This window comes from Streptosporangium sp. NPDC049078 (genome assembly GCF_040648855.1).
Classification (GTDB): Bacteria; Actinomycetota; Actinomycetes; order Streptosporangiales; family Streptosporangiaceae; genus Streptosporangium.
In genome coordinates this window covers 199,454-314,796 of sequence record NZ_JBEZEL010000006.1, presented here as the reverse complement: position 1 = coordinate 314,796, position 115,343 = coordinate 199,454, and the positions used below count along the sequence as shown (strand labels likewise).

Annotated in this window: 77 protein-coding genes, 1 tRNA gene and 1 pseudogene (1 of these 79 cut by a window edge); 20 read left to right on the top strand and 59 right to left on the bottom strand. The window is 70.1% G+C overall.

Features of this window, described 5'->3' with window-relative positions; all coding sequences use genetic code 11:
- From AB0B90_RS12465 to polA, 8 genes are all read right to left on the bottom strand, one after another.
- Window positions 1-4,059, bottom strand: partial view of a LamG-like jellyroll fold domain-containing protein gene (locus AB0B90_RS12465; RefSeq protein WP_362922450.1) — the 5' portion only. 1,377 nt of this gene lie to the left of the window's left edge; the window shows 4,059 of its 5,436 coding nt (coding positions 1-4,059); its start codon is at window positions 4,057-4,059; the stop codon falls past the left edge of the window.
- 429 nt (window positions 4,060-4,488) lie between these two features.
- Complete coding sequence (locus AB0B90_RS12460; RefSeq protein WP_362922448.1) at window positions 4,489-7,518, bottom strand: BTAD domain-containing putative transcriptional regulator; 3,030 nt, start codon at window positions 7,516-7,518, stop codon at window positions 4,489-4,491.
- A gap of 325 nt (window positions 7,519-7,843) precedes the next feature.
- Entirely contained in the window at window positions 7,844-9,022 is a 1,179-nt protein-coding gene (locus tag AB0B90_RS12455) for an SLC13 family permease (protein ID WP_362922446.1), read from the bottom strand.
- A gap of 57 nt (window positions 9,023-9,079) precedes the next feature.
- Window positions 9,080-9,679 (bottom strand): dephospho-CoA kinase, encoded by a 600-nt coding sequence (gene coaE, locus AB0B90_RS12450; RefSeq protein WP_350948204.1) that lies wholly within the window; start codon window positions 9,677-9,679, stop codon window positions 9,080-9,082.
- 157 nt (window positions 9,680-9,836) lie between these two features.
- Window positions 9,837-10,292, bottom strand: coding sequence for a GNAT family N-acetyltransferase (locus tag AB0B90_RS12445; protein ID WP_362922444.1), 456 nt, complete (start codon window positions 10,290-10,292; stop codon window positions 9,837-9,839).
- A 187-nt stretch (window positions 10,293-10,479) separates the two neighbouring features.
- Complete coding sequence (gene rpsA / locus AB0B90_RS12440; protein ID WP_350948203.1) at window positions 10,480-11,988, bottom strand: 30S ribosomal protein S1; 1,509 nt, start codon at window positions 11,986-11,988, stop codon at window positions 10,480-10,482.
- Window positions 11,989-12,209: 221 nt separating this feature from the next.
- Window positions 12,210-13,292, bottom strand: a complete 1,083-nt coding sequence (locus AB0B90_RS12435) for a polysaccharide deacetylase family protein (protein ID WP_362922442.1) — start codon at window positions 13,290-13,292, stop codon at window positions 12,210-12,212.
- 497 nt (window positions 13,293-13,789) lie between these two features.
- Complete coding sequence (polA, locus tag AB0B90_RS12430) at window positions 13,790-16,525, bottom strand: DNA polymerase I (RefSeq protein WP_362922440.1); 2,736 nt, start codon at window positions 16,523-16,525, stop codon at window positions 13,790-13,792.
- Window positions 16,526-16,671: 146 nt separating this feature from the next.
- On the opposite strand from polA, the gene AB0B90_RS12425 reads away from it, so the two are divergent.
- Complete coding sequence (locus AB0B90_RS12425) at window positions 16,672-17,016, top strand: hotdog fold thioesterase (RefSeq protein ID WP_350948284.1); 345 nt, start codon at window positions 16,672-16,674, stop codon at window positions 17,014-17,016.
- Between the two features lie 294 nt (window positions 17,017-17,310).
- On the opposite strand, the gene AB0B90_RS12420 is transcribed toward AB0B90_RS12425, so the two are convergent.
- Genes AB0B90_RS12420 through AB0B90_RS12410 form a run of 3 tightly spaced genes read right to left on the bottom strand, consistent with a single transcriptional unit; the run spans window position 17,311 to window position 19,787 of the window.
- Window positions 17,311-18,099, bottom strand: a complete 789-nt coding sequence (locus tag AB0B90_RS12420; RefSeq protein WP_350948200.1) for an amino acid ABC transporter ATP-binding protein — start codon at window positions 18,097-18,099, stop codon at window positions 17,311-17,313.
- Between the two features lie 2 nt (window positions 18,100-18,101).
- Entirely contained in the window at window positions 18,102-18,950 is an 849-nt protein-coding gene (locus AB0B90_RS12415; RefSeq protein WP_350948199.1) for an amino acid ABC transporter permease, read from the bottom strand.
- 3 nt (window positions 18,951-18,953) lie between these two features.
- Window positions 18,954-19,787 carry an ABC transporter substrate-binding protein gene (locus tag AB0B90_RS12410; protein ID WP_362922438.1) on the bottom strand — a complete coding sequence of 278 codons (834 nt, stop codon included), beginning with the start codon at window positions 19,785-19,787 and terminating at the stop codon, window positions 18,954-18,956.
- Between the two features lie 270 nt (window positions 19,788-20,057).
- Between AB0B90_RS12410 and AB0B90_RS12405 the strand changes: the two genes are divergently transcribed.
- A complete protein-coding gene (locus AB0B90_RS12405) occupies window positions 20,058-20,627 on the top strand; it encodes a DUF4352 domain-containing protein (RefSeq protein WP_350948197.1) in 570 nt (189 codons plus the stop codon).
- A gap of 285 nt (window positions 20,628-20,912) precedes the next feature.
- On the opposite strand, the gene AB0B90_RS12400 is transcribed toward AB0B90_RS12405, so the two are convergent.
- The 6 genes from AB0B90_RS12400 to AB0B90_RS12375 all read right to left on the bottom strand — a co-directional run bounded on the left by AB0B90_RS12400 (window position 20,913) and on the right by AB0B90_RS12375 (window position 27,031).
- Entirely contained in the window at window positions 20,913-21,731 is an 819-nt protein-coding gene (locus AB0B90_RS12400) for an ABC transporter ATP-binding protein (protein WP_350948196.1), read from the bottom strand.
- Complete coding sequence (locus tag AB0B90_RS12395; protein WP_350948283.1) at window positions 21,721-22,485, bottom strand: ABC transporter ATP-binding protein; 765 nt, start codon at window positions 22,483-22,485, stop codon at window positions 21,721-21,723. Before AB0B90_RS12395 ends, AB0B90_RS12400 begins: the two co-directional genes overlap by 11 nt.
- An 80-nt stretch (window positions 22,486-22,565) precedes the next feature.
- Window positions 22,566-23,735, bottom strand: coding sequence for a branched-chain amino acid ABC transporter permease (locus AB0B90_RS12390; RefSeq protein ID WP_350948195.1), 1,170 nt, complete (start codon window positions 23,733-23,735; stop codon window positions 22,566-22,568).
- Entirely contained in the window at window positions 23,732-24,700 is a 969-nt protein-coding gene (locus tag AB0B90_RS12385) for a branched-chain amino acid ABC transporter permease (RefSeq protein ID WP_350948194.1), read from the bottom strand. The genes AB0B90_RS12390 and AB0B90_RS12385 overlap by 4 nt, the downstream gene beginning before the upstream one ends.
- A 218-nt stretch (window positions 24,701-24,918) precedes the next feature.
- On the bottom strand, window positions 24,919-26,073 hold the full coding sequence (locus AB0B90_RS12380) for a branched-chain amino acid ABC transporter substrate-binding protein (RefSeq protein ID WP_350948282.1): 1,155 nt from the start codon (window positions 26,071-26,073) through the stop codon (window positions 24,919-24,921).
- A 355-nt stretch (window positions 26,074-26,428) separates the two neighbouring features.
- Window positions 26,429-27,031, bottom strand: a complete 603-nt coding sequence (locus AB0B90_RS12375; RefSeq protein ID WP_350948193.1) for a response regulator — start codon at window positions 27,029-27,031, stop codon at window positions 26,429-26,431.
- Window positions 27,032-27,144: 113 nt separating this feature from the next.
- Between AB0B90_RS12375 and AB0B90_RS12370 the strand changes: the two genes are divergently transcribed.
- From AB0B90_RS12370 to AB0B90_RS12340, 7 genes are all read left to right on the top strand, one after another.
- Window positions 27,145-27,221: transfer RNA gene (locus tag AB0B90_RS12370), tRNA-Leu, on the top strand.
- Window positions 27,222-27,567: 346 nt separating this feature from the next.
- Window positions 27,568-28,182, top strand: a complete 615-nt coding sequence (locus AB0B90_RS12365; protein ID WP_350948192.1) for a GNAT family N-acetyltransferase — start codon at window positions 27,568-27,570, stop codon at window positions 28,180-28,182.
- 146 nt (window positions 28,183-28,328) lie between these two features.
- Complete coding sequence (locus AB0B90_RS12360; protein ID WP_362922434.1) at window positions 28,329-35,399, top strand: amino acid adenylation domain-containing protein; 7,071 nt, start codon at window positions 28,329-28,331, stop codon at window positions 35,397-35,399.
- Window positions 35,396-38,581, top strand: coding sequence for an amino acid adenylation domain-containing protein (locus AB0B90_RS12355; RefSeq protein ID WP_362922432.1), 3,186 nt, complete (start codon window positions 35,396-35,398; stop codon window positions 38,579-38,581). Before AB0B90_RS12360 ends, AB0B90_RS12355 begins: the two co-directional genes overlap by 4 nt.
- A gap of 309 nt (window positions 38,582-38,890) precedes the next feature.
- Complete coding sequence (locus tag AB0B90_RS12350) at window positions 38,891-44,332, top strand: amino acid adenylation domain-containing protein (protein ID WP_362922430.1); 5,442 nt, start codon at window positions 38,891-38,893, stop codon at window positions 44,330-44,332.
- 201 nt (window positions 44,333-44,533) lie between these two features.
- A complete protein-coding gene (locus AB0B90_RS12345) occupies window positions 44,534-50,176 on the top strand; it encodes an SDR family NAD(P)-dependent oxidoreductase (RefSeq protein ID WP_362922428.1) in 5,643 nt (1,880 codons plus the stop codon).
- Window positions 50,173-50,382, top strand: coding sequence for an MbtH family NRPS accessory protein (locus AB0B90_RS12340; RefSeq protein ID WP_350948187.1), 210 nt, complete (start codon window positions 50,173-50,175; stop codon window positions 50,380-50,382). The genes AB0B90_RS12345 and AB0B90_RS12340 overlap by 4 nt, the downstream gene beginning before the upstream one ends.
- A gap of 223 nt (window positions 50,383-50,605) precedes the next feature.
- On the opposite strand, the gene AB0B90_RS12335 is transcribed toward AB0B90_RS12340, so the two are convergent.
- Window positions 50,606-55,180 carry a molybdopterin-dependent oxidoreductase gene (locus AB0B90_RS12335; RefSeq protein ID WP_362922426.1) on the bottom strand — a complete coding sequence of 1,525 codons (4,575 nt, stop codon included), beginning with the start codon at window positions 55,178-55,180 and terminating at the stop codon, window positions 50,606-50,608.
- Window positions 55,181-55,594: 414 nt separating this feature from the next.
- On the opposite strand from AB0B90_RS12335, the gene AB0B90_RS12330 reads away from it, so the two are divergent.
- On the top strand, window positions 55,595-56,218 hold the full coding sequence (locus AB0B90_RS12330) for a class I SAM-dependent methyltransferase (protein WP_350948185.1): 624 nt from the start codon (window positions 55,595-55,597) through the stop codon (window positions 56,216-56,218).
- Between the two features lie 200 nt (window positions 56,219-56,418).
- Entirely contained in the window at window positions 56,419-56,616 is a 198-nt protein-coding gene (locus tag AB0B90_RS12325; protein WP_350948184.1) for a DUF397 domain-containing protein, read from the top strand.
- Between the two features lie 156 nt (window positions 56,617-56,772).
- On the opposite strand, the gene AB0B90_RS12320 is transcribed toward AB0B90_RS12325, so the two are convergent.
- The 12 genes and pseudogenes from AB0B90_RS12320 to gltB all read right to left on the bottom strand — a co-directional run bounded on the left by AB0B90_RS12320 (window position 56,773) and on the right by gltB (window position 77,073).
- Window positions 56,773-57,642: a DUF3037 domain-containing protein gene (locus AB0B90_RS12320; protein WP_350948183.1), complete on the bottom strand. Its 870-nt coding sequence runs from the start codon at window positions 57,640-57,642 to the stop codon at window positions 56,773-56,775.
- A complete protein-coding gene (locus tag AB0B90_RS12315; RefSeq protein WP_362922423.1) occupies window positions 57,639-58,448 on the bottom strand; it encodes a HipA family kinase in 810 nt (269 codons plus the stop codon). Before AB0B90_RS12315 ends, AB0B90_RS12320 begins: the two co-directional genes overlap by 4 nt.
- Window positions 58,449-58,844: 396 nt before the next feature.
- On the bottom strand, window positions 58,845-59,882 hold the full coding sequence (locus AB0B90_RS12310; protein ID WP_350948181.1) for an LLM class F420-dependent oxidoreductase: 1,038 nt from the start codon (window positions 59,880-59,882) through the stop codon (window positions 58,845-58,847).
- Window positions 59,861-60,796, bottom strand: a complete 936-nt coding sequence (locus AB0B90_RS12305; protein WP_350948180.1) for a thioesterase domain-containing protein — start codon at window positions 60,794-60,796, stop codon at window positions 59,861-59,863. The genes AB0B90_RS12310 and AB0B90_RS12305 overlap by 22 nt, the downstream gene beginning before the upstream one ends.
- Window positions 60,797-60,881: 85 nt before the next feature.
- On the bottom strand, window positions 60,882-64,700 hold the full coding sequence (locus tag AB0B90_RS12300) for an amino acid adenylation domain-containing protein (protein ID WP_362922514.1): 3,819 nt from the start codon (window positions 64,698-64,700) through the stop codon (window positions 60,882-60,884).
- Window positions 64,701-65,458: 758 nt separating this feature from the next.
- Window positions 65,459-65,503, bottom strand: a pseudogene (locus AB0B90_RS12295) (hypothetical protein); the annotation flags it as partial.
- 345 nt (window positions 65,504-65,848) lie between these two features.
- A complete protein-coding gene (locus AB0B90_RS12290) occupies window positions 65,849-66,256 on the bottom strand; it encodes an acyl carrier protein (protein ID WP_350948177.1) in 408 nt (135 codons plus the stop codon).
- Between the two features lie 204 nt (window positions 66,257-66,460).
- Entirely contained in the window at window positions 66,461-67,891 is a 1,431-nt protein-coding gene (gene pyk / locus AB0B90_RS12285) for a pyruvate kinase (protein ID WP_350948176.1), read from the bottom strand.
- Window positions 67,892-68,234: 343 nt separating this feature from the next.
- On the bottom strand, window positions 68,235-68,654 hold the full coding sequence (locus AB0B90_RS12280; RefSeq protein ID WP_350948175.1) for a hypothetical protein: 420 nt from the start codon (window positions 68,652-68,654) through the stop codon (window positions 68,235-68,237).
- Window positions 68,655-68,941: 287 nt separating this feature from the next.
- Window positions 68,942-70,735 (bottom strand): S8 family serine peptidase, encoded by a 1,794-nt coding sequence (locus AB0B90_RS12275; RefSeq protein WP_362922420.1) that lies wholly within the window; start codon window positions 70,733-70,735, stop codon window positions 68,942-68,944.
- A 274-nt stretch (window positions 70,736-71,009) separates the two neighbouring features.
- Window positions 71,010-72,488 (bottom strand): glutamate synthase subunit beta, encoded by a 1,479-nt coding sequence (locus AB0B90_RS12270; protein WP_350948173.1) that lies wholly within the window; start codon window positions 72,486-72,488, stop codon window positions 71,010-71,012.
- Window positions 72,489-72,567: 79 nt separating this feature from the next.
- A complete protein-coding gene (gene gltB, locus AB0B90_RS12265) occupies window positions 72,568-77,073 on the bottom strand; it encodes a glutamate synthase large subunit (protein WP_362922418.1) in 4,506 nt (1,501 codons plus the stop codon).
- 199 nt (window positions 77,074-77,272) lie between these two features.
- Between gltB and AB0B90_RS12260 the strand changes: the two genes are divergently transcribed.
- Complete coding sequence (locus AB0B90_RS12260; protein WP_362922416.1) at window positions 77,273-79,288, top strand: bis-aminopropyl spermidine synthase family protein; 2,016 nt, start codon at window positions 77,273-77,275, stop codon at window positions 79,286-79,288.
- Here the strand turns inward: AB0B90_RS12260 and AB0B90_RS12255 are convergent.
- The 16 genes from AB0B90_RS12255 to AB0B90_RS12180 all read right to left on the bottom strand — a co-directional run bounded on the left by AB0B90_RS12255 (window position 79,263) and on the right by AB0B90_RS12180 (window position 94,941).
- Window positions 79,263-79,940 (bottom strand): hypothetical protein, encoded by a 678-nt coding sequence (locus AB0B90_RS12255; protein WP_362922414.1) that lies wholly within the window; start codon window positions 79,938-79,940, stop codon window positions 79,263-79,265. The genes AB0B90_RS12260 and AB0B90_RS12255 overlap by 26 nt on opposite strands.
- A gap of 209 nt (window positions 79,941-80,149) precedes the next feature.
- Window positions 80,150-80,995 (bottom strand): hypothetical protein, encoded by an 846-nt coding sequence (locus tag AB0B90_RS12250; protein ID WP_350948169.1) that lies wholly within the window; start codon window positions 80,993-80,995, stop codon window positions 80,150-80,152.
- Window positions 80,992-81,711: a VIT1/CCC1 transporter family protein gene (locus AB0B90_RS12245; RefSeq protein WP_350948168.1), complete on the bottom strand. Its 720-nt coding sequence runs from the start codon at window positions 81,709-81,711 to the stop codon at window positions 80,992-80,994. Before AB0B90_RS12245 ends, AB0B90_RS12250 begins: the two co-directional genes overlap by 4 nt.
- A 148-nt stretch (window positions 81,712-81,859) precedes the next feature.
- The gene (gene lgt, locus AB0B90_RS12240) at window positions 81,860-83,248 is read right to left on the bottom strand and encodes a prolipoprotein diacylglyceryl transferase (RefSeq protein WP_350948167.1); all 1,389 of its coding nucleotides are present in this window, start codon (window positions 83,246-83,248) and stop codon (window positions 81,860-81,862) included.
- A 26-nt stretch (window positions 83,249-83,274) separates the two neighbouring features.
- Window positions 83,275-84,039: a thioredoxin domain-containing protein gene (locus AB0B90_RS12235; protein ID WP_362922411.1), complete on the bottom strand. Its 765-nt coding sequence runs from the start codon at window positions 84,037-84,039 to the stop codon at window positions 83,275-83,277.
- The gene (locus tag AB0B90_RS12230; RefSeq protein WP_350948165.1) at window positions 84,039-84,572 is read right to left on the bottom strand and encodes a MauE/DoxX family redox-associated membrane protein; all 534 of its coding nucleotides are present in this window, start codon (window positions 84,570-84,572) and stop codon (window positions 84,039-84,041) included. The genes AB0B90_RS12235 and AB0B90_RS12230 overlap by 1 nt, the downstream gene beginning before the upstream one ends.
- Window positions 84,573-84,782: 210 nt before the next feature.
- Window positions 84,783-85,577, bottom strand: a complete 795-nt coding sequence (gene trpA, locus AB0B90_RS12225; protein ID WP_350948164.1) for a tryptophan synthase subunit alpha — start codon at window positions 85,575-85,577, stop codon at window positions 84,783-84,785.
- 69 nt (window positions 85,578-85,646) lie between these two features.
- Entirely contained in the window at window positions 85,647-86,867 is a 1,221-nt protein-coding gene (gene trpB / locus AB0B90_RS12220) for a tryptophan synthase subunit beta (RefSeq protein WP_350948281.1), read from the bottom strand.
- A 28-nt stretch (window positions 86,868-86,895) separates the two neighbouring features.
- On the bottom strand, window positions 86,896-87,705 hold the full coding sequence (trpC, locus tag AB0B90_RS12215; RefSeq protein ID WP_350948163.1) for an indole-3-glycerol phosphate synthase TrpC: 810 nt from the start codon (window positions 87,703-87,705) through the stop codon (window positions 86,896-86,898).
- Window positions 87,706-87,874: 169 nt separating this feature from the next.
- Window positions 87,875-88,318 carry a DUF2752 domain-containing protein gene (locus tag AB0B90_RS12210; RefSeq protein WP_362922409.1) on the bottom strand — a complete coding sequence of 148 codons (444 nt, stop codon included), beginning with the start codon at window positions 88,316-88,318 and terminating at the stop codon, window positions 87,875-87,877.
- A gap of 94 nt (window positions 88,319-88,412) precedes the next feature.
- Window positions 88,413-88,823: a DUF4190 domain-containing protein gene (locus AB0B90_RS12205; RefSeq protein WP_362922407.1), complete on the bottom strand. Its 411-nt coding sequence runs from the start codon at window positions 88,821-88,823 to the stop codon at window positions 88,413-88,415.
- 249 nt (window positions 88,824-89,072) lie between these two features.
- Window positions 89,073-89,669 (bottom strand): Trp biosynthesis-associated membrane protein, encoded by a 597-nt coding sequence (locus AB0B90_RS12200; RefSeq protein ID WP_362922405.1) that lies wholly within the window; start codon window positions 89,667-89,669, stop codon window positions 89,073-89,075.
- Window positions 89,666-90,013 (bottom strand): phosphoribosyl-AMP cyclohydrolase, encoded by a 348-nt coding sequence (gene hisI, locus AB0B90_RS12195; protein ID WP_362895313.1) that lies wholly within the window; start codon window positions 90,011-90,013, stop codon window positions 89,666-89,668. The genes AB0B90_RS12200 and hisI overlap by 4 nt, the downstream gene beginning before the upstream one ends.
- 152 nt (window positions 90,014-90,165) lie before the next feature.
- Window positions 90,166-91,122, bottom strand: a complete 957-nt coding sequence (gene ppk2, locus AB0B90_RS12190) for a polyphosphate kinase 2 (protein WP_350948158.1) — start codon at window positions 91,120-91,122, stop codon at window positions 90,166-90,168.
- Window positions 91,123-91,325: 203 nt separating this feature from the next.
- Window positions 91,326-93,098, bottom strand: a complete 1,773-nt coding sequence (locus AB0B90_RS12185) for an ABC transporter ATP-binding protein (RefSeq protein WP_362922403.1) — start codon at window positions 93,096-93,098, stop codon at window positions 91,326-91,328.
- Between the two features lie 40 nt (window positions 93,099-93,138).
- A complete protein-coding gene (locus tag AB0B90_RS12180; protein ID WP_350948280.1) occupies window positions 93,139-94,941 on the bottom strand; it encodes an ABC transporter ATP-binding protein in 1,803 nt (600 codons plus the stop codon).
- Between the two features lie 153 nt (window positions 94,942-95,094).
- On the opposite strand from AB0B90_RS12180, the gene AB0B90_RS12175 reads away from it, so the two are divergent.
- The 5 genes from AB0B90_RS12175 to AB0B90_RS12155 all read left to right on the top strand — a co-directional run bounded on the left by AB0B90_RS12175 (window position 95,095) and on the right by AB0B90_RS12155 (window position 100,059).
- On the top strand, window positions 95,095-95,724 hold the full coding sequence (locus tag AB0B90_RS12175; RefSeq protein WP_350948156.1) for a TIGR03085 family metal-binding protein: 630 nt from the start codon (window positions 95,095-95,097) through the stop codon (window positions 95,722-95,724).
- Window positions 95,725-96,047: 323 nt separating this feature from the next.
- Window positions 96,048-96,209 carry a hypothetical protein gene (locus tag AB0B90_RS12170; RefSeq protein ID WP_344744406.1) on the top strand — a complete coding sequence of 54 codons (162 nt, stop codon included), beginning with the start codon at window positions 96,048-96,050 and terminating at the stop codon, window positions 96,207-96,209.
- Window positions 96,210-96,557: 348 nt separating this feature from the next.
- The gene (locus tag AB0B90_RS12165; RefSeq protein ID WP_362922401.1) at window positions 96,558-97,154 is read left to right on the top strand and encodes a putative Ig domain-containing protein; all 597 of its coding nucleotides are present in this window, start codon (window positions 96,558-96,560) and stop codon (window positions 97,152-97,154) included.
- Window positions 97,155-97,233: 79 nt separating this feature from the next.
- Entirely contained in the window at window positions 97,234-98,610 is a 1,377-nt protein-coding gene (locus AB0B90_RS12160) for a glutamine synthetase family protein (protein ID WP_350948154.1), read from the top strand.
- Between the two features lie 18 nt (window positions 98,611-98,628).
- Entirely contained in the window at window positions 98,629-100,059 is a 1,431-nt protein-coding gene (locus AB0B90_RS12155) for a VCBS repeat-containing protein (protein ID WP_350948153.1), read from the top strand.
- A gap of 32 nt (window positions 100,060-100,091) precedes the next feature.
- Here AB0B90_RS12155 and AB0B90_RS12150 read toward each other — a convergent pair whose 3' ends face one another.
- Complete coding sequence (locus AB0B90_RS12150; RefSeq protein WP_350948152.1) at window positions 100,092-100,634, bottom strand: Uma2 family endonuclease; 543 nt, start codon at window positions 100,632-100,634, stop codon at window positions 100,092-100,094.
- A 131-nt stretch (window positions 100,635-100,765) separates the two neighbouring features.
- Complete coding sequence (locus AB0B90_RS12145) at window positions 100,766-101,224, bottom strand: ATP-binding protein (RefSeq protein ID WP_350948151.1); 459 nt, start codon at window positions 101,222-101,224, stop codon at window positions 100,766-100,768.
- A 222-nt stretch (window positions 101,225-101,446) separates the two neighbouring features.
- On the opposite strand from AB0B90_RS12145, the gene AB0B90_RS12140 reads away from it, so the two are divergent.
- The 3 genes from AB0B90_RS12140 (at window position 101,447) to AB0B90_RS12130 (ending at window position 104,270) form a co-directional block, all read left to right on the top strand.
- Window positions 101,447-102,058 carry a hypothetical protein gene (locus AB0B90_RS12140; RefSeq protein WP_362922397.1) on the top strand — a complete coding sequence of 204 codons (612 nt, stop codon included), beginning with the start codon at window positions 101,447-101,449 and terminating at the stop codon, window positions 102,056-102,058.
- Window positions 102,059-102,341: 283 nt separating this feature from the next.
- Window positions 102,342-103,745: an RNA-guided endonuclease IscB gene (iscB, locus tag AB0B90_RS12135; RefSeq protein WP_362922395.1), complete on the top strand. Its 1,404-nt coding sequence runs from the start codon at window positions 102,342-102,344 to the stop codon at window positions 103,743-103,745.
- 30 nt (window positions 103,746-103,775) lie between these two features.
- Window positions 103,776-104,270, top strand: coding sequence for a Uma2 family endonuclease (locus AB0B90_RS12130; RefSeq protein WP_350950350.1), 495 nt, complete (start codon window positions 103,776-103,778; stop codon window positions 104,268-104,270).
- On the opposite strand, the gene AB0B90_RS12125 is transcribed toward AB0B90_RS12130, so the two are convergent.
- The 11 genes from AB0B90_RS12125 to AB0B90_RS12075 all read right to left on the bottom strand — a co-directional run bounded on the left by AB0B90_RS12125 (window position 104,254) and on the right by AB0B90_RS12075 (window position 115,168).
- Complete coding sequence (locus tag AB0B90_RS12125) at window positions 104,254-104,817, bottom strand: OmpA family protein (protein ID WP_350950334.1); 564 nt, start codon at window positions 104,815-104,817, stop codon at window positions 104,254-104,256. The two genes, AB0B90_RS12130 and AB0B90_RS12125, sit on opposite strands and share 17 nt — an antisense overlap.
- Window positions 104,801-105,436, bottom strand: coding sequence for a hypothetical protein (locus AB0B90_RS12120; RefSeq protein ID WP_350950335.1), 636 nt, complete (start codon window positions 105,434-105,436; stop codon window positions 104,801-104,803). The genes AB0B90_RS12125 and AB0B90_RS12120 overlap by 17 nt, the downstream gene beginning before the upstream one ends.
- A 77-nt stretch (window positions 105,437-105,513) precedes the next feature.
- Window positions 105,514-108,519 carry a BTAD domain-containing putative transcriptional regulator gene (locus tag AB0B90_RS12115; protein ID WP_362922392.1) on the bottom strand — a complete coding sequence of 1,002 codons (3,006 nt, stop codon included), beginning with the start codon at window positions 108,517-108,519 and terminating at the stop codon, window positions 105,514-105,516.
- The gene (locus tag AB0B90_RS12110; protein ID WP_350950351.1) at window positions 108,516-110,204 is read right to left on the bottom strand and encodes a serine/threonine-protein kinase; all 1,689 of its coding nucleotides are present in this window, start codon (window positions 110,202-110,204) and stop codon (window positions 108,516-108,518) included. The genes AB0B90_RS12115 and AB0B90_RS12110 overlap by 4 nt, the downstream gene beginning before the upstream one ends.
- Window positions 110,205-110,718: 514 nt before the next feature.
- Window positions 110,719-111,489, bottom strand: a complete 771-nt coding sequence (hisF, locus tag AB0B90_RS12105) for an imidazole glycerol phosphate synthase subunit HisF (RefSeq protein ID WP_350950337.1) — start codon at window positions 111,487-111,489, stop codon at window positions 110,719-110,721.
- 49 nt (window positions 111,490-111,538) lie between these two features.
- Window positions 111,539-112,270: a bifunctional 1-(5-phosphoribosyl)-5-((5-phosphoribosylamino)methylideneamino)imidazole-4-carboxamide isomerase/phosphoribosylanthranilate isomerase PriA gene (priA, locus tag AB0B90_RS12100; protein WP_362922390.1), complete on the bottom strand. Its 732-nt coding sequence runs from the start codon at window positions 112,268-112,270 to the stop codon at window positions 111,539-111,541.
- Between the two features lie 4 nt (window positions 112,271-112,274).
- Entirely contained in the window at window positions 112,275-112,616 is a 342-nt protein-coding gene (locus AB0B90_RS12095) for a hypothetical protein (RefSeq protein ID WP_350950339.1), read from the bottom strand.
- Window positions 112,617-112,634: 18 nt separating this feature from the next.
- Window positions 112,635-113,270 (bottom strand): imidazole glycerol phosphate synthase subunit HisH, encoded by a 636-nt coding sequence (gene hisH, locus AB0B90_RS12090; RefSeq protein ID WP_350950352.1) that lies wholly within the window; start codon window positions 113,268-113,270, stop codon window positions 112,635-112,637.
- On the bottom strand, window positions 113,267-113,422 hold the full coding sequence (locus AB0B90_RS12085) for a hypothetical protein (RefSeq protein ID WP_350950340.1): 156 nt from the start codon (window positions 113,420-113,422) through the stop codon (window positions 113,267-113,269). Before AB0B90_RS12085 ends, hisH begins: the two co-directional genes overlap by 4 nt.
- 55 nt (window positions 113,423-113,477) lie before the next feature.
- Window positions 113,478-114,092 (bottom strand): imidazoleglycerol-phosphate dehydratase HisB, encoded by a 615-nt coding sequence (gene hisB / locus AB0B90_RS12080; protein WP_350950353.1) that lies wholly within the window; start codon window positions 114,090-114,092, stop codon window positions 113,478-113,480.
- A 5-nt stretch (window positions 114,093-114,097) separates the two neighbouring features.
- Window positions 114,098-115,168, bottom strand: a complete 1,071-nt coding sequence (locus AB0B90_RS12075) for a histidinol-phosphate transaminase (RefSeq protein ID WP_350950341.1) — start codon at window positions 115,166-115,168, stop codon at window positions 114,098-114,100.
- Window positions 115,169-115,343 lie beyond the last annotated feature (175 nt).

Genomic DNA, 115,343 nt, shown 5'->3' with positions numbered 1-115,343 from the left:
TGGCGGAGGAGGAGGTACGACTTTAGGCGTGACAGATGCACTTTCCCAGCCGCTGACGCCAAACACGGTCTTGGCTCGCACCTTGACGGTATGGCTTTCGCCGTTGGTCAGTCCCGAGATGGCCGCGTAAGGATCCTTGACCTCCAGGGTTTTGACGACCGCATCACTACTGTTAGTGACCTGAATATCATAACCGCTAAGCATGGCAACACTGCCGTTGCTCTCCGGGAGACCCCAGCTAGCGATCGCCCCCGCGTCGCCTGCCTGTGCGGTGAGGTTGAGCACCTTACTGGGAGGACCAGCAGGTAGATAGGTAAGTGCGAGTGTTGGCTGCTCCGCCGCTGTCGCATCACCGAAGCTGATGACCTCCTCCTTATTGGAGGTAAGCATCAACCATTGGTATTCAGTGCCGACGATGTCCGCCTGAGGATCATTTAACGGCAGGGAGTGGGGCGTAGCACTAGTATCTACGTCGCCTGCCAGACCCGAGCCCTTGGTCTCACCAGTAACCTGGCTTTTCAACGGGGTAGCAGTGATGATCGCGTCCGCTGGACAGATCCCGGCTGGGCAAACCGGAGTGCCAAGTTTAAGGATGCCTTCCGAGACACCCGCGCCATCTGGAAGCTCGTTGAGCCTGAACCCGATCACCGCTGCCGTCTTGTTCGTGCCAGTACCCCCAATCTGCATGGCGGTCGAGTCGGTCACCGCACAGGGCGAACCGTCGCAGGCGGTGGGGTCGGTCTTGGCGGTCTTGATGACGAAGTTGTCCTTGAGCAGGGTCAGGTGGTTGACGGTTTCGGCCGGAGGCTCCGTTGGAGTGCCCGGGGTGGTGAAGGTGACAAAGGCGGTTTTGGCGGTGCAGATTTCCTCCACGCCTTCGTCCTGAGCGGTCGGTGCGGCACCTTCCCTGGCAGGAGGAGCGGCGTTCGACTTCGAGGCTGCAGAGGCCTGGGCGCCGAGGGTGTAGAACGTCCACTGGTAAGGCGCCATGGTGTTGCCGGCGAGGTCCTTGGCGCCGGTTACCTTGGCTACGTATCTCCCCTCTTCCGGCAGGTAGACAGGGTCAAGAGTCAGGATTTTGCCGGTCGCGTCCATCCGCACCGGGCCGTCTATCGTGATGGGAGGGAAGTCGGGATGGTAGCCGATAACCTCGATCTGGGCGCCTGCCACCCTCTCGCTGAACGTCACCACCAGATCGGTATAAGGGGTGACTTCCCTCGCACCGTTGGCCGGAGCGGTCCTCACCACCGTGGGAGGGGTCGTGTCTCCCGTCGGGGTGGGAGTCGGAGTCACGCTCGGGGTCGGGGTCGGGGTCGAGGTGACCGTCGGGGTGGGAGTCGGGGTCGGGTTGGGATCCGGACCGGGTGACGTGCCGCCTCCGACGACGCAGGCCTGCATCTGCCACTTGTAGGTGCGACCGGCCTGGACGGTGTTCTCCGCCACCTGGAACGATGCGCGCTCACCGCCGTTGACCGTCCTAGCCCCCAGGGGGCTCGATCCGATCGGCGTGCCAGCGTTGTCGTACAGGAAGTACTTGGCGGTGACGGGGCCGCCCGAGGGGCGGTTGACCATGCCCGACAGGATCGGCCTGGTGGGGTCGGCCATACCGGTCTCGGCGTCCGTGGGAACGTACGGTGCGTCGGTGGTGATGCGGTAGTAAGGGCTCTCGCTGCAGGTCATCGGGGTGGCCCCGTTGATACAGGCCCGGACGGAGAACTTGAAGCTGTCGACGTTGCTGACGTCGTAGGTGATGGACGCGGCCTGACCAGAGGGCAGGTTGGCGTTGGTGGGCGGGGTGAGGTTGAGCATCCACTGGATCTCGGTGGGGCTCAGAGCGCGGTCGTAGGCGCGGATCTCGTCATAGGCGGCCTTGACCGAGGAGTAGGCGACGCCGCCGCGCCTACCGTCGCCGAGTTCGAAGGACCGGTCGGCCCGCCACGGAGTGACGGTGTAGTCGGCTTCCGCGGCCTGGACACCGTTGACGTACAGGCGGATCTTCTTGGCGGTGGCGTCGTAGACACCGGCCAGGTGGGTCCAGGTGCCGATCGACGCCGTCGCGGAGGACTTGATCTCCGTCACCGGACTGGTGGCGGTGTTGTTGTGGTACATCTGCATGTTCCACTTGCGAGCGGTGGAGTCGTAGCCAACGCTGAAGGCGCTGTTGACGGTTCCGTTCTGGCTGATCAGCGGGATCGTGCTGGTCCCGACATCCAGCCTGACCCAACCTGCTGCGGAGAAGCTCTTGTCCGTTCGCAGCACCGGACCTGCGGTCGAGGCATGGGAGGGAACCCCGGCGGAGCCGTTGAGAAGAAGCGCCTTCCCGTCCTTGCCGTCGATCCACGAGTAGCGTCCGTCGACGAAGGTCAGCAGGTTGCCCTTACCGCTGGAATCGGTGCCTCCGGTGCCGTCGGTGAAGCTCCACTTCCCGACCTCACCGCCGCCGGTCGTCCAGGAGGGAAGCGGCGCGGTGGACTCGACCACGGACACGTAGTAGTCGATGTTCCTGCCGTCGACGGAGGTGGACTTGTAGCTGACCTTGGCCGAGCTCTCGCGCACGATCGCGTGGTCGCCGTCCATCGAGTCGACCGACTCGGCGGTGACCGTGGGGATCTCGGGCGGCAGGATGTACTGAGTGATCAGCTTGGGCGGGGTGGCACCGGCACCGGTCATCTCCGCGGAGTGGAAAACCGCCGAGTAACCGCTGTAGCGATCGACGTTCTCGGTGGGGCCCTCAAGCCCGACGCCGTAGTTGGGCTGGCCTGCGACCCAGTCCTTGACCCAGTTGGTGATCGGCCAGGTCATCACACCGGGAGTGAGGACATTCGTGGTCGGGCACGGGGTGGCCACGAAGTCGAGACTGGAAGGTTTGTTGGACCAGGTCATCCTGCCCGGTGTCCAGCCGGTGTTGACCCGGGTGGCGTACACCCTGCCGTTGCCGCGCTGGTGACAGGCGGGTGACTCGGTGCGCCACAACTGCATGGTGGAGGAGATGATGGGCTTGTTGGCCAGGCTGGCGACGTCGAACGTCAGATACGAGCGCCAGTAGTTGACCGCGTCCACTCCGTTACAGCCGGAGTAAACGGCGCCGATCTTCAGCAGTGTGGCGCCCGGCTGGTCGTTTGTCTTACAGTCCGCACCGCTGGAGAGCAGAGTGTCGGTTTTGACGGTCAGGGTGGAGGTGGGGTCCACCACGACGGGATAGACGGTGGCGGGGTCGGCCAACCAGTCGGCGTCCGGTTTGAGGACCAGCGTCCGTTTGCCATTCTCCTCGATGACGGAGGTGGCGATCGGAGCGTTACGCGGAGCCTCGCCGGCCTTGGGATCCTGCGTGCCGACGCCGGTGCTGTCCCACATCACCGGTTTCGGCGCCTGGGCGACGACCTTCTTGTCCTTACCTTCGGTGAGTTCCAGGCCCCCTCGCTTGGACACGGCGAGGGTCAGATCCTGAGACTCCACCGGGATGCGGATCTCCAGCGCCTTCTTGGGACGCTCACGCAGTACGACGTCATGCTGAAAACCGGTGGGCAGGGCGGTGACGACCAGGTCGGCCGCAGGTCCGGCGGCGTTCAGGTAGGTGGCGACGTTGCCCTTCACCACAGGACGGGGCAGCTTTCCGTCCCAGGAGAAGCTGAGGCTCTGGTCCGTATCACGCTTCATCACCGCGAACGGAACGTCGGTCCCGCCGAGGGAGAAGGCGAGGTCGGCCTTGGCCACCTTGGGCTTGAGGACGCCGTCCTGCTCCACCAGCGTGGTGTCGATCCACGCCCACCGGCCGTTGTCATCTCTGACCTGCGCGGGACCCGAGTACGACTCCGTCTTCAGGCTGCCGTCCGGGAAGGCCCAGGTTCGCGAGGTCTCGGTAAAAGCTCCGATGGCCTCGATCGGCTTGTTCTGCTTCCTCGCCTCCGCGACCGCCGCGCGCAGCGGAGCATCGGGGTCTTTCGGGCGAGGGAACGGCGTCTGGGGCGGCGCCGAGGGGGCAGGGCCGGGGTCGGCGGCCTGTGCGGGCAGGACGCCGCCCGACACCAGAAGCGAGGCGACCAGGGCCGAGACGGTCACGATCGTGGTCGTGACCCGCCTGTTCGGTCTGCGCCGCCGAGGCGGCGCGAAGGGACGGTTCGGTAAGGGAAACCCCACCGGTGCCTCCATCGTGAAAGGGAGATTGACCGGCCGGGCAAGAAAACAGGAGGGCCCGGCCGAAGATGATCGCGATAAGCATCCCTGCCGGTGCTGTTGATCTTGTCTGGCAAAATGTCGCGATCTTGGTCGAACTCGGACTTCGCCTGCTCACAGCAGGAGTCGGGGCCTCCGGCATCCCTCGCGGAGCATCGCCAAACGTTCCGCCCCTGGGTCACGCATCCACACCCGATGGGAAAGATCCTCTTGAAGCGATGATCGACCAACGGATCAGGTCGAGCCTTGAGATCGCAGGGCACTTGGAGCGCCATCCCATGGCTCGCGATACAGGAATGCCTCTGTAGCATTTATTCAGAGCGCCGCCAGCCGTTTGGCAACAGCATCTGCCTCGGGAATTCCCATAGGGGTAAAAACAGCAAGGGCTTTCTCTAGGTGGATCTTGAATTCTTCCTTTTCGCCCAAGGCTTCCATGGCTTCAGCAATTCCCTTGTGAGCGTACCCTTGGAAGTAGACATACTTCAAATCCATGGCCAACTGCAGGGCGGCCCGAGAGCTCTTCACCGCCTCGCTCGGATTTCCACTGGCAAGAAGAGCATTGCTCAGATCGCAAAGAATTTCACATTCGAGCTCCCGGTCGCGCACTTCCCTTACCTGAGCGAGAGCCCTCTCGTGATATTCGATCGCCTTGGCGTGAAGCCCGCTCCGCCCGTGATCCCTGCCGAGATTATTGATGGCATCCGCTTCAAGGCGAGCATTTTTCATCTCTCGCCCGACCCGAAGGGCTTCCGTATGACATTTCAAAGCCTCATCGATCCGACCGAGCCGTAAATAGGCTTCCCCTTGATACAAGAGAATGTAAGCATCTTTATGCCGACCATCCTCTTTTCGTACATAGGAGCGGCACTCCTGAAGGCTTTCAACAGCCTCCTCAAACCGCCCTAGCTGCAGGTTGGCTATTGCCAGATGGTACAGCGCACCTTGCCCGTCAGGACGTTCGCCGAGCGCACGCTCGATCGCGAGAGACTGCTGACAGATTTTAATCGCCTCGCCTGGCCGCCCCGTACGGATAAGACCGTATCCGATGTCGCGCAACGCCTTTGCCTCACCTCTGCGGTCCCCTTTCGCACGTCGCAAAGAGAGAGCCCGTTGCTGTAGCTCTAGATAGTCATCGTATTTTCCAACAAAAATATATGCGTATCCCAGGGCACCCAGTACTTCAGCTTCAGCATGCAGATCATCAAGTTCTCGGGTTGCGATAAGACTAATCCGATGAGTAGCGATCCAATCGTCTATACGATCGTTCAGATAGAAAAAACGAGACAGGGTTCGAGCCATCTTCCAAGCATGGTCACGCCAGCCTTGAACAGCGCAGTAAGAAATCATCGAGACAAGCGACGGGTATTCCTCCTCCAACCAGAAGGCAGCCGCCTCAGGCCGACCGAATATCTTCTTAAAGCTGTATTCGGCTGGAACGTCTGTCAGCATACTGATCCGGCCTGGGTCGAAGAGGTTCATAGCCTCGTCAGCCATGTACAAATACCAGTCGAAGAGACGCGACAACGCGTCACGCCGGTCAACCACTCGATCGTCAAGTTCGCTACGATCACGCGCGTAGACTCGCACCAGATCGTGTATCGTCAGCCGTCCCCCGTCCCCGCGCTGGATCAGGTGAGCGGCCACGAGCCTGTCGATCGCGGCTCGCCCCTCGCCGGAGGACAGACTCGCCAGCGCCAGAACGGCGTCGACACCGATGTCAGGCCCAGGGTGAAAGCCCATCAGCCGAAAGACTTTTCGCGCGGTTTCGGGCAATGCTCGGTAGGAAAGCTCGAAAGCGGCGCTGACTCCAGTGTGTGGATCCTCTCCGATATCCAAGACGACGAGTGGGTTCTCATTTCGGAGCCTTGCCACGAAGTCGGCGATGGACAGGCTCGGCTGTCCTGCGAGATGAGCCGCCGCCAGGCGGAGTGCCAAAGGCAGGTGACCACAGAGCTCAGCCAGCTGGGACAGGGCCTCGATTTCTCCACGGGTCTGCTCGGTTCCCAGGATTTCGACGAGTAGGCCTCGTGCCTCATCGGCCGAGAGGACACCGAGAGTAATATTGCGGACATCATGGGTAACCCAGAGTCCTCGTAAGGAGTCGCGACTGGTGATGACCACTTTGCACGAAGGTGAACCGGGGAGCAGCGGACGGACCTGATCAGGACTCGCCGCGTTGTCGAGAATGATGAGAACTCGCCTGTCGGCCAGGATCGACCTATAGAGGGTCTCTCGTTCGTCCGCCTCCTGCGGAATCTCCTCCACCGCCATACCAAGCCCGCGCAGGAGACGATGCAAAGCCTGCGCCGCCTCCACAGGCTGCCCCTGCGAATAACCGCGAAGGTTCATGTACAACTGCCCGTCTGGAAACAGCCCCGCCACCCGGTGTCCCCAGTGTGTCGCGAGCGCGGTCTTCCCGATCCCCGCCGTACCAGCGATGGAGGTGATCACCGTGGCCTGGATACCGCCTTCGCCCCTGGATAACATCAGGTCCAGTTGCCGCAGATCATCCTTCCTACCGGTGAACCGGGCGATGTCGGAGGGCAACTGACGGGGAATTGGCATCGAGCGTGGAACAACAGCCACTTCAAGGTGCCGTGGCTCCGGATCGAGCGACGGGTCGGCCGAAAGAATTGCCTGATGAAGTCGGGCCAGATCCTCTCCCGGTTCTAGCCCTAACTCGCTCCGGAAGTACCGATGCACGATCCGGTATTCCTCCAACGCCTCCGCTACTCGCCCCTCACGGTAGAGGGCGAGCATTAGCTGACCACGGAACCTTTCGTGCAGCGGATTTTCGGCAACGAATCGTCTTAGCTCACCGATGAGTTCGGAGTTCCCGCCCAAGGCGAGATCGACGTCTATCCGCTCGGCGAGAGTGATGATCCGCCGTTCTTCCAACGCGGGACCTTCGGTCATCTGAAACTCGGGGTGAGTACCAGCGAGCGCTGGACCACGCCAGAGCATCAGGGCTTCACGGAACCGCTCCGCCGCCCGTACGACATCGCCCGCCGACAGGGCTGTTCGCGCCAGGTCCACTTCACTGTCGAAGACATCAAGGTCCGAGGAGTCGGCAGGAATCTGCAACGCGTATCCCGTAGGGGAACTCGCGATAACAGCGGCATCACCCAACAGGCGGCGCAGAGACCATAGATGGTTGTGAAGCAATCGTCGACCAGAAGCGGGAACAGCGCTCCCCCATAGCGCGACCAGCAGTCGATCGTGGGAGACAACGCGGTTCGCGTTCAACACCAAGACTGCCAGCAGGGTTCGCTGTTTCTGTCCAACGACTGACACGAATCGTTCGTCACGCCAGATCCCCACCGGTCCGAGTACGCGAAACTCCATGTCTCTCCAGGTTTCTTCGATACGTATCAAAACACAAGAAAATTATGGCGCACTGTTCTAGTCCATGCACATACAGTCACACCCGTTCGGGTCTGCCGCGATACACAGATATAGGGCGCCAAGCCATGCAAGATCAAGATATTTACAAGAAATGAGATGATGAAACCTCTCCCGGATACCCGCGAAGCTCTTTTCGCTGCTTCATAAAGATCGGAGAGTGTTCAGGTGAGCACCGCTGAATGCGACGCTCGATCAAGGTTCCGCTACATGGACCACTCGTCGATGTCGTGGCGAAACCGAAGGGGCGATCTGTCGCCCCGACGGCTCAGGCTGTGAGCAGCAGGGCCGCCACGGTGGCCGGGACGGCTACCACGACCAGTGCGGTCCCCGCCAGCAGGAAGGTGCGTATCGGTACCCGCACTCCCCTGCGGCGGCACCACTCGAACCAGAGCAGGGTGGCGAGGGAGGCCCACGGGGTGATCACCGCGCCGACGTTGGTGCCGATGAGCAGGGCGAACAGCGCCTCCCGGTCGCCGACGGGGATGACCTGCTCCACCGCGGTGTAGGCGGGCAGGTTGTTGATCAGGTTGGACAGCACCGCGCCGACGGCCGCCACTCCGTAGGCCCCGTCACCCGTGTGGGTTCCGATCAAGGTGCCCATCACCGAGGCCAGGCCGTGCCGGCTCAGCGTGGGCACCACCAGGAACAGGCCCACCACGAAGACGAGCAGTTGCCAGGGGAACAGGGCGAAGGTGAGCTTGGCACGGTCCCGCCAGGCGAAGGCGGCAATCATCAGGGCCGCCCCGGCCAGGGCGGCGAACTGGATCGGCAGTTCCAACAGGATCACGGCGACGAAAAGCGCACAGACCCCGGCCGCGATTGCGAACAGCGCCCGATCCGCGACCGGCTCGGGGATCGGCGGGGTGTAGCGATCGGCGCCGCGCCGGCCCCGGCGCCAGAAGAACACCCACAGGAAGATCATGGTGATCGCGATCGCGACGAGTTGGGGGATCCAGAGCCTTCCCGCGAACTCGCGGGTGGACATCTCCACCCGTCCCAGGACCAGGAGGTTCGTCAGGTTCGAGACCGGCAGCAGCAGGCTGGCGGTGTTGGACAGCCAGAGGGTCGTCATGGCCAGCGGCAGTGCGGCGATCCCGGTCCTGGCCGCGAGGGCGAGCATCACGGGCGTGAGCAGTACCGCGGTGGTGTCCAGGTTCAGGAAGATCGTGACCAGCGACGCGAAGGCCGTGCAGAGCAGGAAGAGCACGGCGTACCCACCGCCGCCCAGCATCGCCAGCCGGGTCGCGATCACGTCGAAGAGCCCGGCCTCCTTGACGAGGTCGGCGAGGACGACCACCGCGGCGAGGAAGAGCAGGATGGGGGCGATCCGCTCCATCTGGCTCTCGGCCTCCCGCAGGGGAAGCAGGCCGGTCGCGACGAACAGGAGTCCGAGGCCCAGCAGCGCGAGCCGGATCCAGTCCAGGAGGGTCAGTCGTCGCAGCACATCGGAAATGATCGCACGCCTCACCTGGGCGGATCGCTCCAGGAGGGGTGAGGGGGCTCAGTCGGTGGCGCGGGCCTTCAGGTCGGACCAGAGGCCGTCCATCCGGGCCTCCAGCTCCTCCAGGGTGCCCTCGTTCGGCACCACGATGTCGGCGATCTCCAGCCGCTCCTCGCGGGTCGCCTGGGCCGCGAGCCTCGCCCTCGCGTCCTGCTCGCTCATGCCGCGCAGCTCGACCAGCCGAGCGAGGCGCACCTCGTCGGAGGCGTCGACGACGATCACCACCTCGTACATGGGGGCGAGCTTGTTCTCCGTCAGCAGCGGCACGTCGTAGATCACGATGCTGCCGGGGGCCGTCTGCTCCTGCAGCTCGGCGACTCGCGCGCCGACGAGGGGGTGGACGATGGCGTTGAGCGAGGCGAGCTTCTCGGAGTCGGAGAAGACGATCGAGCCGAGCTTCTCCCGGTCGAGCGAGCCGTCCTCGCGCAGGATGCCCGTGCCGAAGACCCCGGTCACTCGCGCCAGCCCGGGGGTTCCCGGCTCGACCACCTCTCTGGCGATCTTGTCGGCGTCGATGATCACGGCGCCGCGGGCGCCCAGCCTCCGGGAGACCTCGCTCTTGCCCGACCCGATGCCACCGGTAAGCCCCACCATCAACATGATCCGCAGCATACGCCGTACCGGCCGTGCTGCGGCATGGTCGGCTCGGAAGCCGGAGTCGCCGCCCCTCTCGGCGCCGGAGGTCACGCCTGCCGCCCTTCAGGCGCAGAACGCTCCAACGGGATCGATTCGCGCACGAAGACGCTCCTGGGTGCCCTCAGAGCTCCCTGCGCATGTGCACCAGGGTGAGGTGGTCGGTCATCCGCTCCCTGCGCGTCTCGCGGTAGCCGTGGCGGCGGTAGAGACGCAGGTTGCCCTCCGACAGGTGGCCGGTGAACAGGTCGAAGGCGAGTGCCGTGGCGGCCTCCTCGTGCAGGGCGGCCAGCAGTTCTCCGCCGATGCCCTCGCCCTGCCGGTCGGGGGCGACCACCAGGCGGCCGACCAGGCAGGTCGTGCCGGACATCCGGCCGCGGACCGCGCCCACGATCCGCGCTCCGTCGCGGGCGACGAGCACGGTGGCCGTCTCGACCGCCTTGCGGACCTGGGCGATCGACTCCACGAGCGGCGCGATGAACGGGTCGCCGTAGAGCTGGGCCTCGCTCACGTAGGCGGCACGCTGCACGGTCAGGATCTCGCCCGCGTCCTTGGGTTCCGCCCATTCGATCACGGTCACGGCGCCACCCTAGCGACCGGGCGAGAGACCTCAGGAGGCCCCCTCGGCACCTGGGGGAAGAACGAGGTGAGCGGAAAGGTCAAGCGCCTGCCCGGCGGGAGACCACCCCGAGACGCGGAAAGGGCCCCGCCGGAGCGGGGCCCTTTCTTCGATCTTCTACCGCGTTGTCAGCGCCGTCGGCACCGGGTCAGCTCTGGCCGCCCGCGAGCTTCTCGCGCAGGGCCGCGAGAGCCTCGTCGGAGGCGAGGGCGCCCGCCGCCGGAGCGGAGGAGCCGCTGCTGCCGCTGGTGGAGGCACCGGTGGAACCCGAGGACGGGGTCTCGCCGGAGTAGGACGTGGGGGCCGCCTCGCCCGCCTCGGCCTCGGCCTTGCGGGCCTCCTCGACCTGCTTCTTGTGAGCCTCGAAGCGGGTCTGAGCCTCGGCGTACTGCCGCTCCCACTCCTCGCGCTGCTTGTCGAAGCCTTCGAGCCACTCGCCGGTCTCGGAGTCGAAACCCTCGGGGTAGATGTAGTTGCCCGAGTCGTCGTAGGTCGCCGCCATGCCGTACAGCGTGGGGTCGAACTCGACGTCGGCGCCGATCGCACCCTCGTTCGCCTGCTTGAGCGAGAGCGAGATCCGGCGGCGCTCAAGGTCGATGTCGATGATCTTCACGAAGATCTCGTCGCCGACCTGGACGACCTGCTCGGGAATCTCGACGTGGCGCTCGGCCAGCTCGGAGATGTGGACCAGGCCCTCGATGCCCTCCTCGACGCGGACGAACGCACCGAACGGCACCAGCTTGGTGACGCGGCCCGGAACGACCTGACCGATCTGGTGGGTGCGGGCGAACTGCTGCCAGGGGTCTTCCTGCGTCGCCTTGAGCGACAGGGAGACGCGCTCGCGCTCCATGTCGACGTCGAGCACCTCGACGGTGACCTCCTGGCCGACCTCGACGACCTCGGAGGGGTGGTCGATGTGCTTCCAGGAGAGCTCGGAGACGTGGACCAGACCGTCGACGCCGCCGAGGTCGACGAACGCACCGAAGTTGACGATCGAGGAGACGACGCCCTTGCGGACCTGACCCTTCTGCAGGGTGTTGAGGAACGTCTGGCGAACCTCGGACTGGGTCTGCTCAAGCCAGGCGCGGCGGGAGAGAACCACGTTGTTGCGGTTCTTGTCGAGCTCGATGATCTTCGCTTCGAGCTCGCGGCCCACGTACGGCTGGAGGTCGCGGACGCGCCGCATCTCGACCAGGGACGCCGGCAGGAAGCCGCGCAGGCCGATGTCGAGGATGAGACCACCCTTGACGACCTCGATGACCGTGCCGGTGACGATGCCGTCCTCGTCCTTGATCTTCTCGATCGTGCCCCAGGCCCGCTCGTACTGAGCGCGCTTCTTGGACAGGATCAGGCGGCCTTCCTTGTCTTCCTTCTGGAGAACAAGGGCCTCGACGTGCTCGCCAACCTCGACGACATCCGCCGGGTCGACATCGTGCTTGATCGAGAGCTCTCGCGAGGGGATGACACCCTCGGTCTTGTAGCCGATGTCGAGCAAAACTTCGTCTCGATCGACCTTGACGACGGTGCCCTCGACGATGTCGCCGTCGTTGAAGTACTTGATGGTCAGGTCGATCGCTGCGAGGAACTCTTCCTCGGAGCCGATGTCGTTGACCGCTACCTGCGGGGTGCTCGAGGTGGCCTCAGTGCTGCTCGTCATGTGTGGAGTTGCTCCGAACGCGGACAGATGTCGATGTGGCGAACGCGCGGCAGGCTTCTTACCGTCAGCCGAAGAAAAAAGTATCGGCGTGATCGAGCGCGAGCCCACTCCGTCCGAGACACGCGCGAGCCCACAACGCAGCGATCAGCATATGAGACCAGACGGGTATGGTCAATCCAACGACTCTACGCGCCCACGTGCCAGAAGGATAACGATCTCGCTCAATAAGCGTTGATCTTCTTCCTCTGGTCCGCCCTGATACTACCCCGAAGCCTGTCCGGGATGGAGATGCGTTCGGGGTCGCCGTCGGCCGTGTAACGCTCGCCGGGATGCTTGTCCAACCACCCGAGCCAGTAGTCCGAACACCACTTGCGGCACTCCCCCTTTTTGCCGTTGCTCTGGATCCGCTGGATCGCGCGCCAGTCGTGGCCCTTGACGAACGGCGAGACCGACGGTTCGGCGCCGGCCAGGAAGACGCCCTTGAACCGATAGGAAACGTCACGCCATTTTCCCGACTGCACGGTAGATCTTTTGCGGGGCATCGCGCCGAACGGCAGCGCCATCGTCTCCGAGGGGGGCACACCGAGCCTCTTCAGCAGCCGCTCGACCCTGGCGAGCTGCTCGGCGATCTTCTTCTTGGGCAGGCTCGGCAGGTGGGGGTGGCTCCAGGTGTGGTTGGCCACCTCGAAGCCCCGCGAGACCAGCCACTGCACGGCCCGCTCCTGGTCCTTCTCCTCGCGCAGGCCGAACGGGTGCTGGTTGACCCAGAAGGTGGCGACGGGCCGGAAGCCGGGATACTTCACGGCGACCTGGTAGATGATGCCGACCGCGGTGTCCTTGGCCGGGGTGCCGTCCGCCTCGAGGGCGAAGTGGCTGGGATGGCCGTCGTCGAAGGTGAGCACGACCGGATACTTACCCGCCGGGATGTCCATCCTGCCGGTGGCGAACTCCCGGGCGGTGACCGGCACATAGCCGTCCCTGGCGAGCCTCTCCAGTTCCTTGCGTACCTGGGCGGGGGTGCGGTCGATCGACGCCAGCCGCTTGCGGGTGATCCGGTGGTACATCAGGATCGGGACCGCTCCGGCCTCGTTCGCCTTCACCTGCCGCGCGAACTCCGCCGAGGCGGTGATCGGCGGCGGCAGCTCGGCCGAGGGCAGGTCGGGTGTCGGCGAGGGGGACGCGGAGGAGGTCGGGGACGGGCCACTCACCGCCACTCCCTGCCGGGGAGCGCCGGGCGGCGCCGAGGCGGACGGGAGGACCAGGAGCCCTATCAGCGCCACCGCGACGACCAGTACGTTGGCCATCATGATGATCTTCGTCAGGGGGGTCGTACTCCGCACTGAACTCCCGTGCCCGTCGAGCTTTTCGGCTTGGATCACCACCTTAGAACAGGCTTCGGACAGGCCTGGCCGATCGATGGGCCCGACGGGGCGGAAACGGTCTCTCCCCACCCGGGAGGTGATCGCCAGGACACGGCGTCCTCCCAGGTGGGGCCGGTGAGGCTCTCGACGGTCGGCGTCCTCACAAGTTCGTGAGAGAGCCTGTGGGACGGTGGCCGCCGAACGAGCCGGGGCCGTCGGCACCCGGAGTCCCCGCAGGGGCGGCCGAGAGCCGATCCGGACGGCGCCCACCGGATGGGGGTCCCGGGACCGTCGGCGTCCGGAGTCCTCCCAGGTGCGACCGAGAGCGGTCGGCGGGCACGCGGCGGGCACGCGGCGGGCACCGACGGTCTCCGGGCGACTCCGGAGGCCGTCGGTGCCCGCCGGCCTCCGGAGCCGCCCAGGGCCCCGTCAGTGGCCCGTCAGTGGCCGGCGTCCTCCCAGGTGCGGCCGACGCCCACCGAGACGGCGAGCGGGACGCGCAGGGAGTATGCGGCGTTCATCCGGTCGGTGACCAGCTCCCGCAGGGTCTCCAGCTCGCCGGGGGCCACCTCGAACACGAGTTCGTCGTGGACCTGCAGCAGCATCCGGGAGCCGAGGGCCGCCTCCTTCAGCGCGCTCTGCACGTTGAGCATCGCGACCTTGATGATGTCGGCGGCCGACCCCTGGATGGGCGCGTTGAGCGCCATCCGCTCGGCGATCTCGCGGCGCTGGCGGTTGTCGCTGTTGAGGTCGGGCAGGTAGCGGCGGCGGCCGAGGATGGTCTCGGTGTAGCCGTCGTTCCTGGCCTGCGCGACGATCGCGTTGAGGAAGTCGCGGACGCCGCCGAACTCCTCGAAGTATTCCTCCTTGAGCGCCCGCGCCTCGGAGACCGGGATGTTGAGCTGCTCGGAGAGCCCGAAGTCGGACAGGCCGTAGGCGAGGCCGTAGTTCATCGCCTTGATCTTGGCCCGCATCTCCCCGGTGACCTTCTCCGGCTCGACGTCGAAGACCCTCGCCGCGGTGGCCATGTGGAAGTCGTGCCCGGACTCGAAGGAGGCGATGAGCGCCTCGTCACCGGACAGGTGGGCCATGACGCGCAGCTCGATCTGGCTGTAGTCGGCGGTGAGCAGGGTCTCGAAGCCCTTGCCGACCACGAAGCCCTGCCGGATGCGGCGGCCCTCCGCGGTGCGGATCGGGATGTTCTGCAGGTTGGGCTTCTCCGAGCTGAGCCGGCCGGTGACGGCGACGATCTGGTTGAACGTGGTGTGGATGCGGCCGTCGTCGGCGATCTCCTTGATCAGGCCCTCGACCGTGACCTTCAGCTTGGCCTGGTCGCGGTGGCGCAGCATGATCGTCGGCAGCTCGTGCTCGGTCTGGGCGGCGAGCCAGGCCAGCGCGGAGGCGTCGGTGGTGTAACCCGTCTTGGTCTTCTTCGTCTTGGGCAGGTTGAGCTTGACGAACAGGATCTCCTGGAGCTGCTTGGGCGAGCCCAGGTTGAACTGCTCGCCGCCCACGGACGCGTGCGCCGCCTCGATCGCCTGCTTGACCGCGGCGCCGAACTCGGCCTCCAGCCCGCTGAGATACTCCCTGTCGGCGGCGATGCCGGCCCGCTCCAGCTCGGCCAGCACGGTGACGAGCGGCAGCTCCACGTCGCGCATGAGGTGGGTGCCGCCCAACGGCTCCAGGAACGTCTCCAGCGCGTCGGCGAGCTCGCCGACCGCGAGCGCCCGCAGGGCGAGGTCGTGGGCGCCGTCGTCGTCCTGGTCGTCGAAGAGACTCGCCTGGCCGCCGTTGTCGGTCTCACCGCGCAGCTCGCGGCGCAGGTAGACCCGCACGAGGTCTTCCAGCGGGAACGAGCGCTGCCCCGGCATCGCCAGGTAGGCCGCGAGCGCGGTGTCGCAGGTGAGGCCGCGCAGCTCCATGCCCTGCGCCCACAGCGCGAGCATCGGGCCCTTGGCGTCGTGCACGGCCTTGGGCTTCGACGGGTCGGCGAGCCACTCGCGCAGGGCCGCCTCGTCGGCCTCGGTCAGTGTGGTCGGGTCGATGAACGCGGCGCCGGGACCGCCCGGGGCCGCCTTCCCCTCCCCCGCGCCGGCTCCCGCTCCGGCCGCCGCGACGGCGATGCTGTCGACGCGGCCGGTGCCGCTGCCGTACGTGCCCTTGAAGGCGAGGCCGGCGCGGCCCTCGGGCAGCGCGCGCAGCCACGGGGCCACCTCGTCGGGGCCCAGGGTGACGACCTCGACCTCGAAGCCCTCCTCGGCCTCGGTCTCGGGCGAGCCGATCGTCTTGAACACCCGGTCGCGGATCTCGCCGCGGAACTCCAGCGTGTCGAGGATCTTGTTGATCTCGTCGCGGTCGGCCGTGCCGATCTCCAGGCTGGTGACCTCGCGCTCCAGCGGCACGTCGCGGATCAGCTGGGTGAGGCGCCGGTTCATCAGCACCTGGTCGAGGTGGTCGCGGAGCTTGTCGCCGACCTTGCCCTTGACCTCGTCGACGCGGTTGACCAGCTCCTCCAGCGAGCCGAACTCGCGGATCCACTTGGCCGCGGTCTTCTCGCCCACGCCGGGGATGTTCTTCAGGTTGTCGCTGGAGTCGCCGCGGATGGCCGCGAAGTCCGGATATTGGGCCGGGGTGAGCTCGTACTTCTCCAGCACCGCCTCGGGGGTGAAGCGGGTCATGTTGCTGATGCCGACGCGGGTCATCAGCACGGTGATCCGCTCGTCGACGAGCTGCAGCGCGTCGCGGTCGCCGGTGACGACGAGCACGTTCATGCCCTGCTCGGCTGCGCGGGTGGCGAGGGTGGCGATCAGGTCGTCGGCCTCGTATCCGGCGAGCGACAGGTGCGGCACGCCCATCGCGTCGAGCACCTCGTGGATCAGGCTCATCTGGCTGCGGAAACTGTCGGGGCTCGCGCTCCGGTTCGCCTTGTAGTCGGCGTATTCCTCGTGGCGGAACGTCGGCTCGGAGCGATCGAAGCAGACCGCCACGTGGGTCGGCCGCTCGTCGCGGAGCACGTTGACCAGCATCGAGGTGAAACCGTAGACCGCGTTGGTCGTCTGGCCCGTGGTGGTGGAGAAATTCTCCTCCGGCAGGGCATAGAACGCCCGATAGGCCAGTGAATGCCCATCCAGCAGCAGGAGACACGGTCGAGTGGGGGTCGCTTCGCTCTTCGGCACAAAGAAAGCCTAGTCTCCTGGTGCGACAGAAAACCTGGCCTCGCACGACAGGAGACTTCCCTTTGACCGTGACAGACCCCGAGGAAGCCGCTCGGCGGATCGAGGAGGCGCTCGGCGCCTCGTACAAGAACACGCTGGTGGAGCTGATGGGCATCGTCATCACCGAGGCCGATGCCGAGCGGGTGGTGGGCACGATGCCGGTCAAGGGCAACATCCAGCCCTTCGGTCTGCTGCACGGCGGTGCCTCGTGCGTGCTGGCGGAGACCCTGGGGTCGACGGGAGCGACCCTCCACGCGGGTCCCGGGCGGGTCGCGATGGGTATCGAGATCAACGCCACCCACCACCGCGCGGCCACGTCAGGGCTGGTCACCGGGATCGCCACCCGGATCCACGGCGGCCGTACGCTCGCCACCTACGACGTCGAGATCCTCGACGAGCAGGGCCGCAGGGTGTGCACCTCACGCCTCACGTGCATGCTCCGCGACGCCTGAGGCGTCCGAATCGGACCCGATCACGTCCGCCGATCACCTGATCACATCTCGTCCTCGATCATATTCCGACCGCCTTTTTGCCTTCCTCGCGCAACCGGTCCGCTACGGTGGGTGACGGTGATGCCCGTGGGGAGGCCGAGTAGAAAACGTACGGGGTCGGGGAAGCTCCGTATGGCGCCAAAGGTCTCCCCCGGGCTCGCCGGGTCCACACGCCCTGGGGTTCGCGGGCCTGCCGTGCGGCCCGCGCCGGGCGGGCGCGGGCCGTACGGGGGCGGTCCTGGCCGCCGACGCGCGTCAGATGTCGGTGTGCGTCGGGTCGAGCACGCGGCGCAGGAAGGTCTTCGTACGCTCGTGCTGGGGGGCGCCGATCACCTGCTCGGGGCTGCCGTCCTCCACGATCACGCCGCCGTCCATGAACACGACCCGGTCGGCCACGTCGCGGGCGAACGCCATCTCGTGGGTGACCACGAGCATGGTCATCCCCTCCTCGGCGAGTTTGCGCATGACCGTGAGCACGTCTCCGACGAGCTCGGGGTCGAGCGCCGAGGTCGGCTCGTCGAAGAGCATCAGCGCCGGGCTCATCGCGAGTGCCCTCGCGATGGCCACGCGCTGCTGCTGCCCGCCGGAGAGCTGGGCGGGGAAGGCGTCGCACTTCTCGCCGATGCCGACCTTCTCCAGGTTCTCCCTCGCGATCCGCTCGGCCTCCGCCTTGCCCCGCTTCAGCACCCGGCGCTGCGAGATCATCACGTTCTGCAGGACGGTCATGTGCGGGAACAGGTTGAACTGCTGGAAGACCATGCCGACGCCCCGGCGGGCGGCGTCGATGTCGACGTCGCGGTCGGTCAGCTCCACGCCGTGGACGACGACCTTGCCCGACGTGGGTTGTTCCAGGAGGTTCACGCAGCGCAGCAGCGTGGACTTGCCAGAGCCCGAGGGGCCGATCACGCAGACCACCTGGCCGGGTTCGACGGCGAAGTCGATGCCCCGCAGGACTTCGTTCTTGCCGAAGTACTTGTGCAGGTCACGGATCTCGACCGCGTGGTTCGCCGGGGCCTCCGAGGTTTCCGGATTCGCTGAGCTCACTGTCACCGTCCCCTCGCCTGTCGCCTCTCCAGCCGGGACGCGAGGTAGCCCAGCGGGATGGTGACCAGTAGATACGTCACGCCTACGACCAGGATGGGCGTGGCGTTGGCATAGGTCGAGGCCGTGTCGTTGCCGAACTTGGTGAGCTCGACGTAGTCGCCGGAGACGCCGAGGAACAACACCAGCGAGGAGTCCTTGAGCAGGGACACGAACTGGTTGGTCGTCGGCGGGATGACGATGCGAACGGCCTGCGGGATGACGATGGAGACCATGGCCCGCGTGTACGACATGCCCAGCGAGCGCGCCGCCTCCATCTGCCCCTTGGGCACCGCCTGGAGCCCGGCGCGGAGCGTCTCGGCCATGTAGGCCGAGCCGACGATCGTCAGGCCCAGGATGCCCTGGCCGTACGTGCCGCCGGGGATCTCCAGGCCGGTGATGGCGAGCGGCAGGAACAGGATGAGCAGGAAGATCAGCAGCGCGGGCAGGCCGCGGAAGATCTCGATGTAGGCGACCGCGATCCACCGGTAGGGACGCACCGACGACAGCCTCATCAGCGCGAGCACCAGGCCGAGCAGGAAGGCGAAGACGAAACCGCCGACCGAGTAGATGATCGTGTTCTTCAGCGCGACCGTGAACAGGTCGGGAAGCGTCTTCTCGGCGACGTCGAGCTTGGTGAAGTTCTCACCGAGCTTGCCCCACTCGATGCGCAGGGCGAGGAAGACCGCCACGGCCGCCAGTACGACGTACTGGACGGCCCTGCTGATCTGCTGCCTCTTGCGGGGGCTGAGCCCGCTCCTGCCGGGGGCGCCCCCGGCAGGAGCGGGCTCTGTCGTCTTTGGCTGGTCGGTCATCGATTAACCGAGCTCGCCGGGCTTCTTACCGAACCACTTGACGAAGATCTGCTCGTAGGTGCCGTCGGCCTTGGCCTCGGTGATCGAGTCGTTGATCGCCTTGAGCAGGATCGGGTCGGCGTTCTTCTTCAGGCCGACGCCGTACTGCTCGCCGGTGTCGAGGCTGGCGACCAGCTCGAACTTGTCGGCGATCTCGGGCTTCTTCAGCCAGGTCAGGACGACCGGGAGGTCCTGGACGATCACGTCGACCTGGCCGGACTGCAGGCCGAGCAGCTCCTTGGGAGAGTCGGCGAACTCCTTGGGGTCGAAGCCCTTCTCCTTGACGTAGTCGAGGCCCGTGGTCGAGGCCTGGGCGCCGAGCTTGAGGTTCTTCGCCTTCACGTCGTCGAGGGTGGTGACGCCGGTCCCCTTCTTGGCCAGCAGAGCCTGCGTGGCGTCGAAGTAGGGCACGGAGAAGTCGATGTTGGCCTTGCGCTCCTCGGTGATCGTCATACCGGCGGCGGCGACGTCACACTTGTTGGTGGCCATCGCCGCACCGCTCTTGATGACGGCGAAGTCGATGTCGACGATCTCCTGCGTCAGGCCGAGCTTCTTGGCGGCGAGGTCGACGATGTCGACGTCGAAGCCGACGACCTTGTCGCCCTCCTTGAACTGGAAGGGCTCGTACGGAAGGTTGGTGCAGGTGGTCAGCTTGCCGGGGGTGACGAGCTTGGGGCCCTCCGCGGCCGCGGGAGCACTTGCCGAGGCACCATCGCTTGGGCTGGCGGTGGTGGACGTGCCACCGCCGCAGGCCGAAAGGCCGAGCGCACCGGCGACGACCATGGCACCCACCGCCATCGCACGACGGGAAACAAAACTCAGGCCCACGAAGGCCTCCTTACGGTCAATGTCGCTTCTTGTATGGATACCTCAGTGCAGGTCATGCTTCATCACCTGCATAATCATGCAGATCACCACTACGACACAATTCGGACAACAACCGCGGTCAAGGGTTTCTGGTCGATACCCTGCCCCCGCGCGGATCCGGGCGCCGGTACTTGCCCGATCGTCAACCGTGATCCGGGGAGCCGTTGAACCAGAGGATCTACCTCGACTACCTTGCCGGATGTGCGTGATCCCCTGAAACCGATCGCCGGTGCCGCCCTCGCCGCCCTCCTCCTGTCCAGCCTGTCCGGCTGCTCGGGAGCGCCCCAGGCGAACCCCGCCTCCCCCCAGGCCACGCCCACCCCGACCTACGAGCTCCCGCCGCGCCCGGTGCGGCCGGGTGAGAGTGCCGTCAAGGCCGCGCCGGTCACCGACGGTGACACCCGGTTCCAGGTGATCGGCCTGCAGAAGGGCCTGAGCGGCTTCTTCGGCAGCCACGCCGAGTGGCAGGCGAAGGGGCAGTACGTGGTCGTGCGGATCCTCGTGGAGAACCCCGGCCGCACCAACTCCCGCTTCGACGCCAAGCGGCAGAAGCTCGTCGCCGCCGACGGCGCCACCTACACGGTCGACAAGTTCGCGCAGGCCATCAAGCGGCAGCCCGACGAGCTCCCGCTCGGCGCCCAGGTCAGGATCGAGCTGGACCTCTGGTACGACATCCCCAAGGAGGCGAAGGTCTCCGCGATCCGGCTGTTCGGCGACCCGCCTCTCGGCGTGGGCGGCAGCACCGACGGTGTGCAGGTGCCGCTGCCCTGAGCCGGCCCCCACCCCCACCCCGGCGCCGCGCGGAGCGGCCCAGGGGCCTGTGTGACCCAGGGGCCCGTGTGAAGGGGCCTTCAAGCCCGAGACGCCCTGACGTTCTCCCCGCGGCTCCCCGACGGGCTTCCCGCGGGGAGCCTTGGACTTCCCGCGGGCTTCCCGCAGGCAGGGGAGGCTCCCCGGCTGCTCCTCGCCGTGCTCACACGAACGGGCCCGCCGCGCGGAGTGCGCGACGGGCCCGTCAGGTGCCCTCAGGCCCGGGTGGGCCGTGGAATCACGGCCTCAGGTCAGCTCTTCCTTGCTCTCCTTGGGAGCGGGGCTCTCCTTCGGAGCGGGAGCCGGAGCCGAGGCCGCCGGAGCGGCCTGTGCCTGTGCCTCCGCCTCCAGGTCGATCTCCGCGCCGCCGCCCAGGTAGGCGGCCTGCACGGCGGGGTCGTTGAGCAGCTCGTCCGCGGGCGCGCTCTTGACCACTTTCCCGGTCTCCAGGACGTAGGCGCGGTGGGCCAGCTTCAGCGCCTGCTGGGCGTTCTGCTCCACCAGCAGCACCGTGGTGCCCCGGCGGTTGATCTCCTCGATGATCTCGAAGATCTGCTGCACCAGCAGCGGCGCCAGGCCCATCGACGGCTCGTCGAGCAGCAGCACCTTGGGCTTGGCCATCAGCGCGCGCCCGATGGCGAGCATCTGCTGCTCGCCGCCGGACATCGTGCCGCCCATCTGGTTTCTGCGCTCGGCCAGGCGGGGGAACAGCTCGTAGACCTCGGCCAGGTCGGCGCTGAAGTCTCCGGAGCGGGTGTAGGCGCCCATGAGCAGGTTGTCGTGCACCGTCATGCCGGGGAACACTCCCCGGCCCTCGGGCGACTGCCCCAGACCCGCGATGACCCGCTGGTGGCCGGGCATCTTGCTGATGTCCTTGCCGTCGAAGACGATGCTCCCCGACGTCAGGCCGCGCAGGCCCGAGATCGTCTTCAGGGTCGTGGTCTTGCCCGCCCCGTTCGCCCCGATGAGCGTGACGATCTCGCCCTCGTTCACCTCGACCGAGATGCCCTTGAGCGCCTCGATCTTGCCGTAGTGGACACGGATGTCCTTGACCTCAAGAAGCATCGGCGGGAGCTCCCAAATACGCCTCGACGACCCGGGGGTCGGTCCGCACCTCGTCCGGCAGGCCATCGGCGATCTTCTGGCCGAAGTCCAGCACCGCGATGCGGTCGCTGATGCCCATGATGAGGCTCATGTCGTGCTCGATGATCAGAATCGTCCGGCCCGCGTCGCGGATGTCCCGGATCAGCTGCTGCAGCGCCACCTTCTCCGCCGGGTTCATACCGGCGGCGGGCTCGTCGAGCAGCAGCAGCTTCGGGTTGGTCGCGAGCGCGCGGGCGATCTCCAGGCGGCGCTGGTCACCGTAGGGCAGGTTCTTGGCGTGCTCGTTGGCTCGGTGCGAGATGCCGACGAAGTCGAGCAGCTCCATCGCGAGCCTGCGCCCGTCCTTCTCGGCCCTGCGGTGCCAGGGAAGCCCCAGCGCCACGCTGACCATGCCCGACTTGTGGTGCGCGTCCGCGCCCACCATCACGTTCTCGATCGCCGTCATGTTGTGGAACAGCCGGATGTTCTGGAACGTGCGGGCGATGCCCCGCTTGGTGATCTTGAACCGCTTGATGCCGCTGATCTTCTCGTCCAGGAAGCGGACCTCGCCCTCGGTCGGCTGGTAGACGCCGGTCACCACGTTGAAGACCGTGGTCTTTCCCGCGCCGTTCGGGCCGATGAGAGCGAAGATCTCTCCCTCGTTGACGGTGAGGTTCACCTCGCGCAGTGCCGTGACACCGCCGAACCGCATGACGAGGCCCCTCAACTCCAGCATGGAGCGGCCGGCGCGTTCCGCCTGGACCGCCTCGGGGTTCTTACCTTCCGGATTCACCTCGGCCGGATTCACCTCGGTGCTCACTTGGAAGCCACCTCCTCACCGTGCGACTCGGGCCCGGGAACCTCGGCTCCGAGCGTACCCATCCCGCCTGACCCCTCTTTCAGCTCCGCCTTGCGTTGGCGCGATGGCAGCAGACCCTCCGGACGGAAGATCATCAGCGCCACGAGCACCGCACCGAAGATCAGCATGCGGTATTCCTGCAGGCCGCGGAACCGCTCGGGCAGCCACGCCACCACGAAGGCTCCCAGCATGACACCCGGCAGGTTGCCCGCGCCGCCCATGACCACCGCGGCCAGGATCGTCGCCGACAGCAGGAACTGGAAGTCGTTCGGGTTGATCGAGATGGCCTTCGCCGCCCACAGCACGCCCATCAGGCCACCGATGGAGGCGCCGATGGCGAAGGCGAGCATCTTGAAGCGGAACGTCGGCACGCCCATGACCTCGGCCGCGTCCTCGTCCTCGCGGATCGCCGCCCAGGCACGACCGACCCGGCTCTTCTCCCAGCGCTTCACCAGGATGATCACAACGACGGCGAGCGCGACCAGCAGGTAGTAATAGGGCCGCGGATCCAGCACACCGTACTTGAATGGATCGACCCCGAACACCTCGGAGAAGTTGAAGCCCAGGAAGTGGAAGTCCTCGACGCTCGGCGGGTGCGGGATGCCGCGGATGCCGTTCGGGCCGCCGATCTCGTCGGTGTTGCGGGCGGTGATGCGAATGATCTCACCGAAGCCCAGCGTGACGATCGCCAGATAGTCACCGCGCAACCGCAGCGTCGGAGCGCCCAGGGTGAGGCCCGACAGGGCGCAGATCCCGATGCCGACCAGCATGATGAGCCAGAAGTTCCAGCCCAGTCTGGTGCCGAGCAGCGCCATCGCGTAGCCGCCGACCGCGTAGAACGCGACGAAGCCCAGGTCGAGCAGGCCCGCCTGGCCGACCACCACGTTCAGGCCGATGGCCAGGACCACGTACGTCCCGATCGGGAAGAACAGGATGCTCGCCCAGTCGGTGTAGGGCGACATGAAGGGGGCGAGGCTCTCCGAGGGCAGCAGCAGCGCCGCGACGATCAGGAGCACATAGAGGATCCAGCGCTGCCAGCCAGGTGTGGTCTGCCAGCGATCGTGCATGACGTCACCGAAGCGGCCGAGACCCGTACGGAAACTTGCCAGGGGATTCTTCTGGTTCATGCGCGCGCCTGCTGGAGTGATTCACCGAGGATGCCGGTGGGGCGGAACATCAGGACCAAGATGAGGATGGTGAAGGAGATCACGTGTTTCCAGTCGGAGCCGAAGAAGATGGCTCCGTAGTTCTCCACCAGCCCGAGCGTGATTCCGCCGACCAGAGCGCCTCGCAGGTTACCGATACCGCCCAGGACCGCCGCGGTGAACGCCTTGATACCGAAGAGGAATCCGACGTAGTAATGCGTGTTCTCATATGAGATCAGGTAGAGCGCTCCCGCCACGCCGGCCATGCTGCCACCGACGAGGAAGGTCATCCGCACGACCCTGTTGATGTCGACACCCATCAGGACGGCCGCCTCGGGGTTCTGCGCGGTGGCGCGGATACCCCGGCCGATCTTCGTCCGGTTCACCAGGGCGTCCAGCGCGATCATCATGCCGATGGCGGCGACGATGACGAAGACCTGGTCGACCCGGACCGTGTGGCCGAAGATCGAGAAAAGCTCGGTCCGCTCCATGATGCGGGGCAGGGCCATCTGGATCCTGCCCTGCTCGGGACGGTTGAAGACGTTCGGGATCACCAGGAGCGCGAACAGCTCCTGCAGGAAGATCGAGGCGCCGATCGCCGAGATCAGCGCCGCCAGCCGGGAGGCGCCGCGCTTGCGCAGCGGCCGGTAGGCGATGCGCTCCAGCCCCACCGCGACGGTCGCCGAGGCGATCATGCCGGCCAGGATCATCGCGACGACGAGACCGACCAGCGCGATGCCCGTGAGGGGGGAGTTGATGCCGAACACGAACGGTACGAGCATCGCACCGAAGGTCCCGATCATGAAGACTTCGGAATGCGCAAAGTTGATCAGCCGCAGCACGCCGTACACCATCGTGTAGCCGAGCGCGATCAGGGCATAGATCGATCCGAAGGACAGGCCGTCGATCGTCGCCGGCCAGAACAGATTGATGAAGTCATTGAGCACTAGGGTTTACCACTTCTAGCGGGGGTCGCCTGCACGTCCGGGTAGCACACCGCCTCCAGCGGAATCTCGTGGATTCGGCGGAATCCCGTGGACTCTGCGGAATCTCGTGGATTCAGCGGAATCCCGCGGATTCTCTGGAGGCGCGAGAGGAGCGGGAACGCATTCGCGGCGTTCCCGCTCCCCGCGCGTCGGCTACCTAAATCTCCTTCAGCGCTCGACTAGCCCAGCTTGGCCTCGTTGGCCTTGCCCAGCAGGCCGATGGCACCGTCCTTGACCTGGTAGATGTAGATGTCCTTCGCCGAGACCTCACCGTTGGCCTCGAACTTGACCTGCTTCGAGACACCCGCGAAGTCCACCGTGGCGATGAACTCGTTGATCTTGTCAGGAGTGACGTTGCCCGCCTTGATCGCCTCGACGAAGACCGTCGCGGCGTCGTAGCCCTCGGCCGCGTAGATGGCCGGGTCGGCGCTGTAGGCGGCCTTGTAGGCGTCGGCGAAGCCCTTCACCTTCTCGTCGGTGACGTCCGGGGTGGCGATGTAGCAGGGGCAGCCAACGAGGGCACCCTCGGCGTTGTCGGCACCGGCGCCGTCGATCAGGCCCTTGTCCAGCGAACCGTCACCGGAGAGGAACTTCGCGGTCACGCCCTTGTCGCGGAGCTGCTTGAGCAGGTTGCCGCCCGCGGCGTAGTAACCGCCGAAGAAGATCGCTTCGGGCTTGGACGCCGCGACCTTGTTCACCACGGAGGAGAAGTCGCTCTCGGCCGGGTCGAGCGAGTCGGTCTCGGGCTTCACGCCCTTGGCCTCGAGCTCGGCCTTGACGGCGTCGGCGAGCGGCTTGCCGTACTCGGACTTGTCGTCGATCACGAAGACCTTCTTCGCGGCGACGCCTTCCGCGATGAAGGCGCCGATGCCGGGGCCCTGGACGCTGTCGCTCGGCAGCACGCGGTGCCAGAACTTCCAGCCGTTCGTCGACAGCGCGGCGTTGGTGGCGGAGGCCGAGACGCTCGGCAGCTGCGCCTCCTCCAGCACCGGAGCCACCTGGGCGGACTCACCGGAGAACGCGGGGCCGATCATCGCGACGATCTTGTCGGTCTTGATGGCCTGCTGAGCCAGGGCGACGGCCTTCGACGGGTCCGCCTGGCTGTCATATTCGACCAGCTCGATCTTCACAGCCGGGTTGGTCTTGTTGTACTCGTCAATGGCGAGCTTCGCACCGTTCCTGGGGGGAATGACGATGCCGGCGTTGGCGCCGGTCAGGTCTCCCATGAAGCCAATCTTGACGGTACCGGGGGCGGCAGCGCTGGAGCCGCCCTCAGCCGGCGTGGCCTCCGTACCACCGCTGCCACAGGCAGCGAGACCGAGGGTGAGCGCCACACCGGCGGCAAGCACTCCACCGAGGCGTGCAGTCTTAAGCCGCAAGGTTGCCTTCCTTTCGCCCGGTCCCTCGTCAGGACCGAGTTCACAGATACCCTTCCCTGGCGGGTGGCCAGGGGTTGTGTCGGTTAGTACAACTAGCGGATGTCACGGGTCGATACAGGACGGCCCACCGTTACCGCTTCGTTATTACACCGATCCTTTTCGGCTATCAGACACAAAAGCCGTGGTCACTGGCGACCTCACGGCTTCCGCGGGGGGTCGCGCCGACCGCCCGGGGGCCCTCTGACGCCCCTGAGACGCGCCCTGCGGCCACCCGACGGCCCTCTACCCCAAAAAGGGTCAAAACGCCCGATCAGGCCTCAGGGGCCCGCGTCTCGGGCTCCGCCCCGTCGGTCACCACGATCTGCGCCACCTGTCGCATGCTCAGCCTGCGATCCATCGACGCCTTCTGGATCCACCGGAACGCCTGCGGCTCACTCCACCCGTGGCGCTCCATCAGCAGCCCCTTGGCCCGCTCGACCAGCTTGCGCGTCTCCAGCCGCTCCGAGAGCGTCCCGACCTCCCGCTCCAGCGCGGCGATCTCCTGATGCCTGCTCACCGCCATCTCGATCGCCGGAACCAGGTCCGACTTGGTGAACGGCTTCACGAGGTACGCCATCGCCCCGGCGTCCCTCGCCCGCTCGACCAGGTCCCGCTGGGAGAAGGCGGTGAGGATGAGACACGGCGCGATCCGCTGCGACACGATCTGCTCGGCCGCCGAGATCCCGTCCAGGACGGGCATCTTCACATCCAGGATCACCAGATCCGGCCGCTGCTCCATCGCCAGCTTGACCGCGGACTCCCCGTCTCCGGCCTCCGCGACGACCGCATACCCCTCCTCCTCCAGCATCTCCTTGAGGTCGAGGCGGATCAACGCCTCGTCTTCCGCGATCACCACTCGCCGCTGCGTACTCACGAGCAAGAGAGTACCGACGTCCGCTAGATTGAGACCACGCCGGTGCCCGAGAGTGATCTACTTCTAGGTAAGCTCTTCACTGGTACGTAAGATCCGGACAAAAACGGAAAAATGCCCCGATAGACCAATCGGCAGAGTCGATGGACTCAAAATCCATTCAGTGTGGGTTCGAATCCCACTCGGGGCACCATGTTCGACTCGGCCGTCCGAGGTCGGCCGATGCGGACCTCTCCCGCGCGGCGTCGAGACGCCGGAAGACCACCTGGGGCGATGACCCCGCCCGTCTCCCGTGAAAACCCCGGAGCCCTCCTTCGGGCGAGTGGGCGAGCCGGCGCTCCCGCCCGCCCTCGTGAAAACCGTCGGCCCCGCCCTCCGTCCACCTTCGCGGACCGGCACCGCGAGGCCCGAGGCGTCCTGGAGGGACCGGCGGGAGACGGCGTACCGCCGACTTCGGCTTCCCAGGCACGAATGCGGGCTCCGCGGGCGGAGTAGGTTGCTCGCAAGTCGTGTCAGACGGCGTAACGGGAGGTGGCGGCATGGAAGCTGCGGGGAACGGCCGGGCCGGGCGGGGTGAACTCGATGTCGGGTTCGGTGCCGGGCGGGTGCGTCTTCCGGAGCGGGTGAGGCTCAGCGGGCACGGGGTGGTGCTGCGGGAGTGGGAGGACGGCGACCTGGCGGCGATGGTGAAGCTGTTCGACGACCCGCAGGTGGCGTACTGGACGCCGCTCGTCTCTCCGTTCGACTTCGAGGCGGCGCGCGCCTATCTGGAGCGTGCCAGGCGGCGGCGGGCGTCCGGGGAGCGGATACAACTGGCGATCACCGTGGACGGAGGCGAGCCGGCCGGTGAGGTGCTGCTGATGATGAGCGGGCTCGGTCTGGACGTCGCGGAGATCGGTTACAGCCTGGGAGCCGCCTACCGAGGGCGAGGGCTCGCCTCGGAGGCGGTACGGATGATGACGGAGTTCGCCAGGAAGACGGTGCGTGTCTCACGGCTGCTGCTGGAGATCGAGGACGCCAACGCGGCGAGCGTGGCGGTGGCCCGTGCTGCGGGGTATCGCCTCACCGACGCGCCACCGGTCCCCACGGAGGAAAAGGGACGATCAATCATGTTGCGGACATGGGAGTACGAGGAGCCCCAGACTTGCGGATGAGTCGTGTGTGTTGTTGATCTCGACTCGGTCAGACAGATATGTATGAATGTCATTAATCACGAGGAAAGGTAAGCGGTCTGGAGAGATCCGACGCGCTCCCCGGCCGCGGAGCCCGTCTCAGCCCCACCCCCCGAAAGTGAGCCACGTTGACGTCCTCGCCTGGCCGATCCCTGAGCAGCACCCAGCTTTCCGACGCCAAGCGAGCACTACTGGAGAAACGGCTGCGCCGTCGCGCGCCGGACCCGGTGTTCACGATCCCTCGTCGCCCCCCGGGGCGAGGGGCGCCGCTGTCCTTCGGGCAGGAGCGGCTGTGGTTCATGGACCAGTTCGCTCCCGGCACCGCCGCGTACACGATCCCGATGACGTTGCGGTTGACGGGGCCCCTGGACGTCGCGGCGCTGGAGCGGGCGATCGCGGCGGTGGTCGCCAGGCACGAGAGCCTGCGGACGCGTTTCCCCCCCGACGAGGACGGGCGCCCGACCGCGGTGGTGGAGGAGCGGGTCGAGGTCCCGTTGGAGAGGGCCGAGGCGGACGGCGAACGGTCCGCGATACGGCTGGTGAGCGACGCGGCCGCGCTGCCGTTCGACCTGGCGCGGGGGCCGCTGCTGCGGACGCTGCTGGTACGGGTGGGCGGCGGGAACGCCGACCCCCCTGGCGCTCCGGACGCGGCGAAAGCCGGGAAGCCGGGAGAAGGCGGGACCGCGGAGGACACCGCGGGCGCCGAGGATCACGTGCTGCTGGTGGCGCTGCACCACATCTGCGGTGACGGCTGGTCCACCGACATCCTCGCCGAGGAGCTGGGGGCCTGTTACGCGGGGACGGAGCTTCCCGAGCCGCCGTTGCAGTACGGCGACTACGCGCTGTGGCAGCGGGAACGGCCGGCCTCCGAGGCCGCCCTGTCCTACTGGCGGTCGCGGCTCGCCGGGGTGGTGCCGCTGGAGCTTCCGCTGGACGGGCGACGTCGGGGCGAGCAGACGTTCGCGGGGGCCTCACACGGTTTCACGCTGGGACCGGAACTGGTGGAAGGGCTGACGCGGCTGGCACGGGAGTCCGGCGCGACCCTGTACATGGTTCTGCTCGCGGCCTACCAGGTGCTGCTCGGCCGGTACGCGCGCCAGGACGACTTCGCGATCGGCTCCCCGGTGGGCGGGCGCCCCCGGCGGGAGCTGGAGAGCGTGATCGGCATGTTCGTGAACGTGCTCGCGATGCGCGCGGACCTGTCGGGCGACCCGGGGTTCCTGGAGCTGCTGGAGAGGGTCAGGCGGACCACGACGGAGGCGTACGAGCACCAGGAGCTGCCGTTCGAGCAACTGGTCGGGGAGCTGGGCATCGAGCGGGACGTGAGCAGGTCTCCGGTGTTCCAGGCGGTGTTCGCGCTGCAGAGTTACGGGCGCAGGGAGGGGACGCGCTGGCCGGGGTTGTCGGTGGAGCCCTTCGACTTCGAGGCGAGGGCGACGCGTTTCGACCTGGAGCTGTTCCTGAGCGAGCAGCCGGACGGGATGGGCGGGCTCTTCGTCTACAACCGCGACCTGTTCGACGCGGCCACGATCGAGGGGATGGCCGCGCAGCTGGAGACGCTGCTGGGAGCGGTGACGGCCACTCCGGCGGCGCGGATCTCGGAGCTGGACGTCCTTCCCGCCGAGGAGCGGGACCGGGTGCTGGCGTGCGCGGCGGGTCCCGGGGAGCCGTACCCGGACGGGGCGACGCTGGGCGGGATGTTCGAGGCGCAGGTGGCCAGGACGCCGGGGGCGGTGGCGCTGGAGTTCGAGGACGAACGCCTGACGTACGCGCAGCTGGAGGCGCGGGCCAACCGGCTCGCGCACCGGCTGCGCGGGCTGGGGGTGGGGCCGGGCTCGCTGGTGGCGGTGTGCGCGGAGCGGTCGGTCGAGCTGGTGGTGGCGCTGCTGGGGGTGGTGAAGGCCGGGGGTGCGTACGTGCCGCTGGATCCGGAGTATCCGCCCGAGCGGCTGGCGTTCATGCTGGCCGACGCGGCGGTGCCGGTGCTGCTCGCGCAGCGGGCGGTGCTCGACGTAATCCCCGAGGATCCGGGGGGCGCGCCTCCCGCCGGCTCGGTGGACACCCTCGCGGATGCGGAGGCCGCGAGGATGCCCCGGGACGGCGGGATGACGACGGTCGTCCTGGACGATCCGCTGGACGGGCCGGACACGCCCGTGGAGCCGTCGGCGACCTCGGCCGACGCGGCGTACATGATCTACACCTCGGGGTCGACGGGACGGCCCAAGGGGGTGCCCAACACGCACGGGGGCATCCGCAACCGGCTGGGCTGGATGCAGGACGTCTACGGGCTGACCGGCGACGACGCGGTGGTGCAGAAGACCCCGGCGGGTTTCGACGTGTCGGTGTGGGAGTTCTTCTGGCCGCTGGTGACGGGCGCGCGGCTGGTGCTGGCCCGTCCCGGCGGGCACAGGGACGCGGCGTACCTGCGGGACCTGATCGTGGACCGCGGGGTGACGACGGCGCATTTCGTCCCCTCGATGCTCGCGGCGTTCCTGGAGGAGGAGGGCGTCGAGGTGTGCGGGTCGCTGCGCCGGGTGGTGTGCAGCGGCGAGGAGCTCACGGCGCACGTGGCCGAACGCTTCTTCGCGCGGCTGCCGGGGACGGGGCTGTACAACCTGTACGGGCCGACGGAGGCGGCGATCGACGTGAGCCTGTGGCGGTGCCGCCCGGGTGACGCGACGGTGCCGATCGGGCACCCGGTGCGGAACACCTCGCTGTACGTGCTGGACCGCCACCTGCGGCCGGTGCCCTTCGGGGTTCCCGGTGAGCTGCACATCGGCGGGACGCAGGTGGCGGTGGGCTATCACGCCCGGCCCGGCCTGACGGCCGAGCGGTTCGTGCCCGACCCGTTCGGGACGGCGGGGGCACGCCTGTACCGGACGGGCGACCTCGTGCGGCTCCGCCGCGACGGCGCGATCGAGTTCCTGGGGCGGATCGACCACCAGGTGAAGATCCGCGGGCAGCGGATCGAGCTGGGCGAGATCGAGACGGTGCTGCGCGGGCTCGCGGGGGTGCGCGAGGCGGTGGTGACGGTGCGGGAGGACGGCGCGCCGGGCGACAGGCGGCTGGTCGCGTACGTGGTGCCCGCCGCCGTGACGACGGGCACGGCCGGGGACGGTCCGGCGAGGGCGGAACCGAGCGGGACCGCGACCGACAGGACGGCGGCGAACGGGACGGCGCTGGACGAGAGGGCGCCGGGCGAGACAGGAGCGAGCGGGACCGCGCCGGGCGAAGCGGCACCGGGCGGGACAGCGTTGGGCGGGACAGGACCGAGTGGGACGGCGCCAGGCGGGACGGTGCTGGACGGGACGGTGCTGGACGGGACGGAGTTGCGGCGGGCGTTGAAGGTGACGCTGCCCGAGCACATGGTGCCTTCGGCGTTCGTGGTGCTGGACGCGCTGCCGCTGAGCCCGAACGGCAAGCTGGATCGCGGAGCGCTGCCCGCGCCGGAGCGGCGGGCCGCCGAGGCGGCGGGAGCAGGTGCCGAGCCGCGGACGCCGGTGGAACGGGCGATCGCCGACATCTGGCGTGAACTGCTCGACGTGGAGTCGGTCGGCGCCGACGGTGACTTCTTCGAGTTGGGCGGTCACTCGCTCGTCGCGATCCAGGCGGTGGCGCGGATGCGCAAGGCGCTGCCGGTGGTCGGCGGGCGCGCGGTCGGGGTGATGGACCTGTTCAAGCATCCGACGGTGCGCGAGCTGGCGGCCCTGGTGGAGCGGCCCGCGGGTCCCGCGGGGCCGCGCAGCCTGCTGTACGAGCTGACCAGGCCGGGACCCGCGCTGATGACGTACGTGTGCATACCGTACGGCGGCGGCAGTCCGCTGATCTTCCAGCCTCTCGCCGACGCGCTTCCCGACGGGTGCTCGCTGCACGCGCTCGCCTTCCCCGGGCACGACCCCGGGTTGCCCGACGAGGAGACCAGGCCGATCGACGAGGTCGCGGACCTGTGCGTGACCGAGATCCTGCAGAACGTCGAGGGCCCCCTCGCCCTGTACGGGCACTGCGGCATCGGCGGCGCGCTCGTGGTGGAGGTGGCGCGGCGGCTGGAGGAGCGGGGCCGCGCGCTGGAGGCGGTGTACATCGGGGCGATCTTCCCGTTCGCCAAGCCCAGGGGCAGGATCGCCGGGCCGCTGGCGCGGCTGACGCGCTACGACCGGTTGCGCGGCGACCGGGTGTACGAGAACCGGATGAGGTCGATGGGCACCGACATCTCCGGGCTCGACGACGAGCAGATCCGGTTCATGGTGCGCAACCAGCGGCGTGACACCCTCATCGCGGAGGAGATCTTCACGCGGGTGCTGGCCGAACGGGTGGAGCGGCTGCGGGCACCGGTGATCTCGGTGGTGGGCGAGCAGGACCCGACGACCGACTACTACCAGGAGCGTTACCGGGAGTGGCACTTCCTGAGTGACACCACGGCGCTGGTGATCCTGGACGAGGCGGGCCACTATTTCCTGAAATATCGCGCTGCGGAGCTGTCGGAGATCCTCACCAACACCCACATCGCGATGGGGTACGGCGCGGCCGGCACCCTCGACCGGCCCTCGCGGGGTCCCGGGGCCGGCTGGTGGGTCGAGGAGGTCTCCGTTCTCTCCCCCGGCCCGGATCTCGCGCGGGAAGGGGACTGCGAGGGCGCGCCCGACTCCGTGACGGTCGCCGCCTCTCCCGAAGATCCGGACTCGGAAAAGAAGGACGCGGCCGTCGGGAGTGCGGGTTCGGCGGGCGGAGGCGGTCTCGGGAGAACGAACGGAAACGGCGTCGGGAGAACCAACGGGAGTGGCCCGGGACGAGCGGCGGGTCGTGGGAAAGCGGGGGCCGCACGTCCCGGCACCGGGCCACAAGCCGGGTCACGAATCGGGTCACGAATCGGGTCACGAATCGGGACGAAGGCACCGCCGCCGAGCCTGCGGCGGTTCCTGGTGGTGGCGGGGTTCCAGCTGGTGTCGATGGTGGGCACCGCGGTCACCGACTTCGCGATCCCGGTGTGGATCTACCTGACCACCGGGTCACTGGTGGACTTCGCCCTGTTCGTCGCGTTGTCGATCATGCCGGGAGTGGTGATCGCGCCACTCGCGGGGGCGATCGTCGACCGGTCGAGCCGTCGCTCGATGATGATCCTCGGCAACTGCATGGCCGGGGGCACCCAGCTCGTCCTGGGCGCCCTGTTCTGGACGGGCACGCTGGAGATCTGGCACATCTATCCGCTCACCGCGTGCCTGTCGATCGCGCTGATCTTCCAGCGGCTCGGCTTCACCACCGCGCTCCCCCAGCTCGTCCCCAAGGAGTACATGGGGCACGCGGCCGGGGTGGTGCAGATGGTGATCGGCACCGCGCAGTTCGCCGCACCGCTGCTGGCCGTCGCGCTGCTGTCCGGCATCGGCCTGGGCGGCATCCTCGTCGTCGACGTGGCGAGTTTCCTCCTGGTGCTGGGCGCCCTGCTGCTCATCCGCTTCCCCGACACGATGGCGCACTCGCCCAGGGAACCGCTCTCGAAGGAGATCGCGCAGGGGTTGCGGATGTCGATCGGCAACCGCCACCTGCGGGCGGCGATGATCTACTTCGCCTCGCTCAACGTGATGCTCGCGGCGCTGCTGCTCTCGATAACCCCGCTGGTGCTGTCGTTCTCCACGCTGACCGTCGCCGGGCAGATCTCCTTCGTCGGCGGCCTGGGCGGGGCGCTGGGCGGCATGGTGATCGCGCTGTGGGGCGGGCCGAAGCGGCGGCGGATGCGCGGGGTGATGCTGGCGACGCTGGGACTCTCGGTCTTCGCGGTGATCACCGGGTTGCGGCCCTCGGCGTGGGTGGTGGGCATCGGGGCGTTCGGCCTGTGGGGCTGCCTGTCGATCGTGAACGGCACCTTCCTGACGATCATCCACACGAAGGTGCCCCAGCGTTTCCACGGCCGCGTGCAGTCCCTCAACCAGATGGTGTCGTGGTCGACGCTGCCGATCGGCATGGCGGTGGTCGCGCCGCTGGGCGAGCGACTGCTCAACCCGCTGCTGGTGCCCGGCGGCGCGCTCGCACCGACGGTCGGCTCGGTGATCGGCGTCGGGCCCGGCCGCGGCGTGGCGCTCATGTACATCGTGCTGGGCCTGGGCATCGCGGTGCACGTGCTGATCTCGATGCGCACGCGGGTGCTGTCGACGTTCGACGACGAGATGCCGGACGCCCCGGCGGACGACCTGGTCGGCGCCCAGATCCTGCGGGAGCGGGCGGGCAACCGGGTGAGCGTGGCCTGGACCGCCCCCGCGTTCGCCAAGGCGATCACGATGCCGCTGTCGCCGGAACGCGCACAGGTGCTGCTGCGCACCCCGTATCCGGACGCGGAGGTGCGGGAGGTCGTGCTGCGCACCGGCGGGGAGATCAGCGCGGTGTACGAGGTGAGGTGCGCCGACCGCGACCTCATCGTGAAGATCTACCCCGATGTGCTGACGGCGCGGCTGCACAAGGAGGTGCACGTCTACGAGCTGCTGCGCGGCAGCGGCGCCTCCTGTCCCGAGATGGTGCACTGGGACGTCTCGCGACGCGACCTGCCGCACGCGTACGCGGTGATGACGAAGGTTCCCGGCCGCCCGCTGTCGGAGGTCTCCGGCGGGCTCTCGGCTGCGGAGATCGCGGGTCTGTACCGGGAGATGGGCCGCACGCTGCGGGCGGTGCACGGGGTTCGGGTGGAGAGGTTCGGGCCGATCGACGGGCCGCAGGAGAGCTCCAACGAGGCGTACGTGGGCGGGCAGCTGGACCTGAGGCTCGCGCAGTTCGTCGAGTTCGGCGGGGATCCCGAGCTGCACGCGGAGCTGAGCGCCCACGTGCGGCGCGACCGCCACCTCCTGACGCGCTGCGACGCGCCCGTGCTGTGCCACAACGACTTCCACGAGCGCAACGTCATGGTCACCGGGAGCGAAGGCCCCGGTAGCCCGCTGCGGATGACCGGGGTCATCGACATGGAGAACGCGCTGGGCGGCGACCCGCTGATGGACCTGGCGCGGACCGACTACTTCGCGGTCAGGGGTGACGCGGAGCGTCGGCGGTACCTGCTCGAGGGGTACGGCGACCTGCCCGGCGACTGGCCGGAGCGCCTCGCGTTCTACCGGCTCTGCCACGCCCTGGAGCAGTGGCACTGGCTGGCCACCCTGGGCGAGACCGCCGCCCTGCCCGTGATCGCGGAACAGCTTCGTGAGTGTCTCAAGGAGAAGGTGTGACAGACGTCTTTCCCGCCTCGTTCGCCCAGGAGCGGATCTGGTTCCTGCACGAGCTCCTGCCGGACCTGGCCGTGTACAACATCCCCGTCCGCCTGGAGGCGACCGACCTGCGGCCGGTGGACCCCGATCTCCTGGAGCGGGCCCTGGCGGTGCTCGTGAACAGGCACGAGTCGATGCGGACGTCGTTCGAGCTGCGCGACGAGCAGGTCGTGCAGACGATCGCGGACCGGGTGCCGGTCTCGGTGGCCAGGACCGACCTTTCCGGACTGCCCCCACGGGAGGCGGCCGAGGAGTTCGAGCGGGTCGCGGCGGCGGAGGCGCGCGCGCCGTTCCGGCTGGACCAGGCCCCGCTCTGGCGGGTGCGGCTGGTGACGATGGGCGGCGAGGAGTGGCGGCTGCTGCTCGTCCTGCACCACACGATCTTCGACGCCTGGTCGTCGACCATCCTGTGGCGGGAGCTGGTGGAGGTCTACCAGGCGCTGCGCGAGGACCGCGACCCCAAGCTGCCCGAACCGGCGATCCAGTACGCCGACTACGCGGTCTGGCAGCGCGACCGGCTGGGCGGCGGCGAACTGGACGGCGACCTGGCCTACTGGCGGGAACGGCTGCGCGGCAGCGTACCGCTGGAGCTGCCGTCCGACCGGCCGCGCCCCGCGGAGATGAGATACACCGGCTCGGTGCTGGACTTCGCGGTGCCGGAGGAGCTCACCGAGCGGGTGGGCGCGCTGGCGAGAGGGCGGAACACCACGCCGTTCACGGTGCTGCTCACCGCGTTCTCGGTGCTGCTGGCGCGCTGGAGCGGGCGGAGCGACGTCGTGGTGGGCTCCCCCGTCGCCGGGCGGGAGCTGCCGGAGCTGGACGCGCTGATCGGCATGTTCGTCAACACGCTGCCGCTCCGTACCGACCTGGGCGGCGACCCCGCGTTCGACGAGGCGCTGGACCGGGTCCGCACGACCGTGCTCGAGGCGTTCGACCACCAGAACGTGCCGTTCGCGAAGCTCGTGGAGGCGGTGAGCCCGCCCCGCGACCCCGGCAGGACGCCGCTGTTCCAGGTGGGGTTCAACCAGATCGCGGTGGACGCGCGCGGCCGGTACGGCAACGGCACCTCCAAGGCCGATCTCACCATGGAGCTCCACAATCCGGACGGCAGGCTGGAGGGCTGGGTCGAGTACAGCACGGACCTGTTCGACGAGGACACGATCCGCCGCCTGGTGTCGGCGTACCTGACGCTGCTCGGCGCGGCCGTCGACGACCCGGGGCTGCCGATCTCCCGGCTGCCGCTGCTGGACGGGGCCGAGCGTGCCCGTCTGCTGTCCTCCTGGCACGGCCCCGAGGCCGCCTACCCGCAGCGCTGCCTGCACGAGCTGATCGCCGAGCGGGCGCGGCGGACGCCGGACGCCCCCGCGGTCGTCTCCTCGGAGGGGACGCTCACCTACGGGCGGCTTGAGGAGCGGGCGAACGCGCTGGCCCGGCGGCTGCGCGAGCGCGGGGTGGGGGCGGAGAGCCCGGTCGCCGTGTGCCTGCCGAGGAGCGCCGAGCTGATCGTGGCGCTGCTCGCGGTGCTGAAGACCGGTGGCTGCTACGTGCCGCTCGACCCGGAGTATCCGAAGGAGCGGCTGGGGCTCATGCTGGCCGACTCGGGGACTCGTCTGCTGCTGACCCGCGCGACGCTGGTGGAGCGGCTGCCGTCCAACCATCCCCCGGCGATCCTGCTCGACGCGATGCCCTCGGGCGGAACGTCCGAGTTCGTCCCCGACCCCGTCTCCCCGGACTCGCCCGCCTACGTGATCTACACCTCGGGGTCGACGGGGGTGCCCAAGGGGGTGGTGGTGCCGCACCGCGGGGTGGTGAACCTGGTCACCGCCCTGGGGTTCACCGAGCGGGAGCGGATGCTGCTGCTCACCTCGCTGTCGTTCGACATCGCGGCGCTGGAGATCTTCGGCCCGCTCACGGCGGGCGGCGCGGTGGTGCTCGCTCCCCCGTACGGCACGGGCCGGCTGGGCGAGCTGGTGGCGGAGGCGGGGGTGACGACGGTGCAGGCGCCGCCGTCGGTGCTGGAGGAGATCCTGGAACGGCTGCCCGCGGGGCTGCCGCGCGTGTTCAGCGGCGGGGAGCCCCTCCCGGTGTCGCTCGCCGGGCGGATCCACCGGGTCACCGACGAGCTGTGGAACCTCTACGGGCCGACGGAGACGACGATCTGGTCGTTCGCGCACCGGGTGCCGAAGGGCACGGAGTCGATGTCGATCGGCATGCCGGTCGCGGGCACCACCGCGTACGTGCTGGACGAGGCGATGGAGCCGGTGCCCTCCGGTGTGGTGGGGGAGCTGTTTTTGGGCGGCGACGGGGTCGCCCGCGGCTACCGGGGGCGGCCGGGGCTGACCGCCGAGCGGTTCGTCCCCGACCCGTTCGGCCGGGGTGGGCGTCTCTACCGGACGGGTGACCTCGTGCGGCGGCTGCCCGACGGCACCCTGGAGTTCCTCGGACGCGCGGACGACCAGGTGAAGGTGCGGGGGGTGCGGATCGAGCTGGGCGAGGTGGAGGCGGCGCTGGCGGCCTACCCGGGGGTGCGCCGGGCGGTCGCCGCGGTCAGGGACGACGCCCCCGGCGGCCGGGCGCTGGTCGCGTACCTGGACATGGACACGGACGCCGAGACGGGCGCGGGCACCGGGGTGAGCCCGGCCGCGGGCGCCGGGAGGGGCGCGGAGGCGACGGCCGGGGAGCTCAGGGCGTTCCTGGCGACGCGGCTGCCCGCCACGATGGTGCCGAGCCTCTTCGTGCCGGTACGGGATTTCCCGAAGCTGCCCAACGGCAAGCTCGACCGCGCCTCGCTGCCCTCCCCCGTCTCCGAGGAGGTCCCGGCGGCACCCACGAGACCGGGCACGGCGAGTGAGGAGCTGGTGCACGAGATCTGGTGCGAGGTGCTGGGCAGGAGCGGCATCGGGATCGACGACGACTTCTTCGACGTCGGCGGGCACTCGCTGCTCGGTACCAAGGTCGTCGCCAGGATCTGCTCGACGGTGGGCGTCGACCTGCCGCTCAACGCCCTGTTCACCACGCGCTCGGTCCGCGGGCTCGCGCTGGTGGTCGAGGAGTGCCTGGCCGCCGAGATCGACCGGCTCACGGACGAGGAGGCCGAGCGGATCGCCGAGGAGTACGACCACAATGACGGCGGGGTGAACTAGGACCGAAATAGGTATTTAGGACACTTGCTCTTGGTAGCCTCCGGCCACGGCCGGTGTCCACGGAGTGAGACGCTTCACGACGCACGGAAGCGGTAGGTCACCTTCCGTTCACCGGATCGCCACCAACTGCGGCGATCCCGGAGCGTCACGACGCTCGAAGATCTTCCCCTACGGCCGAAACCGGCATTACGCCACACGTTTAACTTTCAATCCTTGACTGTCCGATGACGCAAATAATAGGAATGACCTGGCTTATTGCTTGTGAATACTTGGCAGGGCAAAAACCCTGTTTGGGGCTATGGGGGGTGGATGCTCGAAGCGATGCGGGGGGACTCGTCGTCCGCCTCTTTGCCCGGTCCGTCATTCACCTCACCGGCTCCCGCGCCCGTCGCCTGGACGACCGGGCCACCCCACATCGCCCCGGACGCGCTGCTGTGCGACCTGATCGTCGCCCAGGCGGCGCGTACGCCCTCCGCGCCGGCGATCCGCCAGTGGGACGCCGGCCTCACCTACCGCGAACTGGTCGACGCCGCCACCACGCTCGCGCTGCGATTACGTGCCCTCGGGGTGGGCCCTGAGGATCGGGTCGGGCTCTGCGCCAGGCGCACACCGCTGATGACCGTCGCCGCCCTCGGCATCATGATGGCGGGCGGCGCGTACGTCCCTCTCGACCCCGCGCATCCACGCCGGCGACTCGACGAGGTCCTCGACGACGCGGGCATCGCGGTCGTCGTGGCCGACGGCCACGGCCGCGCGATGCTGGACGGATGCGGGCGCCCCCTGGTCGAGCCGGAGACGGGCGTCGCGGCCGTGTCCGAAATTACTTCCGGAACCGCCTCCGGGCCCTCTGCCGTAACGGGGACGGGAAGCGGCGAGAACGTCGGCGGCGGTCCTGCGCTGCCGGGGAACGCCGCCTATGTTCTGTACACGTCCGGATCGACCGGGCGGCCCAAGGGCGTGGTGGTGAGCCACGCCTCCGCGGTCGCGTTCGCCTCCGCCGCGACGGCCCACTTCGGCCTGGACGGCACATGCCGGTCGATCGCGTTCTCCGCACTCGGCTTCGACGTCTCGGTGCTCGACATGCTCGCGCCGCTCACCGTGGGCGGCTGCGCGCAGCTGGTGCCGGACGAGGACAGGACCGACCCGGCGCGGCTGCAGCGGTTCCTGGAGGCGCACGACGTCACCTGGGGGTTCGTCCCGCCCGCACTGCTGCCGCTGGTCGACCCGGCCCGGCTGCCGCACCTGCGCGACCTGATCACGGCAGGGGAGCCGCCGGGTCCCGAGCAGGTGGCCCGCTGGTCGGCGCACACCCGTTTCCACAACTGGTACGGCCCCACGGAGACGACCGTCTGCGTGGTCGGCACCGAGCTGTCGGGGACCTGGGAGCGTTCGCTGCCGATCGGGCACCCCCTGCGCGGCTGCCGGGCGCACGTCCTGGACGAGGACATGCGCGAGTGTCCCGTCGGCGTCCCCGGCGAGCTGTACATCGGCGGGCCTCAGGTGAGCCGCGGCTACCTGGGCCTGCCCGGCATGACGGCCGAGAGGTTCGTACCCGACCCCTTCGAGTCCGCGCCCGGCGCGCGGCTCTACCGCACCGGCGACCACGTCGCCTGGCAGGCGGACGGCCGGATCGCCTTCATGGGGCGGCTGGACCGGCAGGTGAAGATCCAGGGACAGCGGGTCGAGATCGGCGAGGTCGAGTCCGTGGTGCGGGCGCACCCCGAGGTGACGCAGGCGGTGGTCGACGCCCCGGGCGAGCTGGTCGCCTACGTCGCGCCGCTGGACGCTCCCGGACTCGCGGCCCTGCGGGTGCACTGCGCGGGACGGCTGCCGATCTACATGTTGCCCACCCGCGTGGTGCACGTGCCCGCCCTGCCGCTGAACTCCTCGGGCAAGGTCGACCTCGCCGCCCTGCGCGACCTCGCCGGGCAATCCTCGGGCACCTCCCGGAACACGACCGGCGACCGGGACGGGGACGGGGACACCGCAGGGGGCACGGCCGGGAACACGGCCGGGGGTACGACCGGCGGCGCGGCCGGGCTCTCGGAGCTCTCAGGGCTGGCGGGGATCTGGGCACGGGTGCTCGACGCGCCTCCCCCCGGCCCCGACGACGACTTCTTCGAACGCGGCGGGCACTCGTTGCGGGCGATGCGCCTGGTGTCGGCCATCAGGGCGGAACTCGGCAGGGACGTCTCGGTCGAGGACGTCTACACGGCCCGCACCTACGGCGCCCTCTCGTCCGGTGTCGAGAACGCCCCCTTCTCCGACGTCGAGAACATCCTCTCGTCCGGCGTAGAGAACGCCGGCGCGCGGGACACCGCGCCGGCGGGAGAGACCCCGCCGGCGAGGACCTCGGCGAACTCGGCGGGCTCGGCGCCCCCCACGCTGTCGCCCGCGCAACGACGCATGTGGTTCGTGGAGCGACTCGCCCCCGACACCCCCGCCCACAACATCGCGATGGCCGAGCGCCTACGCGGCCCGCTGGACCACGGCGCGCTGCGCAGCGCCCTGGAGTCGGTGGTGGCGAGGCACGAGACGCTGCGCTGGCGGATCACCTCCCGCGACGGCGTGCCCCACGTGTCGGTCGTCCCGCCGGGCGAGGTGCCGCTCCCGCTCGACGACCTCTCGGCGCTCGCCCGTCCCGAGACCGCTCCGGAGACGACTCCGGCAAGCACGTCGAAACCGGCTTGGGAGACCGCGCCGAAGACGGTTCCACAGAGCACACCGGAGACGACTCCGGGGAGCACGTCGAAACCGGCTTCGGAGAGCGAGCCGGAAGCGGTTCCGGAGACCACGCTGAAGACCGCTCCGGAGAGCACACCGGAGGCGGCTCCGGAGGCCGCACTGCAGAAGGCTCTTGAAACGATTCTGGAGACGGAGGCGCGGACGCGGTTCGACCTGGCGCGCGACCCGCTGCTGCGAGCCAGGCTGATCCGACTGGCCGAGGACGACCACGTGCTCGCGGTGACCGCGCATCACATCGTCTTCGACGGCTGGTCCCAGGACGTCTTCTACCGTGACCTGAGCGCCGCCTACCGCGGCGACCTCCAGGGGCCGACGGGTGCGTCCTTCGCCGACTACGCGCGCTGGGCGAGGGAGCGGTCGGACGGCGACGGGGTCGACTGGTGGCGTGAGCACCTGAAGGACGCCCCGATGGTGCTCGACCTGCCCAGGGACACCCCGCGCCCTCCCGTCCAGACTTTTTTTGGAGCGCTCCGAACAGCGGAGATTGACAACGAGACCGCAGATCGTGTCAGGAGGCTCGCGGTCCGGCTGGGGGTCACCCCGTACCCGGTGCTGCTCGCCGCCTTCGCGCAGCTGCTCTCCAGGCTGTCCGGGCAGCGGGACCTGCTCGTCGGCACCCCGTACGCCGACCGGGGGCACGTCGCGTTCGAGTCGCTGATCGGCATGTGCGTGCGGATGCTGCCGCTACGGCTGCGTCAGGACCCCGGGGTCTCGTTCGAGGAGCACGTGAGGCGCTGCCGCGACGAGCTCGCCGAGGTCGTCTCCCACGGCGACGTACCGCTGGAGCGCGTCGTGGAGGCGCTGCGCGTCCCGCGCGACCTGGGACGCAACCCGGTGACGCAGGTGCTGTTCAACATGTACAACTTCGCCGAGGCCAAGCTGGACCTGCCCGGGTGCGTGACCGAACCGCTGCCCGCCGGGCTGCCTGGCGCGCTGTTCGACCTGACGATGTACGTCAGCGAGCGCGGCGACGGATACGCCCTGCAGCTCGTCTACAACCCCGACCTGTTCTCCGCCGCCAGGATGGACGCCCTGCTGGCCGGTTACACGCACCTGCTGGGCGACCTGCTCGCCGACCCGGGACAGGCGGCGCGCGAGGCCCGGCTCACCCCGGGAGAACCTGCCGCCGCGCTGCCGGTCTGGGACGGTCCCGGGCCGCTGGACACCCTGCACGGCGACGTCGTGGTGGAGGGAGCGGGGCGGAGCCTGGGACACGCGGAGCTCACCGCGCTGCGCCACCGTACGACCTCGGCGCTGCGCGCGGCCGGAGTGGAACCCGGCCAGGCGGTCGCGGTGCTCGCCGCGCGGGTCCCCGAGCTTCCCGGGCTGCTGCTGGGAGTGCTGGCCGCCGGGGCCCGCTGGGTGATCCTCGACCCGGCGCACCCGGCTCCGGTGCTGGCCCGCCAGGCCGCCGCCGCCGGCGCCGTGGCGGCCCTGCGCTGTCCGGGCGCGCCCCCTCTGACGGGCCTTCCGGAGATCGAGCTCCCGCAGACCCCGCCTCAGAAAACAGCACGGCCCGCGACCGTACCACCGGCCGAGAACGGACCGGCCGGTGACGGAGAGCCGCCTGCGGACGCGGCGAAGCAGGAGAACGACGCGCGGAGCGGCGGAACGCCGTGGGAGCCGCACCCCGAGCGGGGCTATCTCTCGCTCACCTCGGGGACCACCGGCGACCCCAAGCCGGTGGTGACCGGTGAGGGGCCGCTCGCCCACTTCGTCGCCTGGTACGCGGCGACCTTCGCGGTGACCCCCGCCGATCGCTTCGCCCTGCTGTCGGGCCTGGCGCACGACCCCGCGCTGCGCGACGTGTTCGTGCCGCTCGCCACCGGCGCCCGGCTGTGCGTGCCGGAGGGGGACCTGCTGCGCGACCCCGTCCGGCTGGTCGCGTGGCTGCGCGAGCACCGCGTCACCGTGGCGCACCTGACCCCGCAGCTGGCCAGGATGCTCTGCGGGACCGGCGCGGTGCTGCCCGAGGTGCGGCTGGTGGCGACCGGCGGCGACCGGCTCACCCACGCCGACGCCGCGCGGCTGCGCCGCCTCGTCCCCGCCGCCCGGCTGGTGGCCTTCTACGGCACCACCGAGACCCCGCAGGCCCACGCCTGGTACGAGATCCCCTCCGGGGTGCGTGAGAGCGCCGAACCCGTCCCCGCCGGACGTGGCATCGAGGGCAGCGAGCTGGTCGTGACCGCCGAGCACGGTGGCCGGGCCGGGGTGGGTGAACTGGGCGAGGTGGTCGTCCGCAGCGCCAACCTGGCGAACGGCTATCTCGACGCCGAACTCACCCGGCGTCGCTTCACCGGTGACGCCTTCGCCACCGGCGACCTCGGCCGCCTCAACCCCGACGGGACCGTGACGATCGCCGGACGGCGCGACGACCAGGTGAAGATCCGCGGCTTCCGGGTGGAGCTGGGCGAGGTGGAGGCGGCCCTGTCGGCCCACCCCGAGGTCCGCGCCGCCGTCGCGGTGGCCGACCGGGACGAGCGGCGCGAGACGGTGCTGCACGCCTACGCGGTGCCGCGCAGGCCGGGTCCGGCCCCGCCGGGGCTGCTCGACCACCTGCGCGCGGTGCTGCCCGAGCACGCGGTGCCCGCCGAGGTGTTCGTGGTTCCCGCGCTCCCGCTCACCCCCAACGGCAAGGTCGACCGCGCCGCGCTGCGCCGGCCCGTGTCCCGGCCGGGAGGCGAGGCGGGCGGGGAGGTGTCCGGCCCGACCGAGCGGGCCGTGGCCGAGGTGTGGCGGGCCGTGCTCGGCGTGCCTCGGGTGGGGGCGGCCGACAACTTCTTCGAGATCGGCGGCCACTCGCTCGCGATCGCCGCCGTCCAGGCCCGCCTGGGCAGGGCCCTCGGCAGGGAGATCCCGATCGTGGACCTGTTCCGCCACCCGACCATCCGCGCCCTCGCCGCGCACCTCGACGGCGGGGGCCCCACCGCTGGCCTCGACCGCGCCGCACGGCGGCTCGCCGTGCGGCGAGACCGCCTCAAGGACCGCTCAAGGAAGCCGAGCTGACAGCCGCACGATCCCCCGTATCCGACCTCGAACCGACGTCCGCCCCCCTCCGGCCCTCGCGGCCGGACCGGACCCCGTCCCCCCGCCCTCTCCCGCGACCGGGGCGGCGCCCCGACCGGCGACCGCACGACGTCCCGCACCGCGAACCGAGCCACGAACCGACCCGCCGACCCGACCGGCGCCCGGCAGACCGTCGAGCCGGTGACCGAACCGGCGACCCCGCCGGAGACCGAGTTGATGCCCGTCCAACCCCCCGCGCCGGAGCCGACCGCGACCGGCAAGGAAGAAAGGGACCCCCGCATGGCCGAGGAGCCCACCGTCGAACCGATCGCGATCATCGGCCTTTCGTGCCGGGTGCCCGGAGCCGGGGACGCCAGGCAGTTCTGGCGCAACCTCGCCGACGGCGTCGAGTCGCTGACGCACTTCACCCGTGAGGAACAGCGCGCGCTCGGCGTGCCCGACCACGTTCTCGACGACCCCGACTTCGTACCGGCCGCGATGATGCTCGACGACCACCAGGGGTTCGACGCCGCGTTCTTCGGCATGTCGATCAGGGAGGCGGAGATCCGGGACCCGCAGCACCGGCTCTTCCTCGAACTGTCGCACACCGCCCTGGAGGACGCGGGCTACGACCCGTTCAGGTATCCGGGCGAGATCGGCGTCTACGCCGGTTCCGGCTCGGACTTCTACCAGTGGATCAACATCAGGAGCAACGCGCAGGCCCACGCGAACGCGGGCTGGCTCGCCGTCATGGTCGGCAACCACGTCGACTACTGCGCCACGCTGTCGTCGTACAAACTGGACCTGCGTGGCCCGAGCTACACCCTGCACACCGCGTGCTCGACCTCGCTGGTCGCGATCCACGTCGCCGCCGAGGCACTGCGCAACGGCGAGTGCGACATGGCCCTGGCGGGCAGCGCGATGCTCGACCTGCCGCAGGGCCAGGGATATGTGTACGACGAGGACGGCATCGTCTCCCCCGACGGCCACTGCCGGGCCTTCGACGCCAAGGCGGCCGGGACGATCTGGGGCAGCGGCGGCGGTGTGATCGTGCTGAAGCGATTGTCGGAGGCGATCGAGGACGGCGACAACGTCCGGGCGGTCATCCTGGGCAACGCGATCAACAACGACGGCGCGGGCAAGGTCGGGTTCTCCGCGCCCAGCATGGACGGCCAGGCCGCGGTGATCGCCCAGGCGCTCGGGGTGGGCGGGGTCGACCCGCGCACGGTCACCTACGTCGAAGCGCACGGCACGGGCACCGCGCTGGGCGACCCGATCGAGGTCGCGGCGCTGAGCAGCGTGTTCGGCCAGGACACCGACGACACCCAGTGGTGCGGCATCGGCTCGGTCAAGAGCAACATCGGACACCTGGGCCAGTCGGCGGGCATCGCGAGCATCATCAAGGCGGTGCTCGCCCTGGAGAACGGTCTGATCCCGCCCACGCTGCACTACGAGAGCCCCAACCCGAAGATCGACTTCCCCAGGAGCCCGTTCTACGTGACGGGGACGCCCACCAAGTGGGAGCGCAACGGCTTCCCCCGGCGCGCGGGCGTCAGCTCGTTCGGCATCGGCGGCACCAACGCGCACATCGTGCTGGAGGAGGCTCCGGCACCGGTCCGCGAGGAGCGCGAAGCCCGCCCGGCGCACCTGCTGCGGCTGTCGGGCAGGACCGACACCGCGCTCGCCGCCGCCGCCGAGCGCCTCGCCGCGCACCTGGAGGCCCACCCCGGCGTCGACCTGGCCGACGTCGCCCACACCCTGCGGGTGGGGCGCAGGGAACTGTCGCGCAGGAGCGCGGTGGTCGCCTCCGACGTCGCCGACGCGATCGCCGCGCTCCGCGACCCCAAGCGGACGATCTCCGGTGCCGCCTCCCGGCGCACCTCGAGCATCGCGTTCCTGTTCTCGGGGCAGGGGTCGCAGTACGCGGGCATGGGCGCCGAGCTGTACCGCACCGAGGAGGTCTTCAAGGATGCGGTCGACGAGTGCGCCGAGATCCTGCGGCCCGTGCTGGGCGAGGACCTGCGTGAGCTGATCTTCGCCACCGGCGAGGAGGCCGGTGAGCGGCTGCGGCAGACGGCGCTGACCCAGCCCGCCCTGTTCACCGTGGAGTACGCCCTGGCCGCGCTCTGGCGCTCGCTGGGCGTCGAGCCCGCCGGGATGATCGGCCACAGCATCGGCGAGTACGTCGCGGCGACCGTGGCCGGGGTCTTCAGCCTGCCGGACGCGTTGCGGCTGGTGGCCGCGAGGGGACGCCTGGTGCAGAGCATGCCCGCCGGAGCGATGCTCGCCGTGCAGCTCGCACCGGACGAGATCGGGCCGCTGCTGCCCGACGACGTGTCGGTGGCGACCGTCAACGGCCCCGGGACGTGTGTGGTGGCCGGTCCCGGTGCCTCGATCGCCGAGCTGGCGGACATGCTGGAGGAGGAGGGCATCGGCCGGATGGAGCTGCGTACCTCGCACGCCTTCCACTCCTCGATGATGGACCCGATCCTGGGTGAGTTCCGCGCGCTGGTCGCCGGTGTCGAACGGTCGGCGCCGAGCCTGCCGTTCCTGTCGAACGTGACCGGCACCTGGATCACCGCGGCCGAGGCGACGGACCCGTCGTACTGGGCGCGGCACATGCGCGAGCCGGTGCTGTTCGGCGACTGCGTGACGGCCCTGCTCGCCGAGGGCGACTGGATCATGATCGAGTGCGGCCCCGGCAAGCAGCTGGCGGGGCTCGCCAGGGCACAGACCCCGCCGGGCGCGGTCGCGCCGCTGCCCTCCCTGCCCGGCCCCAAGGACGCCGCCGGCGACGTGGGCGTGCTGTCGGCCGCGTACGGCACCCTGTGGGTGAACGGTGTCGCGCTGGAGGCGTTCGGCAAGGAGGGGCACCGGGTCTCGCTGCCGACCTACCCGTGGGAGCGCCGGCGCGCCTGGATCGACCCCGACCCGCACGGGGCGTTCGTCGGCGGCGTGGCCAACCACGCGCCGGTCGAGGAGGACCTGCCGCTGGACCGCTGGTTCAGCGTGCCGGTGTGGCGGCAGGTCCCGCCGGGGCCGGCGCCCCTGTCGCCGGTCACCCGCGCCCTGGTCTTCGCCGACGACGGCTCGGCCGCCCTGGTGGACGCGCTGCGCGCGACGGGGGCCGAGGTGGTCGAGGTGAGGCCGGGCGACGGGTTCTCCGCGGAGCGCTCCGACGGCGTCCACACCGTCCGTCCCGCCGAGCGCGCCGACTACGACGCGCTGCTGGCGGCCGTGGGCGAGGTGCCGGGGCGGGTGGTCCACGCGTGGACCGTCGGCGACGAGCCGGCCGCCGGCCCCGAGGGGACCTGGCGGGCGCAGGACCGCGGCTTCTTCAGCGTGCTCGCGCTGGTGCAGGCGCTGACCTCGGCGCAGCCCGCCGACTCCACCGGCGGGGTGGAGCTGACCCTGCTCACCTCGGGGGCACAGGACGTCACCGGCGGCGACCTGCTCCGCCCCGAGCACGCGACCCTCGCCGGTTTCCCCCGGGTGGTGCCGCTGGAGACGCCGTGGCTGCGGGTGCGCCACATCGACGTCGAGGGACGCGACTGGATCAGGCACGCCGCCGCGGAGCTGGGCAGGAGGCCGGAACCGGACGAGGCGGGACTGCTGCCCACCGTGAGCATCAGGGGCGGCCGCCGCTGGCTGCAGCACTACGAGCAGCTGGAGGTGCCCGCGGCCGGGACATCCTCACCGGAGGTCGGCGGGCAGGCGGGCCCCCGGGACGGGCAGGTCTACCTGATCACCGGCGGCCTGGGCGGCATCGGTGTCTCGCTCGCCGAGGACCTCGCCGCGCGGGCCCGGGTACGGCTGGTCCTGCTGTCCAGGACCGGGCTGCCCGACCGGGCGGAGTGGGACGCGCACGAGACCGGCCGCGCGGGCCGGGCGATCGCCGCGATCCGCAGGATGGAGGAGGCCGGGGCCGAGGTCCTGGTGCTCGCCGCCGACGTCACCTCCCCCGCCGACATGCGCAGGGTGCGGGAGGAGACGATCGCCGGGTTCGGCCGGGTGGACGTGATCGTGCACGCCGCGGGACTGCCCGGCGGCGGCATGGCCGAGATCAAGGAGCGGGCCGCCGCCGAAGAGGTGCTCGCGCCCAAGGTGGTCGGCACGCTCGCGCTGCGCGAGGCCTTCGGCGACCTCGACCTGGAGGCCGTCGTGCTCTGCTCGTCGATCACCGCGGTCGCGGGCGGATTCGGCCAGGTCGACTACTGCGCGGCCAACAACTTCCTCGACGCGCACGCCAGGGGCGAGCACGGCTGGGGCGCGGCCACGGTCGTCTCCGCCAACTGGGGCAAGTGGCTCGAGGTCGGCATGGCGGCCGAGGTCGCCGCGCCCGCCGGGTTCGTGGCGCTGCAGCGCGGCGACCGGATCAGAGCCGTGGACCACCCGGTGCTGTCCGCCTGGCACGAGGCCGACGGCGAAGGGCTCGGCTGGGCCGGGGGCAGCCTCTCCCCCGACACCCACTGGGCGCTCGACGGGCACCGCATCTCCGGGGTGCCGGTGCTGCCCGGCACCGGGCATCTGGAGCTGGCCCGCTGCGCCGGAGAGGTGGTGCTGCCCGGCACCGGCGCCATCGAGTTGCGCGACGTGGTGTTCGTCGAACCGCTCTCGGTGGCCGACGGCGCCTCCGCCGAGATACGCGTGACGTTCAGCACCGAGACGGACGGCGCCGACTTCCAGGTGCGCAGCGTCATCGGCGGCGAGCAGCGCACCCACGCGCGCGGCACCGCGGCCAAGGTCGACGCCGGATCCGCCGGGCACGCCGACGTGGCGGCGATCATCGACCGCTGCACCCTCGCGTCCGACGAGCAGGGCGGGGTGCCGCTGTCCGGGCTGCTCACGCTCGGCCCCCACTGGGGTCACATGCAGAAGTGGTACATCGGCCAGAACGAGGCCCTGGGACTGTTCGATCTGCCCGAGGAGCTGTCCGAGGACCTGGACGGCTGGGGCCTGCACCCGGCACTGCTCGACAGCGCCACCTCCTTCACCTGGGTCGACGTCGTCGGCCACTACCTGCCGCTCGGCTACGGCCGCATCACCGTCAGGGACCGGCTGCCCGGCAGGTTCTGGAGCCACATGCGCTTCCGCGACAGCGGCACCGACGAGGTGCTCGCGGTCGACGTGACGCTCATCGACGCAGAGGGCGCGATCGTCACCGAGATCTCCGACTACGTGCTGCGCCGCATCAACACCGACGCCGTGGTGGCCGGGGTGACGGCCGACGCCGGAGCCCAGCGGGCCGGCACCGGCACCGTCGCCGCCCCCGACTCCGGCGGCCAGGTCACGACGGCCGCCGGAGGACCCGACGCGGTCGGCATCCGCCCCGCCGAGGGCGCCGAGGCGTTCCACCGGCTGCTCGCCACCCCGCTCGGCGCGCAGGTGGTGATCGCCGCGACCCCGATCGCCGCCTACCTGGCCGGTGTCGGGTCGGTCACCCAGGAGACGGTCGAGACGGAGCTGGACCCGGCCGCCGTGTCGGACCGTCCCCGTACCGGCGCGGCGACCGACGACTACGTGGCGCCGCGCGGTGAGGTCGAGGCCGCCATCGCCCGGCTGTGGAGCGAGGTGCTCGGCGGCGAGCGCATCGGCGTCGACGACGACTTCTTCGAACTCGGCGGCAACTCGCTCATCGCCGTGCAGCTCATCGCCCTCATCCGCAAGGAACTCGGCGTGCGGCTGCCGATGCGCAGCCTCTTCGAGGAGCCCACGGTGGCCGGGGTCACCTCGCTGATCGAGCAGGCCCGTGCCACCACGCCGGCGGCGGAGACCGCCCCGGCCGCGAACCAGTCCACCCAGTCCACGATCCCCCGTCTCCCCCGCAGGAGTGAGCAGCAGTGACCGAATCCCTTCCCGACACCAAGGTCGTCCTCAACGACGAGGAGCAGTACTCCATCTGGCCCTCGGGCCGCGACAATCCGGACGGCTGGCACGACGCGGGCTTCACCGGCACCAAGGACGAGTGCCTGGCCCACATCGAGCAGGTCTGGACCGACATGCGTCCGCGCAGCCTGCGCGAGGCGATGAACGCGGGAGGGGCGGGATGACCGAATAGAGGAGGACGTCTTCCCGTCCTCCTCCGGGTTCCGGGCGGGAGCGAACGTGGTTCCCGCCCGCTTCGAACCCGAGTCCGCCGTCCACGACATCGGCGTGCCCATACCGACGAGCGCGCCGACCGGTCGATCCGCACCGGTCGGCGCGCATCTCGGATGTCCCGCTTCCCCCGGTGGTCCGGGCATCGGCCCTCGCGAACACTAGGGCGGCGCGGCCTCAGTACACGTCGCGCACGTAGCGTCTGCTCGCGGCGAGCTGTTTGACGTAGAGGGTGGCCTCGTCGTCGCCGAGGCCGCCGTGGGTGACGGCGATCTCGCGCAGGGTCCGGTCGACGTCCTTGGCCATCCGGCTGGCGTCGCCGCAGACGTACAGGTGGGCGCCGTCCTGAAGCCAGGACCAGAGCCGGCCGCCGTGCTCGCGCATGCGGTCCTGGACGTAGACCTTCGCGCGCTGGTCGCGGGAGAAGGCGAGATCCAGCCGGGTGAGCAGCCCGCCGCGGTACGAGGCGTCGAGTTCGTCCCGGTAGTAGAAGTCGGTGGAGCGGCGTTGCTCGCCGAAGAAGAGCCAGTTGCGGCCGGAGTGCCCCAGTGCCCGGCGCTCGTCCAGGAAACCGAGAAAGGGCGCGACACCCGTACCCGGGCCGATCATTATCATCGACGCGGCCGGATCCGCGGGAGGACGGAAGTGCCTGTTGCGCTGGACGAAGACGGACACCGGGGTGTGCTCAGGGCTGTCCGCGAGGAAGGACGAGCACACCCCTCTGCGCTCCGTACCCCGTGGGTTCTCGAACCGGACGACCGAGACCGTCAGGCTCACCCGGTCGGGGGCGACGAGCGGGCTGGAGGAGATGGAGTACAGGCGCGGCTTCAGGCGTTTGAGTACGTCCGCCCACTCCTGGGCGGTGGCCCGGACGGGAAGCTCACCGACCACGTCGACGGCCTGGCGGCCCCACGTCCACTTCGCCAGCTCGCCCCCGTTGCCCGGGCGCAGGAACCGGGTGAGGTCGCGGTCGCGGGTACGGTCGGCGACGAACCTGAGCAGGCCGGGGGTGATCCTGGTGATCTCCAGCCGGCTCCGCAGGGCCTCACCGAACGGGAGGGGGCCGACGTCGGGGATCTCGACGGTGTCCGTGGGATCGAGGCCGGTCACGGCGAGCCATTCCGCGACCAGGTCGGCGCCGTTGACCGGCAGCACCCCGAGCGCGTCGCCGGCCTGGTAGGTCAGCTCGCCCCCGGTGTCGAAGGTGAACCGCCGCACCTCCTTGGCGGACCCCGGCAGGCTGAGCAGCCGGTTACCGGCCAGGGGCGCGCCGAACGGCGCGGCCCTGCCGGACCCCGCCGGCGATTCGGTGCCCGAGGGCACCGCGGGCGTCGCCCCGAGACCCGAAGGCGTCGGCTCAGGCCCGGACGACGTCGAACCGGGGGCTGACATCGGACCGGGACCTGACGTGCGTCCCGGAGCTGACATCGGACCGGGACTCGACGTGCGTCCCGGACCTGACATCGGACCGGAGTCCGGCGTCGGGCCGGAGGCCGAGGGAGACGGATCGAGTCCCGGAGGTGTCGATCCGTGGCCCGAGAGGGCCGGATCGGAAGGTGAGAGCGTCGCCTCCACCCCCGCGCGCGTGGGCTCGGGCGCCGAACTCGCCGGGGAGGAGGCGGAAGGTGTCGTCGGGGAGGGGACTGAAGGTTCGGCGAGGGCGGTGAGCAGCCGCTCAAGCCAGCCGAGGGCCCGCGAGTGGTCGTCGGGCTCGCAGTCCACCCGGGGTGCCAGGCGCTGGGCGCCCAGCTCCTCAAGGCGCTGGTCGAGCCGCCGGCCGTGACCGCAGAAGTCGTCGTAGCTGGAGTCGCCGAAGGCGAGTACGGCGTAGCGCACGCCGTCGAGCCGGGGCGCGCCGGACCCGATGAGGGCCTCCCAGAACCCGACGCCGTTGTCGGGGGCCTCGCCGTCACCGAAGGTGCTGGAGATGACGAGCAGGTCCGCGCCACGGGGGATGCTGTCCGGAGCGCAGTCGGCCATGCTGATCAGCCGGGGGGCGCGCCCCGCGCCGGTCAGCCTGTCGGCGCTGGCGACGGCGAACTCCTCGGCGTTCCCGGTCTGGGAGGCCCACAGGACGACGATGTCGCGCGTCGGCGGCACCGGATCGCCGCTCGCTCGCCCGGGTGGCGGGGCGAGCGTCCGGGAGAACATCCCGGCCAGCACCCCGTTGATCCACAGGGCGTGGGCGGGATCGACGGGGGCGTGGTCCGGCAGGACCGGCACGAGCGTACCCGCGGACGCCGAACCGTCGTGAGCGGACCCCGCTCCCTCCATGGCGAACGCCGCGCCGTCGAGCGCCGACAGGAAACCGGCCATGTAGCGGCGCTCGTGGTCGGCGAGCACCGGCGGCGTCAGGTCGGCCACCCCGAGCAGACCGGCCAGCGCGGCGATCCGGGCGGGCCGGGAACTCTCCGGGGCGGTTCCCGTGTATCCCGGGGCCGCTGAGGACGCCGGGAAGGCCGACGCCCCCGCGTACCCGGGAACCGTGGGGAACGCGGACGCCCCGGCCTGCTCGGGTACCGCGAGGGCTCCCGCCTTCCCTGTGTGCCCGGAAACCGAGGAGGCCCCGTGTTCGGGAGCCGCGGGGGACGCCTCGGAGGCGACCCTGGTGAGGGAGACCGCGCACACCTTGAGCTCGGGCTGGAACGAGATGGGATCGACGGCGTCGCTGGTGACCGCGTTGACGCTGAGATACTCGCCGAACAGGTCGTTCCAGTGGAACGGCGCGAAGCAGTCGCCCGGCATGACCCGGTCGGTCAGGAGGGCGGGCAGCACGGCCCTGCCGCGCCGGGAGGCGATCTCCACCAGGTCGCCCTCGCCGATCCCCTGCTCGGCGGCGTCGCGCGGGTTGATCTCGACGAAGGGCCCGGGGTTGAGCTTGTTGAGCTTGGCGACCCTTCCCGTCTTGGTCAGGGTGTGCCACTGGTGCTGCAGCCTGCCGGTGTTGAGGAGGAACGGGTAGGCGTCGTCGGGCAGCTCGGCGGCGGGCAGGTGCGGGCGGGGCAGGAAGGCGGCCCTGCCGCTCGGGGTGGCGAAGGCGAGACGCGGACGGCTGCCGTCGGGCCGGGTCAGCGTCGCCTGGCTGGTGCCGTCGTTGAGGTAGCGGACGGGGTTGCGTTCACCGCCGTCGGGCGCGCTCGGCCACTGGACGGGGGTCTCGCGCAGCCGCTCGTAGGTGACGCCCCGCAGGTCGTAGCCGGTCTTGGGATTCCACGCCCGCTTGATCTCCTCGAACACCTCCTCCGCGCAGGTGTAGGAGAAGGCGTCCTCGAAGCCCATCTCGCAGGCGACGCGGGCGATGATCTGCCAGTCGGGCAGCGCCTGTCCCGGCGGTTCCACGGCCTGCCGCAGCAGGGTGAGGTTCCGCTCGGAGTTGACCATCACGCCTTCGGTCTCGGCCCACATGGCCGCGGGCAGGACCACGTCGGCGTAGGCGTTGGTCTCGGTGGCGGCGAAGACGTCCTGGGTGACGACGAACTCGGCGGCCTCCAGGCCCGCGATGACGGTCCTGCGGTTGGCGACGCTGGCGACCGGGTTGGTGCAGATGATCCAGCACGCCTTGATCTCGCCCTCGGCCATGCGGGAGAACATCTCCACGGTCCCCTGGCCGACCTCGGTGCGCAGCGTGCCGGACGGCAGGTTCCACAGCTCCTCGGTGAAACGGCGGTCCTCCTCCACCAGCACCGAGCGCTGGCCCGGCAGGCCCGGCCCCATGTAGCCCATCTCGCGTCCGCCCATCGCGTTGGGCTGACCGGTCAGGGAGAACGGGCCGCTGCCGGGGCGGCAGATCGCGCCGGTGGCGAGGTGCAGGTTGCACAGCGCGTTGGTGTTCCAGGTGCCGTGCGTGCTCTGGTTGAGCCCCATCGTCCAGCAGCTCATCCACTCCCCCGCCGCGCCGATCCACTCGGCCGCCCGGCGCAGGTCGTCCTCGGGGATACCGGTGAGGCCGGCGACCGTCTCGGGGGGATAGTCCCGCAGGAAGTCCGGCATCGCCTCCCATCCCTCGGTGTGCCGCTCGACGAACTCGTGGTCGACATGGCCGCCCTCGACCAGCAGATGGAGCAGCCCGTTGAGCAGGGCGAGGTCGGTGCCCGGCCTGATCCGCAGGAACAGGTCGGCCTTGTCGGCGGTGGCGGTACGGCGGGGATCGACCACGATGAGCTTGGCACCGGCCTTGACCCGCTCCATCATCCGCAGGAACAGGATCGGATGGCAGTCGGCCATGTTCGCGCCGATCACGAAGAACAGGTCGGCGCGGTCGAAGTCCTCGTAGGAGCCCGGCGGGCCGTCCGACCCCAGCGACAGCTTGTAGCCGCTGCCCGCGCTGGCCATGCACAGCCGGGAGTTCGACTCGATCTGGTTGGTGCCGACGAAGCCCTTGGCGAGCTTGTTGACCAGATACTGCGCCTCCAGCGTCATCTGGCCGGACACGTAGAACGACAGGGCGTCCGGCCCGTGCTCGTCCAGGATCCGCCGCAGCCCGCGAGCGGTCTCGCCGATCGCCGCGTCCACACTCGTCGGCCTGGGCTCGGCGCCCCGGTCCGGCCTGACCAGCCCGCTTTCCAGGCGGCCGGGGGCGGCGAGCATGTCCGCGGTGGTCGCCCCCTTGGTGCACAGCCGACCGGCGTTGGCCGGGTGGCTCTTGTCACCGGATGCCTTGACGACCCGGCGCCGCCCGTCCACCTCCAGGACGATCCCGCAGCCGACACCGCAGTACGAGCAGACCGTCTTCACTTTCTCTGACGCCGCCATAGGTCCCTTCTCCCTGAGCAGGGGCCCGTGACGCCCTCCGCCGAACAGCGGGGACACCAAAGCCGCATCGGGCGGATCCAACGACGGAAACATAAGAAACAGGCGTTACGTAGATGTCACATCTGTCCGCGTCCGCCTGTTACATCCACATCACCGCCGATCTCCCCCGGCCACGCGCGACTCTCTCCGAGACTCTCCTGGCCTCGAACACCCGAAAACGCCCCACGCCATACCGAAGCGGAACGTACTCCCCTAACTCCAGGTGCTTCATGAGCCTCTCGGCATGGGCATCCCCGTGTTGGGCGGTGAGCACCTCCCGGAAAGGCAGGATCGACCACATCGCGACTTCAGCAATTCGCACGCATTGGAGACCGGCCCATGGATCTGTGACGTCAATCGCCTTAACCTGGGGCGATGTCGGTTGGCGGTACGGCGGCGTATGTCGATCTCGCGGGATTACCTCCACTGGTCAGGCGTGCGCTCCAAACAGCACAGGGGGCGGGCTTCGCTCCTTCCTGCCGTCCTGAGCAGGGGCGACTGCTGTACGCCCTGGCGGCCGGCGCCGACGTGATCGGAGAGACCGGCACCGGGTGCGGAGTGGGCCTGGCATGGCTGGCCTCAGGCGCCCGACCGGAGGCACGCCTGGTCAGCGTTGAACGGGACGCACATCGAGCGTCCCTGGCTGCCCAGGTCTTCCTCGATCATCCACAGGTCTTGGTGATCCGTGGCGACTGGCGGGAGATCTATCGAGACGGCCCCTATGACCTGCTCGTGCTCGATGGAGGCGGCCAAGGCAAGGGCGGTGAGAAGCCCGCTGATCCGCACAGGTTACTCAGGCCAGGAGGCACTCTGGTCATTGACGACCTGACCCCGGCCCGGCACTGGCCACCGCGATTCGACGGCGCTGTCGACCAGGCGCGGATGCACTGGCTTGATCACCCCGGGCTGGATGCGGCGGAACTTCGGCTCGCGCCGGATCTGGCCGCGCTCGTGGCCACTCGCCGTTTCACCGAGACGTCCAGCATGACGGATCACTGAACCGGGTCACGCAGCCGGCTTCCTGATCGAGGCGACATCGACGGTGCCCGGGTAGACCCGATCGCGGTTGTCGGTGCGCGGCGGTACGTCTCGGTGTTCGATTACCTTCGGGCAGCGGCCCTCAGTCCTGCCGACACGGCGACTATGCTGACAAACGCGCTGAACAACCCGGCGTGAGTGTCCGACCGAAGGGGCGAGCGATGTCCGATCCGGTAGACCTGACCACCGCAGCGTGGCACAAGAGTTCGCTCAGCGGAGCCAACGGCGACTGTGTGGAGGTCGCGAACCTGGGCGACGTCGTGGCCGTCCGCGACTCCAAGAACCCCGGCGGCCCCAGGCTCGTCTTCACCCGTGGCACCTGGTCGGCCTTCGTCACGCAGCTGAAGAACGACGTGTAACTCCCCGGGACCGGGACCGGAGCCGGAGGGGAGACGGCCGCTCGCCTCGACGGGCGGTGAGTTTTGGGCACCCGGCGTTGGGATCGTACGGGCCATGGGCCGCACGATCCCAACAAAGACCGTCAGGTGACCAGGTCGGGGCGAGAAGGGCATCGGTTACAAACGCCTCAAAAGCATCTCGGCGCGAGCGCCCACAGCTTCGACGTCCTCGAGTGAGTGAACCTGGGCGGACAGGCTGGCGAAAATTTCCTGAGCTTCCTCAAAGACATGTTCCTGCGCCGATGTCTCAGGGGGGGCGATGACCACCTGCAGGTCCACGTTCCTGTCGATTGTGCTGACTCGCTGATTGTTCGAGTCGATCACCCGGGCCTCATCGCCCTGACGGAGTCTGTCTATGGCGTATCCCCACGCCTTGACCTGCATGGACACACCATCCAAGCTCGATCGCCTGAACGACCATGCCTGCGTCAACTGCACCGCGCGACCGTTCGCGATCGCAAAGTCCATCGTGTAGTTGACATGAGCGCCGACGAACACATGGGGACGGTGGTGTATCAACGACTCGTCGATGTCCGCACGATGGTAGACATCACGCAACCGACGAGTGAGGACGTCCTTTGTCACTCCCAGGCGGGGTTGGGTGACAGGATCAATGATCACGTGTTGGAACACGCGTTCCAGCGCCTCGCGGGCGTTGTCAGCCAGGATCGGCGTCGGCGGGCTGAGCTGAACAACGTTGCGATGGTCGTGGTGCAGCCTCTGCAACCACTCCTCGCCCAGAGGTTCGCCACCCTCTTCCATGAGCGCGCGATGCGCGTCGATGTCCGCACCAAGTTGCAGCATGAAGCTACCGGCGATCTCCAGCACCGCGACAGGCGCGAACTTGCGTATCCGGTCAGTCTTGCTGAGTTGACGGATCTCCCAGTCCCCCGTGACGGGATCTCCGGCTATCGCCCCGTAGTTGACGAACTCGCCCGTGCGTGGATCGGGAAGACATCTGATGATCGAATATAGGTAACGGCTCATCTTGACTCGGCCTCCCTTCCCATCAGTGCTCGAACGCGATCGGCAACAGCAGGTGCCCTGTACTCAAGGAACCAGCCGAGTGCCTCCAGATCGTCGTCACTAACTGGCCACGATGCTGGCACGCCACGCAGGACGTTGACGAGAGCATCACGGTTGATTTTCTCAAGTGCTGCTGCCACTTGCTCGACCGCCTCCTCGCTGAGACCATCCGAGGCGTCGGGGAGCTCGTTGGGTTCGTCGGCACACTGGATCAGGTAGGGCTTCTTCCACTGTCCATCGTTCGCCGGAAAGTACAGGCCATGATCATGGCTGTAGATGCTTTCGTCGTTTTCGAGGTCGTACAGCCACTGCGGGTCGCAGCCGAAGCACCAGTCCCATAACGCATACACAGCCACCTGTCGCCTCTGGTTGTCGTCTCGCGATCGGGAGGCCAGGACGGGACGGCGTTCGATCGCATTGGGGATGGCGAGGCTGGCGTGTGCGAGCCCTGCTTCAAGGTGTCCTCGACCTACCGGCCAGCCGACGAATTCCTCAGGAATGCGGATGAGGCTGCCGTTACACACGGGCGCACCGATCAGTCGACCAACGCCCGACACCACATACTCGATAGCCACCGACATCTTGGTGTGATCTTCGCAGGCGTCAACGCATTTGACCCAATAACGGCGATCATCACTGGCAACGGCCAGAAACGGGCTCGCGAAAGTGTTCCCACCGGGGGTTAAGGGCATGGTCATAATCAAATCGTTGAAGCTGTCATCTCGACTGCCGACCAGCCCAGCCCAGTCTTCCAGCCCAACCAACACGGCCGCCCTTTTCTTAATCGATCCGAAGGGCTTCGCCTGCCGTAACCATAGAACAGCAGCGGTGACCCGTCACCCGATTTTGCCATACAAGAATCCAATGGTCTCACCTTTTCAAATTAACCGCAGGCGAGAGTGAACCACATCTCAGTCGATCCGTGTTTTTACTGATTCAGCACGTTAGATAATTATTTTTGTCGATCCAAACGGGCGACGCAACCCACAAGAGTCGCCACGAAAAAACACAGATTACCCAAGAGATATATCTAACATCCTAAATGAGTAAATAGCCGAAAGAATGGCCGATTACATCAGCGACGGCACCCTGCTTGGAGGGCCACCTGAGGCAGTCGCATCCCTTGCCGTGGGCCGTACGATCCCGGCGGATCCGATGGAACGTCAGGCGACCAGGTCCGCCACCAGTTCCAGTTGTTCCAGGCGGAGGCGGAGGGTCGGGGTGACCAGGCCGACGACGAGGGAGGTGGCGCCCGCCTCGCGGTAGGCGGCGACCCGTTCGCGGAGCTTGCCGGGCGGCCCGCACATCGTCATCGCGTCGACCAGGCCGTCGGGGAGCAGCGACATCGCCTCGCCCTGACGCCCGCCCAGGAACGCCTCCTGGACCGCCTCGGCCTCCTTCTCGAAGCCGAGGGAGCGGGCCAGACGGTTGTAGAAGTTGGTACGGCGCGAGCCCATGCCGCCCAGATAGAGGGCGAGCATCGGCCGCATCATGTCGAAGGCGAGTTCCTCGTCGTCGTCGACGAGGGTGAGGATCATCGGGGCGACGTCGAAGCCGTCCAGGGTACGGCCCGCCCGTGCCGCGCCGGCGCGCAGCTGGGCCGTGCGCTCGGCGAGGTGCTCGGGCGGGAAGTGGATCGCGAGCCAGCCGTCGGCCAGCTCCCCGGCGAGCGCGGTCGTCTGCGGGCCCATCGCGCCGAGATAGACGGGGAGGTGCTTCTGGACCGGGGAGACGCCCAGGGACAGCTCCTTGCCCTGCCCGCCGGGGAGCGGCAGCGTCACGGTCTCGCCCGAGTAGCTCACCGGGCGCCCGGCCAGGGCGAGACGCAGCACCGACAGGTAGTCGCGGGCGCGGGCCACCGGCCGGTCGAAACGCTCCCCGTGCCAGCCCTCCACGACCTGCGGCCCCGACACGCCCACACCCAGCCGGGCCCGGCCGCCGGAGATCTGGTCGACGGTGGCGGCCGTCATCGCCGCCACCACGGGCTTGCGGCCCGACATCTGCAGCACGCCGGTGCCCAGCGCGATCCGCTCGGTCTGTCCCGCGATCCACGCCATCAGGCTCGCGGGGTCGGTGCCGTAGGTCTCGGCGGCCCACACCGACTCGTAGCCCAGCCTCTCGGCCTCGCGGACCAGGGTGAGGTGGTCGGCGGGACCGAGCCCGGCACCGCCCCAGTAGCTCATGCTGTAACCGAGACGCATCCGATCTCCTCTGCGATGACGGTGGCGAGCAGGTCGGGGGTCTCCTCCGCCAGCCAGTGTGAGGCGTCGAGCTCGCGCATCGACGGCCGAAAGACGCTCTGCCTGCGCCAGCCGAGCAGCCCGCCGCGCGACATGGAGCCGTCGCGGCTGCCGTACAGGACGGTGACGGGTACGGGCAGCGGCGGCCCCTGCCGGTGCCGGTACCGGGCGAGCATCCCGAAGTCGGCGCGGAGTGCGGGTTCGAGGATCGGCCTGAGCACCTCGCGCTCGGCCACCTCCGCCGGAACCCCGCCCAGCTCGATCAGCTGGTCCCAGAACAGCCACGACGGCAGGGAGGGCAGCCTGCGCAGCAGGAGCGTGACGTCCGGCGCGGCGAAGGACCCCACGAGCAGCCGCTGGGGCCATCGCCCTCCCGGCCCGGCCGAGGGATCCGATCCGGCGGACTCCGGTGGCGGGTCTTCTGCGCGTACGGCGGGCCCGGACGAGTCCGGGGGTACGGGTCCGGACGCCCCCGGGGGTACGGTCCCGGATGACCCCGGGGGTACGGTCCCGGACGGCCCCGGGGGTACGGTCCCGGACGGCCCGGAGGCGGGGGCGAGTTCGGTGAGGCGGCGGCAGACCAGGTAGGCCAGCAGCGCGCCGCTGCAGTAGCCGAACAGCGCGTACGGCTCGCGGGCGTTCGCCAGCAGGTCGCGGGCCAGGACGTCGACGAGCGCGTCCAGGTCCTCGACGGGCGGCTCCGCCAGCCTGGCCTGGCGGCCGGGGAGGTTCACCGACCACACGTCGACCTCGTCGGGGAACCGCCCGGCCAGGTCGGTGAGCGAGGCGGGACCGCTGCCCGCGTTGGGGAAGACGTACAGGCGGATCCGGCCCCCCTGCCGCTCCCCCACCGGCACGAACCACGGCGCGGTCATCGCGTTCCTTCCGGTGCCGAGACGCCGGACTCCGGGGAGCCCGGTCCCGCGAAGGAGGCCGGGAGCCGTACGACGGGGATGGACGTCACGAACCCGCCCCTTCCTGGATGAACGCGGCCAGCTCGGCCGGGGTGGGATGGTCGAAGACCGCGCGGACGTTGATCGCCCGGCCCGCGAGCTCCTCCAGCGGTGCGATCAGCCGTACGGCGAGCACCGAGTGCCCCCCGTTGAGGAAGAAGTTGTCGTGCTCGCCGAGTCCCGGGCGGCGCAGTGCCTCCCGCCAGAGCCGCAGCACCCCCTCGGCGAGTTCCGAGCTCGCCGGGGCACGGGGGCCGGACGGGGAGGCGTCCTCGGGGACGGTGAGCCCCCGATAGTCGATCTTGCCGTTGGCGGTCGTCGGGAACTCGCCGGCCAGGACGATCCCCGAGGGGACCGCGTAGTCCGGCAGCCGCGTCCCCGCGTACCTCCACAGCTCCTCCCGCAGCGCGGCCTCGGTCTCCCCGTCGGGCGGGTCCGTGGGCTGCACGAACGCCACCAGCCGGTCGTCGTGGACGATGACGGCCGCGACCTTGACGGCGTCGTGGTGGTGCAGCACCGCCTCGATCTCGCCCAGCTCGATGCGGTGTCCGCGCAGCTTGATCTGGCGGTCGTCGCGGCCGAGGAGTTCCAGGGTCGCGTCGTGCCTGAGCCTGGCCATGTCCCCTGTCCGGTAGAAGCGCCCGTGGCGGGGATGTTCGCCGAACCGCTCGGCGGTCAGCTCAGGGCGGTTGACGTACCCTGCGCCCACCCCGTCGCCCGCCACGCACAGCTCACCGGGCACGCCCGGCGGGGCCTCGCGCCCGTCGGCGTCCCTGACGAAGATCCGGGTGTTGGCGAGCGGCACCCCGATCGGCACCGGATCGGCCGGGGGGCCGAGGATCTCGGCGGCGGTGGACCAGATGGTCGTCTCGGTCGGCCCGTAGACGTTGAACAACCGGCAGCCCAGGCCCAGCAGGTCAGTGGCGAGCGCGGCCGGCATGGGCTCTCCGCCACAGAGCACTACGCGCCCGGCCAGCTCGTCGCGCGCCTCGGGGGCGATGAGCCGCCACGCCGTCGGGGTGGCCTGCACGACGCGTACGTCCCGTGCCGCGATGAGTTCCAGGAACCTGCGCGGCTGCAGCTGGTCGTCGTCGGAGGCGACGACCAGGGTGCCGCCGACGGTGAGCGGGAGCATCAGCTCCAGGGCCGAGATGTCGAAGGAGGTCGTGGTGGACCACAGCACCGCGTCGGCCGCGCCCGCCCCCAGCCGGCCGGCGAAGTCGAGGACGAGGTTGGCCAGGTTGCCGTGGGTGACGGCCACTCCCTTGGGCCTGCCGGTGGACCCCGAGGTGTAGATCACGTAGGCGATCGACTCCCCGGATATCGTCGCGGAGACCTCGGCCGGATCCAGCGGTCTTCGCGCCCCCTGATCCGCCTCGGCGCCGGACGCGGAGGCCTGCGGCATGGGGAGTACGGGCGTCTCCCCCGCCCAGGGAGCCTCGGAGTCGGCGACGACCAGGCGGGCACCGCAGTCCTCCACCTGGTAGGCGAGGCGCAGCTCGGGCTGGCGCGGGTCCAGCGGCAGGTAGGCGGCTCCGGCCGCCCAGACGCCGAGCACGGCGGCGACCATCTCCGCCGAACGGCTCAGGCCGAGCGCCACGATGTCGCCGGGGCCCGCGCCGTGCGCGACGAGGGTGTCCCGCACGGAGGCCGCCCAGTCGAGCAGCTCGCCGTAGGTGACCTCCCGGTCGCCGTCACGGATCGCCGTCACGGTGCGAGGCTCGCGGGCGGCCTCCGGATCGCCGTCAGCGATGACCGCCTGGGCATCGCTCCCGTGCACGACCTCCGGGAGGCCGTCACGGATCACCGCCCCGGCACCGCTCTCGCGAACGACCCCGGGCAGACCGTCACGGATCACCGCCCCGACACCGCGCTCGCGGCCGACCTGCCCGTCGCCGGTTTCGAAGCCCCCGGTGCGGGTGACGATCCGCTCCAGCAGCGTGGCCGGTCCTTCCCAGGTCCGCGCGGTGTCGTTGAGCCGGTCGAGCAGCCTCCGGTCGCCCGCCGAGAGGGAGTCCAGCTCCCGCTGGGGCCGGTGCGCGTCCTTCGCGGCCCGCCGCAGCAGCGCGGTCATCCGCGCGACGAACGCGGCGATCTCGGCCTCGTCGTGGACCTCCGTGCTGTGCCAGACCCTGAGCGTGAGCCTGCCGGGCTCCTGCACCGCGATGCACTGCAGGTCCAGGCGGCTGCGGTCGAACAGGTCCTCGACGTACTCGGGGACGGAGCCCAGGATGCTCACCTGGTCGTCGGTCCACGGCCGGTAGTTGAACATGTGCCGGAACAGCGGCACCCTCCAGTCGCCGGTGCCGTGCCCGCGCTCGACCAGCACCGCCTCCACCGAGGCGTCCGCGTGCTCTACGCCCTCGAAGAAGACGTCCTCGACCCGTCTGACCAGGGCCGCGAAACCCTCCTGCGGATCGGCGCGCACCCGGATCGGCAGGGTGCTGACGCCGTAGCCGACATGGCCGCGCATCGCGGCCGTCCTGGTGGTGACCGGCATCGCGGCCACCAGATCGGGACCGGCGCCGTGCGCGCGCAGGGTGAGCATGAACGCGGCGGCGAGCACGATGTTGTCGGTGGTGCGCAGGCCGGTCCGCAGCGTGTCGAGCGCCCGGCGCGTGTCCGCGTCCACCTCCCAGGAGCAGGTGTGCCCGGCGAAGGTGGGCCGGGCGGGCGACGGCCTGCTGCCGGGGAGCACCATCGCGGCCGGGTCGACGTCCCTGAGCCTGTCGAGCCAGTAGTCCAGCGACTCCCGGGACGCCGCTTTGGGCTCCAGCATGGGCGCGGTGCCCGCGAGCGCGGCGGGGAGCGGCTCCTGGCTCGTCTGCGCGTCGTAGAAACCGCCCAGTTCCTCGACGAGGAACTGCATCGAGGTGGCGTCGATCACGATGTGGTGCGCGACCAGGCAGACCACGCTCCCGCCGCCGTCGGGCAGCGTGAAGTGCCCGGCCCGAAAGAGCAGGTCACGGCCCAGGTCGAAGGGTTCGTCCAGGAAACTCTGCAGGTCGGCGACGAGCGTCTCCGGCGTGGTCTCGCCGTTCACCAGCTTGATCTGCGCGTCCTTCGGGGCGGTGAGGTGCCGTACGGGTGCGCCGTCCACCTCGGGAAACCGCAGGCGCAGCGCCGGGTGCCGCTTGAGCAGGCGGTTCACCGCGATCTGCAGCGGGAGCCTGCGCAGCGGCTGCCGGGTCCTGAACGCCACCGCCAGGTTGGACACCCCGCTCGACCCGGCGAGCTGCTCCAGCACCCAGAACGAGTACGGGACCGCCTCGGGCCTGCGCAGTGGCTCCGCGGGCTCCGGCAGGCCCTCGGGGAGCCGTGACGCGTTCTCGCGTTCCCGCGCCTCGGGAGCCGGCGACGCATTCCCACGTTCCCGCACTTCGGGTGCCGGTACGGGAACGGGCGTCACCTCGGCGGGGCGATGCCCGCCGGGGACGGGCAGTCGCTGCAGAGGGTGGTCGGGGTCGAGCGCGACCCAGTCCACCGGACAGCCGAGCGTCCACAGCCGGGCGAGCGCCGTGAGCAGACCCCGGCGGTCGTCCCCGCAGCGGATCGTCTCCTCTCCCGGCGATATTCCCGCCGTCCCTGCCGTCCCTGCCGTCCCTGCCGTCCCCGCCGTCCCCGCCGTCCCCGCCGCACCGAGCAGGAGGGACGGCGCGCCTCGTGCGCCACCGGCCTTCGGTCCCGCTGCCGCCTCGGACGAGGGCTCCGGCCCCGCGAACGTCCCAGGACGGGCCTCCGGTTCGTGGAAGGCATGTCCCGACACCCGCTCCGGCGCCGCACCGGAGGCGGCCACCCGGGCGATCGCCTCGTCCAGTCCGAGCATTCCCGAGAAGGCGGCGGCGGTGAGTTCTCCGACCCCCTCCCCCGTGCACCCTCCGGGGGTGACACCCCAGCCGGTCAGGGTGGCCGCCAGGGAGTAGGTGACCGCGAACGTCACCGGGTCGTCGTCGCGTTCCCCGGCGAGCCAGGCGTCGCAGAAGTCGACGCCGTGCCGCTCGAAAGCCTCCAGGCAGACGTCCATCGTCTCGCTGAACAGCCGCTCGACCCCGTACAGCGAGGCCCCCAGCCGACCGGCGCCGCCGGCGGGGAAGACGAACCGCACACCCGTCCAGGCCGCGTCGCGGGAAGGCGGCTCATGCCCGGCCGTTTCCTCGGCCGAGGCCGTCCGCGCGGCGGCGAGGGCGGCGGACGCCTCGGCGGGGGTGGTCGCGACGATCGCACCCCGTACGGGATGCGGGGTGCGGCCCCGCTGGAGGACGGCCACGGCGTCGGCGAACCGGTCGGGGGCGAGGGTGGCGAAGAATCCCGCCAGGCCTTCCCGTACGGCGTCGGCCTCCTGTCGGTGCCGTCCCGACCAGGCGACGACGCGAGGCCGGCGGTCCGCGGGGAGGTGGACCGGCGGGAAGCCGTCCTTCACCGTCAACGGATCACGCGGACGCGCGGTCGGTCCGCCTGTCGGCGATCGGCCGGGCCCGCTGCGGGCGGGACCGGTGCCGGGCCGGGAAGCGGTCAGCGGGCCGGTCGCCGTACCGGCACCCCGGTCGGTCACCGAGACGGTCGCTGTGTCGGCGACCCGGTCGGTCACCGGGGCGGTCGTCGCGTCGGCGACCGTGTCGGTAGCCGGGTCGGCTGCCGGGTCGGCTGCCGGGTCGGTCGTCGTCTCGATCACGGCGCGTACGAGGTCGCCGTCGAGGAGGGCGTCGTCCAGGCGCCTGAGCGCGATCGCGGTTCCCCGTTCCGCGACGGCGCCGAGGCTCGGCCCCGAGACGGTGATCGCGAGGTCGCAGATCCCCAGGGCGAGGGCGAGGCAGGCGGCCTCGGCCGTGTCGTGGACGGCGAGCGCGCCCGGTGGGCGCGCGGGGTCGTGTCCGGCGTTCTCCATCGTGGCCTCGACGACCTCGATCGGGACGGGACCGGGAGAGAGCGGGGCACGCGGGCCCATACCGATCACCGCGATCGGCGCGGTCCTCGTCACCGAGACGACCCGCCGTCCCTGCGGATACGGGCGCGCACATCCCTGCGGCTGCCTCCCGTGGGGCGCGGGCGCGCGGGTTCGCTCCTGACGGGTTCCTGCGCGCCCGCGACGAGGCGGCTGAGCGCCCGTACGTTCGGCCGGGCGAACATCGCGGTGACCGGGATGTCGATACCGAGCGCCCCGGTGATGTCCGCGTGCAGCTCGACCAGCGCCATCGAGTTGAGCCCGGCTTCGAAGAAGTTCTCGTCGGGGTCGACCGTCCGGCCCAGGCGGGCCTCGATCATTCCCGCCACCGTGTCGGCGGCCGACACCCGCTGCCCCGGGCGACCCGATTGGCCTGGAGGCCGCCCCTCGTCCTCCTCGTGTTGCCGCTCCGCTCCCACCGGCCGACTGCCCTGGATCATCCGGCGCCTTTCGTGAAATTTGTCTGGTTCACCGGGCACCCCCTTTTCGGGCATGCCGTGCACCGATCTTCTGACACCTATTCGGACACGACAAGGGCGTATTTTTCGGCTTTTTTGGATCACCGAGCGCGGGGAAGACCCCGGAAACGCGTGCGGCCACCGCCGAAGCGGTGGCCGTACGCGTTTTCGCGGATCGGGTGAGGATCAGGCGGGGTTGGAGACCGCCGCCCCGATGGTGTGCACGCGCAGGGCGTTGGTGGAGCCGGCGGTGCCGGGAGGCGAACCGGCGACGATGACGACCTTGTCACCCTTCTCCAGGCGGGAGTTGGCGAGCAGCGAGGCCTCCACCTGACGGACCATGTCGTCGGTGTGGTGGACGAACGGCACCTCGAAGGTCTCCACACCCCAGGTCAGCGCGAGCTGGTTGCGGACGTGGCGGGCGGAGGTGAACGCGAGCAGCGGGATCGGCGAGCGGTAGCGGGCCAGACGGCGGGCCGTCTCACCGGACATGGTGAACGCCACCAGCGCCTTGGCGCCGACGATCGCCCCGACCTCCGCCGCGGCACGGGCGATCGCGCCACCGGTGGTCTCGGGCAGCCGGTCGAGGCTGTGCGTGGCCTGCAGGGAGCTCTTCTCCGCGGTCGTGGCGATGCGGCTCATCGTCTCGACGACCTCGATGGGGTAGTTGCCGACCGAGGTCTCCCCGGAGAGCATGACCGCGTCGGCGCCGTCCATGACGGCGTAGGCGACGTCGGAGGCCTCGGCGCGGGTGGGACGCGGAGAGGTGATCATCGAGTCCAGCATCTGGGTGGCGACGATGACCGGGCGGGCCTTCTCGCGGCAGAGCTCGATGGCGCGCCTCTGGACGATGGGCACCTCCTCCAGCGGCAGCTCGACACCGAGGTCACCGCGGGCGACCATGATGCCGTCGAAGGCCTCGATGATCTCCGGGAGCCGCTCCACGGCCTGCGGCTTCTCGATCTTGGCGAGCAGCGGGAGGCGGATGCCCTCCTGCTCCATGATGTTGCGCACCACGTCGGCGTCGGAGGGACGCCTGACGAAGGAGAGGGCGACCAGGTCGAAGCCGGCGCGCAGCGCCCAGCGCAGGTCGGTCTCGTCCTTGTCGGTCAGGACGGGGGCGCTGACGTTCACGCCGGGGAGGTTGAGGCCCTTGTTGTCGGAGATCATGCCACCGACGACCACGCGGGTCGTGACGCGCTGGCCGTCGACCCGGGTCACCTCCAGCCGGACGCGGCCGTCGTCGACCAGGATGCTGTCGCCGGGGCTGACGTCCTTGGGAAGCCCCAGATAGGACGTGGAGACCTGGTCACGGTCGCCGGGGACCTCCTCGGTGGTGATCGTGAAGACGTCACCGAAGCCGAGACGGACGGGACCTTCCTCGAACTTACCGACCCGGATCTTGGGGCCTTGGAGGTCGGCCAGCAGACCTACGCCACGCCCGAGCTCGGCGGCCGCCTCCCTCAACCTGTCGTAAACCTCCCTGTGCAGCTCGTGGCTGCCGTGGCTGAGGTTGAAACGGGCCACGTCCATCCCGGCCGCGATGAGTTCGCGGAGGCGTTCGGGAGATGAGGTGGCGGGGCCGAGAGTGCAGACGATTTTCGCGCGACGAGTCACGGATCCCACCCTAATTGGTACAGACCACTTGGTCGCGACGTTAGCCGTAGCGCCGATGAAAAATTCGGTGACACAAAGCCACCCAGCATGAACGGCAGGTTACGAATCGTCCCTCGCGCTCACTCCTGGGGTCAGCCGTCCCAGGAGTACGGGCACCCGCGAGCGTGCCACGAGCCTGGTCGGTCATCGGGACACCGGACCGATCACGACTTCCGAGCGGTCACCGCGCCTCCGTGTCGGCCGCCCGGAGTTTCGAGACGGTCACCGCGCCTCCGCCTCCGCCTCGGCAACGGCGGCTTCGGGCCGAGCGCCGGAACCCCGGACCGGCCGACGGATTCCCGGGTCAGTCGCGGACGATCTCCTCCGCGACCAGCCCGGCGCCGATGCCCAGCAGCCAGACGTCCTTGGCGACGGCGATGCCCTGCTGTGAGGGACGCAGGCTGCCTTCCTCCCGCAGTCCCGGCGTCTTGAGGTAGAGGCCGAGCAGCCCTCCGGCGAAGGCGGTCAGCGCGGCGCCCGCCAGCAGCGGCGGCACCACGGGGACCAGCAGGGCGGTACCGAGGGTGATCTCCGCCGTGGAGAGCAGTCTCGTGAACTTCACCGAGTCCATGTCCTTGAGGAACGGGTAGGTCCCGGAGGCCATCCCGTGCAATCCCTTCGCGCTCTCCTCCCCCGCGGTTCTCTTGGTCAGTCCCGAATTCAGAATGATCAAACCGGCGGCGATCCGGGGCGGAAGCTGGTGCGGACGCGACAGGAACCTCATATGAGTCCTTTCTGCGTGGAGAACCCGCCTTCAGGCGCGAGGAGGAAGCCGATGATCCTCACGGTGACAAGAGCGACGGGATGGAACCGGAGTCGTTCTTCTTCCCCCTTTCGCCCCCTTCACCCGTCTGTTGATCGTCTCTTGGGGAGATCCGGCCTGTGCCCGGGATGACGCTTCCGCCGAGGCCGAACCGCGAGGCGACCGCCCTCACCCCGTCTCGGCCCCTGGGTGAGGGGCCGAGACGGGGTGAGGACGCCTTGGGCGCCCCCGCACCGTCAGGGAGGCCGTCAGGGAGCGAGCGGCTCGGCCTTGGCGGCGTTCTCGGCGCTGATGAGGCCGCGGCCGTAGAAGCCGTTGCGCTTCTTGGGACCCTCGCACTTGTGGACCTCGTCCACGAACGCGAGGTCGATCTTGTAGGCGTACCCGCGCGGTGAGGGGCAGGCCTTCTTGGTGGCCGTGGAGTACAGCTGGCGCTGGACGTCCGCGGGGGGCATCGTGAGGCCGCCCTTGCCGGGTTTGCCGAACCGGCTGATCAGGATGGCGGCGACACCGGTGGCGTGCGGTGCGGCCATGGAGGTGCCGACGAGGTACTGGTAGTAGGCGCAGGTGCCGCCCTCGCACTCCCGGATGATCGAGTCGGACTTCGGCGCGCCGTCGGCGGTGAGTTGTCCCTTGGCCTTGAGCGCGTTCTCCGGCGCGGCGGCCAGAATGCCCTTGGTGGGGTCGTACGTGCTGCCGCCGTCGAACTCGTCCCCGCCGGGGGCCGCGAGGTCGGCCTGCTCGACGCCGTAGTCGGAGTAGTACGCCTTGCGCCCGGTCGGCCCCACCGAGGTGACCGAGATCACACCCTTGGACTCGGCGGGAACGTTGAGGCAGGAGTTGTCGACCTTGCGGGTGTGCTCGCTGCCCTTGGGATAGTTGGGGCTGCTCTCGTCCTTACTCGGCTTGCCGAGGTCGGTGGCGCCGTTGCCGATGGCGCTGATGAGGGTGACCCCGCGCTTGCGCGCGTAGTCGAGGGCGCGCTGCATGCCGGTGATGATGCCGCGCTGCTCCAGCTGCTCCGCCTTGGAGTCGGCCGGGTTGGCCTTGCAGTTGAACAGCCACGGGTCGACGTAGAAGCTCATGTTGACCACGTCGATCCCGGCGTCGGCGGCGTAGGTGAGCGCCTCGACGCTGGGCTTGAGGAAGAACAGGCCCGAGTCGCGACCGGCGCGCAGGTTCACCAGGGACACCTGGGGGGCCACCCCGGCGATGCCCAGGCCGTTGATCGGTGAGGCGATGGTGCTGGCCACGTGGGTGCCGTGGCCGTCGTCGTCCCAGTCCACCGGGTCCTTGCAGTCCTTGAACTCGCAGGGGCCGTCGAGGACGTTGCCGTTGGGGTCCTTGGGCCGGTCGGTCACGAAGTTGCGGCTCAGGGCGCGGTTGAAGTTGGGGGCGATGTCGGGGTGCTTGCCGTCGATGCCGGTGTCGATGACGCCGACCAGCACCCGCTTGTCACCGGGTTCGGTGGCGTAGGAGCCCTCCACGGTGGCGCCGATCATCTTCATGTCCCACTGCCGCCCGGCGAGCGGCTCCGGTGTGTCGGCGGAGCGGCGGGTGCCCGCCTGCCCGAGGGCTTCTGCGGAGGGGAATGCGAGCGGGGTTCCCACGCCGGAGACGGTCCCGGCGCTGGAGGTCCCGGAGGTGGCCCCGGTGCCGGAGATCCCGGCTTCTGAGGCGGACCCGCCCGCGGAGGTCCCGGTCGCGGGTGCGGCGGCGCGGATCGCACTGGCGAAGCCGATCCTCCGGTCGGAGGAGACTCCCTCGATGGCGCTGTCGTCGGCCAGGCTTTCCACGAATCCGGCGCCGGGACCGTCCGCGAGGACGTAGCCGATCCTGGTGTCGGTCGACAGGACGGTGCCGCCGCTCGCGTCGATCGCGTCGATCGCCCGGTCGCGGGCGCCGTCCGCGTAGAAGACCAGGTACTCGCGGGTCTGGCCCGCGCCGGTCGTGGCCTCGCCGCCCAGGGCTCCCGCCGTGAGGGTCGCCGCCAGGGCGAGCGCCGTCGCCGCGCCCGTCAGGCTTCTGGTCCCGCGATTCATCGATCCTCCGCACCTGACCCGATCAAGAAATTTATCTTTCAGGCATATGTACGCCAAAGCAATTCGAAACCCCGCTCTGCGCATTTTTCCCTGAAGCAGTCGGTAAGACATCCGGAATGCCGAACTGTCGGGGGGTGCCGAAGACCAACCGTGGCCTGACCAAACCAGCGATGGAGCACATGAACCGGCTCTGACATGCATGAACCGGCCCGGGTACGCATGGATCAACCATGACATACCCAGACCGGTCATGACATATCAGACCAGCTTCCACTCAGACCAGCGGCCGCGCCGTCGGCGGGATCGCCACCGGAAGGGCCGTCCGGCCCGTGAGGTAGCGGTCGGCGGCCGAGGCCGCGGAGCGGCCCTCGGCGATCGCCCACACGATCAGCGACTGTCCGCGGCCCATGTCCCCGGCGACGAAGACGCCGTCGACCGACGACATGTAGCCCTTGTCCCTCGCGACGTTGCCCCTGGCGTCGTAGAACTCGCCGCCGGCGACCTCGGCGAGCTCTTCGAGCAGGCCCTTCTTCTCCGGGCCGACGAAGCCCATCGACAGCGTGACCAGCTCGGCCGGGATCTCCCGCTCGGAGCCGGGCACCGGCTTGAACCCGGCAGCGGGCCCCTCCACCTCGACCAGGCGCAGCGCCCTGACGTTGCCCTCGGCGTCGCCGACGAACTCGGTGGTGGAGACCGCGTAGACCCGGGCGCCGTCACCGTCGGCCAGCTCCTCGTGGGCGCTCTCCATCTTGAACAGGATGGGGAACGTGGGCCACGGCTGGCTGCCCGGACGGCTCGCCGGAGGCTGGGGCATGATCTCCAGCTGGGTGACCGAGGCGGCCCCCTGCCGGATCGCGGTGCCGATGCAGTCGGCACCGGTGTCGCCGCCGCCGATCACGACGACGTGCTTGCCCTCGGCGCTGATCGGCGAGACCGGGAAGTCGCCCTCCTGGACCTTGTTGGAGGGCGGCAGGTACTCCATCGCCTGGTAGACGCCCTTCAGGTCGCGCCCGGCGACGGGCAGGTCCCGCCACTGGGTCGCGCCACCGGCCAGGACGATCGCGTCGAACTCCTCGCGCAGCTGCGCCGCCGTGATGTCCACGCCGACGTTGACGCCGGTACGGAACTCGGTCCCCTCGGCCCGCATCTGGGCGAGACGGCGGTCGATGTGCCGCTTCTCCATCTTGAACTCGGGGATGCCGTAGCGGAGCAGGCCACCGATCCGGTCGGCCCGCTCGAACACGACCACGTCGTGCCCGGCCCTGGTGAGCTGCTGGGCTGCGGCCAGGCCCGCGGGGCCCGAGCCGACGACCGCGACGCGCTTGCCGGTCTTGGTGGCGGCGGGCTGGGGGGTGACCCAGCCCTCGTCGAAGGCACGGTCGATGATCTCGACCTCGACCCGCTTGATCGCGACCGGGTCGGAGTTGATGCCGAGCACGCACGCCGCCTCACACGGAGCCGGGCACAGGCGTCCGGTGAACTCGGGGAAGTTGTTCGTGGCGTGCAGGCGCTCGATCGCCTCCTGCCAGTCGTCCCGGTAGACCAGGTCGTTCCACTCGGGGATCAGGTTGCCCAGCGGGCAGCCGTTGTGGCAGAACGGGATGCCGCAGTCCATGCAGCGCGCGGCCTGCCTGGTCAGCGCGGGCTTGGGGAAGTCCTCGTAGACCTCGCGCCAGTCGCGGATGCGCACGTCCACCGGGCGGCGCGCCGGCAGCTCGCGTCCGTGAGCGAGGAAACCCTTGGGGTCAGCCATCGGTCGTACCTCCCTTATCCCTGAAAAGCCTGAAATGACTGGAAAAACCGGACGGGATGAGTGATCGCAAACATCGGCGTCACCCCTGGACCGCGGCGGTCATGACGGCCTCGTCGATGTCGCGGCCCTCCAGCCGGGCGGACTCGGCGGCCAGCAGGACCCGCTTGTAGTCCGTCGGCATGATCTTGCTGAAACGGGACGGGTCCCAGTCGGCGAGGAGTGCCTTCGCCACCGTGGAGCCCGTCTCGGCGAGGTGCGCCTCGACGATCTCGCGCAGCGCCTCGGACTCGGCCTCCCCCAGCTCCTCGATCTCGACCATCTCCCGGTTGACCCGTTCGGCGTCGAGGTCGAGCAGGTAGGCGACGCCGCCCGACATGCCCGCCGCGAAGTTGCGGCCGGTCGGGCCGAGGACGACCACCTTGCCGCCGGTCATGTACTCGCAGCCGTGGTCGCCGACCCCCTCGACCACCGCGGTGGCACCGGAGTTGCGGACACAGAACCGCTCCCCCACGACGCCGCGGATGAAGGCCTCGCCGGAGGTCGCGCCGTACAGGCCGACGTTTCCGGCGATGATGTGCCCGTCGAGCGGGGCCGCGTCGTACGGCTGGACCGAGATCCGGCCGCCGGACAGGCCCTTGCCCACGTAGTCGTTGGCGTCGCCGGTCAGCCTCAGCGTGATGCCCCTGGGCAGGAAGGCGCCGAAGGAGTTGCCCGCGGAGCCGGTGAAGCGCACGTCGATGGTGTTGTCGGGAAGGCCCGCTCCGCCGTACCGCTTGGTCACCTCGTGGCCGAGCATGGTGCCGACCGTACGGTTGACGTTGCGGATGGGCAGGTCGAGCGTGACCCTGGAACCACCCTTGAGCGCACCCTCGGCGAGCTGGATCAGCGTGTTGTCCAGCGCCTTGGCGAGCCCGTGGTCCTGCTCCACGGTACGGCGCAGCGAGGCGCCCTCGGGCAGCTCCGGCTGGTGCAGGATCGGCGCCAGGTCCAGTCCCGAGGCCTTCCAGTGGTTCTCGGCCGGGGTGGTGTCCAGCAGCTCGGCGTGGCCGACGGCCTCGTCGATGCTGCGGAAACCCAGCGCGGCGAGATACTCGCGGATCTCCTCGGCGACGAACTCGAAGAAGTTGACCACGAACTCGGGCTTGCCGGTGAACCGCTTGCGCAGCTCGGGGTTCTGGGTGGCCACGCCGACCGGGCAGGTGTCCAGGTGGCAGACGCGCATCATCACGCAGCCGGAGACGACCAGCGGCGCGGTGGCGAAGCCGAACTCCTCGGCGCCGAGCAGCATGGCGATGATCACGTCGCGGCCGGTCTTGAGCTGGCCGTCCACCTGCACGACGATGCGGTCGCGCAGGCCGTTGAGCAGCAGCGTCTGCTGGGTCTCGGCCAGGCCCAGCTCCCAGGGGGAGCCCGCGTGCTTGAGCGAGGTGAGCGGGGAGGCGCCGGTGCCGCCGTCGTGACCGGAGATGAGCACGACGTCCGCGTGGGCCTTGGACACGCCCGCCGCGACCGTTCCGACCCCGACCTCGGCCACGAGCTTGACGTGCACGCGGGCGGCCGGGTTCGCGTTCTTCAGGTCGTGGATGAGCTGGGCGAGGTCCTCGATCGAGTAGATGTCGTGGTGCGGAGGCGGCGAGATGAGGCCGACGCCCGGGGTGGAGTGCCGGGTCTTGGCCACCCACGGGTAGACCTTGTGGCCGGGCAGCTGGCCGCCCTCACCGGGCTTGGCGCCCTGGGCCATCTTGATCTGCACGTCGTCGGCGTTGACCAGATACTCGGAGGTCACACCGAACCGGCCCGAGGCCACCTGCTTGATGGCCGAACGGCGCACCGGGTCGTGCAGCCGCTCGGGGTCCTCGCCGCCCTCACCGGTGTTGGACTTGCCGCCCAGCCGGTTCATCGCGATGGCGAGCGTCTCGTGCGCCTCCATCGAGATGGAGCCGTACGACATCGCGCCGGTGGAGAACCGCTTGACGATCTCGCTGACCGGCTCGACCTCGTCGATCGGCACCGGCTCGCGGACGCCCTCCCGCAGCTTGAACATGCCGCGCAGCGTCATCAGCCTCTCCGCCTGGGAGTCCACCAGGCCGGTGTACTCCTTGAAGATCTCGTAGCGGCGCGAGCGGGTGGCGTGCTGCAGCTTGAAGACGGTCTCGGGGTTGAACAGGTGCGGCTCGCCCTCGCGACGCCACTGGTACTCGCCGCCGACCTCCAGGCGGCGGTGGGCGTTCTCGGCCCGGGGGTAGGCACGCAGGTGACGCTGCGCGGCCTCCTCGGCCAGGACGTCGAAGCCGACGCCGCCCAGCCGGGACGTGGTCCCGGTGAAGCAGACGTCCACGACCTCCTGGCTCAGCCCGAGCGCCTCGAAGATCTGCGCCCCGGTGTAGGAGGCGACCGTGGAGACCCCCATCTTGGACATGACCTTCAGCACGCCCTTGCCGTACGCCTTGATGAGGTTGCGCACGGCCTTGTGCTTGTCGATCTTCAGGACGCCGGAGTCGACCATGTCCTCGACGGTCTCGATGGCGAGGTACGGGTTGACCGCGCCCGCCCCGTAGCCGACGAGCAGCGCCATGTGGTGCGCCTCGCGCGCCTCGCCGGTCTCGATGACCAGACCGATCTTGGTGCGGGTCTTCTCGGCGATCAGGTGGTGGTGGACGGCACCGGTGAGCAGCAGCGAGGGGATCGGCGCCAGGACGTCGGAGGAGCCGCGGTCGGACAGCACGATGATCCGCGCCCCGCCCTCGATCACCGAGGAGACCTCGGCGCGGATCTCCTCGATGCGGTGCAGCAGCGCCTCGCCGCCACCCGCGACCTCGTACAGGCCGGAGACCACGTGCGGGTGGAAGCCCGGCAGCGCGCCCTCGTCGTTGATGTGGATGATCTTCGCGAGCTCGTCGTTGTCGAGCACCGGGTAGGGCAGCACGAGCTGGCGACAGGAGGCGGGACCCGGGGCGAGCAGGTTGCCCTCGGGGCCGATGGTGCTGGCCAGGGAGGTGACGAGCTCCTCGCGGATCGCGTCCAGCGGCGGGTTGGTGACCTGCGCGAACAGCTGGCTGAAGTAGTCGAACAGCAACCGGGGCTTCTCGCTGAGCACGGCGACCGGGGTGTCGGTGCCCATCGAGCCGATCGGCTCGATGCCCGTCCTCGCCATCGGCCCCAGGATGATCCGCAGCTCCTCCTCGGTGTAGCCGAAGGTCTGCTGCCGCTTGATCAGCGTCTCGTGCGACAGGCCCTCGGGCGAGCGGGCGGGCAGCTCCTCGAAGCGGACCAGACCGGCGTGCAGCCAGTCGGCGTACGGCAGCTCCGCCGCCAGCTCGGCCTTGATCTCGTCGTCTTCGATGATCTTGCCGAGCGCGGTGTCGACCAGGAACATCTTGCCGGGCTGCAGGCGGCCCTTGCGGACCACGTCCTCGGGGGCGATGTCCAGCACACCCGCCTCGGAGGCGAGCACGACCAGGCCGTCCGCGGTGACCCAGAACCGTCCGGGGCGCAGGCCGTTGCGGTCGAGCACCGCGCCGACCAGGGTTCCGTCGGAGAAGGTGATCGAGGCCGGGCCGTCCCAGGCCTCCATCATCGTGGAGTGGAACTCGTAGAACGCCCGCCGCGCGGGGTCCATCTCGGTGTGGCTCTCCCACGCCTCGGGGATCATCATCAGCACCGCGTGCGGCAGGCTGCGTCCCGCGAGGTGGATGAGCTCCAGCGTCTCGTCGAAGGAGGCGGTGTCGGAACCGGCCGGGTCGCAGATCGGGAAGAGCCGCGACAGGTCGCCCGGCAGGTTCGCCGTCTCCAGCATGGCCTCGCGGGCGCGCATCCAGTTGCGGTTGCCCTTGACCGTGTTGATCTCACCGTTGTGGGCGACGTAGCGGTACGGGTGCGCGAGCGGCCAGGAGGGGAAGGTGTTGGTGGAGAAACGCGAGTGGACCAGCGCGATCGCGGTCTCGTAGCGCTCGTCGCTCAGGTCGGGGAAGAACTGCTCGACCTGCAGCGGGGTGAGCATGCCCTTGTAGACGATCGTCCGGGAGCTCAGCGAGGGGAAGTAGACCTTCGCCTCGTGCTCGGCCCGCTTGCGCAGGCAGAAGGCGAGCCGGTCCAGCTCAAGACCGCTCTCACCGTCGGGGGACGCCACGAACAGCTGGCCGAAGAACGGCATCACCGCGCGGGCGCTCGGCCCGGGAAGGTCGGGGGTGGTGGGAACGTCGCGCCAGCCGAGGACCGTGAGGCCCTCCTCCGCGGCGATCTCCTCGATCAGTCGCACGGCGGCCTCACGGGCCCGCTCCTCGGCGGGCAGGAAGGCCATACCGGCGGCGTAGGAGCCGGCCGTGGGCAGGGGGAAGTCCGCCACCACGCGGAAGAAGACGTCGGGGATCTGCGTCAGGATCCCGGCCCCGTCGCCGGTGTCCGGTTCGCTACCCTGGGCCCCCCGGTGATCAAGGTTGCACAGCGCGGTCAAGGCCTTCGCGACGATGCCGTGGCTACGGCGACCGGCAACGTCCGCGACCATGGCGACACCACAGGCGTCGTGCTCGTGCGAGGGGTGGTACAGGCCCTGAGGCTCGGGAAAGCCGAGGTGGGCAGCAGGCATTGAATCCCTCCCGTCGTCTTGCTTCTCTCGAACAAGCAAGGGACGACGTTGGCCCTGCTGCGTGGTGGGTAGAGATTACCGTACCCTGCCGGATACCTGCCTACCCGGTGAGATCCCGCCGAATTAGTGCAGGTTCGCCCGGTTCATTAAACACACCGCGATGGCACAACATTCCAGGTCCTGGCCCTAGGGTGGCCCAATGGAACCGACCGATCCCACCGGCCTGGGCGCCTCCACCGCTCTGACAGGCAGCGGCACTTCAGATGTCTCCGGCGTTTCCGGCACCCCCGGCGCCTCCGCCGGGCCCGGCGGCCGAACGCCGGCCGGGACGGGAGCCGGAACCGAGAGCGGGGCCGGGCGTGGGTCCCGGACGGGAGCCGGGGCCGGAACCGGGGCCGGAACCGGGGCCGGGGCCGGGCGTGGAGCCGGCACCGAAGGAGAGGCCGAGGACGAGAACGGCGGTGGAGTCGAGGCTTTCGTCGCACGGGCGGGTGTCGACGGCAGGCGGCTGAGGAACGCGCTGACCGCCCTGGGCGGCGGTCGCTGGTGGACACTCGCCGATCTGGTCAGGGAGACCGCGACGTCGCGGCGGACCATCGAGGCGCTGCTGCGCGAGGTGGACGGCGAACTGGAGCGATCGGGCGACCGCTTCAGGCTCCCGGCCCCTCCCGCCTGGTCGGCCCCGGCACGGGAGGAGGGCGCCCCCTCACCGGACGGACCGCGGGCGAGCGGCCCCACCCGGGCCGGATCAGGAGCGGACGGCCCCGCACCGACCGGATCGCGCGTAAGCAACGTCACACCGGCCGCACCACGAGCGGGCGGTACCGCACCGGCCGGGCCGCGGGCGAGCACCCTCGCACCGGCGGACCCGGTCGCCCACCTGCTCCCCGACCGCGCCGACCTGGTCGCGCGCATGGACGAGTTGATCGCCAAGGCTCCCCGGGGCCGCCACACGCTGGACCACGTCGCCGCGACCGGCGAGACCGTGGTCAGGCGGGCGCTGCTGCTGGACGCCCGCTTCTGGCTGGACGGCGCCCGGCTGCTATGCGTGGGCGACCACGATCTGACCTCGCTGGCCACGGCGATGCTGCACCCGGGCGTCGAGGTGACCGTCGTCGACGTCGACGAGCGCATCCTCGCCTACATCGCCGGTGAGGCCGACCGGCTCGGTCTGGCCGTACGGACCCGCTGGGCCGACCTGCGCCTGGGGCTGCCCGCCTCCGCGCGGTCCTGGGCCGACCTGGCGATCACCGACCCTCCCTACACCCCCGAGGGCGTCGGGCTGTTCGTCGCCCGTAGCGCGGAAGGGCTGCGCGACCGCGAGCAGGGCCGGATCATGCTGGCGTACGGCGCCAGCGAGCGCACCCCCGCGCTCGCCCTCAAGGTTCAGCAGGCCCTGTCGCAGCTCAACCTCGTCAACGAGGCGATCTACCCCGACTTCAACCGCTACTTCGGCGCCGAGGCCATCGGTTCGGCCGCCGACCTGTACGTCCTGCGCCCCACCACGAAGACCTGGCCCGCCGCGGCCGCCCGCACCGAGACGTCCGGCACCGCCATCTACACGCAGGGGCCCCAGTCGGTGGAGTCGGCGAGCTCCCCCGCCGCCTCGGCCGCCGGTTTCGGTGAGGGGTTCGTCCCGGAGGTGCTGGTGGGCGAGTGGCCCCGCGACGTGCTGCCCAAGGCCCCCAGGGCGCGCCTGACGACCTGGCTGGCCAAGCCCTACGCCAGCGACCCGGCCAGGGTGGCGATCTCCGTACCCGCCGGTCTGGAGGCCGCGCTGCCCCGGCTGCTGCTGGCCACCCGCGCCAGGGAGGTCCGGGTCACCCTGGCGACGGCCCCGAAGGATCTCCCCCACGACCTTCTCGCCCCCGTCTACGACCTCACCGCCGAGGGAGCGTCCGTGCGCGCCGTACGGGTGGCACCGCCCGCCGGAGACAGCAAGAGCGCCACAAACGCGAACAGCGCGGACGAGAACGACACGGCCCGGATCCTGCGCCGCGTCCTGGACAACGCGCACGGCAGGCTCGCCAACACCTGGCGCGAGGCCCTGATCAAGGTCAGGGGCGACCTGACGAAGAGGCAGGCGAGGGCGATCGTCGCCGCCGTGGCCCCGTGGGCGGGCGACGTCACCGTCCTCGAACTGCCCGCCCACCGGCTGCTGGAGCTCAGGGCCGCGGTGGAGAGCTCCCTCAGCGCACCAGCCGACGCTGGATGACCAGGCCGAGGCCGTCCATCGCGACCTGCGGATAGGTGAGATCCACCCTGCCCTCGCCGCCCTCGCCGCCCTCGCCGCTCTCCCCTGCGCCTGCCCGGGCGGTGCTCCCGCCGGCGACGGGGGCGACCCAGCTCACCGTGACGTAGTGCCCGAGGCCGCGGACCTGGGCCCAGCTGCGCGAGCCGTCGAAACCGTCGGGCGTGTCGGGAGCGGGCCTGACGAAGCCGTCGCCGCCGTCGCCCTTGAGCGCCGCCACGAGCCTGTCGGCGGCGGCGGAGTCGGCGAGGTTGAAAATCAGGAACTGGCCGGAGACCGCGCCGTCCTCGGTCTCGTAGCGGGCGCGCAGCACCTGCGTGCACCCGCCGAGCGCGTCCTGCGCGCTCCCCCAGACCGCCTCCGCGCAGTCGGCGAGGGTCTCGGTGGCCTTGAGGGCGAGCTTGGTCGTGCCCGCCGACACCGAGGGGGCGGGGAACATCTCGGCGACGGTGAGCGGCTGGGGGTCGAGGTCGCGGGTCGCGATGGGCGCGTAGTGGGCCGTACCCGGCTCCGCGCGCAGGACGGCGGCGCGCGGGGCGGGCTCGTCGCCCAGCCACAGGAAGGCCCCCACCCCGGCGACCCCGGCCAGCACGACGATGATGATCCACTTGCGCATGAGGAAAAAGCTTACTTCGACATCCTCCCCGCCCTCGAAGAACCCGGATTCCCGCCCGAAATCGGAGGGTCACGATTCGCGATCCCCGCCAACGGCCCGATATCTCCTGGTCTCCGGACGGCCGGGCACTCCGCCGGCTCGACCGCTACCGTCCCGGCGAAGCCGGCGAGCCCTCGGGCGGCGGAAGATCCGGAGAACGAACCCGGAAACTACTTGCTCGGGGCGGGCGCCGGGGAGACGGCGACGATGCGGCGGAAGATCGCCTTTTCCGTGGCGCGGACCGCGAGGGAGAGCGAGACGAAGTCGTCCCTCGCGCCGGGCTCCGCTCCGTCGGCCCTGCCGATCCAGACCAGGCCCGCGTAGTGCCCCATCGCGTGGCCGCTCGCCTCGGTGTGGCCGTCGGCGGGAAAGGCGGCCCTGGGCGCCTGGACCGGCCGGACCCAGCCGCCCCGGTGCAGGGTGGTCAGCGTGTTCACCAAGGTGTCGGAGGAGGCGGTGTCGCGGAGGTTGAACAGGGTGTACTGGGCGACGTAGCGGTTGTCGGCGCTGGTGTACAGGCCCCTGGCCACCTGGGTGCATCCGCCCTGGGCGAGCAGGTCGGTGAGCTCCTGGCCCCAGACCGCCGCCGCGCAGGCGCTCTCCAGCAGAGGGCTGCCCGCCAGCCTCAGCGTGGTCCTGCCCTCGCTGAGGGTCTTGGGGAAGAGGTCCTTGGCCGTGAGCGGTTTGGGGTCCGCCTTGCTCTCCGCGATCGGCGCGAACACCTTGGAGGAGGGCCATCCCCGGTAGACGTCGGGGCGGGGTTCGGTCCCGATGACCGAGGCGGTGGCCCGTTCTGGCTCGAAGTCGTTGCCGATCGCGGAGATCGCGAGGGTGAGGACGACCGCGGCGACCAGCACGCCCGCGATGGATCCGAACACCACCAGCAACCGCTGCTGGGTCGGGGTCAGCCCCCACTCCTCCAGCTGGGGGATGCTCCAGGTCTGCGCCTTGCTGGGAGTGCGGCGGCGCTTGCGCCCTCCCGGGGCAGGGGGTGGGGGCGAGGTCGGGGCGGTCACAGTCCGGTTCCTCCCAGGAGGGTGCCCAGGGCGAAGGTCAGGCCGGCGGCGACCGCGCCGACGAAGAGCTGGCGCAGCCCGCTGTACCACCAGCTGCGCGCGGTGACCCGGGAGACCAGCGCGCCCGCGCCGAACAGTGCCAGGCAGGAGACCACCGCCGACGTCACCAGGCTGGTGACGCCGAGCAGGTACGGCAGAAGGGGCAGGAGCGCCCCCACCGCGAACGACAGGAACGAGGAGAGCGCGGCGATCCTGGGCGAGGGAAGGTCGTGGACGGTGACGCCCAGTTCGGCCTCGGTGTGCACCTCGAGCGCCCTTTCCGGGTCCGCCGAGATCTGCCGCGCCACCTCTGCGGCCACGGCGGGATCGACGCCCCGCTCCTCGTAGAGCTTGGCGAGCTCCTCCAGCTCGGCCTCGGGGTTGCGTTCGAGCTCTCGGCGCTCGACGGCGATCTCGGCCAGGGCGAGCTCCCGCTGGCTCGCCACCGAGACGTACTCGCCACCGGCCATGGAGAACGCGCCGGCGGCCAGCCCCGCGATGCCCGCCAGCAGGATGACCTTGGTTCCCGCGGCGCCACCGGCGACACCGGCGATCAGCGCGAAGTTGGAGACAAGGCCGTCCATCGCGCCGAACACCGACGGCCTCAGCCAGCCGCCGTTGACGTCGCGATGCCGGTGGTGCATCTCGGCACGCCTCCCCGAGGCGTCCGGACTCATCGCGATCCCCCGGGCGGCGGCCCCCAGGGCCCGGCACCGAAGGGAGGGCGCGGGCCACCGGTCTCGGACCCGGAATCGGAACGCGCCGGTGCGCCGGACGATCCGGCGGCGCGTCCGAGATCCCGGGACCTCGACCGTGGGAGAGGCGTCAACGTCGTTCTTTCTCGCCCTCGGGAGCGGCCTTCGTCACGGCCTCCTCCTGGAGCTCGCCTTTCTTCGCACCGGAAACGAGCTCCTCGGGAACGCTCGCGCCCGAGGCCGTGCCGACGGCGCTCTCCGAGTCCGCGCTCTCCGAAGCGGTGCCGTCAGAGGCGGGCACGCCCCCGGCGGCGTCCGAGGCATCAGAGGAAACCGCCGAAGCCGGCTCTGCCTCGACCGCGGCGTCTCCGCCCCGGCCGCTCTCCTCGGGATCGGCCTGGTCCGACGGGTGAGCCGGATCGACCGCTCCCCCGTCCTCGCTCAAGCCCTCGGCCACCAACGTCGCCGAGGCCGGACGCGCCTCGTCGTCCCGCCGGGCCGCCTGGTCGTTCTCGGCCTCGTCGGCCTGGTCGGAGGGGTGGGCCGGATCGACGGGATCCGCCGCGCCGCCCCCCGCGTCCGACGCGACCAGGGTGACGGCCTCGGCCTTCGCCGAGTCCGTGCCGTCGGGGGCGCCTGGGCTCTCGCCCTCGCCCGGCGTGGCGGCGCCGCCCTCAAGGTCGGTGTCGGGGTCGGTCGCCGACCTCACCCGCTCCTCGTCGGTCTTGTTCCTGGTGTACCAGAAGTAGGCCATCGCCCCGATGAACAGGATGATCGAGGTCCACTGGTTGAGCCGCAGGCCGAGGATGTGGTGGGCGGCGTCGACCCGCAGGCCCTCGATCCAGAAGCGGCCCACGGTGTAGCCGGCGACGTAGAGAGCGAACAGGCGGCCGTGGCGGATCACGTACTTGCGGCCGATCCAGATGAGGACCAGCGCGAGACCCAGGTCCCAGATCGACTCGTACAGGAACGCGGGGTGGTAGGTGTCCACGCCCGGCACCGTGCCCGGACGGTCGGGGTCGATCTCCAGACCCCACGGCAGGTCGGTGGGGCCGCCGAACAGCTCCTGGTTGAAGTAGTTGCCCCAGCGGCCGATGGCCTGGGCCACCGCGATGCCGGGGGCGACGGTGTCGGCCACCGCGGTCAGGGAGATGCCCCTGCCGCGGCAGCCCAGCCAGACGCCCACGCCACCGAGCGCGACGGCGCCCCAGATGCCCAGGCCGCCGTTCCAGATGTACAGCGCCTCGATCGGCTCATTGGGCGCGTCCGGCCCGAAATAGAGCTGCCAGTCGGTGATGACGTGGTAGAGGCGTCCACCGACCAGGCCGAACGGCACGGCCCAGACGGCGAGATCCACGATGGTTCCAGGGACACCGCCGCGGGCGCGCCAGCGGCGCTCGCCGATGACGACCGCGACGATGACGCCGAGCACGATGCACAGTGCGTAGGCCCGGATGGGGACCACGCCGAAGAGATGCCAGACCCCCTGGGAGGGGCTGGGAATCGAGGCGAGGGGCATGTCAGGTGACGTTACCGTGTCCCGGGCTACTTGGCGGCATCAAGGACGGCCTGACGCAGCTCGGCCGGTTTGAAAGCCACGCCGGTGTCCATCTCGGTGCCGTTGAGCTTCAGCGTCGGGGTGCCCGTGAGCTTCTGGGTCTCCAGGACCTTGGTGCTGTAGGCGAGGTGTTCGGGAGCCTTCTCCTGGCTGGTCACGCACTTGTCGAAGCCGGGATCGGTCACCCCGGCGTCCTTGCCCCAGTCGATCAGGTCAGGGATCTTGAAGCCTTCCACGGTCTCCGAGGGCTGTGCGTCGAACAGCTTGTCGTGGAACCTGCTCCAGGCGACGCCTCCGGGAATGCAGCGGGAGGCCGCCCCGGCCCGCACGGAGTTACCCCGGGTGATGCCCTTGTTGGTCTGCTCCTGGAAGATCGTGATCGGGTGGTAGACCACCTTCGCCTTGCCCTCGGCCGCCAGGTTCTTGATCGTGGGACCGCTGGTCTCCTCCAGCGCCCTGCAGGCGGGGCACTGGAAGTCCTCGAAGACGTCCAGGACCGGCGACTCCACTCCCGCCTTGGCCATGACCACCGAGCCGTCGGAGGCGACGGTGATCGGCGCGAGGTTGGCGCCGACCTGCTCGGACCTGCTGCTCTGCGCGGCGAACCACCAGCCCGCCCCGACGGCGGCGACCGCGAGCACGGCGGCCGTCGTGATGGTCGTTATGCGCTTGCGCCTCTCCTTCAGCATCTGCTCCTGGCGCTGTGCCTTGATCCGATCACGCGCCGACTGGTCCCGCGCGGCCTTGCCCATCAGTCAGTCTCCTTTTCCTGGTGCTCCTCCTCGTCGTCGCTTTCGAGGTCGTCGTACGGCTCCCGCCCGGGGGTGAGCCCCAGGGCGGAGTCCAGCGCGAAGCGACCCGGAGGGAACCAGGCGACGATCACACCGAGTCCGAAGAGACCGAAGTCGCGCAGGATGTCGATGAGGTAGTCGGGCTCCACCCCGGCCGCCAGCTGACCGCCGCCGCCGAAGCAGCCGCAGTCGATGCGCAGCCCGCGCGCCCACGCCGAGGCGATCCCGATGACGAACGCCAGCATGAGCAGTGCCGAGATGACACCCGCCGCCCGGGTGAGCAGCCCGACGACCAGCAACACCCCCACGACGATCTCCAGGATCGGCAGGCCGTAGCCGACCACCGTGGCGAGCGATTTTGGGAGCAGTTCGTATGCCTCGACCGCCTGAACCGAGAGCACCGGGGTGCCGATCTTGCCCCAACCCGCGACGATCAGCACACCCGCGAGCACCAGCCGCGAGACGGTCGTTACCCAGGGTAGCGCCGAAATCACGATACGCGACCTATTGGGCGCGGGCTTCTCAGAGGTCACGAGCATCATTCTCCTACTCCCACGCCCTAGGCACGGATGTCTCCGGCGAACGCAAGGTATCCGAAGGAAAGCTCACCACGAGCTGGATAAGTGTCGAATAAGCGTGTTCGAAAGGCATGCCCCAGGGCGCGGTCCCGATGGAAGGGGGACCGCCCCCCTGTGGAAGGGACCTCAGCCCCGGACGCCCGCCGCCAGCTCGGCGCCCAGCTCGCGGACGGACGCGAGAGCCGAGTTCTCGTCGGGGGCGTCCAGGACGCGGCGGATGAACGCCGAGCCCACGATGACGCCGTCGGCGTAGCCCGCGACCTCCGCGGCCTGCCGTCCGGTGCCGACGCCCAGGCCGACGCAGACCGGCAGGGAGGTGTGCGGGCGGGTGCGCTCGACCAGGCCCTGCGCGGCCTCACCGACCGAGTCGCGGGCGCCGGTGACGCCCATCAGCGACGCCGCGTAGACGAAACCGGTGCAGCTGTCGACGACGGCCTTGATGCGGGCCTCGGTGGAGCTGGGCGCGACCAGGAAGACCGTGTCGATCCCGGCCCCCGCGCTGGCCTCGCGCCAGGGGCCGGCCTCCTCGGGGGTGAGGTCGGGCGTGATGGTGCCCACCCCGCCCGCGTTCGCCAGGTCCCTGGCGAAGCGGTCGGCACCGTAGCGGTCGATCGGGTTCCAGTACGTCATGACCAGGGTGGCGGCACCGGTGGCGGCCACGCCTTCGACCGTGCGGAGCACGTCGGCGATACGGGTGCCGTTGGTCAGCGCCCGGTGGACGGCGTCCTGGATCGTCGGACCGTCCATCAGGGGGTCCGAGTAGGGCAGACCGATCTCGATCACGTCGCAGCCCGCCTCCACCATGGCGGTGGCGACGGCGATCGCACCGTCCTTGCTGGGGAACCCGGCGGGCAGGTATCCGATGAGGGCGGCGCGGTCGTCCGCCTTAGCCTTGGCGAACACCGTCTGAAGAGTCGTCATCGTTGCTTCCGTTGCGGTTCGTCCCCTTCGGCCCGCCAGAGGGGAGGCAAGTCGGCCGTGAGAGGAGTGTCAGAGGTTGAAGTACTTCATCGCGGTGCTCATGTCCTTGTCGCCCCTGCCGGAGAGGTTGACCAGGATCGTCGCCCCGGGTCCCATCTCGCGCCCCAGCTTGAGCGCTCCGGCGAGCGCGTGCGAGGACTCGATGGCGGGGATGATGCCCTCGGTGCGGGCGAGCAGGGAGAAGGCGTCCATCGCCTCGGCGTCGGTGATGCCGTGGTAGGTGGCGCGGCCGCTGTCCTTGAGCCAGGCGTGCTCGGGGCCGACGCCCGGATAGTCGAGCCCGGCCGAGATCGAGTGCGACTCGACCGTCTGGCCCTCCTCGTCCTGCAGCACGTAGGTGCGCGAGCCGTGCAGCACGCCGACGGAGCCCGCGGTGAGGGTGAGGGCGTGCTCGCCGCTCTCCAGGCCCCGGCCGCCCGCCTCGTAACCGTGCAGCCGGACGTCCTGGTCGTCGAGGAAGGCGTGGAAGATGCCGATGGCGTTCGATCCCCCGCCGACGGCCGCGGCGACCGCGTCGGGCAGCCTGCCGGTGAGCTCCAGCGTCTGGCGGCGGGCCTCGACGCCGATGATGCGCGCGAAGTCGCGGACGATCTCCGGGAACGGGTGCGGGCCCGCGATGGTGCCGAAGAGGTAGTGGGTGCGGTCGACGTTGGCGACCCAGTCGCGGAACGCCTCGTTGATGGCGTCCTTGAGGGTCTGGCTGCCGTTGGTGACCGGGACGACGGTGGCGCCGAGCAGCTTCATGCGGGCGACGTTGAGCGCCTGGCGCTCGCAGTCGACGGCCCCCATGTAGATCACGCACTCCAGGCCCATCAGGGCGGCGGCGGTCGCGGTGGCGACGCCGTGCTGTCCGGCACCGGTCTCGGCGATCACCCGCGTCTTGCCCAGGCGCTTGGTCAGCAGGGCCTGGCCGAGCACGTTGTTGATCTTGTGGGCGCCGGTGTGGGTCAGGTCCTCGCGCTTGAGGATGATCCGGGCGCCACCCGCCTGCTCCGCGAAGCGGGGGACCTCGGTCAGCGTGGTCGGCCGCCCGGCGTAGGTGCGCAGCAGGTGGTCGAACTCCCGCAGGAACGCCACGTCGTTCTTCGCCTTGTCGTACTCCGCCGCGACCTCGTCCAGCGCGGGGATGAGCGCCTCGGGCACGTAGCGCCCGCCGAAGATCCCGAACTTGCCGTGGATGTCCGGGTCGTTCCCGTGAGCGGCGTTACCGGCGAGGTCGGCGGTGGTGATGACGGTTCCCTCGTGCGTTGTCACTGGCTTACTGCCCCTCGGGTCGGGATGCGGGATGGGCACCGGCGGTGACCAGGTCGACCACGGCGGCGCGCGGGTCCTTGCCGGTCACCAGGCTCTCGCCGACCAGGACGGCGTCGGCTCCCGCCCTGGCGTAGGCGAGCAGGTCGTGGGGGCCGCGCACACCCGACTCGGCGATCTTGATGACGCCCTCGGGGATCTTGGGAGCCAGCTTGACGAACACCTCTCGGTCGACCTCAAGGGTCTTGAGGTTCCGCGCGTTGATACCGATGATCTTGGCTCCGGCGACGAGCGCCCGGTCGAGCTCCTCCTCGGTGTGCACCTCGACCAGCGGGGCGAGCCCGATCGACTCGGCCCGCTCGATGAGCGAGACCAGCGCGTTCTGGTCGAGCGCCGCGACGATCAGCAGCGCCAGGTCGGCGCCGTAGGCGCGGGCCTCCCAGAGCTGGTACGAGGTGACGATGAAGTCCTTGCGCAGCACCGGGATGTCGACGACGGCGCGCACGGCGGCCAGGTCGTCGAGGCTGCCGCCGAAGCGGTGCCGCTCGGTGAGCACGCTGATGACGTGGGCGCCACCCGACTCGTAGTCACCGGCCAGCGCGGCGGGGTCGGCGATCGCGGCCAGCGCGCCCTTGGACGGGCTGGAACGCTTCACCTCGGCGATCACCGCCACCTGGTCGCCGCCCAGTGCCGCGTACGCGTCACGGGGGGCCGGTGCCCGCCCGGCCCGCTCCTTGAGCTCGGCCAGCGTCACCCTTTCCTGGCGCTCGGCCAGATCGGCGCGGACTCCTTCGAGGATTTCCTCAAGCACGCTCACTTGCCCTCCTCGCGAAGCTCAGGGGCCGGGTTCGCGAACGCCGCCGTATCCGTGGTTCGTTCGCTCCGCTCGCTCACGAGTAAGGCCCCTCCCGGTCGACTGCCCTTGTTCCGCCGATGCTATCGGCCCGGCCGGGGTCGCCCCGCCACGGGGTGAGACCTATCGGTGACTATGGGGCCAGGAATTCCCCAAAAGGAAGATTTCGCACTATCCAAAACACGACCATCAAAGCGAGCAATAACCACACGTAGACCGGGCGTATGGATTTCCATCCGGGCCCGCCACCGGATTTTCCGGCCGGTCCGCCCACCGACCAGGCACGCAGCGCCCACCGGCCCCAGAGCAGGACCAGCACCGGGACCATGAGCACGACGAGCGGGTTGAGCCCCAGGGCCGCCACGGGGTCTCCGTGGGCGAGCGCGTACACCGTTCGCAGGCCTCCGCAACCGGGGCAGTAGAGGCCGGTGAGCAGCAGGAACGGGCAGGGCGGGTAGTGGCCCGGCTCGTTGGGGTCCACCGCGCCCACGAACGCGACCGCCGCGCCGGCGGCCAGCGCGGTGCCGAGCGGCGCCAGCACGGCCACGGCACGCGAACCCGCGATCCTCCCCGTCACCACGGTCCTTCAGCACCCTTCACCGGTGATCACCCCCACCGGCCACCCTACTTACTCACTCACGCGCCCCTCACCGGCGGCGCGAGCGTCGGCGTCAGTAGCCCGTGGCGCCACCGAGGATCAGGGCACCGGCTCCGATCACCCAGATGAACACCAGCGCCGCCAGCCAGGACAGGATGCCGAAATAGGACAGGACCAGGCCCGCGACGGCCATGCCCCGCCCTTCCTCGCCCGTCCGCCTGATCTGCCCCAGCGAGATGTGCCCCAGCACCGCGCCCACGATCGAGGGGAGTCCGCAGATGAACAGCCCGGCGATGCCCATGATCAGCGCGGCGATGGCCATGCCGTTGTTGCCCCGCGGCGGCGGGCCGTACCCCCCGTAACCGCCACCGGGCGCACCGTACCCTCCGGAACCGTAACCGCCCGAAGAGCCATAACCACCCGAGGAGCCGTAGCCGCCGCTCTTCGGGGGCGGGCCATAGCCACCCTGATCGCCGTAGCTCATGAATGACTCCCCATTATCCGAGTTACAGGCGAAATCTTAGCGAAAACACTCCCAGGAGGAGACGATCCGTTCACGCTCGCGAGCGCGTTGTGAGCAAGTCGTGGCCGAGGGCACACCCGCCCCGGACGGCGGGAGGGCACCAAAACGACATGAGAAGATCCCCGCGCCGGGAAAACCGGGAACACGGCGGGAACCGCGGACGTCGTGCGAACGAGCGGAACCCGCCGTCCGCCCAGGGGCTCGCGAAGGTCAGTGTTCGCGGGGGTCGGGACCGGTCGTCGGATCGACGCCCTCGTCGAGGGCGTCCCACAACTCCCGCTCGCTGGGGGCACCACCGCGTGCGGCGGCAGTACCGCCCGCGGGGCCGGCCCCCTGCCGGTCGTACCGGCCGGACATGCCCGGCCAGCGCCCGCCGCGCACGATCGCCGCCACTCCCCCGGCGGCCAGCAGAAACCCTCCCACGGAGGCGAGGATCGGCCAGACGACGGCCGAGGCGACCTGCGGGGTGGAGCCGACGGAGAGCGGCGCCTGCTCGGCGGAGATCCGCAGCGCGGCGCTCGCGCCGCCTCCCCACCAGGAACCGGCGATCATCCCGGCCCCGCCGAGCGCCATCACCGCTCCGACGAGCCCGCGCCACACCCCTTTCGTCGCGAGGACGGCGACCACCGCGGCGAGCGCCGCCCAGGCGCCGGGGCCGAGGGCGGGGACCAGTTCGGCGGCGGAGACCGCGACCTCGCGGGTGCCGTACGTCACGGTGAACCAGTCGCGTCCCGCGGCGAGGAGCACGAGCGCGGCACCGGCCACGCACACCGCGAGCCAGGTCCACAGCTCCCGCCTCGCCGTCACGCCCGGGTCACCGTCAGCTCGTCGGCGTCGAAGCAGGTCCGGTCGCCGGTGTGGCAGGCGGCGCCCACCTGGTCGACCTTGAGCAGGACGGTGTCGCCGTCGCAGTCGAGCGCGGCGGACTTGACGTGCTGGACGTGGCCGGAGGTGTCGCCCTTCACCCAGTAGGCTCCCCGGCTGCGCGACCAGTAGGTGGCCCTGCCCGTGGTGAGCGTGCGATGCAGCGCCTCGTCGTCCATCCAGGCGAGCATGAGCACCTCGCCGGTGTCGTACTGCTGGACGACGGCGGGAACCAGCCCGTCGGCGGTGCGCTTCAGCCGGGCCGCGATGGCGGGGTCAAGGGACATGCGGCAATTGTGCCGCAACAGGGGGGAGGGGTGGCCTCCGGCCCGGCCACGTGAGCGGGCAGGACGAGCACGGCACCGCCGGCGCCGGAGGGCCGAGCCGCGGGCGAAGACGTCCGGGCGGCACCGACATGGAAACAGGGGCGGTCGTCGTCTCAGTGGCCGCGGTCGTCGTCGAGGACGTCGGCGGCATGGACGACGATCTTGGGGTCGGGGACGCCGACGACCTCGTGGTCCTTGTTCTCGTACTCGAACAGGCTCAGCAGGTGGCGCATCGCCTCGATCCTGGCCCGCTTCTTGTCATTGCTCTTGATCACCGTCCACGGGGCCTCCTCCGTGTCGGTGTTGACGAACATGTCCTCCTTGGCGGCGGTGTAGTCCTCCCACTTGTCGAGCGACTCCAGGTCCATCGGCGACAGCTTCCACTGCCGCACCGGGTCGACCTGGCGGATCACGAACCGGGTGCGCTGCTCGGAGCGCGAGACCGAGAACCAGAACTTCACCAGGTGGATGCCGTCGCGGACGAGCATCCTCTCGAACTCCGGGGCCTGTTCCAGGAACTCCAGATACTCCTCGGGGGTGCAGAAGCGCATCACCCGCTCGACCCCGGCGCGGTTGTACCAGGAACGGTCGAAGAAGACCATCTCTCCGGCGGCGGGCAGGTGGGAGATGTAGCGCTGGAAGTACCACTGGGTGCTCTCGCGTTCGCTCGGCTTCTCCAGCGCCACCACGTTCGCGCCCCGGGGGTTGAGGTGCTCCATGAACCGCTTGATCGTGCCGCCCTTGCCCGCGGCGTCACGCCCCTCGAAGAGGACGACCAGACGCCCTCCGGTGTCCTTGATCCAGTACTGGAGCTTGAGCAGCTCGATCTGGAGCAGCCGCTTGATCCGGTCGTACTCCGCCCGCTCCATCCGCCTGTCGTAGGGATACTTCTCCCGCCAGGTGTCGACCGGACTGCCGTCCTGGCGGACCAGGACGGGGTCGTCGTCGTCATCGTCGTCGACCCGCAGGTCCGCCAGCTCGTCGAGCAGGTCGCTGCGCTCCAGGGCCGCGTGAATGTTCACCACGGGGAACCGGCCGTCCGGCAGCTCCCCGCCAACCAACTCCGCCATCGGTCCCTTCCCTCGGGCGGACGTGGGGCCCGCCTCCGCCCTGTCCCTACCTCGGCACGGGCCGGATAGTCCTTCCCGAACCACCCCCTTTTCCCATTCTTCCTTCCTGCCGCACGTGCCGCGTCGGCGCGGGGGCTGGACCATCCCCGGTCCGGCGCGGCCGGTGATCACCCGCTGTGATCGGGTCGCGTGCGGAAGCAGGGCTAGGAGCGGGCCGAGGAGACCCAGGAGGCGTGCAGGTCGGCGTAGACACCGGGCTCGCGGACCAGCTCGGCGTGCGGGCCGCGTTGCACGATCCGCCCCTTGTCGAAGACGAACACCTCGTCCGCCGCCTCGGCGGTGGAGAGCCGATGGGCGATGGAGACGGCGGTGCGGCCCCGCGTGGCGCCCTCCAGGGCGCGGGCCAGCCGCACCTCCGTCGCCGGGTCAACCGCGGAGGTGGCCTCGTCGAGCAGCAGCAGGTCGGGGTCGGCCAGGTAGGCGCGGGCGAGCGCGACGAGCTGGCGTTCGCCCGCCGACAGCGACTCGCCGCGCTGGCCGACCCTGGTCGACAGGCCTGCGGGCAACCCCTCCAGCCAATCGGCGAGCCCCAGCTCGGTCATGGCGAGCCGGATCTCCTCCTCGGTCGCCGAGGGGCGGCCGAAACCGATGTTCTCCCCCAGGGTGCCGTCGAACAGGAACCCGTCCTGCGGCACCATCACGATGCGGCTGCGCAGCGAGGAGAAGCGGACGTCGCGCAGGTCGTGGCCGTCGATCGTGATGCGCCCGGAGACCGGGTCCATCAGGCGGGTGAGCAGCTTGGCGAAGGTCGTCTTGCCGGAGCCGGTCTCCCCCACCACCGCGATCCGCGAGCGCGGCGGGATCCGCGCCGAGACCCCGTGCAGCACCGGCGCCCCTCCGGGATAGGAGAACCCCACGTCCTCGAAGGAGACCGAGATGGGACCACGCGGCAGCTCGACACCGTCCGGGCCCGGGTCCGCGACGTCGGCGGGGGTGTCGAGCACGCCGAGGACGCGCCGCCATCCGGCCACGGCGTTCTGCGCCTCGTTGAGCACCTCGGTGGCGACCTGCATCGGCGAGACGAACAGCGTGATGAGGAACAGGAAGGCGACCAGGCGCCCCTCGGTGATGTCGCCCGCCAGCCCGAGCCGCACCCCGACCAGCACCACCGCGGCCAGCGCGACGGCGGCGACGATCTCGGTCAGCGGGAACACGGTCGCGACGATCCGCTGGGTGCGCGCCTGCGCCGCCTTGTTGGCGTCGATCGCGACGTCGAGCCGCTCCGCCGTACGGGCCTCCGATCCGTGTGCCCTGATCACGGCCGCGCCCACGACCGACTCGCTCACGGCCGAGAGCATGTCGCCGGTGCGCTCGCGGACCCGCGTGTAGGCGCCGGAGAGCCAGCGCTGGAAGCGCGGCAGGACGACCATGAGCGGCAGGAAGCACGCCCACACCACCAGGGCGAGCTGCCAGGAGTAGACGAACATCAGCCCAGTGGCGACCAGGAGCTGCCCCAGGGCGATGATGATCATCAGCCCGCCCCACTGCATGAACACGCTGATCTGGTCGACGTCGCCGGTGACCCGCGAGACGAGGGCGCCGCGGCGCTCGGTGTTCTGGGTGAGCACCGACAGGTCGTGCACGTGCCGGAAGCCGCGCACCCTGAGCGTGGCGAGAGAGGACTCGGTGGCCTTGTAGAGGCGGACGTTCATCAGGTACGCGCACAGCGCGGTGAACGCCACGGCCGCGGCGCACAACAGCACGGCGGTGCGGATGTAGGCCACGTCCGGGGCCCCTCCCCCGAGCCCGGTGTCGATGGTCTGCTGGACGGCGATCGGCACGATGATCTTGCCGGCCGTGGCGACCACGGCGAGCGCGAGCGTCCCGGCCAGCCCCTTGCGGAACTCCGGCGTGAGCGACAGGCCGTGCCTGACGGTGGCCAGCCCCGAGCGCTCGACCTCCTGGAACGAGCTCACCGGCACCGTCCTTTCAGCAGGCGGACCCACGACTGCTTCCTCACGCGCTGACCTCTTCCTCTCGCTCGGCGTCGAGCGCCTCCCGCTCGGCACCCTGGCGTTCGTAGGCGGTGACCAGGTTGCGGTAGCCCTCGCAGCGGGCGAGCAGCTCCGCGTGGCCGCCCCGGTCGACGACCCGGCCGTGGTCGAGGTAGACGACCTCGTCGGCCAGGGCGATGGTCGCCATCCGGTAGGCGATGACGACCACGGTGGAGACCTGGGCCGCGTCCCGCAGCCCGTACAGGATCCTCGCCTCGACCTGCGGGTCGACGCTGGAGGTGGCGTCGTCGAGCACGAGCAGCCGCGGGCGGCGCACCAGCGCGCGGGCCAGGGCGATCCGCTGGCGCTGGCCGCCCGACAGGCTGGTGCCGCGCTCGCCGACCCGGGTGTCCAGCCCCGAGGGCAGCGCGCTGACGAACCCCTCGGCCTGCGCCAGGCGCAGCGCCGCCCAGACCTCCTCGTCGCCGACCTCCAGGCCGAGGGTGACGTTGCCGCGTACGGTGTCGTCGAACAGGAACGTCTGCTGCGGCACCAGCGCCACCGCGTCGCTCACCCCGTTCCTGGCGACGTCGCGCAGATCCGTGCCGTCCACGAGCACCACGCCCTCCGCCGGGTCGACCAGGCGGACGAGGGTCTGGGCGAGTGTCGACTTGCCGGACCCGGTGGGGCCGACCAGGGCGACGGTGCGGCCGGAGGCGACCTCCAGGCTCACGTCGCGCAGGACGGGGAACTCCCCGTCGCCGTAGGCGTAGCCGAGGCCGCGGACCTCCAGCCTGGCCGGTTCCTTGCCGGGCAGCTCGACGGCGCCGTGCTCCATGGAACCGGTGGCCTCCAGCACGGCCTGGATCCGCTCGTAGCCGACGACGGCGCGGGGCAGCTCGGCGAGCACCCAGCCCAGCGCGCGGATCGGGAAGGCCAGCAGGGTGAACAGGTAGGCGACCTGGACGAGCACCCCGGAGCCGATCGCGCCGCTCTCCAGCCGCATCGCGCCGATCAGCAGCACGGCGAGCACGCCGAGGGTGGGCAGCGCCTCAAGCAGCGGGTCGAACAGGCCGCGGACCCGGCCCACGGCGATGTTGGCGTCGCGCAGCTCCTCGGCCTTGGCCAGGAACCTCGCGGTCTCCTCGTCCTCGCGGCCGAGGGTCTTGACGACCAGGGCGCCGTCGAAGCTCTCGTGGGCGATCTCGCTGACCTCGGCGCGCAACTGCTGCGCGCGGGTGGCGAGCGGGTTCAGTCTGCGCTGGTAGATCAGGTTGAGCACGGCGATCGCGGGAAAGACCAGGAAACCGACGAGGGCGAGGATCGGATCGGTGATCACCATAGCGACGGCGGCGGTGACCAGCATCACGACCACGCCGACCGCCATCGGCAGCGGGGCGAGCGGCGCCCAGGCGGCCTCCACATCGGACCCGGCGTTGGACAGCAGTTGCCCGGTCGGGTGCCTGTGGTGCCAGGCCAGGGGAAGCCTCAGATACTGGCGGGTGACATCCCGGCGGGAGCGGGCCTGCATCCGATACTGCATGACCCCGGCGAAATACCGCCGTCCCGCCACACCCAGCGCCTTGATCAGGGACGCCCCCATGATCAGGAGCGCGCCGACGGCGAGGGTGCCCGTCGTGATCTGCCCGTCCCTGAAGGCGGGGAGCACGACGTGGTCGGTGGCCCAGCCCAGCGCCCACGCCGAGGCTACGGTCATCACGCCGTACAGGGCACTGGACAGCACCGCGGCGGAGAAGATCGGCTTCTCCGCCCGAACGGCCACCCCCAGGACCCCGAGTCCCTTACGCATGACTGCGCCGGTCATCTTGCTCGCCACGCGGGGGATGTCCTTTCGACGGGGGAACGTTGCTACCTAAGTCCCTATCACTGTGGATCAAGCGGTTATTCCCGAACCACCTTCGGCGATGTCGCGCCCACCCCACTCATCGCCCGTTCGACAACGTTGTCAGGATCACAGATGAACTACGCCCGCACCGAACGAGCCGAGCTCAGCGATCTGTTCACCCGGCTCGGCCCGGACGCTCCCACCCTCTGTGAGGGCTGGACCACCTTCGACCTCGCCGCCCACCTCGTCGTCCGCGAACGCCGCCCCGACGCCGCCGCAGGCATCCTCCTCAAGCCGCTGGCCGGGCACACCGCCAGGGTGCAGGAGTCCACGAAGACCAGGAAGGGGTACGCGGGCCTCGTCGAGCTCGTACGCTCCGGCCCCGGGGGACCCTACCGCCTGCCCGGCCTGGACGAGGCGGCCAACACGACGGAGTTCTTCGTCCACCACGAGGACGTACGGCGGGCACAGCGGGTCTGGGAGCCGCGGGAGCTGCCGGCCGAGCTGGAGGAGAGGTTCTGGAAGCAGATCCACCGCGGAGCCCGGTTGTTCCTGCGCCGCGCCCCCGTCAAAGTCGTCCTGCACCGCGTCGGCGGCGGCACGGCCGTCGGCGGCGCCAAGGAGGGTCCCCAGGTCGAGGTGACGGGCACGGCCGGAGAGCTGCTGCTGTTCTGCTTCGGGCGCCAGTCCCACGCCAAGGTGACCGTGAACGGTGACGACGAGGCCGTGGCCAGGCTGATGGACGCCTCCCTGGGCGTCTAGCGAAACCGACCGTCCCTGCCGGGGAAACACAGAGCCGATCACCGGGCCGGTGATCGGCCCGGCAAAGAAGCTCCCCCGGGATCGGCGTACGAGCGGCGCCGATCTAGCCCTACCGGTATACCTGGCAGTGAAGATTGGACAGGAGCGCCTCGCGACCCCACGATGGCGAGTGTGACCTATGCCAAACTCCCGACCAGACCACGGTTTGCTTCCGCGGGACGGGTATGATCATCGAAAATCCGGGAGCCACCCGGGCCGCAGATGCCAATGATCGATAAAATTCGGGTATATACGGCTGGGATTGGAACTGCCAGGAGGCCCCCATGCAGGTAAAGAAGATCCTCACCTACCTCGCGGTAGCTTTCGTGGTCTTCTATCTGTTCACCAAGCCCGCCGAGGCGGCGAGCGCGGTCAACGGAGTCTTCGACGGGATCATCAGGGGAGCAGACCAATTGGCTCTGTTCTTCACCCGCGTGCTCACCTAACCACCCGGCGGGTCCCCTCCCGCCCCTAACCGCGTCACCCGCGTTCCCGTCTGATCCACAGGGGAGCGCACACCCCTCGCCTCGAAAGTCATGCCGTCGGCCCCGCCGATCCCGGAAACGTATCGCGACGGTCGCCGGAAACCGCCCGCCCCCACGAGGTCCCCTCGCACCCCGCCGCCCGAAGCCGCGCGGCCCCACCGTACAGAGTGGTACGGAACCAGGGTGGTAACCCTACGGCGAACGTCCTGACCCGATCATGGGTGACCACGGAAGACATCACGGCACTCCCTTGATGATCTTTCCTGCATCCTGGGTGGGAAATCCGTTTCTCGTACGGGGGATCGTTTCATGCACGGCAGGCAGAGGTTCCCCGGGCTCGGGGCGATCATCGCGGGAGCCGTCACGTGCGGCGTGCTGGCGACCCCGGGAGTCGCCTTCGCGACCCCGACACCGGACCCCATACCGGCACCCCCCTCCCCCCGGATCACCGTCCGGGCCCCCGCCACCGAAGCTCCGAGCGGCACGGAAGCGCAGGAAAGCCCGGCAGGCATAGAGGCGTCGGAGAGCTCAGGGAGCACGAAAGGTCCCTCCTCCCTCTCGGCCCACCCCCTCCTCGGCCACTTCGGCACCGCCGTCGACCGGCCGCTGACAGGAAGGATCACGCCGACCAACCCGACCGGCGAGAGGCTCTCCTTCAAGGTGACCAGCCCCACCCTGCTTCCCGCCGGGATCACGCTCGACGCCGACGGCCTGCTCGGCGGCACCTCCCGGATACCGGGCACCTGGACGGTCCCGGTCGAGGCCTGCGTTCCCTCCGGCGGGTGCACCGCCGGCACGGTGACGATCACCATCACCTGCCGCTGCGCCGACTCACCCCCCGCACCCCTCCCCCCGTCGAGCTCCCCCTGCTCCGACAACGGCAACGCCGACGTACTCACCACATAACCGCGGACCGTAACCCCACGACCTCCCCGGAGCATCCCAGAGGACGTATCACGCAGGAGGCATAGGAGATCACCAGGCGATGACCGCTCCTCACACACTCGACGCCGCGGCCCTTCGCGCCATCGAACGCGCCGACACCGAGGGCGTCGAACTCATCCGCTTCCTGTACGCCGACCACGGCGGCGTGATCAGGGGCAAGGCCACCTCCCACTCCCGGCTCGCCGAGCGGCTCCACACCGGCATCGGCCACACCGTGGGAATGATGGCGATGAACATGCTCGACGAACTCCAGGACGTCGAGGGCCTCGGCCCCGTCGGGGAGGTCCGCCTCGTCCCCGACCCGGCCACGTTCGTCCACCTGCCCTACGCTCCCGGCAGCGCGGCCATGCTGGCGGACCTGCGCCAGGTCGACGGCTCCTCCTGGCCCGTCTGCCCGCGCACCTTCCTGCGCGAGGCCGTCGCCGCCCTGGCCGCCGAGGGCCACACCCTCGTCGCCGCCTACGAACCCGAGTTCACCCTCGGCCGCCGCGCACCCGACCCAGAGGGCGGCCCGGATCGCCTCATCCCCGCCGACGACAGCCTGTGCTACTCCACCGTCGGCTTCAACCAGCTCCACGACTACACGATGGCCCTGGTCCACGCCCTGGAAAGACAAGGGCTGCGGCCCGAGCACTACCATCCCGAACTCGGCCACGGCCAGCACGAACTGTCGATCCGTCACGCCCCCGCCCTCCAGACCGCCGACAACCACGTCATCTACCGGGAGACGGTGAGAGGCGTCGCCACCCGCATGTCGATGTGGGCCTCCCTCGCCCCCAAACCCCTCGCCGACCAGCCCGGCAACGGCGCCCACCTCCACCTCTCCCTCTGGGACACCGCACTGCGCGCCAACACCTTCGCCGACCCCTCCGACCGCTACGGCATGTCGGCCACCGCCTATCACTTCATCGGCGGCCTCATCGCCCACCTCCCCGCACTCACCGCCCTCACCTGCGGCTCGGTGAACAGCTTCCGGCGCCTGACACCGAGATCGTGGTCGAGCGCGTACGCCTGCTACGGCATGGACAACCGCGAGGCGGCGGTACGGATCTGTTCCCCCACGGGCCGCGACACCTCGGCGTCCGCCAACCTGGAGCTCAAGCCCTCCGACTCCTCGGCCAACCCCTACCTGTCGCTGGGCGCCGTCATCCACGCCGGCCTGGACGGCATCCGCCGCGGCCTCGACCCCGGCGACCCCGTCAACGTCGACCCCGCGACCCTCCCCCCAGGACGCGTCCCCCGCCTCCCCGCCTCCCTGGACGAGGCCCTGGACGCCCTGGAGTCCGACGACGTCCTCATGAACGCCCTCGGCCCCCTGCGCGCCTCCGCCTACCTCGCCGTCAAACGCTCCGAGGCGAGGTCCTTCTCCGCCCAGGACGCCGCCTACGAGATGTTCCACCACTTCCGGGTCTTCTAGGTCCTAATATCCCCATACATGTGGGAGGGCGCGATAAAAACCAGAACCGGAACGGCCCTGGCACTCGTCCTCCTGCTCGGCGGATGCAGCCTCGGAGACGGGCGGGACGCGTCTCCGGCCCCGTACGTGACACCGTCGGCGCTGCTCCCCGAACCGCCACCGCCACCACCGTCGCCGTCCCCCCGGCCCGCGTCGCCACGGTCGCAGGCCTCACCGCCCCCCGAGGGAAAGGGCGGCCGAGAGCCCGGCGACGTCAACGGCGACGGCTTCGCGGACCTGACCCTCGTCATGTCCCACGACTCCTGGTCACCCGACCTCGTGATCGTGTACGGCTCGAAGGGCGGCCTGAACCCCCGGACCAGAACGGTGGTGCCCGGCATCCGTCTTGAGTTCGGCGGGTCCACGAGCACGGCCGACCTCGACGGCGACGGCTTCGCCGACGTCCTCGTCCACGGCCACGCGGCGAGGGCGGGCAGCCCCCCGGACATCCCGTACATCCTGTGGGGCGGCCCGGAGGGGGTGGATCCGGAGGCGCCACCGACCGCCGTCCGAACCCCGGTACCCCCCGACAACTTCCGCGCGGAAACGGTGCCGGGCGACTTCGACGGCGACGGCGCGGCCGATCTGGCGCTGTGGACGCCGACAACGGAGGGAGCGAGCGGGAACGACTCGACCATGAAGAGCCTGGCCGTGCTGTACGGGCCGTTCACCCGGGAGGGCGTCCCCCACCGTCGCGTCGTCCATCCGTCGGAGGTCACCCTGGACTCCGGCGGCCTGGTCGCGGGCAGGATCGGCGGAAGGCGCGCCACCGACCTGCTCGTGCGCGAGTCGAACGACGGCGGGCAGTCGGCGTCGTGGCTCCTCAGGGGCGGCCCCGGCGGGCTGCCCCACCGGAGCCGGCGGCTGAACGAGGGCAACGCCGTCGCGTTGGGGGACTTCGACGGGGACGGCAGGGGCGACGTCGTGGTCGCCGACAGCGGCGGCCGCAACAACGAGCCGGGGTACGAGACCGAGCCACCCCACGTCGACGGCGTGATGACCGTCTACTTCGGCGGGGCCCGGCGCGTGCCACAGGTGTTCAGGAACGTCAAAGCCGCGCGGACGATGGTGGCAGGAGATTACGACGGCGACGGGACCGACGACCTCGCGATCGCCCGCCGCCCCGACGGCGTCGAACTCCTCCACGGCGGGGGAAACGGGCTACGACGCGGCGGGAGGACGATCCGCCGGCTCGGACCGGCCACGGACCCGACCGGCCGGAAGCTGCGCCCCGACGAACGCCCGGCGTTTCCCCGAACGTCGGCCGACTACGACGGCGACGGCCGGGACGAACTGCTGCTGACCTGGCCCCCCGTCAATCACCTACCGGAATGGGGCTCGGCGCCGTCCCTGTGGTGGGTGACGGACGGCGACCGCGACGAGAACACCTTCGGCACCGGTGACTGGTAGGGAAGGTCACCGGGCCCGCCGCACCACCGCCGCTACAGGGCGGCCGGATAACCCTCCGTGCCGATCGTCAGCAGCACCGGCTCCGGCAGCGTGAACGGCTTGCCGAAGGAGCTCACGTTCTCGCGGGTGTAGCGGTTGACATCGGGCTCGCTGAACACCCTGATGGTCTCGCACTTCCGGTCGATGATCACGTAGACGGGAATCCCCGTCGAGGCGTACGCCTCCGGCTTGTCGCCGTAGTCCTCGGAACGGGTGTTCTTCGACACCACCTCGATGACCGCCGCCACGATCTCCTTACGAACCGGGTTCTCGTCGTCGCTGAGACTTCCGGCAGGAATGATCACAATGTCGGGCTGCGGCCCCCGATGATCACCCGGAGTCCCGACCCTCATGTCGGGCAGAGCCCACCACGCATCAGAGGGAATCTGACGGATCGTCTCGCTGACGATCAGATTATGGAAGGCGGATGCGGACGCCTGCATCACGATCTTCCCGGCATACCACTCGACCTTGTACCCCTCCCGCTCCGCCGCCAGCGCGAGGAGCTCGCTGAAGGCCCTCGAACTATCTGACATCTCGATTCCTCCCCGCCTCGCCCGCCTCCGATGATGCCAGCGAGCGAGATGCGGCGCCGCATCACACAGATCATCTTCATGCCAGGAAGGGCGCGAAAGACATCACCGCGAGGCACCGAGACCTGAGGCCATCAGACCGTAAGGATCTCGGCCCAGACCGCGTGGCCCTTCGACTGGGTGCCACGGAAGCCGACCCTGGAGGCCAGGGCGGCGACCACGGCCAGCCCCCGGCCGCCCTCGGCGAGCGGGTCGGCGTCGCGGCGCGGGCCGAACCGGGGGGTGGCGCCTCGGCCGCAGTCATAGACGGTGATCCGGACGACCGTCGTCCTGCGGGTCAGCTCGACGATGAACGTCCCCTCAGGGCTCCCGCTGCTCGTGTGCGCGATGGCGTTCGCCGCGAGCTCGGCGACGATCTGCTCGGCGTCGTTCCGGCACGGCGAGTCCTCCAGCAGGAACCGGATGAACCGTCGAGCGACCGGAACCTGATCCATCCGGCCAGGAAAGACCCGCCGGTAGGTCATCCCACCGGGCCGCAGCCCCACCATCGCCTCGATCAGCGCGGGGGCCACATCGTTCCAGACAACGACCATGTCATCTCCTGCGGGACGTCGGGAAATTCACCTCCAGCAGGGTGACCCACCCCGCCCCACCCGGTAACCCCCGCACTCAAAACACCGCACCACCCCACCCTTCGCCCCACTGACCTGCGGAAATACCAACCCCACTCCTCCGGCATCCCCTTCCACCTCACGACTATCGCTCTGCGTAATCAGTCGGATACTATTCGCTCACGTTCGATTCAAGGAGGAGCCATGCCAGGCGAGGGATACCGCACCCTGCTCGACTGCCGTCGCCGCAGCAGGGCGCTGCGCGCCCGCTCGGTCACCTTCGACCAGATCGCCCACATCCTCGCCCTCGATCACGACGTCAGCCCCCTGCGCCTGTACCGCTACGCCCACGGCCGCACCGCCGGCGACGTCGTCGCCGCCCACAACGATCTCGACCCCGCGGGCACCGCCTCCCTCCGCGAGGCCCGCCTCTACGACTACGAGGCCTGGCCCGCCACCGGCCGCCGCGTCCCCGCCCGCAGCCTGCTCACCGACGAGATCTACGCCCGCTACAACGCCGCTCACCGCGACCTCCTCGACCAGGCCGACTACCGCCACCTCGACCCCCATCAGCAGCTCACCCCACCCCCGCCCACCCCGAGCGACGCGATCCTGCCGAAGGGCCGACCGACCGCCCAGGCCCCCCGTCACGAAGGGCTACCCACCTGGACTCTGGCGCCCACCCCAGGCCCCCATGACAGCATTGAACGGCACTTCTCAGGGATCCAGCCCCCCACCCCCGCCCACTGCACCGAACTTCTACGCGCCCTGCGCGCCGAGGAGACGGACGTCGACGACCCCCTCCTGAATGCCTGAAGGAGGGGGCTTGAGGTGCCGCCTGGTGCCTTGAGCCCGTATTGACCAGCCCCAGCCATCACGAACAGGAGGTGCATCCTCGATGGCTACGTTCACCGTAAGACAGCAGACCCACCAGCCCGTGCTTCCTCAGCGGGCTGCTCTGGAATCCGTGGGAGCAGACAACCCGGGTCGGGACGAAACGGCTCACGGACGCGGCTTCGCCGCACCTGGCGGTGGACATGGGCGAGGGGAGACCGTACGGCACGCACCGGCCGTTCGGCGTCACCCCCAGGGCACCGAGGTGTCCGAGGGAGCCAACCGTGAGGTTCACCCGGCCGTGTTCGTCCTCGACGTCCACGGCCACCCGCTCGACCCGTGCCATCCCGCCCGTGCCCGCCGCCTGCTGGCGGCCGGCCGGGCGGTGGTGGTGCGCCGCACCCCGTTCGTGATCCGGCTCAAAGACCGGCTGGTGGCCGACTCCGCCGTCAAAGGCGTGCACGTCGGTATCGACCCCGGCTCCCAGCACACCGGCATCAGTGTGTTCGCCGACCGTGACGGGAGCCGCACCGGCCTGTTCGGCATTCAGCTCGACCATCGGGGCGGGCGGATCCGCGACAGGCTCAGCGCGCGGGCCGCGTTGCGCCGTGGCCGCAGGTCGCGGAACCTGCGCTACCGCGTCCCCCGCTTCAACAACCGCACGAAACCTCAAGGGTGGCTGGCGCCGTCGCTGCGCCACCGCGTGGACACGACGATGTCGCAGGTGACGCGGCTGGCCCGGTGGGCGCCCATCACCGCCGTCCACGTGGAGAAGGTCTCCTTCGACACCCACGCCCTCGTCGCGGGCAAGCCGCTCGAAGGAGGCGAATACCAGCGGGGCACCCTCGCCGGGTACGAGGTCCGCGAATATCTGCTCGCCACGTGGGGGCGCATCTGCGCCTACTGCGGCGCGAGCGGTGTGCCGCTGAACCTCGACCACATCCATCCCCGCAGCCGGGGCGGCTCCGACCGCGTCAGCAACCTCACCCTGGCCTGCATCCCGTGTAACCAGGCCAAGAACGCCACCCCGATCGAAGAGTTCCTGAAGGCCAAGCCCGCACTCCTGGCGAAGATCCTCAAGCAGGCGAAAGCGCCGCTGCGCGACGCCGCCGCCGTCAACGCCACCCGCTGGGCACTGTGGCGGGCACTGCAGGCCACCGGCCTGCCGGTCGCGACGGCCTCGGGCGGGCGCACCAGGTGGAACCGGTCGCGTACCGGCGCCGCCAAGTCGCACACGTTGGACGCCCTGCACGTCGGCCACCTGGAGACCGTGACCGCCTGGCCGTCCACGATCCTGCTGGTCGCGGCGACCGGGCGCGGCACCTACGCCCGCACCACCCCCGACCGCCACGGCTTCCCCCGCCTGGTGCGGCCACGGATCAAACGCCACCACGGCTTCCAAACCGGCGACCTGGTCCGCGCGGCCGTCCCGGCGGGCAAGAAGGCCGGAGTCCACACCGGGCGAGTCCTGGTCCGCTCTTCCGGCTCGTTCGACATCACCACCCGGCACGGCCGCATCACCGGGATCAACCACCGCCATGTCCGCCATCTTCAACGCGCGGACGGCTACGGCTACACGACACAGAAAGAAGCCGATCTCAATGACCGACCGATCAGGACACGCTCGGGCCTCGGCGGCCCTCCCGCCCCCGACTCCTCCCCAGCCTGAAGGCCGGAACATCCTCAGGAGGTTCTGGTGATGACCCCCGCGCCCTCCATACGGCACCAGCGCATCGCCCGCCGTCTCATCAACGCCATCGAGGCGTGCCTTCTGGATCTTGATCTGGACCTGGACGTGGAGGGGCCGGTCAACTACCGCCTCAACTCCGACACCGTGTTCGCCCCCGACGTCGCCGTCTTCCAGCGCGGCACCGACAGCGACCTCTACGTGGAACCCCACGAGATCGAGATCCTCGCGGAGGTCACGTCCACCAACTCCAACCGCGACCGCCTCACCAAGATGAACCGCTACGCCCGGACCAAGTGCGAGTGGTATTGGATCATCGATCAGAACACCCTGTTCATCGATGTCTATCAACTCGACGGCGACCTCTACAGGCAGGTAGCCGCCCCCCGGTACCGCCGCCACCCTGCCCGGCCCCACACCGCAAGACACGCTCAACCGCGAAACAGGCAACACACGCCCAACCTCGAAGCATCACAGAAGCCCCCGAGCCTCACTCTCTGGCGGTGAACACGATCTCCACTCTCCGGTTCTTCGCCCGGTTCTCCTCCAGCGCCCGCCCCTGGACGACGTTGGGCACCCGGGGCCGCCTCTCGCCGAAGCCCTCGACCCGGAAGGTCACACCCGTCAGCGTCCCCTGGAGTGCCTGCCTTACGGCCTGCGCCCGCCGAAGCGAGAGCGCGGCGTTGTAGGCGTCGTCGCCCTGGTCGTCGGTGTGTCCCTCGATCCCGACCGTCCCGCCCGCGGAGTCGGCCCGGACCTTCGCGGCGACCCGCACCAGCCGCTGCTTCGCCCTGGAAGTCAGCACGGCCTTGTCGAGCGCGAACAGCACGTCGCTGGTGAGCGCCACGGTGACCTTCTCGCCCTGCCGCGACTCGCTCTCGGCGCCGTCGAGGGACTCCACCTCGGCGACGACGTCCTCGACGAGCGCGATGACGTCCTCCACCTCGGCCACGGCGTCGTCGCCCGGATCCGCCCACGCGGCCGGCACGAACCCCGTGACGACCAGGGCGAGTCCGAGGAACAGGATCGTGAGGCGCTCAGGAGATCGGGACATCGGTGAACACACCCAGCACCTTGAGGTCCACATTGATCTTCGTGACGTCCGGCGGCGGGGCGGCGAACGTGGCGTGCAGGGGCAGCACCTCGCCGGCCTCGGTGAACACGTCGTAATCGGAGCACAGGCACTTGGCCCGGGGATACTTCCCGGTGCGCGCGACGACGTACCGCTTGCCGTTGACCGGGTCGACCAGGCTGATCCCGGCCACGGTCAGACCGAGGCCGCCCGGGGTGTCGCCCATGTCGCTGTTCATCTGCCACCGGTCGTCGCTGTTGTTGGTGACCTTCCAGGTCAGCGTGGACAGCCGGCCCTGGCGCTTGAGACCGGTGATCTCCACGGTCAGGTCCGCGCCGCTCGCCTTGACCTCCCTGCGGGCGATCACCCTCTCCTGCTCCGCGGGCGCGGGCTCACCGGGATCGCCGGTCGCCGTGGCCTCCGTGACATCCGCCGTACTGGTCGCCCGCTCCTCCGGTGAGCCCTGCGATTCCTGCGATTTCTGCGAGACCGGCTGCCTCTCCTCGCCACCGCCCCCCTGCTGCCCAGGAAGCATCCCGCAGCCGCTCAGCATCGCGGCCGTCACCGCCACGACCGCCACCGGCGTGGTCCCTCTTCGCATCCCGTACCGCCTCCGCCCGTTGTGGATCACATCGAGCCCGACCGTAGGAGATCCGCCTTCAGAAACCGTATAGCGCGCTATACGCGCAGGCCACGGCGCCGCGACACCTCACGGGCGAGCTCTTCGGCCTCGGCGAGGCCGTCCTTGTCGCCGAGAGCGTCAAACTCTCCCACAGCATCCGATACAGCACCAACCGCCCCATTCACCTCATCAAGATCTAAAAGTGCCGCCGCCAGAGTGAGCAGCGCCCGCCCGGCACCCCGGCGGTCCCTGTATTCGCGGAACGTCCCCAGCGCCTCCTCCACGCCCCCGCGGGCGATGTCGGGCCGCCCCTCCGCCAGGGCCACCCTCGCCAGAAGCACCAGCCCCGCGGCCTCGGGGAGCCGGTCCCCCAGACGCCTGACCAGACCGAGGCCACGTTCGGCCCGCTCGCGCGCCTCGGCCACACGCCGCCGCTCCAGATGAAGCCCCGCGAGATCGAGCGAGACGGCCGCCTCACCGCGCGGATCGCCCAGCTCCCGGTAGACGGCGAGACTCTCGCGCAGCAGGTCCTCGGCCTGCCGCGCCCCACCGAGGGCCTGCCGCGCCCCGCCGCCTGCCTGCCGCGCCCCACCGAGGGCACGCAGCGCATCGGCCCTGCCGCGCCGATCCCCCGCCGCCGAGAACGCGGCCAGGCAGGCGACAAAGCAGGCCTCCGCCTCCGAACGCCGCCCCTGGGCGAGACGCACCAGACCGAGCCGGTGGCGGGTGCGGGCCACCTCGTGCGCCTCGGTGAGCGGAAGCGCCCGCCCGAGGGCGTCGGCCGCCTCCTCCAGACGGCCCTCCGTACGGCGAAGGTCGGCCAGGGATCGCAGCAGCAGCGCCTCACCGTGGCGACGGCCTGTGCGCCGGGCGGCCCGCAGGCCGAGTTCCACGACCGTGTTCCAGTCCTCGCGGTACGCGCCCAGCTCGAAGAACGGGGTCAGGTAGAAGGCGAGCCGCCAGGTCGCCTCGTCCAGGCCGGCCCGCTGGAGGTCGGCGACGGCCGCGACCAGAAAACCACGCTCGGCGGCCAGCCAGCGGGCCGACTCCCGCAACCGCGCGGTGTCCAGGTCCGCGGCCTGCTCCGCCGTACGGGCGACGGTCTGGCCGGACCCCGGCTCGGCGGGCAGCAGCAGCGTCCTCGCCCGCCGGGCGCGGTCGAGGATCTCCCCGGTGGCGGCGGCGAGGACCCGGGCGGGCGGTCCCTCCTCGGCCTCCAGGCGCTCGGCGGCGTAAAGCCTGGTCAGGTCGTGGCAGTCGTACCTCTCCTGACCGCTCGCGTCGAGTCCGCGCGAGCGCAGCAGGCCCGCCTCGGCCAATGCCTCCAGCAGCCGCTCGGCGGGCGCCCCGAGAACGGCGGTGGCCGCCCACGGGGCGACGTGGGGCGCGGACAACGCGCCGAGGCGGCGCAGCAGCAGGCGTTCGCGATCCGAGAGCGCGCGGTAGCCGAACGCCAGACTGCCGCGTACGGCCAGATCTCCCGCGCTGAGTTCGTCGAGGCGGCCGCGCTCGTCCTCAAGGCGTCCGGCCAGGTGCTCCAGCGTCCAGCCGGGCCGCCGTGCGAGCCTGGCCCCGGCGATCCTGAGCGCCAGCGGCAGTCCGCCGCACAACACCGCGATCCGCGCGGCCGCCCGTGGCTCGGCCCGCACCCGTCGTTCCCCCACCACCCGCGCGAGCATCTCCACGGACTCGTCGGTGTCGAACACGCCGAGTTCGAAGGCGCGCGCCGCCTCCAGGCCGGACAGCGGCGAGCGGCTGGTCACCAGCGTCAGGCAACCGGGCCCCGAGGGCAGCAGCGGGCGCACCTGAGCGGCGTCGGCCGCGTCGTCCAGCACCACCAGCAGCCGCCGCCCGCTCACCAGGCTGCGGTACAGGCGCGTCCGCTCGGCCAGGTGAGCGGGAACCGCACCCTCGGGGCAGCCGAGTGAGCGCAGCAGGTCCTCCAGCACCGCGCCCGGCGTCCTGGCACCGAGCGAGGCGTACAACCGTCCGCCGGGGAAGTCGAGCCCGCCGGCCGCGTGGACCGCCACCGCGGACTTGCCCGCCCCCGCGGGCCCGTGCAGCACCAGGTGGACGGGCGCGCTCCCCGCGGCGGGCACGGACCGGCGGATCCGATCCAGGACGCGCTGACGCCCGGTGAAGTCGGCGATGTCCGGCGGCGTCTCGTTGGGTACGACCCGCACGGAGACACCCCGCGCCGCCTTGTCAGGCACGATCTCGTTGGGTACGACCCGCACAGGAACACCCCCCGCCGCCTTGTCAGGCACGATCTCGTTGGGCACGACCCGCACAGGAACACCCCCCGCCGACTCGCCAGGCACGATCCGCGCGAGGGCGTCCCCCCTCAGCACGCGCTCGTGTGCCCGGTTCAGTTCGGGACCCGGCTCAAGGCCGAGCTCTTCGACGAGCAGCCGCCGCGCCTCCCGGTAGGCGCTCAGCGCCTCCGACCGGCGCCCCGCCTGGCCGAGCGCGAGGACGAGCTGTGCCCACGCCCGCTCCCGCAGGGGATGCGAGGTCACGAGCGCGCGCAGTTCCCCCGTCACCTCCGCGCCACGTCCGAGCGCCACGTCCAGTTCGACGCGCTCTTCGAGCGCGGTGAGCCGCAGTTCCTCCAGCGGTAGGGCGTACGCCCGCCGCAGTTCGGCGGAGTCGACGTCGGCCAGCGCGGGTCCCCGCCACAGGGCCAGGGCGGCACGCAGCTCGCGGGCCGCCTCCGCGCTCATGCCCGCGTCCCTGGCCCGCCTGCCCGCGGCCACCAGGCGCTCGAACCTGTGCGCGTCCACCTGCTCGGGGTCGACGTCGAGGAGGTAGCCGCCGGGCACGGTGCGGATCCCGTCGACGAGCTTGCGCAGCGCGCTCACGTACACCCGCAGCACCGGTTCCGCCGAGGCGGGCGGCTCCTCTCCCCACACCTCGGCGATCAGCCGCCCGACGGTCAGCGTCCGTCCCGGCCTCAGCAGCAGGGCGGCCAGAAGCGCGCGGTGCTTGGCGGGGCCGGGCGTCAGGTCACGCTCGCCCTCGACGACCCGCAGTGCTCCCAGCACCCCGAACCGCACGCTCACCCCTCCGCCGGGCGTACCTCGAACGACTGGAACCCGACCCGGACGGGTGTGGCCGTGTCCGGTGCCGCGTGGACGCCGACGGCTCCGGGGCCGTAGGGGTCCTGAGCGTCCTCGGTCTCCCCGACCGGCTCCTCGTTGAGCCACATGCCGAGGACGACCCGCTCGCCCTGCTGCGCGCATCGGGCGACGACCCGGTTGTCAGCGGATTTCCTCATCCGTACGGGTCCGTGCAGGACGACACCCCGCCCGTCGTGCCGCTTGGTGATCGATGCCTCGCCCGAGGCGGTGACCGTGAACTCGTAGCGGTCTCCGGTATCGGCGTCGCCGCGACACCACACGCCGAACTCCCCCGAGCCTTCCCGTAGCCGCATCCTGGAGCTGACCACGACACCCCCGGCGGAACCCTCGGAGAAGGGGGCGGACTTCCACAGCCGCCATCCGGGATTGGCGGTCAGCAGGTAGACCCCGCCGTCCAGCTCGGTGCTGCCGCCGTCGGACGCGCCGACGGCCCACGACTCGGCGAAATCGGCATGGTACGGCGACGTGGGCGCGCCTGAACCGGCGTACAGCGTCACCCCGCTCACCAGGACCGCCACGAGCACGGCGACACCCGCCGCCCAGGGCCACCGCCGCCTTTCAACGACCGCGACACCGGACCGTCCGGGCTCTCCGACCACAGGCGGTGCCCCGACCACGACCGATCCCCCCACCGCAGCCTGCTCCCCGGACAGCACCGGTCCCCCGATCACGACCGGTTCCCCGGACACACCCGATCCCCCCGGCACACCCGGCCCTCCGGCCACGCCCGGTCCTGCGGCCACCGCCGAGCCCTCCCGCAGGCCCGCTCCCCCGGGCGCGACCGGCCCCCCGCCCGCCCAGGCGCGCTCGACGACCTGACTCGCCGTCGCCGGGGTCGGCCGGCCGCCGACCAGCTCGTCCAGCAGACGCTGGGCGCTCGGCCGCCGCGCGGGGTCCTTCGCCATCGCCCTCTCGACGACGGCGCGCACGCTCTCGTCGAGACCTTCGAGGTTCGGCCCGTCGTTGACGATCCGGTAGAGGACCTCGGACGGCGAGCCACCGCCGAACGGCAACCGTCCCGTGCCGGCGAACGCGATCACCCCGCCCCACGCGTACACGTCGGCCGCCGGCGTGAGCGGCTCACCGCGCACCTGCTCGGGCGCCATGAACGCGGGGGTGCCCAGGATCGCCTGGCTGGCCAGGCTCTCGGTGTCGACGAGTTGCGCGATGCCGAAGTCGATCACGCGCGGGCCGAGGGGCGAGAGCAGCACGTTCGACGGTTTCAGGTCGCGGTGGATCACCCCGGCCCCGTGGATCGCGTGCAGCGCTGTCGCGATTCCGACCGCGAGCGCCTCCAGGTTGGCGCCGGTCAGCGGCCCCTGCTCGCGTACGGCCTGCGCCAGGTCGGGTCCCCTGACGTACTCGGTGACGAGGTAGGCGACGCCGTCCTCGACCCCGGCGTCGAGCACCGGGGCGGTGCAGAACCTCGCCACCCTGCGCGCCGCCGCCACCTCGCGGTCGAAGCGCCGCCGGAAGGCGGGGTCGCGGGCCAGGTGCGGATGGATCACCTTCACCGCGGCCAGGCTCCCTGCGGGGGTCGCGGCGAGGTGCACCACGCCCATGCCACCCCGGCCCAGCTCACGTCTGAGCACGTAGCCGCCGATCATGTTCACCGGAGTCACCCTATGCTGTCAAATCCGCGCACACCGGCATTTTGTACACCAAAGAGCTCAACCCTGAGCTCCTTTCCGCAGTGGCGCTTCAGCTACGGCGATCATCCAACAACCCTCCCCGCACGAAGGCTTCAGCGTGGGAAAGCACCCTGGGCGGCCGGAAACGGAGCGACTACGGCCCGCACCCTCACGCGACGGAGCCGCCGTGCGCGGAGGCGGGCCGGTGTTCCGGGCGGCTTATAAAAAAGCGCAACCCCAAGCGCTCGAGCAGGCCGGAGGCCTGAACCACCAGACCCTCACCACGACGGCCGCCCGGAGCACCGGCCCGCCGCAGCGCGAACCCCGCCCGACCACCCCGGAACCGACCCGCACGTCCCCCGGAACGACCGGCACGTCCCACCACCCCGGAACCGACCGGCACATCCCCCGGAAACCCGACAACGCCCACACGCCAAGAACCTCACCCACCCCGCCACGACCACTTCGCCGTACAGCGAAACAAACAAGGTCAGCGGACCGGATGCCCCGCCACCCTCAGCGTCTCCTTGACATCGCCGATCTTGAGCTGCCCGAAGTGGAACACCGACGCCGCCAGCACCGCGTCCGCCCCCGCCTCGACCGCGGGCGGGAAGTCCTCGACGGCACCGGCCCCGCCGCTCGCGATGATCGGAACCGACACCTCGGCCCGTACGGCCCGGATCAGCTCCAGGTCGTAGCCGTGACGCGTACCGTCACCGTCCATGGAGTTGAGCAGGATCTCCCCCACCCCGAGCTCCTCGCCCCGCCGGGCCCACTCCACCGCGTCGATGCCGGTGCCCCGGCGTCCGCCGTGCGTGGTCACCTCGAAGCCGGACGGCGTCGGCGGGCCGTCGACGATCCTGCGGGCGTCCACCGACAGCACGATGCACTGCGCCCCGTAGCGCCGCGACGCCTCGGTCAGCAGCTCGGGCCTCGCGAGGGCCGCCGTGTTCAGGCTCACCTTGTCGGCGCCGGCCCGCAGCAGCCTGTCGACGTCCTCGACCGCGCGCACCCCTCCGCCCACGGTGAGCGGGATGAACACCTGCTCGGCCGTCCGGCTGACCACGTCGTACATCGTCGACCGGTCGGAACTGGAGGCCGTGATGTCCAGGAACGTCAGCTCGTCGGCCCCCTCCGCGTCGTAGCGACGGGCCAGCTCCACCGGGTCGCCCGCGTCGCGCAGGTTCTCGAAGTTGACGCCCTTGACCACCCGCCCGGCGTCCACGTCCAGGCAGGGGATCACTCGTACCGCGACAGTCATCGCGAAGGCCCCGCTTTCAAGTATGGGAAGGAAGTCATCCGAAGACCCCTCACGAACTCGCGGCGGCGACGACGGCGAGGGCGTCTTCGAGGGTGAACTGCTGCGCGTACAGCGCCTTGCCCACGATGACCCCCTCGACGCCGATCGGGACGAGCGAGGCCAGCGCGCGCAGGTCGTCCAGGGACGAGACGCCGCCGCTCGCGACCACCGGCGCGTCGGTGCGGGAGCAGACCTCACGAAGCAGGTCGAGGTTGGGGCCGCGCAGCGTGCCGTCCTTGGTGACGTCGGTGACGACGTAGCGGGAGCAGCCGTCCTTCTCCAGCCGGGCCAGCACCTCCCACAGGTCGCCGCCCTCCTGGGTCCAGCCCCGGGCGGCCAGCGTGGTCCCCCGCACGTCAAGACCGATCGCGACCCGGTCACCGTACTCAGAAATGATCTTGGAACACCAGGCGGGGTTCTCCAGCGCCGCGGTGCCGATGTTCACCCGGCGGCAGCCGGTGGCCAGCGCGAGCTCCAGCGAGGCGTCGTCGCGAATGCCGCCGGACATCTCCACCTTCACGTCGAGCGCGCCGACCACGGTGGCGAGCAACTCGCGGTTGCTGCCCCGGCCGAACGCCGCGTCCAGGTCGACCAGATGGATCCACTCGGCACCGGCCTCCTGCCAGGCGAGCGCCGCGGACAGGGGATCGCCGTACGACGTCTCGGTGCCGGCCGCGCCCTGGACCAGGCGGACCGCCTGACCGTCGGCGACGTCCACGGCGGGGAGCAGCTCAAGCGTCATCTGTTCAAGACCTCCGGTCGAAGACAAGGGTGATGAGAAGCGGTAGCAACAACAAAGAGAGGACAAGCGCCCCGAACCGGGCCGCCCACGAGGACCACAACAACCAGACGATCACCTGGACGATCAGGAACAGCACCGCCGCGACACCGTTCTGCGTCCGGCGGCGGCGGGCCATGATGCCGCCCTGGGACACGATGCGCACCGGCCTGCCCGGCAGCAGCGCGACCACCCTGCCGACCCGCTCGCGCCGCCGCGCCAGGCGGGCCTCCCGCTCGGCGCGCAGAGCCGCCTGGCGTGCCTGCTCGGCCTCCCGCTCGGCTCTGCGCCTGGCCCGCTCCTTGCTCATCGAGAACTCACCGGACGCTCACGCGAGGGTCCCGAGCCAGTTCGTGAGCAGCTGAGCACCGGCGTCGCCCGACTTCTCCGGGTGGAACTGGGTGGCCGCGAGCGGGCCGTTCTCCACCGCCGCGACGAACGGCACACCGTGCTCGGCCCAGGTGACCAGCGGATCGGGGAAACCCGGTCCCGCCTCCAGCTCCCAGGAGCGCACGCCGTAGGAGTGCACGAAGTAGAAGCGCGTCTCGGCGTCGAGCCCGGCGAACAGCGCGGTCTCGGCGGGCGCCTTGACCGTGTTCCAGCCCATGTGCGGCAACACCGGAGCGTCCAGACGCTCCACCGTGCCCGGCCACTCCCCGCACCCCTCGGAGGTGACGCCGTGCTCGACGCCCGTCTCGAAGAGGATCTGCATGCCGACGCAGATGCCGAGGACCGGCCGCCCCGCCGACAGGCGCCGGCCGATGATCCGCTCACCCCGCACGGCGCGCAGCCCCGTCATGCACGCGGCGAACGCCCCCACCCCCGGCACGACGAGGCCGTCGGCCTCCAGCGCCGCCTCGTAGTCGGCCGTCACCGTGACCTCCGCCCCGACCCTGGCCAGCGCGCGCTCCGCGGAACGGAGGTTGCCCGAGCCGTAGTCGAGAACGGTCACCTTCTTCTTCACCACCAGAGCACCGCCGCCGTGGTCGCCAGGGCCGCGAGGGCGGCGAGCAGCACCGCGCCCTTCTTCAGACCCTGTTTGAGGAATGAGACGATCCCGCCGACGAGGAAGAGGGCCACGAAGGCCATCGCGACGGCCGTCCAGTTGTCACTCACCGGCGCCTCCCCCTCCCCTCGCGAGAAACCCCGCGAGAACTTCCGCGAGAGAAGGTCACAGCACGCCCTTCGTACTGGGCACCCCGGTGGCGCGCGGGTCGCGCTCGGAGGCCGCCCGCAACGCCCTGGCCAGCGCCTTGAACTGCGCCTCCACGATGTGGTGGGCGTTGCGGCCGTACGGGACGCGCACGTGCAGGCAGATCGCGGCCTGGGCGACGAACGACTCCAGGATGTGCCTGGTCATCGTCGTGTCGTACTCCGCACCGATCATGGGCGCCATGCCCTCGGGCTCGCTGTGCACGAGGTAGGGGCGTCCCGACAGGTCGACCGTGACCTCCGCGAGCGACTCGTCCAGCGGGCAGGAGGCGTTGCCGAACCTCCGCAGGCCCGACTTGTCGCCCAGCGCCTCGCGGAACGCCGCCCCCAGCGCGAGCGAGGTGTCCTCGATCGTGTGGTGGGCGTCGATGTGCAGGTCGCCCTCGGTCTTCACGGTCAGGTCGAACAGCCCGTGCTTGCCGAGCTGGTTCAGCATGTGGTCGAAGAACCCGACACCGGTGGACACCTCGACGTTCCCGGTGCCGTCGAGGTCGACCTCGACCAGCACCGAGGTCTCCTTGGTGACGCGCTCGACGCGACCGCGACGCGGTGCGACCACGACACCGTCAGTGATGCTGCTCACAGGATCTCCTCCAGGGCGGCGCGGAACGCCGCCATCTCCTCAGGGGTACCGATCGAAACTCTCAGCCACCCGGGCGGGCCCACCTCACGGATCAGCACGCCGCGCTCCAGCATGCCCCGCCACACCGCGTGCCGGTCCTCGAAGAGCCCGAACAGCACGAAGTTGGCGTCCGAGTCGGCGACCGTCAGCCCCCGGCCGCGCAACCACTCCACCGTCGCGTCCCGCTCGGCCCGCAGCGCGTCGACCGCGCCGAGCAGCTCGGCGCTGTGGGCGAGCGCGACCCGCGCCGCCGTCTGGGTGAGCGTGGACAGGTGGTACGGCAGCCGGACCAGCAGCAACGCCTCGATCACCGCCGGGTGGGCCGCCAGGTAGCCGAGCCGGGTCCCGGCCATCGCGAACGCCTTGGACATCGTCCGCGTGACGATCAGCCGGGGATTGTCCGGCAGCAGCGTCAGCGCCGACGGGGTGCCACCGCGGGCGAACTCGAAGTATGCCTCGTCCACCACCACCATCCCCGGCGCCGCCGCCACGATCGCGGCGATCACCGCCGGGTCCAGGGCGGTGCCGGTCGGGTTGTTGGGCGAGGTCAGGAAGACGACGTCCGGCCGGTGCTCCTCGATCGCGGCCACGGCCTTGCCCGGGTCGATCCCGAAGTCGTCCTCACGCGCCCCGGAGATCCACTCGGTGGAGGCCCCGGTGGTGATGATCGGGTGCATCGAGTAGGAGGGCTCGAAGCCCATCGCGACCCGGCCGTGGCCGCCGAAGGCCTGCAGGATCTGCTGGAGCACCTCGTTGGAGCCGTTGGCCGCCCAGACCTGCTCCACGGCCAGGCCGTGCCCCAGGTACGAGGCCAGATCCCCGCGCAGGGCGAGCGCGTCACGGTCGGGGTAGCGGTTGAGCTCGCCCGCCTGGGCGCGTACGGCCTCGGCCAGGTCGGCGACGAGGGACGCGGAGGGCCCGTACGGGTTCTCGTTGGTGTTGAGCCTGACCGGGACGTCGATCTGGGGGGCACCGTACGGCGTGCGCCCCCGAAGGTCGTCGCGGATCGGCAGGTCTTCAAGCCTCACGCCGGGATCTCCCAGTCGAATCGTGCGCGGATCGCCGCGCGCCCGGTGAGCACGGGCCGGGAGGTCCTCACGAGGGCACCTCCCAGTCGAATCGTGCGCGGATCGCCGCGCGCCCGGTGAGCACGGGCCGGGAGGTCCTCACGAGGGCACCTCCCAGTCGAATCGTGCGCGGATC

Bases quoted from the DNA above. Each gene is read 5' to 3' on its own strand.
- coaE (WP_350948204.1), bottom strand. From the start codon at position 9,679: ATGTTGATGGTGGGGCTTACCGGTGGCATCGGGTCGGGCAAGAGCGAG.
- AB0B90_RS12140 (WP_362922397.1), top strand. From the start codon at position 101,447: ATGCCAGGCGAGGGATACCGCACCCTGCTCGACTGCCGTCGCCGCAGC.
- AB0B90_RS12410 (WP_362922438.1), bottom strand. From the start codon at position 19,787: ATGGCGGTGGGTGCCATGGTCGTCGCCGGTGCGCTCGGCCTTTCGGCC.
- lgt (WP_350948167.1), bottom strand. From the start codon at position 83,248: ATGCCCCTCGCCTCGATTCCCAGCCCCTCCCAGGGGGTCTGGCATCTC.
- AB0B90_RS12390 (WP_350948195.1), bottom strand. From the start codon at position 23,735: ATGAACCAGAAGAATCCCCTGGCAAGTTTCCGTACGGGTCTCGGCCGC.
- AB0B90_RS12435 (WP_362922442.1), bottom strand. From the start codon at position 13,292: ATGGCCAACGTACTGGTCGTCGCGGTGGCGCTGATAGGGCTCCTGGTC.
- AB0B90_RS12365 (WP_350948192.1), top strand. From the start codon at position 27,568: ATGGAAGCTGCGGGGAACGGCCGGGCCGGGCGGGGTGAACTCGATGTC.
- AB0B90_RS12095 (WP_350950339.1), bottom strand. From the start codon at position 112,616: ATGAGCAAGGAGCGGGCCAGGCGCAGAGCCGAGCGGGAGGCCGAGCAG.
- AB0B90_RS12325 (WP_350948184.1), top strand. From the start codon at position 56,419: ATGTCCGATCCGGTAGACCTGACCACCGCAGCGTGGCACAAGAGTTCG.
- AB0B90_RS12320 (WP_350948183.1), bottom strand. From the start codon at position 57,642: ATGAGCCGTTACCTATATTCGATCATCAGATGTCTTCCCGATCCACGC.
- AB0B90_RS12145 (WP_350948151.1), bottom strand. From the start codon at position 101,224: ATGGTCGTTGTCTGGAACGATGTGGCCCCCGCGCTGATCGAGGCGATG.
- AB0B90_RS12150 (WP_350948152.1), bottom strand. From the start codon at position 100,634: ATGTCAGATAGTTCGAGGGCCTTCAGCGAGCTCCTCGCGCTGGCGGCG.
- AB0B90_RS12125 (WP_350950334.1), bottom strand. From the start codon at position 104,817: ATGTCCCGATCTCCTGAGCGCCTCACGATCCTGTTCCTCGGACTCGCC.
- AB0B90_RS12460 (WP_362922448.1), bottom strand. From the start codon at position 7,518: ATGGAGTTTCGCGTACTCGGACCGGTGGGGATCTGGCGTGACGAACGA.
- AB0B90_RS12275 (WP_362922420.1), bottom strand. From the start codon at position 70,735: ATGAATCGCGGGACCAGAAGCCTGACGGGCGCGGCGACGGCGCTCGCC.
- AB0B90_RS12335 (WP_362922426.1), bottom strand. From the start codon at position 55,180: ATGGCGGCGTCAGAGAAAGTGAAGACGGTCTGCTCGTACTGCGGTGTC.
- ppk2 (WP_350948158.1), bottom strand. From the start codon at position 91,122: ATGGCGGAGTTGGTTGGCGGGGAGCTGCCGGACGGCCGGTTCCCCGTG.
- AB0B90_RS12350 (WP_362922430.1), top strand. From the start codon at position 38,891: ATGCTCGAAGCGATGCGGGGGGACTCGTCGTCCGCCTCTTTGCCCGGT.
- AB0B90_RS12120 (WP_350950335.1), bottom strand. From the start codon at position 105,436: ATGCGAAGAGGGACCACGCCGGTGGCGGTCGTGGCGGTGACGGCCGCG.
- AB0B90_RS12255 (WP_362922414.1), bottom strand. From the start codon at position 79,940: ATGCGCAAGTGGATCATCATCGTCGTGCTGGCCGGGGTCGCCGGGGTG.
- AB0B90_RS12130 (WP_350950350.1), top strand. From the start codon at position 103,776: ATGACCCCCGCGCCCTCCATACGGCACCAGCGCATCGCCCGCCGTCTC.
- rpsA (WP_350948203.1), bottom strand. From the start codon at position 11,988: ATGACGAGCAGCACTGAGGCCACCTCGAGCACCCCGCAGGTAGCGGTC.
- AB0B90_RS12165 (WP_362922401.1), top strand. From the start codon at position 96,558: ATGCACGGCAGGCAGAGGTTCCCCGGGCTCGGGGCGATCATCGCGGGA.
- AB0B90_RS12425 (WP_350948284.1), top strand. From the start codon at position 16,672: ATGGGCATCGTCATCACCGAGGCCGATGCCGAGCGGGTGGTGGGCACG.
- AB0B90_RS12180 (WP_350948280.1), bottom strand. From the start codon at position 94,941: ATGACCGGCGCAGTCATGCGTAAGGGACTCGGGGTCCTGGGGGTGGCC.
- AB0B90_RS12170 (WP_344744406.1), top strand. From the start codon at position 96,048: ATGCAGGTAAAGAAGATCCTCACCTACCTCGCGGTAGCTTTCGTGGTC.
- hisI (WP_362895313.1), bottom strand. From the start codon at position 90,013: ATGTCCCTTGACCCCGCCATCGCGGCCCGGCTGAAGCGCACCGCCGAC.
- priA (WP_362922390.1), bottom strand. From the start codon at position 112,270: ATGACGCTTGAGCTGCTCCCCGCCGTGGACGTCGCCGACGGTCAGGCG.
- AB0B90_RS12110 (WP_350950351.1), bottom strand. From the start codon at position 110,204: ATGATCGGCGGCTACGTGCTCAGACGTGAGCTGGGCCGGGGTGGCATG.
- AB0B90_RS12160 (WP_350948154.1), top strand. From the start codon at position 97,234: ATGACCGCTCCTCACACACTCGACGCCGCGGCCCTTCGCGCCATCGAA.
- AB0B90_RS12205 (WP_362922407.1), bottom strand. From the start codon at position 88,823: ATGAGCTACGGCGATCAGGGTGGCTATGGCCCGCCCCCGAAGAGCGGC.
- AB0B90_RS12280 (WP_350948175.1), bottom strand. From the start codon at position 68,654: ATGAGGTTCCTGTCGCGTCCGCACCAGCTTCCGCCCCGGATCGCCGCC.
- AB0B90_RS12235 (WP_362922411.1), bottom strand. From the start codon at position 84,039: ATGGGCAAGGCCGCGCGGGACCAGTCGGCGCGTGATCGGATCAAGGCA.
- AB0B90_RS12175 (WP_350948156.1), top strand. From the start codon at position 95,095: ATGAACTACGCCCGCACCGAACGAGCCGAGCTCAGCGATCTGTTCACC.
- AB0B90_RS12260 (WP_362922416.1), top strand. From the start codon at position 77,273: ATGGAACCGACCGATCCCACCGGCCTGGGCGCCTCCACCGCTCTGACA.
- AB0B90_RS12155 (WP_350948153.1), top strand. From the start codon at position 98,629: ATGTGGGAGGGCGCGATAAAAACCAGAACCGGAACGGCCCTGGCACTC.
- hisF (WP_350950337.1), bottom strand. From the start codon at position 111,489: ATGACTGTCGCGGTACGAGTGATCCCCTGCCTGGACGTGGACGCCGGG.
- AB0B90_RS12270 (WP_350948173.1), bottom strand. From the start codon at position 72,488: ATGGCTGACCCCAAGGGTTTCCTCGCTCACGGACGCGAGCTGCCGGCG.
- AB0B90_RS12300 (WP_362922514.1), bottom strand. From the start codon at position 64,700: ATGCTCGGACTGGACGAGGCGATCGCCCGGGTGGCCGCCTCCGGTGCG.
- AB0B90_RS12395 (WP_350948283.1), bottom strand. From the start codon at position 22,485: ATGCTGGAGTTGAGGGGCCTCGTCATGCGGTTCGGCGGTGTCACGGCA.
- AB0B90_RS12290 (WP_350948177.1), bottom strand. From the start codon at position 66,256: ATGATCCAGGGCAGTCGGCCGGTGGGAGCGGAGCGGCAACACGAGGAG.
- AB0B90_RS12330 (WP_350948185.1), top strand. From the start codon at position 55,595: ATGTCGGTTGGCGGTACGGCGGCGTATGTCGATCTCGCGGGATTACCT.
- AB0B90_RS12245 (WP_350948168.1), bottom strand. From the start codon at position 81,711: ATGAGTCCGGACGCCTCGGGGAGGCGTGCCGAGATGCACCACCGGCAT.
- AB0B90_RS12305 (WP_350948180.1), bottom strand. From the start codon at position 60,796: ATGACCGCGCCGTGGTTCGTGCCGGTGGGGGAGCGGCAGGGGGGCCGG.
- trpA (WP_350948164.1), bottom strand. From the start codon at position 85,577: ATGACGACTCTTCAGACGGTGTTCGCCAAGGCTAAGGCGGACGACCGC.
- gltB (WP_362922418.1), bottom strand. From the start codon at position 77,073: ATGCCTGCTGCCCACCTCGGCTTTCCCGAGCCTCAGGGCCTGTACCAC.
- AB0B90_RS12400 (WP_350948196.1), bottom strand. From the start codon at position 21,731: ATGCTTCTTGAGGTCAAGGACATCCGTGTCCACTACGGCAAGATCGAG.
- AB0B90_RS12415 (WP_350948199.1), bottom strand. From the start codon at position 18,950: ATGACCGACCAGCCAAAGACGACAGAGCCCGCTCCTGCCGGGGGCGCC.
- AB0B90_RS12310 (WP_350948181.1), bottom strand. From the start codon at position 59,882: ATGCGTCTCGGTTACAGCATGAGCTACTGGGGCGGTGCCGGGCTCGGT.